Genomic DNA, 111044 nt, shown 5'->3' with positions numbered 1-111044 from the left:
CGCTTGGCGCGCGCGATCATTTCCTGGTTGAAGGCATCGCCTTCGCCGACATCGAATTCGCGACGAATGACATAGTCGCGCGTGCGGGTGTTTCCGCGGATCTCGATGCGCTCGACATAGGCACGCTCGCCCTGATCGACGAGATAGTCGACGGCGATCGTGTGGTTTGCCAGGTCGCGGTTGCCGCGCGGCGTCACGCGGGCGAAGGGATAGCCCGCCGAGGCGACACGCTTGGAGATCGCGCTCATCGTGTCCTGGATGTCCTTGGCCTTGTAGACGGAGCCTTCGCGGCTCTGAACGAGACCCTTCAGTTCCTCGGCATTGATGCCCTCGACAGTCGATTCGACATTGACCGAGCCGAAGTCGTAGCGCGGCCCTTCCTCGACGGTGATCGTCACGGTGTATTCGTTGGTCGCCTCGTTGAGCGCCGCTTCGGACGAGATGACGTTGAAGTCAGCATAGCCGCGGTTGTAGTAGAACTGCCGCAGCAATTCTTCGTCGGCGCGGAGCTTGTCGGGATTGTAGACGTCCTTGCGCGTCAGGAACGAAAAGATTCCGGATTCCTTGGTCGCGATCACCGACTGCAGGCGACCGTCGCTGTAAGCCTCGTTGCCGACAAAATTGATCTGCGTGATCTTCGTGCGCTCGCCCTCGTTGATGACGAAGGCAAGGTTGACGCGCCCTTCGGCGATCGGAACGACCTGCGTCGTCACAGTCACGTCGCTGCGGCCGATCGCGGCATAGGCGTCCTTGATGGCCTGGATATCGGTCTCGACCGTCGCTTCACTATAAGGGCCGAGCGGCTGCGTGCGAACGACACCCTGGAGCTTGTCGTCCTTGATCTTGCGGTTTCCGTTGAAGACGACCTGGTTGACGAGCTGGTTCTCGCTGACGTTCACGACGAGCGTGCCGCCGGAGACACTGATGCTGACATCGGAGAAATAGCCGGTTGCGTAAAGGCGCTTCACCGAAGCGTCGATATCCGCATTGCTGAAGCTCTTGCCGGGGACGATCGTTATGTTCGCGCGAACGGTTTCCGGGCTGACACGCGTAGCACCACGCACTTCAACACGGCTGATGACCGCGGCCTGGGCGACCGATGTGCTCGCAACCAGTGCCGCACCGGTTCCCGTGGCAACCATGCTTGCCGACAGCGCAAACGCCGACACCGCGTTCAAAAACCTTGAACCAGCTTTCATTGCAATTCTTACCTTTTTCCAACGTCCCGCGGCAATTTCGTACCGACTCCGGTCACGGTTGCCGTTTTACCCGCTTTTCCCATACAAGCAAGCCAGCTCGTTAATTTCTGTTTACTTCAATTCGAACCGTGGCTTAACAGCCACTACGGCGTTGCGTTATCGTAAACAAATCGTTGCAAAGCAAGCTTGTGAAGCTCAATCGTTCACAGCTTTTCCGAAAGTTCGGATCCCCCGCTCAGCGCCGGCAAGTCCTAACCGAACAGCCAGTTGATGTCGTTCCAGGCGGCAAAGACCGTGAGCATGAGCACCATGGCGAAGCCGATCCGGAATGCGAGTTCCTGGGCAGCCGGGCCGACCGGTTTGCCGCGCAGCGCCTCGACCGCATAGAACATGAGATGGCCGCCATCAAGAACCGGAACCGGCATGAGGTTAAGCAATCCTATTGAAACCGAGAGGACTGCTGCGAAGTTGAGCACTTCGGCAATGCCGAGCTTTGCCATCTGCCCGGACATCTGCGCGATGCGGATCGGCCCGCCCACCTGATCGGCATTCATGCGGCCGACGACGAGATTCGACAAATAGTCGAACGTTCCGGTGACAATCCGCCAACTCTGCAGCGCACCCTGCCCGACCGCCTCGAGCGGCCCGTAGGTCTCGACGCGGAAATTGCCCGCCTCCTGATTCGTACCGATGCCGATCTTTCCTTCTTCGACCTTGTTGCCGAGCGGGTCGACGGATTCGGTGCGTTGCGGCACCATGTCGATGTCGACGGCGGCGCCGGCGCGCTCGATGCGAACTTTGATCGGGAGCTCGGGGCGAACACTGACGTAACGGCGAACGTCGTCAAAGGTGGAGATCGGCTTTCCATCGATCGAAATCAATCGGTCGCCCGGCAGGACGCCCGCCTTTTCGGCCGCACTCCCAGGCGCCACGAAGGCGACCACGGGGTCGGCGACCGCGCGGCCGTAGATCGAAAAGAGAACCGCAAAGATGGCGATCGCCAAGAGGAAGTTGGCAATCGGACCCGCCGCAACGGTGGCCGCCCGTTTCCACAGCTTGGCGCCGAGGAAGGTGCGGGCGCGCTCTTCCGGCCTTATCGTTTCCAGCCGGCTGTAGTCGGGCGTGCTCGCCGCATCCTCGTCGCCGAAGAATTTCACATATCCGCCGAGCGGGATCGCGCAGAACTTCCACCTCGTTCCATGGCGATCCGTCCAGCCAAAGAGTTCCGGGCCGAAGCCAACGGAGAAGGCGACGATGCGGATGCCGGACCAACGGCCTACGAGATAGTGCCCCATCTCATGGACGAAGACCAGCAAGGTCAGGAGGAACAGGAAGGTGGGAATGGTGTATTGCAGATTGTCAAGCAGAAGGCTCATATCGATTCCTATCGCATCCGCTGTTGTCGCCGCCGTCAGACTTCGGAATGCCGCGCGATCTTACCCTTATTTCTACTGGTGTTTAAGGAACTATGCAGCAGCAGCCGGCGCGATGACAAAAGTGTGAGGCGAACTCCGGGTTACAGGCCAAGCAGGAGCGAGGCAAAGGCCCCGTTCCGTCCGTCGCCGAGCAGGATCTGAACCAGAACCAGAAGCAGCGCGGCGACCGCGGCGAAGATCAAGCCGTCGACCCGGTCCATAACGCCGCCGTGCCCCGGGATAAGCTGGCTCGAGTCCTTCACGCCGAAGCGACGCTTCACGAAGGATTCGAAGAGGTCACCGACCTGGCTTGCGACAGAAAGCAACAGCGCCACGATCGGAATACGCGCGTCGTCGAGCGAGAAATGGGCCATGAAGACGGCAACGCCCGCAACGACGCCGCAAACGGCGCCACCAATCGCCCCCGACCAGGTCTTGCCGGGCGAAATCGCCGGGGCCAGTTTCGGACCGCCAACCGCGCGCCCGATGAAATAGGCGAAGATATCCGTTCCCCATACGACGGCAAACACGAAGAGCATCGCGATCAGGCCCAGGTAATCGGCACCACGGATGGCCGCCAGCGATATGCTCGTCAGTCCGGCATAGGCGACGCCCGCCGGCAGCCACCAACTCGTCCTTTTAATGAGTACCCAGAGAGCGGAAAGGACAAAGCCGGCGGCGAGCACCGGCAGGCTGTACGACATGTAGTCCATGAGCACGAACGCCGCGATCACGACCTGCGAAAGCCATCCCACGGCATTGCCCTGAAAATCCCGCTCGACAAGCCTCGTGATCGTCGACCATTCGTAATAGACGAGCAAGCCGATCGCGACAGACAGAAGCTGGAAGGCGAAGCCACCCGCCCATGTGGCACCGAGGGCTATCGCCGCGAGCACGATGCCCGAAGCGATGCGAAGTTTGAGTTCTCTCTGCATCAGGACCCGACCGCCAGAGTCGGTTGTGACAGCCCGCCGAATCGGCGTTCGCGGGAGGCGTATTTTTCGAGTGCGGCGATGAAGGTATCGCGCGTGAAATCCGGCCAAAGTTCGGGAACGAACAGCAATTCGGAATAGGCCCCCTGCCAAAGCAGAAAGTTGGAAAGGCGCTCCTCGCCGCTCGTTCGAAGAATGAGATCGGGGTCGGGAATGCCTGCCGTGTCGAGCGACGCCGCGATCCGGTGGACGGTGATGTCATTCGGACGGAGGCGACCGGCTGCCACGTCTTCCGCCAGACGCCGCATCGCTCGCGCCAATTCGTCGCGCGCGCCGTAGTTGAAGGCGATCACCAGGGTGATCCCGGTGTTGGCGACCGTCGTCTCCTCGGCCTCGATCAGGAGAGGCAGGATGTCGCCTTTCAAATTGGCACGGTCGCCGATGACGCGGATACGGACATTCTCGCGATGAAGGTCGGCGAGATCCCGCCTGATGAAGGCCTTGAGCAAGCCCATGAGGTCGCTGACCTCATCTTCCGGCCTTGCCCAGTTCTCGGAGGAGAATGCGAAGAGGGTCAGATAGCGGATGCCGAGCTCCGCGGCCGCCTTGACCGCGCCACGCACCGCCTCGACGCCCTTGCGGTGTCCCATGGTCCGGGGCAGTCCGCGCGCATTCGCCCAACGACCGTTGCCGTCCATGATGATGGCGACGTGAGCCGGCACGTTTGTGGGAACGAATTCTGGCATGGGCCTGTCCGAAACTAGAGACTCGATTTTCCGCGGTCAGACCTGCATGATTTCCTTTTCCTTCTCCGCGAGCAAGCGGTCGATCTCGGAAATCACCTCGTCGGTCATCTTTTGTACCCGTTCGGACTGAGCACGGCTCTCGTCCTGGCCGATCTCACCATCCTTTTCGGCTTTTTTCAGGCCATCCATACCATCACGGCGGACATGGCGGGCCGCCACCTTGCTCTTTTCCGCATAGTCATGCGCGACCTTGACCAAGGACTTGCGGCGCTCCTCGTTCAGTTCCGGCAAGGGAATGCGCAGGTTCTGCCCGTCGATGATCGGGTTGAGACCAAGGTTGGATTCCCGTATCGCCCGATCCACGGCACCGACCATGGACTTATCCCAGACCGAAACCGACAGCATCCGCGCTTCCGGAACGGTGATGTTCGCGACCTGGTTCAGCGGCATGCGCGAACCGTAAGCTTCGACGGTCACCGGATCCAAAACGTTCGCGGATGCGCGACCGGTACGGAGGGATGCGATGTCGTGCTTGAATGCAGCGATCGCTCCGTCCATGCGGCGCTTCAATTCCTTCAGATCCACACCTTCACTCATGGTTCAGACTCCCATTCTTCATATCGAGGGCCGTTCGGGGACCCCTGCAGATTATCAATTATCCGATACGATGGTGGCCCGACCGCCACCGGTCAATATGTCCGCGAAGCCGCCCTTCTCATGGATCGAGAATACGACGATCGGAATGGCATTTTCACGCGCCAGGGCCACGGCGGCAACATCCATGACGGCAAGCCCCTTCTCGAGGACCTCGCTGTGGGTCAGGCTATCGAAGCGCGTCGCCGACGGGTCTTTCTTCGGATCGGCGGAATAGATGCCGTCGACCTGCGTCCCCTTGAAGATTGCCTCGGCGCCCATTTCCGCCGCCCGCAGCGCCGCCGCGGAATCCGTCGTGAAAAACGGGTTGCCGGTTCCCCCGGCGAAAATCACGACGCGACCGAGGGAAAGATGATAGAGCGTCGCGCGCTGCGAGAAACTCTCGCAGATCTCCGGCATTGCGATCGCCGACAGCACGACCGTATCGATATCCAGCTTGCGCAGCGAGGTCGCGAGCGCAAGCGCATTGATGACGGTCGCCAGCATGCCCATGTGATCGCCGGTCACCCGGTCGCCGCCCTTGGAGGCGACCGCCACGCCGCGGAAAATATTGCCGCCGCCGACGACGACTCCGACTTCGACGCCCATGGCTCTCGCTTCGGCGATGTCGGAGGCGATCCGGTCGGCCACGGCCACATCAATGCCGAAGCCCTGGCTTCCCATCAAGGCTTCACCGGAGGCTTTGAGAAGAACGCGCTTGTAGATTGGCTTGGCCGACATCATCACTCCTGAGCAGATCGGCGCGCATGCGCGAGAGACGCGCACAGCGGCATGAGGACAGATCGTCTTGCGTGGTATCAACCGCCCCAGGCACCGCCCCGGCGGGTCGGCCGCAATAACGCATGCCGGATACACGAAGGGCACCGCGTTGTCACGCGATGCCCCCAGTTTTTCCCAATCGGGATGAAGAAATCAACCCTTTGCGGCTGCTGCAACTTCCGCCGCGAAATCGGATTCTTCCTTCTGAACGCCTTCGCCGAGCAGCAGGCGCGCGATGCCGGCCACCTCGATCGGCGCACCGACGGTCTTTTCTGCATCCTTGATGGCTGCCTCGACCGTCTGGTCGGGGTTCATCACGAAGGCCTGCGACAGCAGGGCGACTTCCTCGAAGAACTTGCGCATGCGGCCGTCGACCATCTTCTCGATGATGTTGTCCGGCTTGCCCGAAGCGCGCGACTGCTCGATGAACACGTTGCGCTCACGCTCGGCAACGGCCGGGTCGATCTCGCTCGGACGAACGGCGAGCGGGTTGGTCGCGGCGACGTGCATCGCAACCTGACGGCCGATCGCGTTCAGCGCTTCCTTGTCGCCGGTCGACTTCAGGGCGACCAGCACGCCAAGCTTGCCGATACCGTCACCGGCGGCATTGTGGATGTAGGTGGCGACAACGCCATCCTCGACCTTGAGCAAGGCGGCGCGGCGCAGCGTCATGTTTTCACCGATCGTAGCGATCGCGTCCTTGACCGATTCCTCGACGGATTTTCCGGTCGCCGGATAGGTCGCCGCGGCAACGGCCTCTACGGTGCCTGCCGTGCCCAGCGCGACATTGGCGATGCCGCGGACGAGGTCCTGGAACGCATCGTTACGGGCAACGAAGTCAGTTTCCGAGTTGATTTCGACGACAACGGCCTTGTTGCCGGAGCTGGCGATGCCGATGAGGCCTTCGGCAGCCGTACGGCCGGACTTCTTGTCGGCCTTCGCAATACCCTTGGCGCGCAGCCAGTCGATGGCGGCTTCCATATCGCCGTTGGTCTCGGCAAGGGCCTTCTTGCAATCCATCATGCCTGCGCCGGTCTTTTCGCGCAGATCCTTCACCATTGCGGCAGTAACAGTCATCTTGTTGCCTCTTTGTCTGTTTCGCTGGCGCGCCAAGCATTGAGTGGCGCCGTGCCAGAAGGTTTGGCAGGGAATGGCCCTTCAGTGTGACATCGTTATGACGCCGTCATCGCGATGCTTGCGCGGGCAAAGGGTCGGCCCGGCCGCGCCATTCCTTGCTGAAATGAACAAGGCCGTTCAGATTTTCATCACAAACGGCCTCGTCCCGATATTTCGTGGGTGCGGCAGCCAATTGTCGGCCGCCGTCCGCCCGATCAGGCTTCGGACGATTCGTCGAGAGCCGGTTCGACCGGAGCCTCTACGGCTGCGCCGAGATCACGGCCCGAAGCGCCCTGCTGGCGGGCAATACCGTCGATGGCGGCACGAGCGATGAGGTCGCAATAGAGAGCGACCGCACGCGATGCGTCGTCATTGCCGGGAATCGGATAGTCGATCTGGTCCGGATCGCAATTGGAGTCGATGACGGCGACGACCGGAATGCCAAGGCGCTTGGCTTCTTCGATCGCGATCGATTCCTTGTTGGTGTCGATGATGAACATCAGGTCCGGCGTGCCGCCCATGTCGCGGATACCGCCGAGGGCGCGGTTCAGCTTCTCGCGCTCACGCTCGAGGTTCAGGCGCTCCTTCTTCGTGAAGCCGGAGGCTTCGGAAGCGAGGATTTCGTCGAGCTTGCGCAGGCGCTGGATGGAGTTCGAGATCGTCTTCCAGTTGGTCATCATGCCGCCGAGCCAGCGGGCGTTGATGTAGTACTGGGCCGAGCGCTTGGCAGCGTCAGCGATAATCTCGGAAGCCTGACGCTTGGTGCCGACGAAGAGCACGCGACCGCCATTGGCAACAGTGTCGCTGACGACCTGCAGGGCGCGCGACAGCATCGGAACGGTCTGGGCGAGGTCGATGATGTGAACGTTGTTACGATCGCCGAAGATGTACGGCTTCATCTTCGGGTTCCAGCGGTGCGTCTGGTGACCGAAGTGCACGCCTGCTTCGAGAAGCTGGCGCATGGTAAAGTCAGGCAATGCCATGCCTTTTTCTCCTTTTCCGGTTGAACCTCCGCAAGGCGTCGAGCGCATCTTGATGCGCCCACCGGCGGAACAATCCGGATTTCTCCCGGAAAATCCCATGCCTCACGTGTGGAATGGCCAGCCCCTTAGCCGCAACCGCCCGATAAATCAAGACGGGAAGTCTGATTTTTAGTGCTGTCCAAGGCGTGACGCGCCGTCGTCCCAGGACCGCAGCACACTTTCGGGCGACAGCGCTACTTGCACTCTTCGGCGTTGAAGACTTCGAGGTTGGAAAGCTTGCCGCTCAGCACGAAGTCTCCATAGTCCATCGTCAGGTCGCGCGTGACGCCGTTCTCATAGAGCTTGAAGGACATGCGGTAGATCGGCAGGGCGTCGCCGCTGGCCTCGTCGTTGAAGTAGGATATCGTCACCGGCCAATAGCTTTCGCCAGCCAGCTTCCCCGCCTTGCCGGCGTCCGCGTCGTCGGGGGTTGGTTTGCGGGGCTTGCCGACGAAACTCGAGGTGATCAACGTCTTGTCGCCCGAATCGGAACCATCGAAGATGCGCGATTCGAAGAATGAGTCGCCGCGCTTGGCTCGCTCGATCACTTCCAGCATATGCTCGGTCGGGAATCGGCTTTGGGCCAGGGCCACTTCGCGCTTGTCCGGCGCCGTGAGTTCGACCTTGACACCGGACTTGTCGTCATGGGCGTTTCCGCGCACCTCCTTGTCAAGCTTCTCGTCAGTGAAGGAACGGGTGAGGAAGCGGAAGCTCCTGTTCTTCAAGTCCTCGTAAGTCGTCGTCTGCTGATCGGTCAGGCGCACATCCTCGCCGGTGTCGACCTGGGTGACGAAGCGGAAGCTCACCGTATATCCCTCGCAGGCCGAGCCGTTGAACTCATAGACCATGCGTCCGTACATGCCGGTAATGCCGGAACGATCGGAGGCATTCTTCAGTTCAAGATCATAGACAGCGCGATGCGGCGCCAGGGCGCTCGCATGTGCAACACCCGCGACGGTCATAGCCGCGAGGCAGGCGCTCCCCAGAGTGAGAAGACCGAAGCCTTTACGAAACATCCGTTTCCTCCTGTTGGACTCGCCGGCAATGGGATAAACAAACATTCGGCAGAAGCGAGGCAAATCCGGTCCGTGCCTGTCACGATCCTGTTTTGGATGCAGGATTTTATCACAAAAGACAACAAGGGAGCCCCCCATGTCCGCAGAGATCGAAACGCGTCTCAACGAACTTGGCATCGTCATTCCACAGGCGGTCGCACCGGTCGCAAACTACGTGCCCTATGCCATCACCGGCTCGACGCTCTACATCTCCGGTCAGTTGCCCATGGAAGGCGGCAAGGTCGCGGTGACCGGCCATGTCGGCAAGGATGTCGACGTCGCGGCCGCCCAGCGCGCTGCCGAGCTCTGCGCGATCAACATCCTGGCCCAGGCCAAGGCCGCCCTTGGCGGCGACCTCGGACGCATTCGCCGTCTCGTGAAGATCAACGGCTTCGTCGCCTCCGTTCCGGAATTTACCGAGCAACACCTCGTCATCAACGGCGCGTCGAACCTCCTTGCCAATGTGCTCGGCGAGGCCGGCAAGCATGCGCGCGCCGCGGTCGGCATGGCCTCCCTGCCGTTCAACGCGGCCGTCGAAATCGACGCCATCCTCGAAATCGCCTGATCGGGAACTCTCCATGAAGGACACTTCCTGGCTCAAAGCCCAGCCGATCGCCCATCGCGGCTATCACGACATGAACCGAAAGGTCTGGGAAAACACGCTTTCGGCCTTCGCCCGCGCCGCAGCGGCGGGCTTTGCGATCGAATGCGATCTCCAGTTCACCGCCGACAGCGTTCCGGTCGTCTTCCACGACCACGACCTGCAGCGCCTCTGCGGGATCAGCGGGGACGTCCGGGCGAAGACTGCAGCCGAACTTGGACTGCTGTCGATCGGCGGCACTAAGGACAAGGTGCCGACGCTCACGCAGATGCTTCGCCTCGTCGATGGCCGCGTTCCGATTGTCATTGAACTCAAAGGCCGAAGGGGCGATGACGAAGGCTTTGCGGCCGCCGTGCTCGACACGCTCGAAGGTTACAGGGGGCATGTGGCGCTGATGAGCTTCGATCATTGGCTGCTCAAGGATCTGAAAGATCTCGACGCACCCTATCCGCTCGGCCTCACCGCCGGAGGGATCAACCCGGAGACCTTCTTCGAGCACGACGAAGCCATGCAACTCGGCCTCGACTTCATCTCCTATTTCCATGGCGACCTTCCGAATGCTTTCATAACAAAGGAACGCGCCCTTGGCCGCACCGTCATCACCTGGACGGTGCGCGACGGGCCGGCGCAGGAACACACCTTCGCCCATGCCGATCAGATGACGTTCGAGGGTTTCGATCCAAGGGAGACCATGATTTCCTAAGCGCATGTCAGACGCGATCAACATCCGCATAGAGCATTCGTTCTCTTCGATCCCGCCGGCGAGCTGGAACAGGCTCGCTGGCGCCTCGAAGTCCCATTCCAGCGCGCCCTACAATCCCTTCCTGTCGCACGCCTACCTGTCGGCACTCGAGGAGTCCGGTTCGGCGACGGCGGAGACGGGCTGGCTCGGACAGCACCTGCTGTTGGAGGACGCGGATGGTTTCCTGCGCGGCGCCCTCGTCTGCTACATGAAGAACCACAGCCAAGGCGAATACGTCTTCGACCACGGTTGGGCGAATGCCTTCGAGCGCGCCGGCGGCCGCTATTATCCGAAACTGCAATGTTCCGTGCCGTTCACGCCCGTGACCGGCCCGCGCCTGCTCAGCGCCGCGGGCGGCGATCCGCTGCCGGTGCAGGAGTCGCTTGCCGCCGGCCTCAAGGAACTGTCGCGCCGGCACGGCGTGTCCTCCGCCCACGTCACCTTCGTGCCGGTCGAGGAGATGCCGATTTTCGAGCGCTCCGGATTTCTGCACCGGACCGACCAGCAGTTCCATTTCTTGAATGAAGGCTATGGCTCACATGACGACTTCCTCGCCACGCTCGCATCGCGGAAACGCAAGGCGCTGAAGAAGGAGCGTCGGGTAGCCGTCGAGAACGGGATCACCATCGACTGGCTGACCGGCAGCGATCTCACCGAAGCGATTTGGGACGAATTTTTTGCCTTCTACATGGATACCGGCGGGCGCAAATGGGGCCGGCCGTATCTGACCCGCGCTTTCTATTCGCTGGTCGGCGAGCGGATGGCAGACGACATTCTGCTGGTCATGGCCAAGCGCGGCGGCCGGTATATCGCCGGCGCGATCAATTTCATCGGCGGCGATGCGCTCTACGGGCGACATTGGGGCTGCATCGAGGACCACCCGTTCCTGCATTTCGAAGTCTGCTATCACCAGGCCATCGACTTCACGCTTGCCAAGGGGTTGAAACGCGTCGAAGCGGGCGCGCAGGGCGAGCACAAGTTGGCGCGCGGCTACATGCCGGTGACGACCCACTCAGCGCATTTCATCACCCATCCGGGCTTGAAAAGGGCGGTCGCGGACTACCTCGAGCAGGAGCGCCGCGACGTGGAAGAGACCGGCGAATTCCTTGCGGAGCACGGGCCGTTCCGCAAGGGTGAGCGCCAACAAGATTGACCGACAGCGGACATCGCCCGCGGCGACCCTACAAAAGGAGAAGACATGAGCGCCTATGACACCAACAATATCTTCGCCAAGATCCTGCGTGGCGAAATTCCTTCGCATCGGGTCTACGAGGACGAGGCGACGGTGGCGTTCATGGACGTCATGCCGCAGGCGGAAGGACACGTGCTCGTGCTGCCGAAGGCGCCGTCGCGCAACATCCTCGACGCGGACGCTACCACCCTGCCGGCGCTGATCGCCGCGGTGCAGAAGATCGCGATTGCGGCGAAGGATGCCTTCGACGCGGACGGCGTGACGATCATGCAGTTCAACGAGGCACCGGCCGGCCAGTCGGTGTTCCATCTGCATTTCCATGTGATTCCGCGCCGAGAAGGCACTCCGCTGAAGCCGCATTCCGGCACGATGGAAGATGGCGAGGTTCTGGCAGCGAATGCGGAAAAGATACGGCGGGCGCTTTGAGCGTCCTGCCTGTCAGAAACCCAGCCACCAGAGGCCGATGGCGAGAACGGCGATCGCCGTCGCAATGCCTGCCACGGGCTTCTGCCGGGCGAGAAAGAAGGCGATGGCGCCGACAGCGACGGCGCCGAGCCGCAGCCATAGCGGTGACTGCGCCAATACCCCGGTCGGATAGAGGATGAGCTTCGCGATCACTGCGGCGACTAGAGCGGTAGCGACCGCCCTCACCCAGTTCAAAGCCTCCGAATCTTCGCGAAGCCGCTTGCCGGCAAGCACGCCGAGCCAGCGCCAGAGATCGGTGGCAAGCCAGCCGGCGATCGCTATGAAGGCATAGGCCCACCATCCGTCCGTAGAGGTCATGGGGCTGCCTCCCGCCGCGAACGCCAGATGCGCTCAGCCCCCCAGGCAAGCGTCCCGCCGCCGATCCCGGCCAGCAGGATGTCGAATTCCGGGGCGATCCAGTAAAACAGCGGGCCGGCGACGAGGCCGAACGCAAGCGCCACGTAGATGACCGGGTGTCGGGCAGAGTGCCAGATCGAGGTGAGAAAATAGACCGGTGTCAGGAAAAAGAGGCAGCCCGCCACCAGCGGCGGAAACTCGGCGACAAGGTGGTAGACGACGCCGACCAGCACCATGTTCGCCGCGACAAGCGTGATGCCGAAGCCGGCGAAGAACGCGACACGATGGTTGCGCGGCACCTGTGGCACCCGCTCCATCGCAAAAACCCAGGCCGTGATCGCCACGAAATGCGAAAGCAAGAGGAGCAGCCAGGTCGGCGTTTTCGAACCGCGCAGTTCCGGAACGAGCGCCGCGACCATCGGCATAAGACGGACGGACGAGAGGGTAACGGCGAGGAAGGCCGTCGCGAGGCTTGCGCCGCTCAGGATCGAACTGACGAGAATGACCTTCGCAGGCAAAGCCCAGACGATGCCCGTCATGAAGACAACCTGCTCCGGCGGGATGCCGGCCTGAACGGTCAGGGCGCAGAAACCGACGAAGGACAGCATCAGGATGACGGCCGGCAGGCTGAAAATCCCACGTGCTCCGGTCAGAAACCAGGCAAGCGTTGACCGTTCGTCTTCGACATCATCCATTGAAATCACGCGGAATGGGAGCGTCCTGCTCAACAAGACGGTGCCGGGTGAAGCCACCCGGCACCGTCAAGCGAAGTTCGCGATTGCGCTATTTCTTGCGCGGGACCTTGGGAACCGTTTTTCCCTTCAACGGAGCCGAATCTGACGCGGCTTTGGCAGCCGCCTTCTTCGGCTTCGATTTCGAACCGGCCTCGACGGCAACGGTTTCCTTCTCTTCCGACTTCTTCGGCTTGGCGTTCTTGCCAGGCCGCGACACTTCCGCCTTCGGCTTGATCGGAGCCGTCTCCGGCACGGCGTCGAGGACCAACCCCTTGGTGCCGTCCTCCTTCATACCGATCGTCACCTTGACGACGCCGCCCTTCTTGAGCTTGCCGAAGAGGATTTCGTCGGCGAGCGGCTTCTTGATGTTTTCCTGGATGACGCGGGCCAGCGGCCGTGCGCCCATCTTTTCGTCATAGCCCTTGTCCGCAAGCCAGGCGATCGCCTCCGGCGCGAGGTCGAAGGTGACGTTGCGCTCGGCGAGCTGCGTCTCAAGCTGCATGACGAATTTCTGCACGACCTGGTGGATGACAGGCGTCGGCAGCGAGTTGAACGGGATCACCGCATCCAGGCGGTTGCGGAATTCCGGTGTGAACAGGCGGTTCAGCGCCTCGACATCCTCACCGGTGCGCTTCGACGAGCCGAAGCCGATTGCCGGCCGCGCCATGTCGGAGGCACCCGCATTGGTCGTCATGATCAGGATGACGTTGCGGAAGTCGATCTTCTTGCCGTTGTGGTCGGTCAGCGATCCGTGATCCATCACCTGCAGAAGGATGTTGAAGAGGTCCGGATGGGCCTTCTCGATCTCGTCGAGCAACAGCACGCAGTGCGGATGCTGGTCGACGCCGTCGGTCAGGAGCCCGCCCTGGTCAAATCCGACATAGCCGGGAGGTGCGCCGAGCAGACGGGAAACCGTATGCCGCTCCATATATTCCGACATGTCGAAGCGCAGCAGTTCGACGCCGAGCGACGTCGCCAGCTGTTTCGCCACTTCCGTCTTGCCGACGCCGGTCGGGCCGGTGAACACGTAGCAACCGATCGGCTTGTTCGGCTCGCGAAGGCCAGCGCGTGCCAGCTTGATCGACGAGGCGAGTGCCTCGATTGCCAGATCCTGACCATAGACGACCGAACGCAGTTCCTTGTCGAGATTGGCGAGAACGGCCTCGTCGTCCTTGGAAACCGACTTCGGCGGAATGCGTGCCATGGTGGCGACCGTCGCCTCGATCTCCCGTTCGGTGATCAGCTTGCGGCGCTTGCTGACCGGCAGCAGCATCTGTGCCGCACCCGACTCGTCGATGACGTCGATCGCTTTATCCGGCAGCTTGCGGTCGTTGATGTAGCGCGCCGAAAGCTCGACCGCCGCCCTGATCGCCTCGTTCGAATATTTGAGGTGGTGATACTCCTCGAAATAGGGCTTCAGTCCCCGCATGATCTCGATCGCGTCGGCGACGGTCGGTTCATTGACGTCGATCTTCTGAAAACGGCGGACAAGCGCCCGGTCCTTCTCGAAGAACTGCCGATACTCCTTGTAGGTGGTCGAACCGATGCAGCGGATCGAGCCGGAAGAGAGCGCAGGTTTCAGGAGGTTGGATGCATCCATCGCACCGCCCGATGTCGCGCCCGCGCCGATCACCGTATGAATCTCATCTATGAAGAGAACGGCACCGGGATATTCCTCGAGTTCCTTGACGACCTGCTTCAGGCGCTCTTCGAAGTCGCCGCGATAGCGCGTGCCGGCAAGTAGCGTTCCCATGTCGAGCGCGAAGATGGTCGCGTCCTGAAGCGCTTCCGGCACCTGCTTCTCGACGATGCGCTTGGCCAGCCCCTCGGCGATCGCCGTCTTGCCGACGCCGGGATCCCCGACATAGAGCGGGTTGTTCTTGGACCTGCGGCAAAGCACCTGGATGGTCCGGTTCACCTCGGCGTGCCGACCGATCAGTGGATCGATCTTCCCGGATTTGGCCTTTTCATTCAGATTGACGCAGTAGGCTGTCAACGCATCTTGCTGCTTTTTCGGGCCGGCTTCCTCGCTCTCGCGTGGCGCCTTCTGTTCCGACTCCTGGTCCTCTGCGCCCCGCACCTGCCGCGACTCCGAACTGCCGGGGCGCTTGCCGATGCCGTGCGAGATGAAATTCACCGCGTCGTAGCGCGTCATTTCCTGTTCCTGCAGGAAATAGGCCGCATGGCTCTCGCGCTCGGCGAAGATCGCGACGAGCACATTGGCGCCTGTCACCTCTTCGCGGCCGGACGATTGCACATGAATGACGGCACGCTGGATGACGCGCTGGAAGCCGGCAGTCGGCTTGGAGTCTTCATCATAGCCAGTGATCAGATTGGACAATTCGTTGTCGACATAATCCGTCACGGTCTTGCGAAGCGTTTCGAGATTCACATTGCATGCGCCCATCACAGCGGCCGCATCGGCATCGTCGATCAATGCCAGCAGCAGATGCTCGAGCGTCGCATATTCATGATGGCGCTCGTTGGCAAAAGTCAGTGCCTGATGCAGCGCCTTTTCGAGGCTGGGCGAAAATGTTGGCACGTTAGGTCCTCATTTCTTTTCCATGACGCATTGCAAGGGATGCTGATGCTGCCTGGCAAAATCCATTACCTGCGTCACTTTGGTTTCGGCGACTTCGTAGGTAAAGACGCCGCATTCTCCAACGCCGTGGTTGTGGACATGAAGCATGATGATGGTCGCCTGTTCCAAGTCCTTCTGAAAGAAACGCTCCAGGATATGGACGACGAACTCCATCGGCGTGTAATCGTCATTCAAAAGCAGGACGCGGTACAAACTCGGCTTCTTGGTCTTCGGCTTGGTGCGCGTGATGACGGACGTCCCACGACTGGGGCCGCCTCCGTTTCCGTCGCTTCCCTGCTGCATCCGGACCGACATGGCGATCATTCTGTTTCATTCCCTTGACAGCTGCAATCCGTGAAGATGACCGCAGCCTGCTTGCCTTTATCTAATGGTTCGTTCTTGGATTTTAAGACCGAACCAACGCACTGCAATCATATTCGCACGGCCAAGCACAAGATTGATCAAATTTCTTCGGCTGCTGAGACCGACATTCCGCCTGTCCCCAGACCGGCAATGCCGCATCAGCTTCAGGAAGAGCGCGCACCAAAACAAGAAGGCCAGCCGCGGCAACCGCGACCGGCCTTCTTGCAATGGCGATGGTCTTATCGTCAGGCGGCGGCGGCAGACTTCACGGATGCAGCTGCCTTGGCGACCGGCGCCTCGTAGGGCTTGTAGGCGTCCTTGGCGAGATCGGCATACATTTCACCGATCTTCGACGCTTCGGCGACGAAAGATTCATAGCTCGACTTCAGATAGTTCGTCTGGAGCTCGAAGGCAGCCTCGAGGCTCTTGGCACCCGACAGCTTCTCGATATGGGCGATACCGTCTTCGAAGGACTTCTTCGAATAGTCTGCGGCTTCGGTTGCAATGGCCTGGAAGCCCTTGGTCAGCGTCGAGTAGCTTTTTACAGCCACGTCCAGTGCTTCCTTGCTCTTTTTGTTTGCATCATCGAAGTTAAACATCAAGCTTCTCCTTGTGGGCGGTGGGCAAGCGTCAGTCTAGGTGCACTGCACAAAAAGTCAAGTTCAGTGTGCAATGCAGTAAAACACAATTCTTGCAACGGCTTGATGAAAATCCGGTCTCACCCGACAAGTTTCTTTGAAAAATATGACTTAACAAGAAAAAGGCCGGCTCGATTGCTCGGGCCGGCGCCGGTAGGTGGTGGAGGCCCCGCGCAGCTTTCGACCGACTGCGCGTCGCTCCAACTCACAGATCAACGTCGAGGATCGCCATCGAGAAATTGTAGGAAAGCTCGCCGTCCTCCTCGTCGCGGAAGATCACGCCAAGGAACTCGTCGCCGAGATAGACTTCGGCGGATTCGTCCTTGCGCGGACGGGCCTTGACGACCATCGCCGGGTTCAAGGTGCGCTTGAAATAGGCCTCAAGCTTGCGGATTTCTTCGGGCTTCAAATCTATTCTCCGTATCCGGTTGATTTGCGGCGCTTCTCGCATGCGGCATCGCCAGGTGTAAACCCACTATGGCACCGGGCGCTTGCGCAGACGCCAGACCACGGGCACATAGCCTTGAATTATCGCGCAAAAATTTCCCTCCGCGATCAGATCCGAGGGCAAGGCGCCTCTTCCGCTTCAGATATCGAAGCTCGCCAGAATCTGGTCCATCTGCCGCGAGGGTTCGGAGCATCCGGCCTCTCCGACGACCTTGGCGGGAACGCCGGCCACGGTCGTCTTCGGCGGGACAGCCTTCAGCACGACCGATCCTGCCGCCACCCGCGAGCAATGGCCGATATGGATATTGCCGAGGATCTTCGCCCCGGCGCCGATCAATACGCCGTCGCCGATCTTCGGGTGACGGTCGCTGCCCTCCTTGCCCGTGCCGCCGAGCGTAACGCCGTGCAGGATCGACACATTGTCGCCGATCACCGCCGTTTCGCCGACGACGAGGCCCGTCGCGTGGTCGAGGAAGATGCCGCGCCCGACGCGCGCGGCCGGGTTGATGTCGGTCTGGAATACGCTCGAGGAACGGCTCTGGAGATAAAGCGCGAAATCCTTCCGCCCGCGGCTCCACAGCCAATGGGCGAGCCGATGCGTCTGGATCGCGTGGAAGCCCTTGAAATAAAGCACGGGCTCCAGGAATCGCGTGCAAGCCGGATCGCGATCGTAAACGGCCTGAATGTCGACGCGCAGGATCGTGCTCCATTCGGGCCAGTCCTCGAGCATCTCCAGAAACGTCTGATGGAGCAGATTCGCCTGCAGGTCGGGATGATCGAGCCGCTCGCAAATCCGGTAGATCACGCTCTCTTCCAGCGAATGCTGGTTGACCACGGTCGAATAGAGGAAGGCGGCAAGCATCGGATCGCGCTCGGCAGCGAAGCGCGCCTCTTCGCGCAGGCTGTCCCAGATGGGGTCGATCGCCTTCAGCGGCTCCGTCTGGCGAAGTTCGGTCTTGGCGACCATGGTCGCGCTCCTTCCTTAGTCAAAGGTGGCCTGGTCAAGGGGCGGCCTGGCCAGGCATGCCTAGTCAATCCGTGGCCTGCACTGCCCCATATATAGGGCAATTCCCGAACGATATAAATGGCCTGGCAGCGTTTCAATCGGCGGTCGCTTTTGGCCGCCTATGCTCGGCCGACCTCACCGAGAAACTCCAGGACCGCCTTCTTGAAAACGCGGTCGCCGACCGCCAGCATATGGTCGCGGCCCGGGATGTCCAATGCCCTGGCATGCGGCATCAGGGCGGCAAGCTCCTGTGCCGATCCCGCTACGTCATCCTTCGTGCCGACTCCGATCAGAACCGGCACGTCGATGCGGGCGACATCCTCGGCGGAAAGCAGATCGCGCGAGGTCGATATGCAGGCGGCAAGTGCCTGGCGGTCGCTTTTCGTCTGGTCGGCGAAGGCGCGAAACATGCGGCCGCGCGCATGCGTCACGTCTTCGAGAGATGGTGCGAGCAGCGCATCGGCGATCGGATCCCAATCCCCAACCCCGGTCACCATGCCTATTCCCAGACCTCCGAGCACGAGCGAGCGAACGCGCTGCGGGTGATGCAACGCCAGAAATGCGGAGACGCGCGCGCCCATCGAATAGCCCATCACCTGCGCCTCGCCGATACCAAGATGGACGAGAAGGGCGGCCGCATCGCCGGCCATCTGGTGCGGGTGGTACAAGGAAGCGTCATAGGGCTTGCTGCTCGCGCCGTGACCGCGGTTGTCGAGCGCGACAACCCGGTAGCCGGCGTCGCCGAGCGTCTTCACCCAGCCGGGATAGACCCAGTTGACGTTGGCGCTCGAGGCAAATCCGTGAATGAGCAGAATCGGATCTCCGGACGGATCGCCGGCGTCGAAAAACGCGATCTCCAGGCCGTCATGGGTGAAGCGCGAAAATGGTGGAGGGTTCAAATCCATGGTCTTTCCCGGACATCAATCTGTTTTCGCCGCAAACTAGAGAGGAACGGAATGGCCGAAAACCCCCGCCGGTTCAAAAACCACAAGCGCTTCGTTATTGCTGCTACACATTTGCGCCAAAGCTCACTATGGTGCCGGCAAAATCGACACCAGACTGCATTCATCGGAGTACGACATGGCCGGCCACAGCATCCCCCATTTCCAGAATGACGGCGGGCATCGGGTCATCGAGATCGGCGTCAAGGAATTCATGTGCACCGGCGCATCCGTTCCCTTCGATCACCCCCATATCTTCATCGACATGGGCGACGACAATGAAAAGGTCTGCTCCTATTGCTCGACACTCTATCGCTACAATCAGAGCCTGAAGGCGACCGAGACGATTCCGCCGGGCTGTCTCTTCGAGACCAGGGCTGCCTGACCTCGCTGCATCCTCCGGCTCGACGCCGATGCAAAATGCTGATCCGGTCGCGGTCGTCGGCGCCGGCATTGCCGGACTGACAATGGCGCTGTGCCTTGCGCGGCAGGGCTTCTCTACGGATATATTCGAGCAGGCGGACGCGCTGGACGAAGTGGGCGCAGGTCTGCAATTGTCACCGAATGCCTCGCGCATATTGACGGACCTCGGCCTGCTCCCCGCCCTCCAGGACGTGTGGAGCGAGCCGGACTCGATCGCTCTTGTCGACGGACGCACGCTGCGACCGCTCACGGACGTGCCGGCGGGCGCGAACGCGCGCAGCCGCTGGGCGGCCCCATATGGCGTGCTGCATCGCGCCAGCCTGCAGAAAATCCTGCTGCGGGCCGTACGGTCGGAGCCGCTCTGCCGCTTGCATCTGGGAAAGCGCGTTGAAGGTGATCCGGTTGCGGCCGTTGCCGCCGTGATAGGTCGCCGCCCGAAGGTGGTCATCGGCGCCGACGGCATCTGGTCACAGACGAGAGCCTCCATCGACGGCGCCGGCGGCGTTCGGTTCTCGGGCAATATCGCCTGGCGGCTGTTACTGCCCGGCGTCGAAGCGTCCACCCGCCTGTCGGCAAGTCGTGTCACGGCCTTCCTCGGACCGAATGCGCATCTGGTCGCCTACCCGCTCCGCGAAATCGACGGCTTCAATCTTGTCGCGATCATTGGCGGCAAGCCCACCGCGGCAGCCTGGATCGGCCAGGACTCTGAGGAGCGGCGGCGGGAGTTCGCCGCCGCCTTCGAAAATTGGCATCGCGACCTGCGTTCCATGATCGAGAATGCGGTCTCGGCCACCTATTGGCCCCTGTGCACCGTCGACGAGGGCGCCTGGCACAATGGACGGGACCTTGTCCTGATCGGCGATGCCGCCCACGCCATGACGCCCTTTGCCGCACAAGGCGCCGCGATGGCAATCGAGGATGCCAGCGAACTCGCGCATTGCCTCGCGACATGCGCCGACCCGCCGGCGGCGTTCGGGCGCTACGAGCACGCGCGTCGGGCGCGGATCGCCCGGGTGCGCAATCGCGCGGCCTTCAATCGATTCGCCTATCACGCCCGCGGGCCGGTTCGGGTCGCGCGCAACCTGGTCCTCGCGCTGAAAGGCCCCGAGGCGCTCGCGGCCGATCTCGATTGGCTCTACGGATACGACGGCTCGGAACGTCGGTAAGGCTAAGCCTCAGGCGGCATTGGCGGCCGCAAGACCTGCCTCGATGTCACGGCGCAGGTCGACAACATCCTCGAGGCCGATCTGCAGTCGAATGACCGGGCCTCCGGACGGAGCCTTGGCGACCTTGCGATCGGAAAGGTTCACATGAAGGGCGAGGCTCTCGAAGCCGCCCCAGGAATAGCCGAGGCCGAAGAATGAGAGCGCATCGAGGAAGGCATGCGCCTTCGCCTTGCCTTTTTCAGGCTCTGCCTTCAGGACAAATGAGAAAATGCCGCTCGCGCCGCCAAAGTCGCGCTTCCACAGCTCGTGCCCCGGAAAGCTCGGCAGCGCCGGATGCAGCACGCGCGCCACCTCTTCACGGCTTTCGAGCCAACGGGCAATCGCCAGCGCGCTTTCCTGGTGGCGCTCAAGGCGGACTCCCATGGTCCGTAGGCCGCGCAGGATCTGGTAGCTGTCGTCCGGCGAGACGCAGACGCCGAGCGTCACCATCGCCTCGGTCAGGGCCGGCCAATGCGCCGCGTTGGCCGAAACGGTTCCGAGCAGCACGTCCGAGTGCCCGGACGGGTATTTCGTAGCCGCGTGGATGGAAATGTCGACGCCGTGGTCGAGGGGACGGAAGTAAAGCGGGGTTGCCCAGGTGTTGTCCATCGTGACGATGCAGCCGTGCCGGTGGGCGGCGTCGGCAATCGCCCGGATATCCTGCATCTCGAACGTGTTCGAGCCCGGCGCCTCCGTGTGCACCAGCCGCGTGTTCGGCCTGATCAGGCTCTCGATGGCTGCACCGATCATCGGATCGTAATATTCGACCGTAACCCCAAGCCGGGTCAGCATCGTGTCGCAGAAATGGCGGGTCGGGAAATAGACCGAATCGACGATCAGCGCGTGGTCACCCGAGGAGAGATATGCCAGGAACGGCACCGTCACCGCGGCCAGCCCCGACGGGACGAGAATCGTTCCCGCCGCGCCTTCGAGCTCGTTGATTGCATCGCAGAGCGCATCGGTCGTCGGCGTGCCTCGCGTGCCGTAAGTGTATTTCTGTGCCCGCGTTTCCATGGTCTTCGCGTTCGGGAAAAGCACGGTGGATGCATGGACCACTGGCGGATTGACGAATCCATGGTAGTCGGAGGGATTGTTGCCGGTGTGCGCGAGGCGGGTGTTGATGCCGATCTCTCCACGCGCGCTCATTTTCTCTGCCATTGAACGATTCCGCGGTTGAAAACTCGATGGAAACTCATCGAACGCGGCACGAATGGGGTCAAGAGAAAATTCGATACCAGGGGATCGATCGCTCAGAAATACGCAACTGACGGTTTTTTATTCAGTAACGGGCGATTTCCAGCAAAATCTGCTTAAACTTCTGGCGAATTTTCAGTTTTTCACATCGAAAATCAGAAAATCGGCATCGTCTCTTGACCCTCATGGATTTTGAGCATGAGATAGATTGCACTCATGCCAGGAGGGTGGCAGAGGCTGCACGCGCCGACGGAGCGCATCAGTGCAGACGGGAACTTACAACAACCGAAAAGGTTCAAAAAAATGGCAAAAAGAATTCTGACAGCTCTTGTTGGCGCTGCTGTCATGGGGATTGGCGCACATGCGGCATCGGCCGCAACCCTTGACGACGTGAAGGCCAAGGGCTTTGTCCAGTGCGGCGTGAACACCGGTCTGGCCGGTTTCGCAGCCCCTGACGCTTCCGGCAACTGGAGCGGTTTTGACGTCGACTATTGCAAGGCGATTGCGGCCGCAATTTTCGGCGATGCCACCAAGGTGAAGTACACGCCGACCTCCGCGAAGGAGCGTTTCCCGGCATTGCAGTCCGGCGAGGTCGATGTTCTCGCCCGCAACACGACCTGGACCATCAACCGCGATACGGCGCTCGGCTTCAACTTCCGCACGGTCAACTACTATGACGGCCAGGGCTTCATGGTTCGAAAGGGCCTCAACGTGAAGTCCGCGCTCGAACTCTCCGGCGCTGCTGTCTGCGTCCAGACCGGCACCACGACCGAGTTGAACCTCGCCGACTACTTCAAGACCAACAACCTGCAGTACAACCCGGTCGTCTTCGAGAAGCTCGAGGAAGTGAACGCCGCCTACGACGCTGGCCGTTGCGACGTCTACACGACCGACCAGTCCGGCCTTTACTCGCTGCGCCTCACCCTCTCCAAGCCGGACGAACACATGATCCTGCCGGAAATCATCTCGAAGGAGCCGCTCGGTCCGGCCGTGCGCCAGGGTGACGACCAGTGGTTCGATATCGTCAGCTGGGTTCATTACGCGCTGATAAACGCGGAGGATTTCGGCATCACCCAGGCAAATGTCGAGGAAATGAAGAAGTCGCCCAACCCGGACATTCAGCGCTTCCTCGGCGTCGAAGCCGACACCAAGATCGGCACGGACCTCGGCCTCACCAACGAGTGGGCGGTCAACGTTATCAAGGCCGTCGGCAACTACGGCGAAATCTTCGACCGTAACATCGGTGCCGGCAGCCCGCTGAAGATCGAACGCGGCTTGAATGCTCTGTGGAGCAAGGGCGGCATCCAGTACGCCCCGCCGGTTCGCTGATCGGTTAGAAATCTCGGAGGAGCGGCACGCCGCTCCTCCGTTGCAACGATAAGAACGCCCAACAAGGGCGGATTGGGGAAAGAGGCATTGTATGGCCATTGGCGTTACGAATGCGCCTGAGAGAAGCAAATCCTCGGGATCGATCATCAACGATCCTCAGGCGCGCGGGATCTTCTACCAGGCAGTCACCGTCATCCTTCTTGCGGTCCTGATCTATTGGATCGCCGACAACACGATCGAAAACCTGAAACGCGCGAATATCGCGTCCGGCTACGGCTTCCTGAACAGCCGCGCAGGCTTCGACGTCGGGCAGTCGCTGATTTCGTTCACCAGCGATTCCACCTACGGCCGCGCTCTGGTGGTCGGCTTCGTCAACACGCTGCTCGTGGCGGTGACGGGCATCATCACCGCAACGGTCATCGGCTTCATCGTCGGCATCGGACGGCTGTCGCACAACTGGATCATCGCCAAGCTGTCGCTCGCCTATGTCGAGGTGTTCCGTAACATTCCGCCGCTGCTGGTCATCTTCTTCTGGTACAGCGGCGTTCTGGCGATCCTGCCGCAGGCGCGCGAAGCGCTCGCCCTGCCCTTCAATATGTATGTGAGCAACCGCGGACTCGCCTTCCCCAGACCCATTCCGGGAGAGGGCTCGCTATACACCCTCCTTGCCTTGCTCATCGCCGTCGCTGCGACCTTCTTCGTCGCCCGCTACGCACGCCAGAAACAGATGGCAACCGGCCAACGCTTTCCTGTCCTGTGGACCGCGCTGGGGCTGATCATCGGCTTGCCGCTCCTCACCTTCCTCGCCACCGGCGCACCGCTCACTTTCGACGTGCCCGTCGCCGGCAAGTTCAACCTGACCGGCGGCTCGGTCGTCGGACCGGAGTTCATGTCGCTCTTCCTCGCGCTGTCCTTCTATACCGCTGCATTCATCGCGGAAATCGTCCGGGCCGGTATCCGCGGCGTCTCAAAGGGACAATCCGAAGCGGCCCATGCGCTTGGCATTCGTCCCCGGCTGACCACGCGGCTGGTGATCGTCCCGCAGGCGATGCGAATCATCATTCCACCGTTGACCAGCCAGTATCTCAACCTCACCAAGAACTCGTCGCTGGCGGTCGCCGTCGGTTATGCGGATCTCGTCGCAGTCGGCGGCACGATCCTCAACCAGACCGGCCAGTCGATCGAAGTGGTGAGCATCTGGATCATCGTCTATCTCAGCCTAAGCCTCGCGACCTCGCTCTTCATGAACTGGTACAACGCCCGTATGGCGCTGGTGGAGAGGTAAGATCATGAGCACGCAACAAGCATCTTTCGTTCGTGGCTCGATGATCGAAGCCTCCCCCGCCCCCGCGTTGCAAAGCGGCGCTGTCTCCTGGCTGCGGAAAAATCTGTTCGCCACACCGAAAGACACCGCCCTGACGATCGTCAGCCTGCTCCTGCTGGCGTGGCTGGTGCCGCCTGCCATTCAGTGGCTGTTCATCGATGCCGCCTGGACGGGCGGGGGGCGCGGCGTCTGCGCCACGCTCTCACAGGGCGGCTCGCAGCCGGAAGGCTGGAGCGGCGCCTGCTGGGCCTTCGTCAATGCAAAGTTCGACCAGTTCGTCTTCGGCCGCTATCCGATCGAAGAACGGTGGCGCCCGGCCCTCGTCGGCATCCTGTTCGTCCTGTTCCTGGTGCCGATGCTGATCCCCAGGATCCCCTACAAGGGATTGAACGCGATACTCCTGTTCGCCGCCCTGCCGATCATCGCCACCATCCTGCTTCCCGGCGGCTGGTTCGGCCTGACCTATGTCGAGACGGCGCTCTGGGGCGGTCTCATGGTCACGCTGGCCCTGTCCTTCGTCGGCATCGCGGTTTCGCTGCCGCTCGGCATCCTGCTCGCGCTCGGCCGGCGCTCCGACATGCCGGTGATCAAGATGCTCTGCACGGTCTTCATCGAGATTGTGCGCGGTGTTCCGCTGATCACGGTGCTGTTCATGGCAAGCGTGATGCTGCCGCTGTTCCTGCCCCAGGGCGTCACCTTCGACAAGTTCCTGCGGGCGCTCATCGGCGTGTCGCTCTTCGCTTCCGCCTATATGGCGGAAGTGGTCCGCGGCGGTCTGCAGGCCATTCCGAAGGGCCAGTATGAAGGCGCCGATTCGCTCGGTCTCAGCTATTGGCAGAAGATGAACCTCATCGTCCTGCCGCAGGCGCTGAAGCTGGTGATCCCGGGGATCGTCAACACTTTCATCGGCCTGTTCAAGGACACGTCGCTCGTCTCGATCATCGGCATGTTCGACCTGCTCGGCATCGTTCGCTTCAACTTCACCGACGCAAACTGGGCCTCCTCGGTCACGCCGATCTCGGGGCTAATTTTCGCCGGCTTCGTATTCTGGCTTTTCTGCTTCGGCATGTCGCGCTATTCCGGCTTCATGGAACGCCAGCTCGACAAGAGCCAACGATAAAAAAGGGGAAACATAAATGGCAAACACTGCCACCGCACCGAAAATGACCGTATCGACGACGGACGTCGCGATCGAAATCACCAACATGAACAAGTGGTACGGCGACTTCCACGTGCTGCGCGACATCAACCTCAGGGTCATGCGCGGCGAGCGCATCGTCATTGCCGGCCCGTCGGGCTCCGGCAAGTCGACGATGATCCGTTGCATCAACCGGCTCGAGGAACACCAGAAGGGCAAGATCGTCGTCGACGGCATCGAGCTTACCAACGACCTCAAGAAAATCGACGAAGTGCGCCGCGAAGTCGGCATGGTGTTCCAGCACTTCAACCTCTTCCCGCATCTGACGATCCTCGAAAACTGCACGCTGGCACCGATCTGGGTGCGCAAGATGCCGAAGAAGGAAGCCGAGGAGATCGCCATGCATTTCCTCAAGCGCGTCAAGATCCCCGAGCAGGCCCTCAAATATCCGGGCCAGCTCTCCGGCGGCCAGCAGCAGCGCGTCGCGATCGCCCGGTCGTTGTGCATGCGCCCGAAAATCCTGCTGTTCGACGAGCCGACCTCGGCACTCGACCCGGAAATGGTCAAGGAGGTTCTCGACACCATGGTAAGCCTTGCCGAAGAAGGCATGACCATGCTCTGCGTCACCCACGAAATGGGCTTTGCGCGCCAGGTCGCCAACCGCGTCATCTTCATGGACCAGGGCCAGATCGTCGAGCAGAACTCGCCGGCCGAATTCTTCGACAACCCGCAGCACGAACGCACCAAGCTGTTCCTGAGCCAGATCCTTCACTGAAATCGCGGTACGCGCTCGCACGAAAACGGCCCGCCATTACAGGCGGGCCGTTTTTCATTTTGCGCTGTCTTCGCAAGCTCCGCCACGAGAAGAGCCGCGCCGGCCGGACGGCGGCGCTTGCTTTATTATAGAACCGGCAGGACCGGACGCTTTGCCAGAGCAGCCTCGATAACGCCCTGAACTCGCTCACGCTCCGCACCGGCAAGCGGCAGGCGCGGCGCCCGGACGCGATCGTTGGAATCGATCGCGAAAACTTCCGCAAGCTTGATGTTCTGGACGAGATTGGTGGAGACGTCGAGATCAAGCAGCGGACGGAACCAGCGATAGATCGCCCTCGCCTCTTCCAGACGCCCGGCCTGGACGAGCTTCCAGATCGCAACCGTCTCCTTCGGGAAGGCAACGACAAGGCCGGCAACCCAGCCGTGGGCACCCATCAGCAGGCTCTCGAGCGCCAGGTTGTCGACGCCGGTGAAGCAGTCGAAACGCTCGCCGAAGCGGGTGAGAACATCGGTGACGCGGCGGATGTCGTCGGTCGATTCCTTCATCGCGACGACGAGCTCGTTCTTCGCCAGTTCGTCGAACATCGAAAGCGTCACGTCGACGCCATAGGCGACCGGGTTGTTGTACACCATGATCGGCAAACCACCGGCGGCAGCCACCGCCTGGACGTGGGCGAGCGTCTCGGCCGGCGCGGATTTATAAGGCACGCCGGGCAGAATCATGAAGCCGTCGGCACCGGCCTTAGCGGCTGCCCTCGCCGCCGCTTCACCGCGGCGCGTGGCGCTTTCGCAAATCGTCATCAGCACCGGCTTGCCGCCGGCGACCGACTTCGCGATCTTCAGGATCTCGATCTTCTCATCGGCCTCCAGCGTCATGTTCTCGCCGAGCGAGCCGCAGACTATCATGCCGTCAACGCCGGCCTCGAACTGCAGCGCGAAACAGCGCTCCATCTCGGCCTTGTCGAGATCACCCTCAGTCGTGAATTTCGTCGTTACTGCCGGAAAAACGCCGCGCCACATGGAAGCCTCCTTGATTGTGATATATCAGCTTACTTGCCATGATTTCGGAACTGTGTCAATCTCTGATATATCACAAAGCCAAGGGCATTCATGTCGTCTCAATCGCAGGCCCACCTCGCCTATCTGGCGCTCGAACGCCTCATCGTCACATTGAAGCTGAAGCCGGGAACGCTCGTCACCGAACGGCGTCTGCTCGAACTCGCCAATCACGGCCGCACGCCTGTCCGCGAGGCGATCCAGAAGCTCGCCTGGCAGGGTCTGATCGAGGTTCGCCCGCGGGTCGGCTTGCAAATCAGCACCATCCGACCGGACGATCGGGTCCATGTGATGCAGACCCGACAACAGCTGGAACCCTTGGCGGCGGCGCTCGTGGCGGAGCATGCAAGCGCCGAAGCCCGCCAGGAGATAAGCGACTGCAGACAACAAATGGCAGGCTGCGCCGGCCGGGGCGATCTCGAGGGCTTTCTTGTAGCGGACAAAATGTTCGACGAGGTGATGGAAGAGGCTTGCCCGAACCGGTTCCTGACGGCGGCACTGGCGCCGCTCCAGACCCATGCGCGCCGCATCTGGTTCGCATCCGCTACGCCGGAAAAGATGAAGGGCTCGGTGGAGCGCCACGTGAAGGTCATGCGCGCGATCGAGGCGGCGGACCCGGCGGACGCTGCCGCTTCCATGTCACGGCTGATGGATTATCTCGCCGACGGTTAGGCCGCATCTGCGCTTGCTGGACGGGTAAAACGAGAAGGGGTGCATCGCTGGATGCACCCCTAGTTCCAATCAGAATGGTGGTTCGTCTCAGCCGACGAAGGCGCGCTCGATGACGAACTCGGCCGGCTTGTTGTTGGCGCCTTCCGTCAGGCCGGCGGCTTCGAGGATTTCCTTGGTGTCCTTCAGCATGGCGGTCGAGCCGCAGATCATGCCGCGGTCGATTGCCGGGTCGAGCGGCGGCAGGCCGAGGTCGGCGAAGAACTTGCCGTTCGTCATCAGGTCGGTAATCCGGCCCTTGAACGGGTAGTCCTCGCGCGTCACGGTCGCATAGTGGCGCAGCTTGTCGCCGACGATCTCATTCAAGAATTCGTGGTTGCGGATTTCCTCGACCAGATCGAAGCCGTATTTCAGCTCGGCCACGTCGCGGCAAGTATGGGTGAGGATGACTTCCTCGAACTTCTCATAGGTCTCCGGATCGCGCATCAGGCTCGCAAAGGGAGCAATGCCCGTGCCGGTCGAGAACATGTAGAGCCTGCGGCCAGGCACGAGCGCGTCGAGCACCAGAGTACCGGTCGGCTTCTTGCGCATCAGCACCTGGTCGCCCGGCTTGATCGTCTGCAGATGCGAAGTTAGCGGGCCGTCGGGCACCTTGATCGAGAAGAACTCAAGTTCCTCGTCCCAGGCCGGGCTTGCGATCGAATAGGCGCGATAGACCGGCTTGTCGCCGACCATCAAACCGATCATCGCGAACTCGCCGGAGCGGAAGCGAAACTCCTGCGGGCGCGTCATGCGGAAGCGGAACAGCCGGTCCGTATAGTGTTCGACGCTGGTGACCGTTTCGACGAAGACACCCGCCGGTGCCTGTACCGCGAAATCTTCCTTTTTTGCCGGCGCATTCATCGTTGCTTCAGTCCTGTAATGGTGAGGCTTTTTATCAACTACGAGCGGATATTCCAAGCCTTGGCAAATTGAAAGGAATTCCCTTCCAAATATAGGCTCTTTCGAGGATTTCGGCTTGCTTCACACTGTCGCGGGCCGCGTTTTTTACGAGACGCGGCGCCAGCTATAGGATTTGGCATCGGTCGACGGCTTTGCCGTCGGCTGGTAGTGATTGTCGATGCCCGGCAGGCGCCCTTCCGAGAGCCGCTTGATAGCCGTCGCGTTGGTCACCGAGAAACTGTCGACGCCACAACGCAGCATCAGCGGAATCTGGTCGATCAACACGTCGCCAACGGCACGGACCTCGCCTTCGAATCCCAGCCGGCTGCGCAACAGCGAAGCGTGGCTGAAGGCACGCCCGTCGTTGAAGGCCGGGAAAGCTAATGCTACCAGATCAATGCGGTCGAGATGGGGCGAGAGCCGCGTCACGTCGTCGGCCGGGCCAATCAGGACACCAAGACCAGAACCGCCAGCCGCCGCCTGTTCCAGAAACGCGTCGAGGCCTAGGATCGCCTTTTCGTTCGAGCCGGCCTTGGTTTCTTCAGTTTCGACGATCCACGGGTCATCGCTCACGAAGCCGCGTTCATTCCAGATTTTCGTCATCTTCTCAAATCCTTATAGCGGCTCGTTCACGCGGCTTCCTGGGCGCCACCGCCGTAGAGCGCATCCTTGAAAGGCTGCGGCCCGACGCGGCGATAGGCTTCGAGGAAGGTTTCCGACTGGTCGCGGCGCAGGCCGAGATAGGTGTCGACAATCGTCTCAACCGCATCCGTCACCTTCTCCGGCTCGAAGCCGCGGCCAATGATCTCGCCGATCGAGGTGTTCTCGTCGCCGGACCCGCCAAGGGTGATCTGATAGAGTTCCGCGCCCTTCTTCTCCACGCCCAGCAAGCCGATATGGCCGACATGGTGGTGGCCGCAGGCATTGATGCAGCCGGAAATCTTGATTTTCAGGTCGCCGATCTCAGCCTGCCGCTCGGGCGAACCGAAGCGGCTGGAAATCTCCTGCGCGACGGGAATAGAGCGCGCATTGGCAAGCGCGCAGTAGTCGAGCCCGGGACAGGCAATGATATCAGTGATCAGCCCCGCATTGGCGGTCGCCAGGCCAGCGGCGACCAGCGCCCGGTAGACCGGTTCCAGGTCGGCAAGTGCCACATGCGGCAGGATCAGGTTCTGCTCGTGGCTGACGCGGATCTCGTCGAAGGCGTATTCCTCGGCGATATCGGCCACGATTTCCATCTGGCTGTCGGTCGCATCGCCCGGAATGCCGCCGATCGGCTTCAACGAGATCGTCACCATTCCGTAGTCCGGATGCTTGTGCGGCTGGACGTTCTGGTGCACCCACTCGGCAAAGGCCGGATCGGCCTTCTTCCAGCGGGCAAGGTTTTCCCAGCCTTCCGCCCGGTTCGCCAGCGCCGGCGGTGCGAAATAGCCCGCAATCGCCTGGATGTCGGCGTCGGGCAGCTTCAGTTCCGTGTTCTTGAGGTTGGCGAATTCGACCTCCACCTGGCGCGCCAGTTCCTCCGCACCGGTCTCGTGCACGAGGATCTTGATGCGCGCCTTGTACTTGTTGTCGCGCCGGCCATAGAGGTTGTAAACGCGCATGATCGCCGTCGTATAGGAGAGCAAATCCTCTTCCGGCAGGAAGTCGCGGATCTTCTTGGCGATCATCGGGGTGCGGCCCTGGCCGCCGCCGACATAGACGGCAAAGCCGAGCTTGCCGTTCTCATCCTTCTTCAGATGCAGGCCGATGTCGTGCACCTGGATGGCGGCACGATCGCGCTCGGCGCCGGTGACGGCGATCTTGAACTTGCGCGGCAGGAACGAGAACTCCGGATGGACGCTCGACCATTGGCGAAGGATTTCCGCATAGGGGCGCGGATCGGCGACCTCGTCGGCCGCTGCACCGGCGAAATGGTCGGCGGTGACGTTGCGAATGCAGTTACCGGAGGTCTGCAGCGCGTGCATCTCGACGCTCGCCAGGTCCTTGAGGATGTCCGGCGTGTCGGAAAGGCGCGGCCAGTTGTACTGGATGTTCTGGCGCGTCGTGAAGTGCCCGTAGCCGCGATCATATTTGCGGGCGATATGGGCGAGCATGCGCATCTGGCGGCTGGACAGCGTGCCGTAGGGAATCGCGACGCGAAGCATGTAGGCGTGAAGCTGGAGGTAGACGCCGTTCATCAGACGCAGCGGCTTGAAGGCATCCTCGGCCAGTTCACCGGACAGCCGCCGCTCGACCTGATCGCGGAACTGCTCGACGCGTGCGGAAACGAAGGCGTGGTCGAATTCGTCGTAACGGTACATGGAAGCTCAGATCCTCAGGCAGCAAAGTTCTTCGGGCCGGAAAGCCCATGATATCCGGGAGCATAGGCGATCGACGGGCCTTCCGCCCGGATCCGCTCGCGCATGCGAAGCGGCCGGAGTATGCCGTCCACCTCTTCCACGTCAACGACATTGACGTCGACGACCTTGTTGTCGGCGAAGGCGGTCTTGCCGGTCGCATCGAGGGCGGCAACCGCTTCGGCATGGCGGGCAATAAAGGCAGCCTGCAGCGATTCCACCCAATTGCCGGAGGCGTCAAGCCAGACGGAAATGCCGTCCGCCAAGCGATTTGCCGTCAAAACCTTGCTCACCATTGCGTCGTCCTCAATTCGATATCTGTTCGGCGCGTCTCGCGCCGGAAGCCTGGCTCGGGTCGGCACTCTTGCGCCGGCCGGCAGCGAGTGGTTCCGAACGGTCGAAGTTCGCACCGGCGACCGCATCGCCGATGATCACCATGACCGGGCCGTCGAGCTCCGTCCGGTTCTCGAGATCCGGCAGTTCACGAAGGATGCCGTGCAGCAGGCGCCGTTCGGCGCGGCTGGCGTTCTCAATGACGGCGACCGTCGTCTCCGCCGGCAGCCCCGCCTGCATCAGCCGACCAGCGACCGAAGCCGCCACCGTGCGGCCCATATAAACGGCGATCGTCGCGCCGGACACGGCAAGCCGCGCCCAGTCGGGAAGCACATCACCGGCGAGATCATGGCCTGTCGTGAAGACCAGCGACGATGCAACGCCGCGAAGCGTCAGCGGCAGTTCGAAATCCGCGGCCGCAGCAAAGGCCGAGGTGATGCCGGGGACGATCTCATAGCTGACACCGGCCTCGCGCATCGCGGCCATTTCCTCGCCGGCGCGGCCGAAGATTAGCGGATCGCCGGATTTCAACCGCACAACACGCTTACCTTCCTTGGCAAGCTTCACCAGCAACTGATTGATCTCGCCCTGAGATTTGGTGTGGCATCCCTTGCGCTTGCCGACCGAAAGCCGCTCGGCGTCGCGGCGGCCCATATCGACGATCGCCTGCGGCACCAGCGCATCATAGACTATGGCGTCCGCTTCCATCATCACTCGCTGCGCCCTCAGCGTCAGCAGATCCTCTGCACCCGGACCGGCGCCGACCAGCCAGACATGGCCGGAAACACGGTCGGCCGCATCGAGGAGCCGAGAAGCCTCGCGGCGGGCGGAGCCGAGATCGCCGAGCGCAACATGATCCGCCACCGGTCCCGAGAAGAAGCGCCGCCAGAAGACGCGGCGCGCCACGCCGCGCGGGATAAGGCGATCGACTGCCTCGCGGTAGCTTGCAGCCAAAGTTGCAACGATGCCGAGCGACGGCGACAGCAGCTGATCAATCTGGGCGCGGATCATCTGCGCCAGAACGGGCGCTGCCCCTTCCGTGCCGATCGCGACAGCGACCGGGGCACGGTTGACGAGCGCAGGCGTCAGGAAATCGCAATAGTCGGGCTGGTCGACGGCATTGGCGGGAATCTTGCGCTCGCGCGCCGCGGACACGATCCCCCGGTCGGCAGCGGCATCACCGGTCGCCGCAAAGACCAGTACTGCGCCTTCGACCTGATGGTCGGCAAAGGGCTGGCGGACCGTTTCGATGCCCTTGTCCTTCAGGAAAGCCTCGAAGGCCGGTTCCGGTTGATCCGCATAAGCGAGGATGCGCGCTTCGGTATTCAACAGCAGCCGTACCTTGGCGAAGGCCTCGTCCCCATTGCCGAACACCGCCACGCTTTTCTGCGCGACGCGAAAGAATGCCGGGAAAACGGACAGTTGCTGCGACATATCGAGGGGGTGGCTCCTTCTACAGGCTGCGGCGAATATCCCTCATAGCCGCAGACAATTGAAGAAACAGAAATTTCTATGGGTTTACGGGCACGTATTGTTTTGCTCGACAGCCAATCTTTTTGAGCAAATATCTCCGGAGGATGATTGCGAACCGCAGCGGCACCGCCATTGCGCCGACCGCCGAACCTCCGTTAAATGCCGGCAGACATTTTCCGGGGAATGCCAGGATGAAGACATCCGAATTGGCCGAGCGGCTGCTGGCGGTCATCGAAACCGATATACTCCCCTTGACCGAGAAGGGGGTGGCGGCAGGCAACAAGGTGTTCGGTGCGGCGATCCTGCGCAAGGCCGATCTATCGCTCGTGCTGGCCGAGACCAACAACGAGACCGAGAACCCCTTGTGGCATGGGGAGGTCCATACGCTGAAGCGCTTCTACGAGATGGCGGAGAAGCCCGACACGCGCGAACTCATCTTCCTGTCGACGCACGAGCCCTGCTCCATGTGTCTCTCGGCGATCACCTGGGCCGGTTTCGACAATTTCTACTACTTTTTCAGCCACCAGGATTCGCGCGACAGTTTCTCGATCCCGCACGACCTGAAGATCCTCAAGGAAGTCTTCCGGCTCGAGCCGGGCGGCTATGCCCGGGAAAACGCCTTCTGGAAGTCGGCCTCCATTGCAGCGCTTATGCAGGATGCCGATCCGGAAACCGCAAAGCGGCTCGCGGCGCAGGATGCGCGCATCCGCGATCGCTACAACCGCCTGTCCGACACGTATCAGGCGGGCAAGAACAACAACGCCATACCGCTGAACTGAGTCCGATGGAACCTTCTCGCGATACTCAACGCCTCATCGATATCATGGTCGCGCTTCGTCACCCGAAGACCGGCTGTCCCTGGGATATCGTCCAGACCTTCGAGACGATCAAACCCTACACGATCGAGGAAGCCTACGAGGTCGCCGACGCGATCGAGCGCCATGACATGGACGATCTCTGCGACGAGCTCGGCGACCTGCTGCTGCAGGTGGTCTATCACGCGCAGATGGCGGACGAGGCCGGCGAATTCTCCTTCGGCGACGTCGTGGAAGCCGTCACCCGCAAGATGATCCGCCGCCACCCGCATGTCTTTGCCCGCTCCGACGCCGATACGCCCGAGGCGGTCAAGCTGCAATGGGACGAGATCAAGCAGGCCGAGAAGGCCGACCGGCAGCAACGCCGCATGCGCCGCGGCCTGCTGCTGGAGGAGCATTCCGGACATCTCGGCTCGGTGCAGCGGAGTTTTCCGGCGCTGGTCGAAGCGCTCAAGCTTCAGGAGCGCGCGGCCAAAGTCGGCTTCGACTGGTCGGAGCCGGAACCGATCCTCGACAAGGTCGAGGAGGAAATCGGCGAGTTGCGCCAGGCGCTGAAGGACGGCGATCGGCGAAAGGTTGCCGACGAACTCGGCGACCTGATCTTCGCGCTGGTCAATATCGGCCGCCATATCGGTACCGATCCGGAAATGGCACTGCGCGGAACCAACACCAAATTCCGGCGCCGCTTCGGCCATATCGAGCGCGAGCTCACTGCCGGTGGCGAGACGCTGGATGCTGCATCGCTGGACCGCATGGAAGAACTTTGGCAGGCGGCAAAGGCGATCGAAAGGCAATTGACGTAACGGCATGCCGTTACGTCACGCCTACCAATCCTCCGCAACAGGCTTCGGCCCGTTGCCCAGCCGTCTATCGAGTTCGGCGGCCTCGGTCTCGGTCAAGCGCAGGTCGAGACTGACCCTACCGTCTTCGAGATCGTCGCGGCCATCGACGATCGCGTGCTCATAGATCCAGGGCAGGAATTGCAGCTGGTCCAGTGCGAGCACGATGTTGCACGCGGTCATGACGCCCGAAAGCCGCTGGCCGATTTCGGCTAACAGATCGTCGACGCCTTCGCCGGTGATCGCCGAAACGGCGACGGTGTTGTCGGCGCCCGCCGCTTTGTTCACCAATGCCTCGCGCACCTCCGGCTCGAGCCTGTCGATCTTGTTCCAGACCTCAACGATGCGCTCGGAGCCCTCCTTCTCGTCAATGCCGAGATCGGCGAGGATACGCAGCACATCGCCTGCCTGCGCCTGATTGTCCGGGTCGGAGAGATCGCGGACATGCAGAATGAGGTCTGCCTCGAGCACCTCTTCCAGTGTCGCGCGGAAGGCTGCGACGAGGTGCGTCGGCAGGTCGGAGATGAAGCCGACGGTGTCGGACAGGATGACCATTCGGCCATGCGGCAGCTTCAGCCGCCGGAGGGTCGGATCGAGCGTCGCAAAGAGCATGTCCTCGGCCAACACGCCGGCACCGGTCATCCGGTTGAACAGCGTCGACTTGCCGGCATTGGTATATCCGACCAGCGCGACGATCGGGTGCGGCACCTTCTTGCGCTTCGAGCGATGCAGCTGGCGCGTCCGCCGCACCTGCTCCAATTCGCGCTCCAGCCGGACGATCCTCTCCTGCAGCAGACGACGGTCCGCTTCGATCTGCGTTTCGCCCGGGCCGCCCATGAAGCCCGCGCCGCCGCGCTGGCGCTCAAGGTGGGTCCAGCTTCGAACCAGCCTGCCCTTCTGATAGTTAAGGTGGGCGAGATCGACCTGAAGCGTGCCCTCCTTGGTGGAGGCGCGCCGGCCGAAAATCTCGAGAATGAGCCCTGTCCGGTCGATGACCTTGGCGTTCCATTCCTTCTCGAGATTGCGCTGCTGCACCGGCGTCAGCGGGTGATCGACGATGACCAGGCCGGCATCCCTCTCGTTCAGGATATGGCCGATTTCCTCGATCTTTCCGCTGCCAAGCAACGTGCCGGGTTTCGGCTGCGCCACTGGGACGACCGTGCCATGCACGACGTCGAGGTCGATGGCGACCGCAAGCCCGGTCGCCTCTTCCAGCCGGCTTTCGTCCGATCGCGTTGTGGCCATCGCCAGGTCTGTGGCTTGCTTGCCGGTCTTCTTGAGGACCGGCACGACGACAACCGCGCGCATGTCATCACGGCGCTTCTCGAGCTCCGGAATGATCGACGACGGCGATTTCGAATTACGCTTGTTAATGATCCTCAGGTCCCGTCAGGAGGCCGCTTCCTCATTCTCGAACATCTGCAGAGGCTGGCCCGGCATGATTGTCGAGATGGCGTGCTTGTAGACGAGCTGGGAATGGCCGTCACGGCGCAACAGAACACAGAAATTGTCAAAAGATGTCACAACACCCGTCAGTTTCACGCCATTGATAAGGAAAATGGTCAATGAAATTTTTTGCTTGCGGACCGTATTGAGAAAGAGATCCTGCAAGTTTTGAGAACGTTCCGCCATCGCGCCGCTTCTTTCTTATTTGCCGGCTTGGGCACCGGTGCATTTTGTCAAATTTGCGATCAGAGGTGTCACAGAGCCTTCCCCGACACCTCTTCAAGTTTGGTATCAAATCGCCGTCTTCTCCGCAACGTCGAAAAAGGCTTCACGAATATTCTGTGCTATGCTTCCGGGGTGGCCGTTGCCTATCGTCTTTCCGTTTATCGAAACGACCGGAAAGCAGATGCTGGTTGCGGCGGTGATGAACACTTCCCGCGCGCCCAGCATTTCCTCGACAGAGAATGCCCGCTCCTCCACTTTCAGGCCGAGCGGCTTTGCAACGTCCATCAGTGTCCTGCGCGTGATACCGCGCAGTATGCCGTGCTCGGCGGGGCGCGTCAGCAACGTTCCCTCGCCGTCGACGATCCAGACATTCGTCGCCGCGCCCTCTTTGACCATGCCGTCCGCATCGACGAAGATCGCTTCCTGCGCACCGAGTTCCTTCGCCTTCTGGCGAGCGAGGACGTTCGGAAGAAGGCCGACCGTCTTGATATCGACCCGGTCCCACCGGTTCTCCGCCACGGTGATCGCGGCGATGCCCTCGGCATTCTTCCTGGCGATCGCGGCCGCATCCGTCCGCTTCGCCGTGACGACGATCGACGGCGGCGTGTCTTGCGCCGGGAAGACGTGATCGCGCCGGGCGACCCCGCGCGTCACCTGAAGATAGAAAAGCCCATTGCGCACCCGGTTCCGGCGCAGAACCTCCCGAATGACGTGGATCAGGGCCGCCCGGCTCATCGGCCAGCTTATCCTGAGTTCGCTCAGCGACCGGTCGAGGCGGTCGAGGTGGCGACTGAGATCGACTATGAGGCCGTGGCGCACCTCGCAGACCTCGTAGACGCCGTCGGCAAACTGGTAGCCACGGTCTTCCACATGGATTGCGGCCTCGGAATGCGGCACATAGGCGCCGTTGACATAGGCGGTTCTCGGCATTGCGCTTTGCGGCCTCAGACGCCCAGCGATTTCAGCTTGCGATGAAGCGCCGAGCGCTCCATGCCGACGAATTCCGCCGTGCGCGAAATGTTTCCGCCGAAGCGATTGATCTGGGCAATCAGATAATCCCGCTCGAACATTTCGCGCGCCTCGCGCAGTGGCAGCGTCATGATGTGCTGGTCGCCCTTGGCGGAAATCTTCGGCAGCGTGTCGCCTACCTCGTTCGGCAGCATGTCGGCGCTGATCGGCGTATCCGGTCCGTCGCTTCGGGCGAGGATCATCAGGCGTTCGATGTTATTGCGCAACTGCCGGATATTGCCCGGCCAGTCATGCGCCTGGAGCACGGCGAGCGCATCCTCACCGATCTTGCGCGGCCGGATGCCGGCATGTTCGCTCACCTGGCGCATGAACATGTCGACCAGGAAGGGGATATCCTCGCGCCGCTCGGCGAGCGCCGGAACGCGCACTGGGATGACGGCCAGCCTGTGATAAAGGTCCTCCCGGAAGAGTCCCTCGGCGATCATGTTTTCGAGATTGTAGGCGGTCGAGGAAATGATGCGGACGTCCACCTTGACGCGCTTCGAACCGCCGACACGCTCGAACTGCTGGTCGACGAGCACACGCAGGATCTTGTTCTGCGTCTCACGCGGCATCTCGCCGACCTCGTCGAGATAGAGGATACCGCCATGGGCTTCCTCCAGCGCGCCCGTGCGCCGCGGCTGGCCGGCGGTGCCCTCGGTGCCGAAGAGAGCGATCTCCATGCGATCCGGCGTGATCGCGGCAGCGTTCAAGGCGACGAAGGGTCCGGCTGCGCGCGTCGACTTCCTATGGATCATGCGCGCCACCAGCTCCTTGCCGGAGCCGGAAGGTCCCTGGATCATGATGCGGCTGTTGGTGGGGGCGACCTTTTCGATCGTCTGCCGCAGTTGCGAGACCGCGACCGACGTGCCGATGAGCTCGACCGGATCGCCGGACCGCTTCTTGAGCTCCGACACCTCGCGCTTGAGCTTGGAATTCTCCAATGCCCGTTCGGCAATCAGGATCAGCCGGTCGGCCTTGAACGGCTTCTCGATGAAGTCGTAGGCGCCGCGCTTGATCGCGGAAACGGCCGTCTCGATATTGCCGTGGCCGGAAATCATGACCACCGGCAGATCCGGATGACGGCTCTTGATCTCGTCGAGCAGCGACAGTCCGTCCAGCCGGCTGCCCTGCATCCAGATGTCAAGGAAAACCAGCCTCGGCACGCGGTCGTTGATGGCCGCAAGTGCGCTGTCGCTGTCGAAAGCCGTCCGCGTCTCATGGCCCTCGTCCGACAGGATGCCCGAGACGATCTCGCGGATATCTTCCTCATCATCCACAACCAGAATGTCAGCCGCCATTGGTATTACCCTTATCCTTCACAGTCTCGTCGCCCCCGGTTTCGCCGGCGGGCGGCAGGATCACGCGGATCATCGCCCCGACACCGCCGTCGAAATCCGCCGGTGCATCGTGCAATTCCAATTGTCCGCCATGGTCCTCGATGATCTTCTTGACGATGGCGAGACCCAGTCCCGTGCCCTTCTCGCGCATCGTCATGTATGGCTCCAGAATACGGTGCCGGTTTTCCGTGGGCAGCCCCTTGCCGTTGTCGATGACATCGACCACGAAGCGGCCGGTCGCATCGTCGCGACGGGAGCGAACCAGGATCCTGGGTGCGCCGCGGGCCGCCTCGGCCGGTACCGCTTCGATCGCCTCCACCGCATTCTTCACGATATTGCCGAAGGCCTGGCCCAGCATGCGGCCGTCGAACTGGCCCTCGAGCGCGTCGTCGCCGAAATCGCGAACAAAGATGATGTGGCTGTTGCCCATCTCTCGCAGAAAGACCGCATCCTTGAGGATCGAGCGCAGGTCGGACTTTTCCTTCGTCGGTTTCGGCATTCGTGCAAAGGCCGAGAACTCGTCGACCATCCGGCCGATGTCTTCCACCTGGCGCACGATCGTATCGGTGCACTGGTCGAACACGGCCTTGTCCTCCTGGTCGATCTGCCTGCCATAGCGCCGCTTCAAGCGCTCGGCCGAAAGCTGGATCGGCGTCAGTGGGTTCTTGATCTCGTGCGCGATGCGCCGGGCGACGTCCGCCCAGGCGGTCGAACGCTGTGCAATGACCAGATCGGTGATGTCGTCGATGGTGATGACATAGGAGCCGTTCGAGCCGTCGCCCTCTTCCCGGGTCACTTGAACGTTCAGCGTGCGCTCGGTTCCACCGCGCATGATGTTGATCTGCTTGCGGTAGTCGTTGCGATAACGGCTCTCCGCCTCGACCAACACCTCCTCGATCTCCGGCGCCACCTCGCGCAGACTTGCGCCGAGCAGTCCGGGAGCCGACTTCCGCAGGAATTCCTCCGATGAGGGATTGGCGATCGTGATGCGCCGGTCCCGGCCGACGCCGATCACGGCCGCCGTGACGCCGGAAAGCACCGCTTCGATGAATCGGCGGCGCTGGTCGACCTCGTCCTTGGCGACAAGGATCTGATCCTGCTGCGTCCTGATCTCGCTGACCATCTTGTTGAAGGTGCGCGACAGGTTTCCGACGTCGCCGTCGACGGCGCGCACCGGCACGACGACGTCGAGATTGCCGGAGGCGACGCTGTCGGCCGCGCCGATCAGTTGCCGGATCGGGCGGACGATACGGTCGGCGACCGCGATAGCGGTCCAGATCGCCGCCAGGAGCACGATGAGCGCGAAACCGATGTAGAGAACGCCGAAGGCGATCTGCAACGACGTGCGCCCTGCCTCGAGTGTCTTGTACTCGGCGGTGTTCTCTTCCATCAGCCGCATCGAGCGCATGACTTCGGGATCGACGTTTCGAAGCGTGTAGAGGTAAATCCCCGGAAAGTTCTCAAGCGGGACGACGGCTCCCACAAGGTTGGTGACGCCCGGAGGGATGAGCGTCGGCTGGCCGGCGACCGTGCTTTTCAACGCATCCTGCGGGATAGCCGGCAAGGGCCGCTCGGTGGAGATATCGGCTTGCAGGATGGCGCTGCCGTCGGCGCGGACGAGGAATGCGCCGAGCATACCGCGCCCCCGCGCCTGCCGCGTCATCAGATCGGTGAAGCCGGTGCGGTCGAGGGCGTAGAGCTGACGGTTGCGCTCCAGGTCGTTGGCCATCGAAACCGTCTGGCCCTGGAGGTAGCTGGCATTCTCCAGAACATAGGCCTGAGCGACGTTCAGCGACGATCGCACGATCGCCTGGGTGCGTAGCGAGAACCAGCGATCGAGGCCGACATCGAGAGTGATGCTGGCAAAAATCGCGACGAGGATGGCCGGTGTTATCGCCACGATCGAGAACAGGGCGACGATACGCACATGAAGCCGCGCCGCCGCCCTGCCCTTGCTGCGGGCGCGAAGCAGCCGGATAATTTCGCGGGCGATGAGATAGATCAGCCCGACGACGAAGACGCCGTTAATGCCCGCGCAGGCAATGACGATGTTTCGTTCCGGCCGAACGGGGGTGAGGCCGAGAAGGACGAACAGCGACAGGGTGGCGCAGACCAGCGCACCGGTGGCCAGCATCAGGCCCGGGAACGCGAAGGAGGCTCGCCGATCCTGGGCAGCCGCGACACCGTCCTCCGTGCCCAATGGCAAGGCCATTCCATCCACCATGAAAAAAGCATCCCCCAAAACCGGTGCTACCGATGACACCGGCACACTCGCCTGCATTCCGGACCAAGATATTGAACGTGCCTCGGCCCGGACCGACGCCGGCATGCGCCGCCGCCATTGCCCAGATGCAGATCGAATCGATCGCCCTACAAGCCCTTCAAGCAACGCATTGTGGCGAAAATGCAACGGTGTTGCAAAGCAGTCAAGCCGTGCGCGAGCTCCGATAGACCGAGACGCCCAGTTCCCGGATCTTCTTACGGAGCGTATTGCGGTTCAAGCCGAGGAGATCGGCTGCCTTGATCTGATTGCCGCGCGTCGCCGTCAAGGCAGCGAGAATCAACGGATACTCCATTTCGGCAAGCACCCGGTCATAAAGGCCCGTCGGCGGTAACGCCTCGCCGAAGCTTGCGAAATACTGCCGCATGTTCTCCTCGACCGCCTGCGAGATCGACATCGAGCCCGGCCGCGCCGCGGTCTTATCGATCGGGCTGTCGGGCACCTCGGAGCGCAGTTCGTTCTCGATGATCTCGCGGGTGATCACGTCCTGTGGATAAAGTGCAGTCAGACGGCGCACGAGGTTCTCGAGTTCGCGAACGTTGCCCGGCCAGGGATGCGCCTTCATCAGTTCCAGCGCCTCCTGGTCGAACCGCTTGACGTCGAGCCCCTCCTTTTCGGCCTGCTGGACGAAATGCCGGACGAGGTCGGGAATATCCTCGGCGCGGTCGCGCAGCGGCGGCAGGCGCAGCGGCACGACGTTCAGGCGATAGTAGAGGTCCTCGCGGAAAAGACCCTGGTTGATCGACTGCTTCAGGTCCTTGTTCGTCGCGGCGACGATGCGCACGTCGGAGCGGATCGGCGTGCGCCCGCCGACGGTCGTGTATTCGCCCTGCTGCAGCACGCGCAGCAGCCGCGTCTGCGCATCCATCGGCATGTCGCCGATCTCGTCGAGGAAGAGCGTTCCGCCCTCGGCCTGTTCGAAGCGGCCGGTGGAGCGCGTCTGAGCGCCGGTGAATGCCCCCTTCTCGTGACCGAACAATTCCGATTCGATCAGGTCGCGCGGGATCGCCGCCATGTTGATGGCGACGAAGGGGCCATTCCTGCGTTTGCCGTAGTCGTGCAGCGCGCGTGCGACCAGTTCCTTGCCGGTTCCCGATTCACCGGTGATCATCAGCGTCAGGTCGGTCTGCATGAGCCGGGCGAGAACGCGATAGATTTCCTGCATGGCAGCGGAACGGCCGACGAGCGGCATGCCATCCTGCGAATCGTCGTCCAGCTTGGAGGGGCGACGCTTCGGCTCGGCCAGCGCCCGGCCGATGATGCCGATCAGCTCGGTCAGATCGAAGGGTTTCGGCAGATAATCATAGGCGCCCTTCTCCGACGCCTTGATGGCGGTCATGAAGGTGTTCTGGGCGCTCATCACCAGCACCGGCAGGTCGGGTCGCGCTTTCTTGATCCGCGGCAGGAGATCGAAGGCGTTTTCGTCCGGCATTACGACATCGGTGACGACGAGGTCGCCATCGCCAGCGGCGATCCAGCGCCAGAGAGTCGCCGCATTGGATGTGATGCGGACATCGTATCCGGCACGACTGAGCGCTTGGTTGAGCACGGTGCGAATGGCTGCGTCGTCATCCGCGACGAGGATCGTGGCGCCGGTCATGCATTGGTTCCTTTTGTCATCGGAATTACGTCATCCGCCGCGCGTCCCTTGGAGGCAGGCATCAGAACGCGAAAGGTCGTGCGGCTATGCTGGCTGTCGCATTCGACGATGCCGCCATGGCCGCCGATGATCTTGGCCACCAACGCCAGACCAAGACCGGAACCGTTCGTCTTCGTCGTGATGAACGGGTCGAAGAGATGCGGCAGCAGGTCGGACGGAACGCCTGGCCCGTTGTCGTGCACGCAGAACTCCAGCGGCAGCGAGATCTTTTCGCGGGTCCCCGCTACCGAGAGCCGGATGCCTGGCCGATAGGCCGTCGTCAGCATGATCTCGCCTTCCGGCCGATCGCCGATGGCCTCGGCGGCGTTCTTGACCAGGTTGAGGAAGACCTGGACGAGCTGGTCGCGGTTGGCATAGACCGGCGGCAGCGACGGGTCGTAATTTTCGGTGATTTTGATGCCGCGGGCAAAACCCGCCTTGGCGATCGCCTTCACATGGTCGAGCACCGAATGGATATTGAGCGGCACCCGATCGACCGGCCGCTCGTCCGAAAACACTTCCATGCGATCGACGAGGGAGACGATGCGGTCGGTCTCGTCGCAGATCAGCCGCGTCAGCGCCCGATCTTCGTCGGTGACCGATGATTCGAGGAGCTGCGCCGCGCCCCTTATGCCGGATAGCGGGTTCTTGATCTCGTGGGCCAGCATCGATGCAAGCCCTGTCACGGACCGCGCGGCTGCCCGGTGCGTGAGCTGCCTATCGATCTTGTCGGCCATCGAGCGTTCCTGGAAGACGATCACCACGGATCCCGGCTGCGACAGCACCGGGGCCACGTAAAGATCGACCAGCTTGTCGGCGCCGAGGCGCGGCGAGCTCAGATCGACCCGGTATTCGTTGACCGGCGCACGCCGCTCGCGCACCTGGTCGATCAGCGTCAAAAGCGGACTGCCGAAGGGAATGAAGGCGCTGATATCGTGACGGGCGAGATGGTTGGCGCTCGCCCCGAAGAAGGACTCCGCCTCCCAATTCGCGAAGGCGACATGGCCATTCTCGTCGACGAGGATGACCGGGTTCTGTATGGCATTCAGCACGGCCAACGAGAGCTCGCTCGCGGCTTCAGCCGATTCCGGGACCATTGTCTTTTCGGTCATGCCGCCATTTCCCCCGTAACCGGCGCCACGCCGGGGCGAGCAATCGCAGCCGTAACGCGATCGCTGACCAGTTTTACGTCCTTCGACGTCAGGATTTCCGCCTTGTCCGCGGCCGCAAGATCCGGCGCGAAACGCTCAAGATACCAGCCGACATGCTTGCGGGCGTGGCGAAGACCGATCTCGGATCCGTAGAATTCGAGCATCATTGCGTAGTGCTCGACGAATATTGCGGCGATTCCCGCTTCATCCGGTTTGCTTGCAGCGCCCGCAAGCACGCCCGCATGCCACGGCCGCCCCTGGCATGAGCGGCCCACCATGACGGCGTCGGCACCGGAGCGACGCAAGATATCCGTGGCGTCGGCGATCGTGTCGACGTCGCCATTGGCGATCAGCGGGACGGAGATCTCGTCGCGAACTGCGCGGATCGCATCCCAATCCGCCTTGCCGGTATAGAATTGCATGCGGGTACGGCCGTGAATGGTGATCGCCTGCACGCCGGCTTCCTCGGCCCGGCGTGCGATCAGCGGCGCGTTGATCGAATTCTCGTCCCAGCCGAGCCGCATCTTCAGCGTTACCGGCACGCGAACTGCTTTCACGGTCGCCTCGATCAGCGACAAGGCATGATCCGGGTCGCGCATCAGCGCCGAGCCGGAATAGCCGCCGGTAACCTTCTTGGCCGGGCAGCCCATATTGATGTCGACGATGTCGGCGCCGTTGGCTTCGACGATCTTGGCGGCCTCGGCCATCCAGTAGGCCTCGCGTCCGGCAAGCTGGACAATGTGGGGATCTATGCCGGAATTCCGCAGCCGTGCCCAGGATTCGGCCGCATTGCCGACCAGTTCGCGGCTTGCGACCATTTCGGTCACGACAAATCCGGCACCGAAGCGCCAGGCGAGCATGCGGAACGGCAAGTCGGTTACGCCGGACATCGGCGCGAGCGCCACCCGATTGCGGATTTCAACATTCCCGATCCGGAGCGACGATGACAGGGCCGATGGTGGCAAATGCATATCTTTCAGGCAGATCATTTTGATGCACTATTTTTAGCCATAGATATTGGGCTTGCCAAGCGTTTTCCACGCGCCCGACAAAATTCCTCACATGACTGGCAATGGCGAGATCATCGCGGTACATGACGGCGAAGATCAGCGAATTGCGGGACCCCATACAGAAGATGCAGCCGGAAGAACAGTTCTCCTGTGGCGTCGTCGTCGTTGCGGCCGGCCGCGGCGAACGCGCCGGCCAATCGGCGGAAGGGCCGAAACAGTACCGGACGATCGGCGACCGCCCCGTTATCGCCCATACACTTGACGTTTTCGCGACATGGGCGGGCGCCGGGCCGGTCGTGGTCGTCATCCATCCCGACGACGAAGCGCTTCTCGCCGCGGCGCTCAAGCGGATGAACTGCCCGATCGACGCGGCGGTGGTTCACGGGGGTCCGACGCGGCAACTCTCTGTTCTTGCCGGACTGGAAGCGCTCGCCAAGGCCGGTGTTCGACACGCCATGATCCAGGACGCCGTGCGCCCCTTCATCGACCACGCCCTGCTCGACCGCTGCCGTGCAGCGCTCCAGGGCGGGGCCGAGGCCGTATTGCCGGCAATCGCCGTTGCCGACACGCTGAAACGGGCGACGGACGGCCGCATCGTCGAGGAGACAGTGCCGCGGGGCGGCCTTTACGCTGCCCAGACGCCGCAATGCTTCCGCCTCGAGGCAATCCTTGCCGCCCACCGGGCGGCAAGCGCCAGCGGCCGAAGCGACTTTACCGACGACGCATCCATCGCCGAATGGGCCGGCATCCCGGTCGTGCTCGTCGAAGGGGCGCCGGACAATCTCAAGCTCACCCTTCAGAGGGACATATCGATGGCCGATGAAAGGCTGACCCGCCACGCAATCCCCGACGTGCGCACCGGCAATGGCTACGACGTGCACGAGCTCGTCGAGGGCGACGGCGTCACGCTCTGCGGCGTGTTCCTTCCGCATGACCGCAAGCTCTCCGGCCATTCCGACGCGGATGTCGCCTTGCATGCCTTGACCGACGCGCTGCTCGCCACCTGCGGCGCCGGCGACATCGGCGACCACTTCCCGCCTTCGGATCCGCAATGGAAGGGCGCCGCCTCGCGCATCTTCCTGGAGCACGCCGCACGGATCGTGCGCGAGCGCGGCGGCATCATCACCAATGCGGACGTTTCCCTGATCGCGGAGGCGCCGAAGGTCGGACCCCATCGCCAGCAGATGCGCGAGAACCTTGCCGCCATGCTCGACATCACCCTCGACCGCTGCTCGGTGAAGGCGACGACCAACGAGAAGCTCGGCTTCGTCGGGCGCCGGGAAGGCATCGCGGCAATCGCCACCGCAACGGTCGTCTATGTGCCGGAGACGAAAGCCTGATGTGGCCGGCCGATATCGAGCGGGAAGCACGCGCCATCATTGCCGACTTCACCGCACGCGGGCTGAAGATCGCCACCGCCGAATCCTGCACCGGCGGATTGATCGCCGCGGCGCTGACCGAGATTGCCGGCTCGTCCGCCGTCGTCGACCGCGGCTTCGTCACCTATTCCAACGCGGCGAAAATCGACATGCTTGGCATTGACGGCGCGACGCTCGCGGCCCACGGCGCCGTCTCCCGCGAAACGGCTGCGGAAATGGCGCGGGGTGCCCTTTCCCGCTCCGACGCCCATCTCGCCGTCGCGGTCACTGGAATCGCCGGCCCCAGCGGGGGCTCGGTCGAGAAGCCGGTCGGGCTTGTCCACCTCGCTGCGGCAGCGCGGTCGGGCAAATTCCTTCACCGCGAGATGCGCTATGGCGATATCGGGCGCGATGCGGTGCGGCTCGCAACGGTGAGAACGGCGCTCGATCTCCTAAGGGAGATCGCTCAGGAGCCGTAGACCGCGTCGGCCCGCTTCTCGAAAGCCTCGGAAAACATCCGGAAGGCGCGATCGAACATCGAGCCCATCAGGGCGCCGAGGATGCGGCTCTTGAATTCGTAGTCGATGTAGAAATGCACGATCGACTGGTTCTCGTTCACCGGCTCGAAGCGCCAGACATTATCGAGATATTTGAACGGACCTTCGATGTAATTGACGTCGATCACCCGTTCCGCAGCCTTCAACAGGACCTGCGTCGTAAACGTCTCGCGGATCGCCTTGTAGCCGACAGTCATGTCGGCGAGCAGCAACACCTTGCCGTCGCGCTCCTTGCGCGAGCGCACGCTCAGCGCCTCGCAAAGCGGCAGGAATTCTGGATAGCGCTCGACATCGGCGACGAGGTTGTACATCTGCTCGGCCGAGTGGTTAACGACATGGTTGGTTTCAAAGTGCGGCATGGTTTGGAGTTAAGGCCGGTGCGCGAGAAGATCAAGGAGTTGAGCATCATCGGAACAAGTCTTCCAGAATAAGCTCCCCAGATTTCGGAGGTCAGTCTGAAACGTCCGCACTTCGCGAGCCCGTGGGAGTGGTGCCAGAACATCCGTCCAACCGGTTGTCGCTCAGAGACAAGGCTTCCTGAGGCGTATATGCAGAAACATTGGAACCACGCGCGTATCGGCCACGGTCGGGTACTGCCGCGCGACCTCGTCAGATGCCATCGGTTCGCGAAATTCTTCTATAGAGAACCCTGACTCAATGATCATCTTCATCCAGCTTCCGAGTGTCCGGTGAAAGCGCGGGACCCGAAACGGAGCCGCATCACCCCGTTCCTGTGGCGGAATCGTCGAAAATAGCCAAGTCTCGATACGTCCGTCGGTCTCATCGAAATAGTCCGCCACCTCCACAGCCCGGCAGTTGCCATCCCGATCGCGGAGGGTCTTGCGATAGGGGGGTACAAAACACGGATGCAGGATGGAGAACTGAAAGAAACCGTCAACGCGAAGCACCCGAAAAACCTGCTGCAGGACACGACGCTGATCAGGCATGTCCATCAACGACATGAAGGCTGTCACGAAATCGAACGCACTGTCATCGAAAGGCAGATCTCGACCGTCGGCAAGCATGTATTGGATGCCGCGAGGGTCAATTGCCTCCTGTTCCTCGGCGTGACGAATGAAGGTGGGCGCGATGTCCACCGCAACCATGAGTGCCTCGCGTTCGGCAAGAAGACGGGTGTTGCTGCCTTCGCCGCAACCCAGATCGAGACCGCGCAACGCGCGAATGGGCGGAAGCATTTCCAAAAAAGCTGGAGTATTCAGCGCATCCCGATAAACATCGTAGCCTGCGCGCGAGAACTTCGTCCAGTTCTCCGCATTCGCGTCCCAGCAAGCACCAACCTCGGCAGATTGCATCGCATCCTCCGTCGATAGAGCCACATCCAGAGGTTGCGATTTACATTCTCATGCCTGATCAAGCAAGGGCGACCAGTTTCCAATTGGGAAACGGCCATTGGAACCGGCAAACTATTCCGCTGCGGCCAGCAGCTTCTTCTCCCGCGCCGCCCTCAGCCGCGCGAAATCGTCGCCGGCGTGGTGCGACGAGCGGGTGAGAGGGCTCGAAGCGACCATCAGGAAGCCCTTGGTGTAGGCGACCGTCTCGTAGGACTTGAACTCCTCGGGGGTCACGAATTTCTCGACCTTGTGGTGCTTTCGGGTCGGCTGCAGGTACTGGCCGATCGTCAGGAAGTCGACGTCGGCGGTGCGCAGGTCGTCCATCAGTTGCAGCACCTCGTTGCGCTCTTCGCCGAGGCCGACCATGATGCCCGACTTGGTGAACATCGTCGGATCGAGTTCCTTCACCCGTTGCAGGAGACGAATCGAATGGAAGTAGCGCGCGCCAGGCCGCACCGTGAGGTAGTTACCCGGCACGGTCTCGAGATTGTGGTTGAACACGTCAGGCTTGGCGGCCACGACGCGCTCCAGCGCACCTGGCTTCTTGAGGAAGTCCGGGGTCAGGATTTCGATCGTCGTCGTGGGTGACGCCTCGCGGATCGCAAAAATCACCTTCTCGAAATGCTCCGCGCCGCCGTCCTCGAGGTCGTCGCGGTCGACCGAGGTGATGACGACGTGGCTCAAGCCCATCTGCTTGACGGCCTTGGCGACATTGGCGGGCTCGTCCAGGTCGAGGGCGTTCGGCTTGCCGGTCGCGACATTGCAGAAGGCGCAGGCTCGCGTACAGATCTCGCCCATGATCATGAAAGTGGCGTGCTTCTTGTCCCAGCATTCGCCGATATTCGGGCAGCCGGCTTCCTCGCAGACCGTGACAAGCTTGTTGCCCTTCACGATCGAGCGGGTCTCCATGTAACCCTTCGAGGTCGGCGCCTTCACCCGGATCCAGTCCGGCTTGCGCAGCACTTCCGTGTCCGGCCTGTGCGCCTTTTCCGGATGGCGAACACGCTCAACCCGATCCGACACCGCATCGAAAACCGTTACCATCTGTCTTCCTTCATCGCATCGGCCGGGGGCCGCTGGTTTGACGATCTATATAAACAGCCGGACATAAAAAGTCAGGCCGTCATTTGCATGGCAGCCTGACCGAAAGCGAATGGTAAGCTTGTCTCTATCCTCGGACGGCACGGCCTGCGGCAATCAGCAGGCAGGCGCCGATGAAACCGATGATCAGATAGGCGATCCAGCCGGTATAGGCCATGCCGAAGGCCGCCAGGATGAAATTCAAGACGACCGCGCCGATGATGCCGAGGATGATGTTCATGAACAGCCCCATCTGGCTGTTCATGAATCTCTCCGCCAGCCAGCCGGCCAGCCCACCGATGATGATCGCTGCCAGAATACCCACGCCGTTCACGCTCATGACGACCTCCGCGCGCTGATGCCGTATCGCAATCAATGCGTGAGTATACCGCAAGTTCCGGACGGTCGCACGTCATCAGGCGTTCAGCACCTTTCCGTAGGCATCGAGTACGCTCTCCTTCATCATTTCGGAGAGCGTCGGATGCGGGAAGATCGTGTGCATCAGTTCCTCCTCGGTCGTCTCCAGGTTCATGGCGACGACGAAGCCCTGGATGAGCTCGGTAACTTCCGCGCCGACCATATGCGCTCCCAAGAGCTCGCCCGTCTTCTTGTCGAAGATCGTCTTGATCAGGCCCTGATCCTCGCCGAGCGCAATGGCCTTGCCGTTGGCGCCGAAACTATAGCGGCCGACGCGAATGTCGCGGCCGAGTTCCTTGGCCTTTGCTTCGGTGAGGCCGACGGAAGCAACCTGCGGGTCGCAATAGGTGCAGCCCGGGACCTTGCCCTTGTCGAGCGCGTGGACGCCGGGCACGCCGGCGATCTTCTCGACGCAGATCACGCCCTCATGCTCCGCCTTGTGCGCCAGCATCGGCGGACCGGCGACATCGCCGATCGCATAGATGCCGGCGACATTGGTCTTGCCGTAGCCGTCGGTGACAATGCAGCCGCGATCGGTCTTGATGCCGAGCGCCTCCAGCCCAAGGTTCTCGATATTGCCCTGGACGCCGACGGCCGAGATCAGGCGATCCGCCTTGATCGGCGTGACCTTTCCGTCCTTCGTCTCGACATGGGCGGTGACGTCGTTGGCGCCCTTTTCGACCTTCGTGACCTTGGCGTCGGTGAAGATCTTCATGCCGCGCTTTTCGAGCAGCTTGCGCGCGAGGGCGGAAATCTCGGCGTCCTCGACCGGCATGACCTGCGGCAGCAGTTCGACGACGGTGACATCGACGCCCATGGAGCGGTAGAAGCTCGCGAATTCGATGCCGATGGCGCCGGAGCCCATGACGACCATCGATTTCGGCAGCTCTTCGGGCTTCATCGCCTCGAAATAGGTCCAGATCAGCTTGCCGTCCGGCTCGATGCCGGGCAGCGCGCGCGGCCGCGCGCCCGTCGCGATGATGATGTGCTTGGCCGCATAGGTGCCCTCGCCCTTGACGCCCTTCGGCACGGGGTTCTGCGGCTGGACGGCCGGCTTCGACGGCGCGCCGACGACGATCTCGCCGGGCTTCGTCAGCTTGGCTTCGCCCCAGATCACGTCGATCTTGTTCTTTTTCATCAGGAAGGCGACGCCGCCGTTCAGCCGCGCCGAGACGCCGCGCGAGCGGGCGACGACATCCTTGACGTTGGCGGTCATCTTGCCTTCGAGCGTCAGGCCGTAATTCTTGGCGTGATTGGCATGGTCGAGGATCTCGGCGGAGCGAAGCAGCGCCTTGGTCGGGATACAGCCCCAGTTGAGGCAGATGCCGCCCAGGTGCTCACGCTCGACGATCGCCGTCTTCAAGCCCAGTTGCGCCGAGCGGATGGCGGTGACATAGCCGCCCGGGCCCGAACCGATAACGATGACGTCGTAATTCTCAGCCATGTGTTTCCTACCTTTGTTTCAAGCGACCTTGCGGGTGAAGAGCACCCAATCATGTTTTCTGCTGTCTTCGAAAGGCGGCACGGCTCTAGCGCGGGTCACCTCTTCGAAGCCGTTCCTCTTGTAAAGCGCCTGCGCCTTTTCATTGTGGCTCTCGGTGATCAGGCTCACCTGCGCCTCGCCGGCGCGGATAAATTCGTTTTCGAGCAGTGCCCCGCCGATCCCCTTGCCGCGATGCGCCCTGTAGACACCGAGGCTGTCGATGAACCAGTGGCCGACAACCTCTCTCTGAAGCGCCAGCAAGGGCGCGAGCACCGGGTGCTTCGGCTCGATCTCGAGGATCGACGCGTCGATCCCGTAGGAAACGGAGACGCCGACAACCTCCTCTTCGAGGACGGCAACGACCGCATCGCTCCATGTTCCCAGGCCGCTATCCTGGCGCAACCGGTTGCGGCCGTCTTCGAAGGCGGTTTCCGCCGATTTGGCCAAGACGCCGCCGTACCATAGCCAGGCCGCAAAGCCGTGCGACGCGATGTCTATCAGGATCGCGAGTTCTGCCGCCTCGCTTCGCATCGCCGGTCTCAAGATCGCGCCAGCCGCCATCGTCAGAGCCCGAGCATCATCCGCACGACCGGCTCGACGCCGCGGCCGATCGCACGGGTATTCTCGGCGTCGAGATGAACCCCGTCGAGCGGCGTCGTCCGGGCGACCGACCCGGCGTCGAAGAAGCCGCAATCGAGTTCATCGGCGAGATCGCGATAGAGCGACGCCAGCATCGCCGACTGCTCGACGCCGCCGGCAAACATCGCCGCGAAGTCGCCGTCGGCGGTTTCGCAAAGCGGCGGCGGCGAGACGATAAGGATATCCGGCCCTTCCTCCGTCTCCGTCGGCCAGTCGTGCTTGCGAACCAAATTCACGAGGCGGCCGATCCCCTTGACCGCGCCGAAGGCCGTACCGTGGATGATCGGCTTCATGTCGTTCGAGCCGAGCATGAAGACGACGAGATCAAGCGGCGCGTGGCTGTGCAGCACGGTCGGCAGCACCCGCGCGCCGTTGCGGTCGCAGTCGGCGAGATGATCGTCATAGGCTGTCGTTCGGCCGTTCAGCCCCTCGGCGATGACGTTGACGCCGGAACCGAGCGCCTTCTGCAGCACGCTCGGCCAGCGATCCTCCAAAGAGTGCCGGCCCAGAGTGTCCGCGTCATAGCCCCAGGTCAGACTGTCGCCATAGCAAAGGACTGTCTTCATCTGCCCACTCGCTTGTCAGGGGGAAGGACCGGCTGAAAAGCCGGTCCCAAACGCATCAGACGAGCATGCCCATCGGGTTCTCGATGTAGCGCTTGAAGGCGCCGAGCAGTTCAGCACCAAGCGCGCCGTCGACGCAGCGATGGTCGGTCGATAGCGTGACGGTCATCATGTTGGCGATGACCATTTCCTTGTTCTTGACGATCACCCGCTCCTCACCGGCACCGACCGCAAGGATGGTCGCATGCGGCGGGTTGACGACGGCGGCGAAATCCTTGACGCCCATCATGCCCATGTTGGAGACGGCGGTCGTGCCGCCCTGATACTCTTCCGGCTTCAGCTTGCGCTCCTTGGCGCGCTTGCCGAGATCCTTCATCTCGTTGGAGATGGCCGAAAGGCTCTTCAACTCCGCCTGACGGACGATCGGCGTGATCAAACCGCCCGGGATCGACACCGCGACGCCGACATCGGCGTGCTTGTGCTTGACCATGTTCGTGTCGGTCCAGGAGACGTTCGCGTCCGGAACGTCACGCAGCGCCAGCGCCAGCGCCTTGATGACCATGTCGTTGACCGAGAGCTTGTAGACCGGCTTGCCGTCTTTCTCGGGCGCGGCCGTATTGAGCTGGGCCCGCAGCGCCAGGAGCGCATCGAGCTGGCAATCGAGGGAAACGTAGAAATGCGGGATCGTCTGCTTCGATTCCTGCAGGCGCTTGGCAATGGTCTTGCGCATGCCGTCATGCGGGACGAGCTCGTAGGAGCCCGGCTCGAAGAGCTTGAGCACGGCGTCTTCCGACATGCCCTTGGCGAGCGGCGCCGCGGCCGGTGCTTGCGCGGCAGCGGGTGCTGCGGCCGGCTTGGCAGCGCCACCGGACACGGCGGTTTCGACATCCTTCTTGACGACGCGGCCATAGGGGCCGGAACCGGCAATTGCCGAGAGGTCGATGCCCGCTTCCTTGGCAAGGCGCCGGGCGAGCGGTGACGAGAAGACGCGCTTGCCCTCACCGGCGGCCGGTGCAGGCGTTGCCGATGCAGCTGGAGCGGCGGGGGCTGCGACCGGTGCCGGTGCGGCAGGCGCTGCTGGAGCAGGCGCTTCCACCTTCGCGGCGGACGCTGGCGCGGCTGCGCCATTGCCGCCCTTGGCCGCCGTTGCGACATCCTCACCATCCGCGGCGAGCACCGCGATCAAGGCATTGACCTTGACGCCTTCGGTGCCGGCCGGAACGACGATCTTGGCGACGGTACCCTCATCGACGGCTTCGACTTCCATCGTCGCCTTGTCGGTCTCGATCTCGGCGATGACGTCGCCGGACTTCACCTTGTCGCCTTCCTTGACCAGCCACTTGGCGAGATTGCCTTCTTCCATGGTCGGAGAGAGGGCAGGCATTGTGATGTTGATTGGCATCGAACGTCCCTCTCTTATTTGTAGCAGACGGCTTTCACCGCATCGACGACCTCGGCGACGTTCGGCAGAGCGAGCTTCTCGAGGTTGGCCGCATAGGGCATCGGCACGTCCTTGCCGGCGATCGTCAGGATCGGCGCATCGAGATAGTCGAAGGCCTGCTGCATGACGCGGGTGGCGATCTCGGTGCCGACGGAGGACTGCGGGTAGCCTTCCTCGACGGTGACGAGGCGTCCGGTCTTCTTCACCGACTCGATGACGGTCGGCAGATCCATCGGGCGGATGGTGCGAAGGTCGATGACTTCGACGTCGATGCCCTGCGCCTCGAGTTCGGCGGCGGCCTTGACGGCATAGGTCATGCCGATGCCGAAGGAGACGATCGTCGCGTCCTTGCCGACGCGGTGAATGCGGGCCTTGCCGATCGGCAGGACGAAATCGTCGAGCTTCGGCACTTCGAAGGACTGGCCGTAGAGGATTTCGTTTTCAAGGAAGATGACCGGGTTCGGGTCGCGGATCGCGGCCTTGAGCAGACCCTTCGCGTCAGCCGCCGTATAGGGCATGACGACCTTCAGGCCCGGAATATGGCTGTACCAGGCGGCATAGCACTGCGAGTGCTGGGCTGCGACGCGCGCCGCGGCACCGCTCGGGCCGCGGAAGACGATCGGCGCGCCCATCTGGCCGCCGGACATGTAGAGCGTCTTGGCTGCGGAGTTGATGATCTGGTCGATCGCCTGCATGGCGAAGTTGAAGGTCATGAACTCGACGATCGGGCGCAGACCTGTCATTGCCGCACCGACGCCGACGCCGGCAAAGCCATGTTCGGTGATCGGCGTATCGACGACCCGGCGGGGGCCGAATTCCTGCAGCAGTCCTTGCGTGATCTTGTAGGCGCCCTGGTACTCGGCGACTTCCTCGCCCATGACGAAGACGTCGTCATCGGCGCGCATTTCTTCCGCCATCGCGTCACGCAGTGCCTCGCGAACCGTGATCGTAACCATCTCGGTTCCGGCCGGAATGGCTGGATCGGCCGGAATTTCCGCCTTCGGCTGGGCCGCAACGGGGGCCGGCTGAGCCGCGGGAGCCTCGGCGGCTGCCGGCTTCGGCGCTTCCGCCTTGGCCGTGGCGATATCGCCGGCAGCCTCGCCGTCCTGCAGCAATACGGCGATCGGGGTGTTGACCTTGACGCCTTCGGTGCCGGCGGCGATCAGCAGCTTGCCGATCGTGCCTTCATCGACGGCTTCGACTTCCATCGTCGCCTTGTCGGTCTCGATCTCGGCGATGACGTCGCCGGAGGCCACCTTGTCGCCTTCGTTCTTCAGCCACTTGGAAAGCGTGCCTTCCTCCATCGTCGGGGAAAGGGCAGGCATGAGAATTTCTACTGGCATATTCGTCCCTCCCCGGATCAAAGCAGGATGTCGGTGTAGAGCTCGGATACATCCGGCTCCGGATCAGACTGGGCAAAATCGGCACTATCCGCAACGATGTCGCGAACCTCCTTGTCGACCTGCTTCAGCGAGTCCTCGCTCGCCCAGCCCTTTTCAATGAGGCGGGCCTTTACCTGCTCGATCGGATCGTGCTCCGACCGCATCTTCTGCACTTCGTCCTTCGAACGATACTTCGCCGGGTCGGACATCGAGTGGCCGCGGTAACGGTAGGTCAGCATTTCGAGGATGATCGGGCCCTTGCCAGTGCGGCCGTGCTCGACGGCCTCGTCGGCGGCAGCCTTGACGGCGCGCACGTCCATGCCGTCGACCTGATAGCCCGGGATGCCGAAGGAAGCGCCGCGCTGCGAGAAATCGGTCTGTGCCGAGGCGCGCGACACGGAGGTGCCCATCGCATAGCGATTGTTCTCGACGATGTAGATCACCGGCAGCTTCCAGAGCGCTGCCATGTTGAAGCTTTCGTAGACCTGGCCCTGGTTGGCGGCGCCGTCACCGAAATAGGCGAGGCTGACATTGTCGTTGCCGCGATAGCGATTGGCGAAGGCAAGGCCGGTGCCGAGCGACACCTGCGCGCCGACGATGCCGTGGCCGCCGTAGAAATGCTTTTCCTTGGAGAACATGTGCATCGAGCCGCCCTTCCCCTTGGAAAGGCCGCCGCGGCGACCGGTCAGCTCGGCCATGACGCCACGGGCGCTCATGCCGCAGGCCAGCATATGGCCGTGATCGCGGTAACCGGTGATGACCTGATCACCCTCTTTCAGAGCCATCTGCATGCCGACGACGACGGCTTCCTGGCCGATATAGAGGTGACAGAACCCGCCGATGAAGCCCATGCCGTAGAGCTGGCCGGCCTTTTCCTCGAAACGCCGGATCAGGAGCATCTCGCGATAGGCTGTGAGATCGTCTTCCTTGGAGAATTCGGCGATCGTGCCGCCGGTGAAGTCCTTCTTGGCCGGCTTGGCAGCGGTCTTGCGGCTGGAGACGGACGCGGTCTTTCGCGGAGCCATTCATTCCTCCCAATGGTTAGCCTTTGGTGGGCTACCATAGGGAAAGAAGCGCGCCACAGCAATGACATATTTGCATGGCTATCATTCCGCGCAATTCATTGATTCTAAATCACTATTTTTGATTAACTGAATTTAGGTTAATTCGCCGAACGATGAAAAATGACGATCTCGTCGCTGCGCGACATGTTGAGCGCGAGGCGAGCCTTCTCATCCAGCATGTCTCGCTCCAGCGAACCGTCACTCATCAGCTCGACCTCCTTTTCCAGGATTTGCCGCCTCTGAGTGAGCTCGTCCAACCGCGCCTGCCGCTCGGCAATCTGGCGGTCGAACTCCTCCGTCGCCCTCAAGCCGTAACCGCCATGGATCGAATGATAACCGAAGTAGGAAAGAAAGGCGACTGCGATCACTGGCACTACCAGCCGCCCGAGTCTCCGCTTCTTGTGATGCCGTGTCCACATCGTCAAATGCCCTGCTACGCAATACGAAGGCAGACTAGCGTCGATTGATTAACCGACCATTGACCATGAATGGCAAGGAAAAGGAAACCCGCCTGCCGTGAGGCAAGCGGGTTTGGAAATTGATGCTGATGCCAGTGGCAACAATCAGCCGCGCAGGATCGAGCGGCCGGCATAGGCCGCCTGCAGACCGAGCTGCTCCTCGATGCGGATCAGCTGGTTATACTTGGCAAGCCGGTCGGAACGCGCGAGCGAACCGGTCTTGATCTGACCGCAATTGGTGGCAACCGCGAGATCGGCAATGGTCGAATCCTCGGTCTCGCCGGAACGGTGCGACATGACGGCGGTGTAGCGGGCCTTGTGCGCCGTCTCGACCGCATCGAGCGTTTCGGAAAGCGAACCGATCTGGTTGACCTTGACGAGGATCGAGTTGGCGACGCCCATCTTGATGCCGTCGCGCAGCCGAGCGGAGTTGGTGACGAACAGGTCGTCGCCGACGAGCTGGCACTTGTTGCCGATGAGGTCGGTCAGGGCCTTCCAGCCGTCCCAGTCGTCCTCGGCCATGCCGTCCTCGATCGAGATGATCGGGTACTTGGCGGCAAGCTCGGCGAGGTATTCGGCCATGGCGCCCGGCTCCAGCGTGCGGCCTTCGCCTTCGAGCACGTACTTGCCGTCCTTGAAGAATTCCGTCGAGGCGCAGTCGAGTGCGACATACATGTCTTCGCCCGGCTTGTAGCCGGCCTTCTCGATCGACTTCATGATGAAGTCGAGTGCTGCAGGTGCCGAAGCAAGGCCCGGCGCGAAGCCGCCCTCGTCGCCGACATTGGTGTTGTGGCCTTCGGCAGCGAGCTGCTTCTTCAGCGTGTGGAAGACCTCCGAGCCCATGCGGACGGCATCCTTCAGGGTCTCGGCGCCGACCGGCATGATCATGAATTCCTGGAAGTCGATCGGGTTGTCGGCATGCGCGCCGCCATTGATGATGTTCATCATCGGGACCGGCAGGAGATGCGCGTTCGGGCCGCCGACGTAACGGTAGAGTGGCAGGCCGGCAGCTTCCGCGGCGGCCTTGGCGACGGCGAGCGACACGCCGAGAATGGCGTTGGCGCCGAGGCGCGACTTGTTGGACGTGCCGTCGAGCTCGATCATGGTCTTGTCGATCTGGATCTGGTTCTCGGCATCGAGGCCGCCAATCGCTTCGAAAATCTCGCCGTTGACCGCCTCGACGGCGCGCTCGACGCCCTTGCCGAGGTAGCGGGTGCCGCCGTCGCGCAGTTCGACTGCTTCATGCGCACCGGTGGACGCGCCCGAGGGAACGGCGGCGCGGCCGAAGCTGCCGTCTTCGAGATGGACATCGACCTCGACGGTCGGATTGCCGCGGCTATCAAGAATTTCGCGGCCGATGATGTCGATGATTGCAGTCATGATCTCTTCCCTGCTTGTGGACGATGATGATGGTCGGCCTGTCTTAATTCATGGCCTTGAAATTACAATGGCGCGCAGGTGGCAATGTCCCGAGCGTCATTGCGGTTCATAAAAATTTCACGCCACCTCAGGCCTTGGCGATCGCGTCGAACGCGACCAGCTTTTCAAGAAGACGCGGCATGTCCTTGAGCGGTACCATGTTCGGGCCGTCGGAGGGAGCGTTATCCGGATCCTCATGCGTCTCGATGAAGAGACCGGCAACGCCGACGGCAACGGCGGCGCGTGCGAGGGTCTCGACGAATTCACGCTGGCCGCCCGAGGAGCCGCCCTGCCCGCCCGGCTGCTGCACCGAATGGGTCGCGTCGAAGACCACGGGCGCCCCGAGCGACGCCATGATCGGCAGCGAGCGCATGTCGGAGACGAGCGTGTTGTAGCCGAAGGATGCGCCGCGCTCGCAGAGAAGCACGTTCGGGTTGCCGCTCATCGTGAATTTGGCAAGCACATTCTTCATGTCCCACGGCGCGAGGAACTGACCCTTTTTGACGTTGATCGCGCGCCCCGTCTTTGCGGCCGCGACGAGCAGATCCGTCTGGCGCGACAGGAAGGCCGGGATCTGCAGGATGTCGACGGTGTCGGCGACTTCTGCGCACTGCTCCTCCGTGTGGATGTCGGTCAGCACCGGAAAGCCGAATTCGCGTTTGAGATCGGCAAAGATCTCCATTGCGCTTTCGAGGCCAATGCCGCGCTTGCCGGAGAGCGACGTGCGGTTCGCCTTGTCGAAGGAGGATTTGTAGACGAGGCCGAGGCCGAGCGACTTGCAGAGTTCGACCAGCCTGCCGGCGATCATGAAGGCATGTTCCCGGCTTTCCATCTGGCAGGGGCCGGCAATCAGCGTCAGTCGCTCCTTCTGAGAGAACACCACCTGGCCGGCACCCTCGCCGACGACGACCCTTGCATTCGTTTCCATTTCGTCACGCTCCAAACGCGAAAATCACCCCCTGCCCCGGCGCTTCCGGAACAACGAGGCGTCCGCCCATTTCTGCAAATTCGATATCGTTCTGCGCAAACAACGCGCGCGTCGCTTCGAGATCGGCGACACGGAACGCGACGGCGCGGCCGCGCAAGCCGCGCTCGGTCGTGCTGATCGAGCGCCCGTAAAAGGCTTCCATGCCGGCGGGATTGAGCACCGCCAGTTTGGCGCTCCCGGCCTGGATGTCCATGCCGAAGGAATGGGCCGAGACTTCACGCTCGTCGACGGCCTCCTGCAGCAGATACTGGAAGTCGGTCGGATTGGGCTCGGAAAGCACAACCTCGGTAATGCCGAGCACACCATTCTGATGGTGGTGGAGCAGCGCACTGTCGACGGGCAAGGCACGAATACGCTGGCAACTGAACAGGAAGAAATCCGGTGCGCGCAGGTCCGCAGCAAAGGCCAGCCTGAACGAGCCGAGCCCTTCGCGCCCATCGGGCAGACGCATGGGCCGCGAAAATTCGAGCATTTCGCCGCCGGAGATCCCGCAGGACCGATAGCGGATGTGATCGGTCGTGGCGTCCGGCGTCCCGAGCACGATCGCGGACAGCCCCTCCGGCCCGTGGCGAAAGCGGAACGCATGGTCGCGCGCTACAAAGGCATTGCCGGCAAGCGCAGCCGCCTCGCATTCCTCGCGGGAGGCGACGGCAAGCGGCTCCAGATAGGTGTTGTCCGAAAAGAAGACGCAGGCATTCTCGGTGCCGAAGGGATGGCGTGCATCCTCGGCGACGGTGAAGCCGAGATCGGTCAGGCGCTGTCTTGCCCGCCCGAGTTCCGCCACCGGCAGCACGAGATGATCGAGCGGGCGGGCGGTTCGCTTGGTTAGGCTCATGGCGGTTTCCCTGATGACCGGTTTGCCGCTGTTTGCAACTTTTGACCGATGATTGCAAGCGGCAGCCGGACAGGAGCCGAAATGCGCGCCTCAGCCGGAAGGCGACGGCAGCCACATGAGTGCGGCCGGTCCTTGAGGGGACCGGCCGCTATTAAGAATCGGCATAAAAAAACGTGGGGCCTACACGAGCCGCGACTGTTCGAGCGCCGCTTCGATGAAGCTTGCGAACAAGGGATGCGGTTCCAACGGGCGGGATTTCAGTTCCGGATGGTACTGCACGCCGATGAACCACGGATGGTCGTTGTATTCCACCGTCTCCGGCAGCACACCGTCCGGCGACATGCCGGAGAAGACGAGGCCGCAGGACTCCAAGCGATCCTTGTAGTCGACATTGACTTCGTAGCGATGGCGGTGGCGTTCGGAGATGTCGGACGATCCGTAGATTCCGGCGATCTTCGTGCCCTGTTTGAGGGCAGCACGATAGGCGCCGAGGCGCATGGTGCCGCCGAGATCGCCGGAGGCCGAGCGCTTCTCGAGCTCGTTGCCTTTCACCCATTCGGTCATCAGGCCGACGACCGGCTCCTTGGTGGGGCCGAACTCCGTCGACGATGCCTTGTCGATACCGGCGAGATTGCGGGCAGCTTCGACCACCGCCATCTGCATGCCGAAGCAGATGCCGAAATAGGGCACCTTGCGTTCGCGGGCAAAGCGCGCCGCGTTGATCTTGCCCTCCGAGCCGCGCTCGCCGAAACCGCCGGGAACGAGAATGCCGTGGACCTTCTCGAGGTAGGGCGCCGGGTCTTCCTTCTCGAAGACCTCCGATTCGATCCATTCGAGCTTGACCTTGACGCGGTTGGCGATGCCGCCGTGATAGAGCGCTTCGATCAGCGACTTATAGGCGTCCTTCAGGCCGGTGTATTTCCCGACGATCGCGATCGTCACTTCGCCTTCCGGCGTGCATATCCGGTGCGCCACGTTCTCCCAGGCTTCCATACGCGGCTTGGGCGCCGGCTCGATGCCAAAGGCGGCGAGCACTTCGTTGTCGAGGCCTTCCTTGTGATAGGCGATCGGCACGTCGTAGATCGACGCCACGTCGAGCGCCTGGATGACTGCCGACTGGCGCACGTTGCAGAAGAGCGACAGCTTGCGGCGCTCCGCTTCCGGGATCTCGCGATCGGCGCGAACGAGCAGGATGTCGGGATGGATGCCGAGCGCCTGCAATTCCTTGACCGAATGCTGCGTCGGCTTGGTCTTGAGCTCGCCCGCCGCCGGTATATAGGGCATCAGCGTCAGGTGGACATAGACTGCTGTGCCCCGCGGCAGGTCGTTGCCGAGCTGGCGGATCGCCTCCATGAAGGGCATCGCTTCGATGTCGCCGACGGTGCCGCCGATTTCGCAGATGACGAAGTCGTAGTCTTCATTGCCTTCGGTGACGAAGTTCTTGATCTCGTTGGTGACGTGCGGGATCACCTGGACCGTCGCGCCGAGATAGTCGCCCCGCCGTTCCTTGTCGATGATGTTCTTGTAGATCCGGCCCGTCGTGATGTTGTCGGTCTTCGTCGCCGAGCGGCCGGTGAAACGCTCGTAGTGGCCGAGATCGAGGTCGGTTTCCGCCCCATCGTCGGTGACGAACACCTCGCCGTGCTGCGTCGGGCTCATGGTGCCCGGATCGACATTGAGGTAGGGGTCGAGCTTGCGCAGCCTCACACGGTAGCCACGCGCCTGCAGCAGCGCTCCGAGAGCGGCCGCAGCGATGCCTTTTCCGAGGGAGGAGACCACGCCGCCAGTGATGAATACATATCGCGCCATGGGAGTCACTGGATACCTTTTCACAAACGATTCCGCCACCGAAAAAACTCGTCTTCCCGAATTTTTCCGTTTTTCGTCGCGGCAGATTTCACACAAAACAAAACCGGCGGATGAAACATCCGCCGGCGGGTTCTTCTGAACTTCGACCTTACTGGCCGCTCGGGACTTGCGATCCCGTATTGCCGTTGGCGCCGGCGGCCGGAGCCGGGGCGGCCGGCTGAGCGGCCGGGGCTTGAGCAGGCTGTGCCGCCGTGCCGCCAGCCGGAGCCGCATTGTTGGCGCCATTGCCGGTTGCCGGAGCCTGGGTGTTGCCGCCGGCCGGCGCCGTTTGGCCACCGCCGAGCGAATCCAATACGCCGCCACTCGAGCTCGTGCCGGGAATGCGTTCGAGAATATCGGTCGACTGCGGCTCGTAGCGCGCCAGAATACCCATCGCGAGCGCGAGGCCGAAGAACAGGAAGGCGAGCACCGCCGTGGTACGGGTCAGCGCATTGGCCGTGCCGCGGGCGGACATAAAGCCCGAACCGCCGCCGATGCCGAGACCGCCACCTTCGGAACGCTGAATGAGGACGACGCCGATCAGGGCGACGACGACCATGAGATAAATGACGAGGAGTACGGTCTGCATCAGCTTCCAGTCCTGCCCTCTCCGGGGCATTCGAATCGAACGATCGCGGCGGCCCAAGGAGCCGCGCCCAAATTTCGCGCCTCTTTATACCAAGCAGACGGCTATTCCAAGCCCCTGCCGGCTGCACACGGCGGTCACGCAGTCAATTCTTCATAGGCCCCGTAGATGGCGAGGAAGTCTTCCGCTTTCAAGCTCGCGCCGCCGATCAGCGCACCGTCAACATTGGCGACGCCCATCAGTTCCTTGGCGTTCGAGGGCTTGACGGAGCCGCCGTAGAGAATGCGCATCTTGCCACCCTCGGCACCGAACCGAGAGACGAGTTCCCCGCGCATGAAGGCGTGCGCCTCCTCCACGTCTCCGACCGTCGGCGTCAGCCCGGTGCCGATCGCCCAGACCGGCTCGTAGGCGATCACGGTGTTTTCTGCCGTGGCGCCGTCCGGCAGGCTGTCGGCGAGCTGGCGCTTCAGGACATCGAGCGTCTTGCCGCTCTTGCGCTCCGCTTCGGTCTCGCCGATGCAGACGATGGCGACGAGTTCCGCCGCATACGCGGCTTCGGTCTTCGCCCGGACCAGCGCATCGGTCTCGGCATGGTCGGTGCGACGCTCGGAGTGGCCGACGATGACATGAGTGCCGAAGCAATCGGCGATCATCTCGGCGGAAATATCGCCGGTATTGGCGCCCGACTGTTTCTGATGGCAGTTCTGGGCACCGATCATCAGCGGGCTGTCGTCGCAAAGTGCGGTTGCCACATAGAGCAGCGTCGCCGGCGGGCAGATCAGCGTTTCGACCTTGGCGGAAAGTCCGCCCTTGACGCCCTCGGCCATCGCCTTGATCTGGTCCAGCGATGCACGCGTACCATTCATCTTCCAGTTGCCGGCGACAAGCGGGCGGATATCGGGCGTCATGTAACTTCCTCCGGGATCAGGGCTCTCGGGCAAGCGGCCTAGCAAATCGCTCGGGCAAATGAAAGCACCTCGGGCGCAATATCCGGTGCATCGCCAACGCGATGCTCCGCCGGCTGAACAGCAATGGTCCGAATAAAATCAGGGTCTCGGGCGTCTCATGTCGGCAAGACAGGACCCGAACGAGGCGCATCGCGATGCTGCGCAACAAAGAGGGCGGCTTTGGCGTTATAACGATCGTACTCCACTGGACGATCGCCTTGCTGACCCTCGGCCTTATCTTGGTCGGCTTCATCATGCGGCGCACGGATATCGATCCGACGCTGCAGTTCTCCCTCTACCAATGGCACAAGTCGATCGGCTTCACCGTGCTGGGGTTGGCTCTACTGAGAACGATCTGGTGGCTGGTGGAGCGCAGTCCGCACCCGGTGCCGGGCCTCCGCCCGATGGAACATATCGCGGCGCGGGCGACACATACGACGCTCATCCTGCTTGGTATCGTCACACCGCTTGCCGGCTGGGCGGTTGCATCGGCCTCGACGCTGAACATCCCGAGCTTCTACTTCGACCTCATCGTCATTCCGCACCTGCCGCTCGCGCAATCGGAGGCTTCGGAGGCGTTCTGGGCCCTCATCCACGCATGGCTCGCCTATATCGTGCTCGGCTTGGTCGCGGTCCATGCGGCGGCGGCGCTCTACCACCACTTCATACGGCGCGACGAGATACTGACGCGCATGTTGCGCTCCGGCTTCAGGTCTGGACGGGCCGGCGCATGCTTCTCGCAAAAGTCACGCCGTTGCCAGGAGGAATGATCCATGATGACCCCGCGCGAATCTGCCTTGAGAGCGACCCTTCTTCTTGCCTTTGCGCTTGCCGCTGTCTCGGCGCCGGCGGGTGCAAAGACAGCCTCGCTCGAGGATGCGGCCGGCAACTATCGCATCGCCAGTTCTTCCAGCATCCAGTTCAGCGTTCCGCAGGTCGGGGGTGGCGGTGGCCTTGCCGGAAACTTCGGAAAATTCTCCGGCAGGTTCCAGATCGACGGCAACAATGTCGAGCGCTCCACCGTTGAGTTTACGCTGTATCCGGAGAGCGTCAGGGCGAGAGAGCAGCGTATCGAGGATTTCCTCCGCTCGAGTGCGGTTTTCGACACTGCCAATTATCAGACGGTGACCTTCCGCTCGACCAGTATCAGGCAGACCGGTCCCGATACGGCGACGGTCGAGGGTGCGTTGACGGCGCGCGGCAAGACGCGGAAGGAACGCTTCACCGTGACGCTCACGAACTGGGACCGGCGCTCGATCTCGTTCACCATCCGCGGCAGCATCCGCCGCGCGCCCTATGGCATGGACGTCGGCACCCCCATCTATTCGAATGTGGTCGATTTCGACATGAACATAAAGGGAACGAGGCGCTAACCGTCCTCAGCTCATGAGCCTGAGCGCCGTACGTCGCCAGAAACCCGAAACCATCGCCGGGTCGCGCAACGCTTCGAGCTTCCCCCACGAAGGGAACGACTCCTCGAATACATCGGGCCGCATCCGAAAATCATGTGCCGGATTCACCGCGCCGCCCGCCTCGACCACGACGCGATCGAGGGCGTCGAGCATTTTGACGGTCGCTTCGCCCTGATTGGCGAAGTCGAGAGTCAGCGCAAAACCCGGGCGTGGGAAGGAAAGAAGCCCTCGCCCGGCAATGTCTCCGAAGCGGTGCAGAGCCGTCTGGAAAGATGCGTGGCCGTGTTCGCGCGCGGTCTCCAGGAGCCGGGCCGTAGTTTCCCGCGCATTCTCGATCGGATAGACGCTTTGGTGCCGACACGGCCCTTGGGAACCATAGAGCCGGTGCCAGGCACCGAGCCGGTCGAGCGGATGGAAGTAGGACGTCCATTTTATCGTCGAAACCGTTTCCTCCGGCCTTTCCCTGCGGAAGCGGTATTCATTGCAAGCCTTCAGCGCCAGGAAATTCAAAGGATTGAACGGCAGGGACAAGGGCAACGAAAGCTTCAGCCCCTTGGGAATGTCCGGAAATTCACAGGATGCGTCGGCGTGATCGGCAGCCCAGAGCACGCCCCTGCCCGTCCGGCGACCGGTCGCGAGCTGGTCGATCCAGGCGACGGAATATTCGTGCTCTTCCCCGATGCGATCGACAAGCGCGAAATATTCGTCGAGATTTTCGAAGCGGATCGCGTGTTGCTGAACATGCGGCGATGGGACCTTCATCAGCCGCAGTTCGACATCGAGGATCAATCCCGTCAGGCCCATGCCGCCGATCGTGGCCGCAAAGAGTTCGGCGTTCTCCTCGGCGGAGCAGATCAGGCGCTCGCCATCCGAGCGCAGCAGTGTCAGGCGCCGGACATGATTGCCGAAGGAGCCGCGGGCATGGTGGTTCCTGCCGTGAACGTCATTGGCGACGGCGCCGCCGACGGTGACGAAGCCCGTTGCCGGCGTCACGGGCAGGAAGAAACGGTGCGGTATCGCCTTGATAAGGATTTCGCGCAGCGTGGCGCCGGCCTCGCAGGTCATCACCCCCGTTCCCGGGTCGAAGGCCAGGATGCGGCCGTGCCTGGCGCCGTCGATGAGCGTGCCGCGATCGTTGCGGCAGACATCGCCATAGCTGAGGCCGTTGCCGAAGGGCAGATACGCCATGGCCGCGACCGCACCGAGCCGATCCTCGTAGTCGTCCGGAGAGATGGCACCTTGAGGACGCTCGTCCAGCCGCCGCCAGCCTTCAATCTTTCTCATGCCTATTTTCCACCAACGGCCGCGAGCACACGGCTAGCGATCAAGAATCCAGTTCAATGCATCCCGCCAGTCGGTCATGCGCACCGGCGTACCATGCGAACCGGTCTGGAACAGCACGAAGCGAGCGGGATAGTCCTTGCCTCTGAGGGAGCGATAGAGCCCAAGCTGCGCCTCGGCCGGATAGACGCTGTCATCGCTGCCATGGCTGAAGAACATCGGCAGCCCTGCCTTGTAGGCGGCGCTCTCCGGAAACGCCGGATCCGCAACCCCGCCCATCACCATCATGCCGCCAAGCGCCGCCGTCGCCTGACTATCGCGCGAGATGCCCCAGCAGATGAAGCTGCCCATGGAGGCACAGGACAGCACCACCGGCCGGCCGTTGGATCGCTCGGCGGCAAAGCGGATCAGCGCGGCGATATCGGCCACGCCTGCCGCATCGAAGGAGCGCACGCTCGGCGTATAATATGTCCCGCCATTGCCGACCGCCAGGTTCTTGAGCCGGTTGAAATTGCCGCCGAAGGAAAAGTCGTTGGCACCAAGGCGCCGGTCGCCGCCACGCCCATGGATGAAGATTACCGTGAAGGCCGCCCCGCGATCAGAGCCGACGCGGGTGACGTCGAGAGAACGATCGCCGAGCTCCAAAGTCTCGTTGACCTGCGAACTCTTCACGCCTAGCGACACATAGGCGCGCTTGACGCGTCGCTCCGGAATCTGGTCGCGCCCGTTGATGTCCCTGAGTTCCTGATAGTCGACAACGCGGAAGTCGCCGCCATCGTCCTCCCGCAATATTCTGGGATAGTCGAACAATGCATCCTTGTAGGGCTGCAGCGTCTGGGCTTCGACTGTACCGACAACGCTCGAAAAGAGGACTGCCGCTATCAGGCACCGGACGGAGAAAACAATTGTGGACATAGACACCCGACGGGCTCCCTCGTTCGGCCCATGCCTTGCCATCGGTACCTTCGCCACGCAACACTCAGGCCGAAATTCATCGCGTTGCGGGCCTCCTGCATTCGTAAATTCGCCTTTTGTTCGCTCTTTCGCCAAGACTCTGGCAGAATTCCGGTGATTCGCGCGGCAAGGGATAGCGACGGCGCCGCGGTCTTGCTATGCCCTTGCCGACACAGACGACAGGAATGACCTGACCACTCCATGGACGACAGCAGCGATCTCTTTTCCGCCATGCCCTTGCCGCCGAAGCCGGCCGAAGCCGGCGCGCCGCGCAAGCCGACAGCGCCCGCCGTCGGCAGCGATGCACCGCGGCCAGCGCCCCGCAACAGCGACGGCAGCGACTACGACGCTTCTGCAATCGAGGTCCTTGAGGGACTGGAACCGGTGCGCCGCCGGCCGGGCATGTATATCGGCGGAACGGACGAGAAGGCTCTGCACCACCTCTTTGCGGAGGTGATCGACAACTCGATGGACGAGGCCGTTGCCGGCCACGCGAACTTCATCGAAGTGAACCTCGACGCCCAGGGGTTCCTGACGGTGACCGACAACGGTCGCGGCATTCCGGTCGAAAATCACCCGAAGTTCCCCAACAAATCGAGCCTCGAAGTGGTGATGACGGTGCTGCATGCCGGCGGCAAGTTCGACGGCAAGGCTTACGAAACCTCCGGCGGTCTGCATGGCGTCGGTGTTTCCGTCGTCAACGCGCTGTCGGACTCGCTCGAGGTCGAGGTGGCGCGCAACCGCAAGCTCTATCGCCAGTGCTTCTCCCGCGGCATTCCGCAGGGCGGGCTCGAGGAGCTCGGCGAGGTGCACAATCGCCGCGGCACGAAGGTCCGCTTCCATCCGGATCCGCAGATCTTCGGCCCGCATGCCCGCTTCGAGCCGGCGCGGCTCTTCCGCATGGCCCGCTCGAAGGCCTATCTCTTCGGCGGCGTCGAGATCCGCTGGTCCTGCGACCCATCGCTGCTGCCGGAAGGCTCGGAGACGCCGGACAGGGCAGTGTTCCACTTCCCCGGCGGTCTCAAGGATTATCTCGCCGCGACGCTCGGCAAGGAATTCACCGTCACGCGCGAGATATTCGCCGGCAAGTCGGAAAAGGCCGGCGGCCACGCCTCGCTCGAATGGGCGGTTACCTGGTATGGCGGCGACCAGCAAATCCACTCCTACTGCAACACGATCCCGACGCCCGAAGGCGGCACGCACGAGGCGGGGCTGCGCATCGCGCTGACCAAGGGCCTGAAAAACTACGCCGAGCTCACCCAGAACAAGCGGGCCGCAATCGTCACCACCGACGACGTGATGATCTCGGCGGCAGGCATGCTCTCGGTCTTCATTCGCGAGCCGGAATTCGTCGGCCAGACGAAGGACAAGCTGGCGACCGTCGAGGCCCAGCGCATCGTCGAAAACGCGCTTCGCGACCCCTTCGACCACTACCTCGCCGATAACCCGACCGAGGCGGCGAAGCTTCTCGACTGGGTCATCGAGCGCGCCGAGGAGCGCGTCCGGCGGCGCAAGGAGAAGGAAGTCAACCGAAAGACCGCGGTGCGCAAGCTGCGCCTCCCCGGCAAGCTTGCCGACTGTGCGCAGAATACGGCGGAGGGCGCGGAGCTCTTCATCGTCGAGGGAGACTCGGCCGGAGGTTCGGCCAAGCAGGCGCGCAACCGCGCCAACCAGGCCATCCTGCCCCTGCGCGGCAAGATCCTCAACGTCGCCAGCGCCGGCCGCGAGAAACTCGGCGCCAACCAGCAGATCACCGATCTCATCCAGGCGCTCGGCTGCGGCACGCGTTCGAAGTACCGCGAGGAGGATCTTCGCTACGAGCGCATCGTCATCATGACCGACGCGGACGTCGACGGCGCCCACATCGCCTCGCTGCTGATCACCTTCTTCTATCAGGAGATGCCGGAGCTCATCCGGGGCGGCCACCTCTATCTCGCCGTGCCGCCGCTTTACCGGTTGAGCCAGGGTTCCAAGACGCTCTATGCCCGCGATGACGCGCATCGCGAAGAGCTGATGCGTACCGAGTTCAACGGCCGCGGCAAGGTCGAGATCGGCCGGTTCAAGGGCCTCGGCGAGATGCTGCCGGCGCAGCTCAAGGAAACGACCATGGATCCAGCCAACCGGACCCTGCTCAAGGTCGAGATCGACGACGTCGACTTCGAGGGCACGCGCGAGGCCGTCGACAACCTGATGGGCACAAAGGCCGACGCCCGCTTCCGCTTCATCCAGGAGCGCGCCGTGTTTGCGGACAATCTGGACATTTGAGGCTTTGCCGGTCAGGCGGCCTCACCCACCTGCTTCTCCATGAAAAGGCTCAGTGGATCGGGCAAGTAGCTGCCGAAGGGCGGGCACTCCACATAACCCGACGCCTTGTAAAGGCCGATCGCTTCCGGCTGATGGATGCCGGTTTCGAGCCGTATCGCCTCGAGGCCGATTCTTTCAGCCTTTGCCTCGAGTGCCGCGAGCAGTTGCCTGCCGACTTTCAGTCCCCTCGCCTCCGGGTCGACGAACATCCGCTTGATCTCCGCCGTACCGTCGCCGGCGTCCACCAGCGCGCAACAGCCGACGATCGCGCCGTTCGATCGTGCGACGAAGAAGGAAACTTCCGGCTTCTCTAGGGTCGAGATATCGACCATGTGGTTGCTTTCGGCCGGATAGAGCGATGCCGCATAGGCATCGGAGAGTTCGAGCAGCCGGATGATGGCCGGCTGGCGCGGCGGTTCCTCGGTGATGACGGTCATTCCAGGGGCCTCGATACAATCAGGTCGTGCGAAAGGCTCGACGCGACAAACTATCGTCGATCCCGAAGCGCGCCAATACGCCAAACGGCGCAGGCGCGCGTTGCAATCAATCCGGGTGACAGGTCGAAACAATTTGTTTCGTGGAGCGCCAATTTTGCCCTACTTCGGCAAGAATCGACGCTCCATAAGTTAAGGGCAACAGTCTTCTGAACGGACCGCCACATGAAAGCCGCCCTGATCGTCATGACCATTCTCGGTTGCGATGACAATGTCACGCAATGCCACTACATCTCGACCGTGAACGGCACCTGGCCGTCGATCGCTCAGTGCGACACGGAATCCCAAAAGGAACTGCCGAAGTTCTCCAATAGGAACTACCCGGTCGTCGTTGCCGTATGCGAAACCTCAGGGACGGACATCGTCGCCTCCACCGAACCCGGACAGACCCCCATGGCGGCTCCGCAGACCAACGCGGCGGCCCCGCAAGCGACGGCGTCCCCCGCACCGCAAGAGGAAAAGCCGGGCCTGCCAAAGCGCGCCCTGACATGGCTCAGCGGTGCGGTGCCCGACCGCGAAAAAATGAAGGCGATCGTCAGCGCCCCGGTGCACTACGTCGAAGATGGCTATTCCTGGGTGGCGCGTCGGTTCGGTAACTGAGCTTGCCGATCAGGCTGCCTGGCGTGAGGCTATAAGGGCATAGTCCCTGGCGACCTGCCGTTGTTCGGCAAAGTCCAGCCGCTCCACGAGTTCGGCGACGGAGGCCGACGTCGAGGACCGCTTCCTGCGAAGCCGCTCGAGGAGAGCGGCGACCGACGCAGGGGCGCCGTCACCCACCTTGGCCTGCCAATAGAGAACGGCTTCTGCGAAAGCCTCGCTCACATCGCGCGCCAGGCCGGCGCTCTCGAAGAGCGCGCGGATCGAGTGGACGCGACCGCCGGACAGGATCGAGCGCACGCGCTTTTCCGCCAGGCCGGAAAGATCGACCATCGCCAGGATAAAGAATTCCGTTGCGCCGCTGCAGAGCGCACTCATCAGGAAAGCGGGGGTCAACCGCCCCGTCTGTCGCAAATGGTCGACCATCTGGGACAAGTCATTCGTCGGCACGGCCGCCGTCATCGCCAGGGCCGTGGCGTCGCATGCCTCTCTGGTGACCCGGGCCACGCGAGCCGAGCCGATGACCGCCTGCACAAGCCCGCAGGCCGAGAGCGCCGCACCGATCTGTTCGGCAAGCGCGTGGCGCACGTCACCTGGCAAGTCGGCGCGCGCCAACAGATGGTCACGCACGGACGCGACATGGCCGAGGCGATGGGCGGCCCTTCTGAGAGAGCCCTGCAAGAGCACGGCACCGGTGTTTTCGAGAAGAATGGACACTTCCTCCTCGTCGCCGATCTCGGCGATCGCGGCCGCGACAGAACAAGACACGACGCCGCGTGCCGCGATCAGCGCACGCGTCTCCGCCGTACCGCGCGCCGCGAGGTCGACCAGATCCGCATCGGTAAGCACCGGCGAACGGGCGATGGCGGCGAAGGCGATTTCGGGCTGGTCCTCGGCGAGCGCCATGATGATCGCGCGCGGCGCGGCCGGACAATCGGCCAGGGCCTCGACCAGCGCAAGGCGTACCTTTGGCGAAGGATCGTCCAGCAGGAAGGTCATCGCCATTTCGGCGGCATACCGGTCGAGCCCGTTGATGTCGGATTTCGCATAAGCGCGGCCAAGCGCATTTGCGGCGCGCGCTCGATCGCTGGTTCTGGCCGTTTCGACCCAGCGAAGAAATGCTTGTATGATCACCTATGCCCCACTAGACACCCAACAGCCCCATTGTCTGAATATTAGCGGTCAAAGGTTTAAGATTGGTTCACCATGTCCGTTAACCGCGCGCAAACCATGAAGCCGCTCTTGTATCTTGCGGCTGGCGATCAGCTTCCCGGGGAGAAGGTGCTGCAGGGTGTTCAGGCAATCGTTGTCGATGCGACGACGCTACAAAGCCTACAAAGCTTGCGACGGTTCGGCAGAGAGAAATCCGCCTGCCTCTTTCTCGCGCGGATCGGGCCGGCGGAAACGATCCATGAAGAGGATCTTTCGGCGCTTGTCGCCGAAATGGACGGCGTCGTGCTGGCCGCGTGCCGGGGTCCGACCGATGTCCAGAGGCTCGACGTGATGCTGAAAGTCGCCGAGGCGGTCGCGGGTATAAGCCAGGGCCGAACGGCGCTCCTTGCGGAATACGCCACCATTGCCGAAAGCGTGCTCTCGCCCCATTCGATGGCAGGCGTTTCCCCGCGTCTCTCGGCGCTGATCTTCGACGCCTCGGCCCTCGCTGAAGCCTGCGGTTGCCGACGCGTCACCGCGGCGGGCGACGTACCGGCTGTCATCCGGGCGGGACGCGCCGCAGCCGTGCTCAGAGCAAGCGAGGCCGGCATCGCGGCCTACGAGATGCTGCCCGCCGATGCCCTCGACGAGGCGGCAGTGCGTCGACTTTGGACCAACAGTCTGGATAACGGCTTCTCGGCCGTGGCCGCGAGGTCGCTGGAGCAGCTCGGGCTTCTCGCCGACGCGGATGAAATCTAGCGAACCGGCCGCGTCATCTCGAAGACATCGCCGCCATCGCAATAGTCCATGTAACCGAGACGCGCCAGCGGCCTGACGGCCGTCACATCGAATCGTCCGTCGCGTATGGCCTCGTCGCGGATATGGATGCCGACGACCGCGCCAATAACGACGTAGCAGTCGGACGCCGAGCCATCGAGACCCTTCGGCTGGAACATCTCCGTCATGCGGCATTCGAGCGCGGCGAAGGCCTCGCCGACGAAAGGCGCCTTGACGAGCGTACCCTCGACCGGCGTCAACCCGGCGATCTCGAACTCGCTCTCACCGTGCGGCGCGGTCACCGAGGTCATGTTGACGGCTTCGCTCAGGTTGCGACTGGCGAAGCTCGCGGTGAACTCGCCGGTTGCCTCGATGTTGCGTACGGAATCCTTGTAGCCGCTCGACGAAAACATCACGAGCTTCGGCCGGTCGCTGATCGCGTTGAAGAAGGAATAGGGTGCAAGGTTGAACGAACCGTCCCCAGCACGCGTGCCGATCCAGCCAATCGGCCTCGGCGACACGATGGCCTTGAAGGGATCGTGCGGCAGACCGTGCCGATTGGTGGCCGTTTCATAGAACATCAGGCGTCTTCCCCGACCCAGGTGACAATCTCGGCCAGTTCCGGCCGTGGGCGCTCGGTCGGCGGCACCATGGCCGTGCCGATGTGAATGAAGCCGGCAATCCTTTCGCCAGGCGCCACGCCCAACAGCGGATAGGCCTTTTCCTCGAAGGCGTACCATTCGGTCAGCCAGTTGGAAGCATAGCCGAGCGCGTTTGCCGCCATCAACAGGTTGAGGCATACGGCCCCGGCCGACATCATCTGCTCCCATTCGGGAATCTTGAAATGGGGCGCGGCCTTGCTGACCACGGCAACAACGACGGGCGCACGCGTCAGCCGCGTCTCCTCGACCTTGATCAGTTCCTCCGAGAGATCCGGCCTGGCGGCGAGCGCCATCTTCTTCAGCTCGCCGCTGATCCGCGCCCTCTCCTCGCCGCGATAGACGATGAAGCGCCAGGGCGCCAATTTTCCATGGTCCGGCACGCGGGAAGCGAGCCTCAGCATCTCCTCTACCTCGGCCGTGCCCGGTCCCGGCGACCCCATCTGGAACGCAGGAATGGACCTGCGGGAAGCGAGATAGTCTATGAGCTTAATTTCGGTTTTCATGTTGCACGAATTCCACTAACTTGCCGCCGGATCGACAGCCACGAAAATGCCATACCGGCGTCTCAAGTGGAGTCATCAAGTCAGGAAGTCAACTGTCCTCATGCGCATCCGCACCCGTATCTTGCTGAGAACCGCATTGGCGATCGCGCTCGCCGGTTCCAGTGCCGGGCGGGTGCTTGCGGAAGACGCAACCGACCCCTTCAAGAGCTTTCCGTCAATCTCCGGCAGTCGAAAGATGCCGAAGCTGACAAGCTTCAATCCGCTCGTCAGCGATCCCACGCAGAACGGCGAATTGAAGGACGTGAAGCTCGAGGCCTTGCTGACGAACGACGGCCAGCCGGTCGAGTCGGGCCTGACCTGGCGCGTCTTCAGCCCCATTCCTGGCGGCGACGGGAAGCTGCCGCTGCTGGCCACCTCCGAAGGCGGTTCCACAGCCTTCAATCTCGTGCCCGGCGAATATTTCGTCAACGTCGCCTTCGGGCGCGCGGCAGCGACCCGCAAGATTCGGGTGCCGCAGCAAGGCGCTCTGGACAAGCAGGTTCTGGTGCTCGATGCCGGCGGCGTGATGCTCAACGCCGTCTCCGGCAGCGATGTCCGTATTCCACCAAACGAACTCAGCTTTTCGATCTTTTCTTCCGATGAGAAGGAAGACGGCGAACGCGCCCTCATCGTCGCCGACGTGAAGCCAAACACAGTGATCCGGCTCGGCGCCGGAACCTATCACGTCGTCTCCGACTATGGTTCCGTCAATGCGGTGATCCGCGCCGACATCCAGGTGGAAGCCGGCAAGCTGACCGAAGCAACCATCCAGCATCGCGCCGCGAAGCTGACATTGAAGCTCGTCTCGGAACCCGGCGGCGAGGCAATTGCCGACACGGCGTGGTCGATTCTGACCTCCTCGGGCGACGTCGTCAGCGAAAGCGTTGGCGCCTTTCCGACACTGGTCCTCGCGGAAGGCAGCTACTCAGCCGTGGCGCGCAACAAGGACAAGATCTACCAGCGCGACTTTGCCGTGAAGGCCGGCGTCAATACCGATGTGGAAGTGCTGCTGAACGGCAGCAGCGCGCCCGGCGAGACCGCCAATGCCAACGCGCTCGACTGATGTCACCGCATTGGCCTGACGCAGCGTCAGGGAATCACGACGCGGAAGGCTCAGGCCGCCGAGGCCTCGCCTAGCAGTTTGTCGGAAATGTCGCGGGCCGACATGGGCCTGCCGACGAGATATCCCTGCAGTTGGTCGCAGCCAGTCTCTCGAAGTATCGCCGCTTGGCGGGGGTTCTCGATTCCTTCTGCAGTCACGGGGATGTCCAGCGCCGTCGCCAGGGAGATCGTTGCTCGAAGCACTTCGACGCCGTTGGCAGCATTCTCCACGCCAGACACGAGCGAGCGGTCGATCTTCATGCGATCGAAGCCAAACTGCCGCAAGGCACCGATGCTCGCATAGCCGCAGCCGAAATCGTCGAGAGCGAATTTGATGCCGAAGCACTTCAGCTGATCGATCGAGCGGCGCGCTTGATCGGGGTTCATCATCAGCACACCCTCGGTTATTTCCAGGGTAAGGCGGCCCGGATCGAAATCGAATTCCTTGAGGACGGCAATCACCTGTGCGGCGAAGTCGGGATTGCACAGCTGGATTGGCGAGACATTGACCGACAGCGCCAGGCCGGGCCAGTTTTTCGCATGCCGAAGCGATGTCCGCAGCATGTGAACGCCGAGAGCGTCGATGAGACCGGACCGCTCGGCGAGAGGAATGAATATTTCGGGGCTGATATTTCCTGACGCGCTCGGCCAGCGGGCGAGTGCTTCCACACCGATGATCGCTCCCGTCGCCGCGGACACGAGCGGCTGAAAGGCGGGCTCGATAGCGCCGCTGGTTATGGCACTCCTCAACTTCCCTTCGAGTTCCGCAACCCGCTGGCGTTCCCGATCCAGTTCCTCGGCATACCGGACGGCCTGGCCCTTGCCATTTTCCTTGGCGCGGTAGAGCGCCATATCGGCGCGGCGGAGCAGTTCCAGCGGTGCCAGGTTTTCGGTTCGGACCGCCGCCCCGATGCTCGCACCCACTTCGATGGTGCGATCGTCTATCTTGAAGGGCTCGACAAGAAGCGAAAGGATCGCGCGCTCGATTTCGGCATGCGGCGCCGTTCCGACCTGCACGAGGGCGAATTCGTCGCCGCCTAACCTCGCCGCGGCGGCGATTTCCGGATGACAGGCCGGCAGCGACTTCGCGACGAGGCAGATCAACGCATCGCCGATCGCATGGCCCCAGGCGTCGTTGACGGCCTTGAAGCCATCGAGATCGATCAGATAGAGCGAGGTCGTCGAAGCGTAGCTGTCCGATCGCTCCAGCACATCCAGCAGTCCGTGCCTGTTGAGCAGTCCGCTCAAACTGTCGTGATTCGCGTCGAAGCGCGCGGCTTCCGCCAAGCGGTGGAGGCGCCGAGCCTCGGATGCACCGGCGAGAAGAACGCCTCCCAGAAACACGATCAGGATGGCGGCTGCCGAGGCCACATAGGGATAAACTTCGTTGAAGGCAGCGCTTCCCGGGTTCGTGCTCGGCCAGGCGAGATCGGCTATCGCGGCACCGTCCATATCCTTGATGGGAATGTTGAGGCGGCCTGGCTGGAGTGCATCTTCGAGGCTCAGCCCGTCGAGCCCATGTTCGCTCGCCAGCGCAGCGATAACGTCGGGCGTCACCAACTTATAGAAGGTCAGAACATTCAGCTTCGGGAGCTTTGAACCCGGCTGGTATGGCTGAATTGCCTGGGATCCGACCAGCGCGACGCCATCCTTGGTCTCGAAGAAGTTGAGCAAAGGGGTTTGACCAGGGTCTCCGGCGGCTTGGACCTGGCGATTGAATGCTTCGCCGAAATAGGCGCGCGGTTCGAACGGCTCGCCCTTCTTGTAAGCAGAGACCACGCTTCCGTCGGGGCCAATGACAATGGCGCCATCATAGAGCGGGTAATCCGCAGAAGTGGATCCCCAATTGTCGTAGGCCCAGTCTTTGGCGTCCGCGGAAGCAATTGCCTCGTAGGCTTGATCCCAGACTGAATTGTCCGTGACAGTCGCGCTCAGACGGGCAGAAAAAGCCACAAGTGCAGTCTGCGCGGCGCGATTGGCCCTGGCATCATCGATCTCATTTGCCGAGCGCGTCATCTCCGCCACGACATAGGTCATGAGGCCTGTCAGCAGCAAGGCGATCACAAGAAAGCAGATTGTTGCTGCGACGATGGCGGATGTCTGGATCGGCGGTATTGAGCGACATGATTCAGTCTGCGGACGAGAATTGAAGGGCCATGCCTTTCGGACTGCAGGAGACGTCATGTCCGCGCAATGCGCTGCACTTCCTTCTTTAGCGTCCGATCATGTAAGCCGGATTAAGAGCCATGGTTAACAGTTGCGCGCGCGAAGTCCGGATTCGGGCGGGGCACGCGCCCCTTCAGGCGCATGCTCCGCAGTTTCAAATATCACCGGCAACCGTGCTCAGGCAGCCCGGGCGCTCCGTTCGGCCTTGCGGTTGAGGTCGGGCGCCATGGCTTCGCTCGAGAGCGCAGCGACAGCCTCGTCCAGAGACATCGCCGTCTGCGCCTGCGAGCCGAGCCGACGGATGTTGACCGAACGCTCCTCCGCCTCGCGCTTGCCGCAGACGACGATCACCGGAACCTTCGTCACCGAATGTTCGCGGACCTTGTAGTTGATCTTCTCGTTGCGGAAGTCGGTCTCGACCGTAAGTCCGGCCTCACGCAGACGCGCAGCGACCTCGCGGCCGTAATCGTCCGCGTCGGAGGTGATCGTTGCGACCACCACCTGCAGCGGCGAGATCCACAGCGGCATGTGGCCGGCATAGTTTTCGAGCAGGATGCCGAGGAACCGCTCCATCGAACCGCAGATGGCGCGATGGATCATCACCGGCTGGCGCTTCTCCGAATCCCTGTCGATGTAGAAGGCACCGAAGCGCTCCGGCAGGTTGAAGTCGACCTGGGTCGTTCCGCACTGCCATTCGCGGCCGATCGCGTCCCGCAGCGTATATTCGAACTTCGGCCCATAGAAGGCGCCCTCGCCCGGCAGGATGCCGGTCTTGATGCGGCCTTCGGATTGCGCCTCGATGGTCTTCAGCACTTCGGTCATCACCGCTTCGGCACGGTCCCAGAGAGCGTCGGAGCCGACGCGCTTGTCCGGCCTGGTCGAAAGCTTGACGACGATTTCCTTGAAGCCGAAGTCCTCATAGACGGAGAGGATCAGATCGTTGATCTTCAGGCATTCGGCGGCCATCTGCTCGTCGGTGCAGAAGATGTGCGCGTCGTCCTGCGTGAAGCCGCGCACACGCATCAGTCCGTGCAGCGCGCCGGACGGCTCGTAGCGATGGACGGCGCCGAATTCGGCCATGCGGACAGGCAGTTCGCGGTAAGACTTCAGACCATGCTTGAAGATCTGGATGTGGCCCGGGCAGTTCATCGGCTTCAGCGCGAAGACCCGCTCGTCGTCCGTCTCGTCGCCGGCAACCGTCACCTTGAACATGTTGTCGCGGTACCAACCCCAGTGGCCGGAGGTCTCCCAAAGGGACTTGTCGAGAACCTGGGGCGCGTTGACTTCCTGGTAGTCGACCTCGAGCCTGCGGCGCATATACGCGACGAGGCTCTGGAACATACGCCAGCCCTTGCCGTGCCAGAAGACGACGCCCGGACCCTCTTCCTGGAAATGGAACAGGTCCATCTCACGGCCGAGGCGGCGATGGTCGCGCTTCTCGGCTTCGGCGAGCACGTGCAGGTACTGATCCAGTTCTTCCTGCGTATGCCAGGCCGTACCATAGATGCGAGTCAGCATGGGATTGTTGCTGTCGCCGCGCCAATAGGCGCCGGCCACTTTCATCAGCTTGAAGGCCGTGCCGATCTGGCCCGTCGAGGCCATGTGCGGACCACGGCAGAGGTCGAACCAGCCGCCCTGGTAGTAGATCTTCAGGTCCTGGCCTTCCGGAATCGCGTCGACGAGTTCGACCTTGTAGCTCTCGCCCTTGGCCGCGAAGACCTCCTTCGCCTTTTCGCGCGACCAGACCTCCTTGGTGAAAGGATTGTTGCGCGCGATGATCTCCTTCATCTTCTTCTCGATGACCGGCAGGTCATCGGGCGTGAAGGGCTCGTTCTTGGCGAAGTCGTAGTAGAAGCCGTTGTCGATGACGGGACCGATCGTCACCTGCGTTCCCGGCCACAATTCCTGCACGGCCTCGGCCATCACATGGGCCGCGTCGTGGCGGATCAGCTCCAGCGCGCGTTTGTCTTCACGCGTGACGATCTCGATCTTGCCGTCGGCGACCGGATCGGAAAGGTCGCGCAGGTCGCCGTCGAGAGCGATCGCGACAGCCTTCTTGGCGAGCGACTTCGAGATCGACTCGGCCACGTCGCGGCCGGTCGCGCCCGCGGCAAACTCGCGGACGGAACCATCAGGGAATGTAAGGGAAACGGAATGCGACATCATGATCTCCTATCCAGTCCCGCCAACGAATGCGGGTGGTATGGTTGCCGGCTGGGGCCGGTGAATTGACGCGGGCCTGATAAAGGTTTTTGGCGGGCGAGTAAAGGCGCGCCGGCTCTTCAACCGGCAAGCATGGCGCGCAAACCCTTGACCGTGTTCCAGTTTCGCCACGTGCCAATGCCAAGCCGCTTCGTCGTCGAGGCCCCGAGCAGTTTCGACTCGCTCGCCTTGCCGCCGAAATCCGCCCAGAGATCGCCCTCGACGAGGGCGACACGTTCGCCTCTGGTACAGTAGCTCCGAAGTCCGTCGGGCACGTCCGGGCGAAGCGGAGAACGCATGACCCGAATATGGACGCGAGCCGCATCCTCCTCGCCCGCCGAGAGGAACGGATTGGCGGCGGCAAGGCTCAGCCAGCCATCGGCCGAACGCGCAATGATGTCCACATGTCGGCCGAAGGTCTCCAGAAATGCCTTTTCGAGCGTCGATTCGATTTCTGCAAGCGGCTGTTCCGGCGCCTCGAAGATAAGATTGCCGGTGGCGACGAGGGTGCGCGGCAAGCGATAGCCGAGCCGCTCGGCCATCTGCCTCAGATCGGTCATGACGACACGCCTGCCCTCGCCCAGTATGATGCTGTGGAGCAGCGCGACGTAGCTCGTCATTTACCCTCCGAATCAAGCCCGCCAGAAATCGACGGCACCCTGCGGCAGCCGCGCGAGCACGCGATCGAGCTTCGCTTCGTCCACGTTTCGCCGAAGGGCCGCGGCGACGTCCGCAATGGCCGAATCCGGTGAACGATTGTGATCGCCGCGGAAAGCCTGAACCTCGCGTGTCATCGCGACACGGCCAGAGAAAGGCACCGTCGGCTCCTCGAGGTCCCAATCGGCCACGAAGATCGCGCGCAGCACCGCCGGCAGCACGCCGGCGAAGAGCAGCCCTTCGGAAATCTCGAGGCGGCATCGAAATGTCTGAAGCACCGCTTGCACCATGGTATAGGCCTGATTGGTGGTCTGCAGACCGGCCGTGTCGCGCGCATCCAGGATGAAGCGCTCAAAATCGGCAGACGCGTGCCGATATTCCATCGGGATCGTCATGATGCTCCCGCATCCTTTCGCCAAGGCTGCCAATAGCGCCATGGTGCATACCAACGCTGTCGCGGCGCAAGACGCTCCGGCACCGGATCGAATCCATGGGTCCCCCCGGGTCCGCAGCGCACGACGCGGAACAGCGTCAGCCATCCCCCGGGCCAAAGGCCGTAGCGGGCTATCGCCTCGTAGCCATATTCCGAACAGGTCGGCATGTGCCGGCAGGAATTGCCGATGAAACTCGAGAGCGTCAGCTGGTAGGCGCGGATGGTCGCCATGCCGACGAGCCGGCCGGGAGTCTTGCGGAACGGCCCGGACCAATTGCGGCCGCGGCCAGCGATGACCCTTCGGCTACCTCGAAAAAGCTGGTCTTGCTGCGGCTTTCCGCACATGGTTCATACTGCGGTTGCGAGGCGCTTCGCCTCGATCTGGCCAATCGCATCGACGACCGCCTCGAAGGTCAGCATCGTCGAGGCATGGCGCGCTTTGTAGTCCCGAACGGGCAGCAGGAAGCGCATGTCCTCGAAGCGGCCGGACGGCCCCTCCCCGTCCGCCTTCAACATCGTCAGCATCTCCTCGCGCGCCTTGCGGATTTCCGCTGCATGCGCGCCGACGACGTGCCGGGCCATGATCGACGACGATGCCTGGCCGAGGGCGCAGGCCTTCACATCGTGGGCGAAGTCGGTGACGACGTCCCCATCCATTTTCAGCCAGATCCGCACTTTCGACCCGCAAAGCTTCGAATGGGCAGCAGCTTCCGCATGAGCATCGGCAAGCATGCCGATGCGGGGGATGTTGCCGGCGAACTCGAGAATCCTGCTGTTGTAAATGTCATCCATCATTTGGCGCGATCCGGCTGATTTTTCGCGGTTTTGAGTGATCGGCGCATGATTTTCTCCGGTAGAGGGGAAAAAAGCACGACCTGCTACGCTGGGCCTCTTTCATCCATGTGGCGCCATACTATATGCTATGTCGTGTTGGGGCGACAGTTCCGCAAGAGGATAAGTGTCGCCTGTTGTTTGGGAAACCGTGCCGGACGGTTCAGTGCACTGCTAAGCCAGAACCCGAAAGCCCCGGAGCCCGCCAACGGAACCCATGCCTGCAGGGATAGGCGAATGGCCAATGGCGAGTTGTCCGAAAGATAAAACGTCAGCAATCACGCATTGCTTAAAAGAGGCCATATGGACGCCATAGTAAAGAATTTCCCTGTGCTCGACGACACCAGCGGTCGGCCGACGCAGAAAGAAGCCGAGGAAGCTGTTCGCGTACTGCTGCGCTGGGCAGGTGAAGACCCCACCCGAGAAGGCCTGAAGGACACGCCGGCGCGGGTCGTGAAATCCTATCGGGAAATTTTCGGCGGCTACGATCTTGTCGCCGAGGACGTGCTCGGCCGGACCTTCGAGGAAGTTTCCGGCTACGACGACATCGTGCTCGAGAAGGACATCCCGTTCTACTCCCATTGCGAACACCACATGGTGCCGATCATCGGCAAGGCGCATGTCGCCTACCTGCCGAACGGCCGCGTCCTCGGTCTGTCGAAGATCGCCCGTGCCGTCGACATCTATGCCCGCCGCCTGCAGACGCAGGAGTCGATGACGGCGCAAATCGCCAGGGCGATCGACGAGACGCTCGCTCCGCGCGGCGTTGCCGTGATGATCGAGGCCGAGCATCTGTGCATGGCAATGCGCGGCATCAAGAAGCAGGGTGCGACGACACTGACGACCACCTTTACCGGTGCCTTCAAGACGGAGCCGGCCGAGCAGGCCCGTTTCATGACCCTGTTGAGGGGCTTCAAGTAAGCTCCGCCGCCGCATGTTCCCGCTCAGGGAAAACATGGAGCGGTTCAAAGTGCTACAGCGACCCTTGTGCGTCTGAAAAGACGCACGGCGCTGGAGTGGAGCTTTTGCGATGACGCTTACTTTTACCGCCCCCTCGAATGACAAGGCTGAACTGGAGGCCGGCTCGGCCTTCACGCCCCGCTTCGACGAGAAGGGTTTGGTCACGGCCGTCGTGACAGACGACCGCGACGGCGAATTGCTTATGGTCGCGCATATGAATGCCGAAGCTTTGGCACTGACCATCGAAACCGGCATCGCCCACTATTACAGCCGCTCGCGCAATAGTCTGTGGAAGAAGGGCGAAAGCTCCGGCAACGTGCAGACCGTCCGGGAAATCAGAACCGATTGCGACCAGGACGCCATCTGGTTGAAGGTAACCGTGGCCGGCCACGACGCCACCTGTCATACGGGACGCCGCTCCTGCTTCTATCGCACGGTCGGGGTCGAGGACGGTCAGCCGAGAGTTACCATTTCGGACGAGCGCAGATACTTCGATCCGGCAGCTATCTACGCCGAAAAATAGGTCTGGCCCCAAGCATCTGGATTTTCTTGGCGCATCCCCGTGTTATATTCATCCTTTAGAAACTAAACGGGCGTTTAATCATTTATCATACAATCGGTTCCTGCGGTAACTGCGGCGTGCCGAAATGTGTTGCAGCATGTATCCAATGTTTACCGGACCAGCCGCATTGGCGACGGGTTCGGGGCTATATCTCAATCCTGGTGCCAGTCTCAGCTATGAATGTGGACAAGGCCGGCACCACCGCCGGCTTGGCAGGGTCACCTACAAGACACGCGCGGTAATCGGTTCGGCGGTGTTGGAGGTGCCGGATGTTGAACTGGACATTTACGCGCAACAATCAGATCGCCGACCTGTCCGGCCCGAACGGCACATCGCTGACGACCACTCCCCCTGAACCAGTCCCCCTGCCCGCGAAGCCCAAGATCGCCATAGCACTCGGCGGCGGCGCGGCCCGCGGCTGGGCGCATATCGGCGTCTTGAGAGCGCTCGATGAAGAGGGCATCGAGGTCGGCATGATCGCCGGCACCTCGATCGGCGCGCTCGTCGGCGGCTGCTATCTCGCGGGCAAGCTCGACGAACTGGAGGCCTTCGCCCGGTCCCTGACCGTCCGCCGCATCGCCAGCCTGCTCGACTTCGCGATCGGCGGGGGCGGCCTCTTCGGCGGCCTGCGGCTGACCAAACGCATGCAGGAACACCTCGAAAATATCAGCATCGAGGAGCTCGACCGTCCCTTCATCGCGGTCGCCACGGAAGTTCACAGCGGCCATGAGGTCTGGCTGGAAAAGGGCTCGCTGATTACCTCCATTCGCGCGTCGTACGCGCTGCCGGGGATTTTCGAGCCGATCCACGCGAATGGACGCACCCTCATAGACGGCGCGCTCGTCAACCCCGTTCCCGTCTCCGTATGCCGAGCGCATGAGCAGCAGCTGGTCGTTGCCGTCAATCTCAACTACGACCTTTACGGCCGTTCCGCCGTCGTCAAGCATAGCGCCGGCATGGGAGGCCCCGACGCTCCCGCCAAGCCAGGCGGTGCCTATTCGGCGCGTCTCGGCATGACGAGCGTCATGGTCCAGGCCTTCAACATCATCCAGGACCGCATCGCGCGCGCGCGTCTTGCCGGCGACCCCCCGGATCTGGCGCTCCATCCGAAGCTTAACGACATCGGGCTATCGGAATTTCATCGGGCCGGCGAGGCGATCGAACGCGGCTACCTGGAAGCAAAGGCAAAGCTTGCCGAGATCAAGCGAATGCAGGAAGCACTGACCCGGTAACGCGCGGATCGCGTCACCGTCGGGCTCTTAGATGAGAGCAACCGGCTTGTCGGTCGGTCCTGTGCGCCTTGGCTCGACGACAGGCCGACAACACTGCCATCCGCTTTTAGCCGGCGATATAGGCCTTGATCTCTTCGGCCTCGAGTTCGATAGCGCGAATATGGTACTTAACCACGTCGCCGATCGAGATTATTCCGGCAAGGCGGCCTTCCTGCTCCACGGGGAGATGGCGTGCACGGAGCTTGCTCATCATCTCCATCAGGGACTGCACCGACATTTCCTCGCCGCAGCAATAGACCTTCTGCCACATGATCGAGGAGACCGGCTTCTCAAGACAGCCGGCGCCATATTTGGCGATGGAGGCGACGACGTCGCGTTCTGTGAGAATGCCGACGATGTGCTCATCCGCATCGACGACGACGACCGCACCGATATGATTGTCATGGAGATATGTTGCCGCTTGCTGCACCGTGACCTGAGGGGTCACGGTTACGACGCTGCGGCCTTTTTCGTTGAGAATTGCTTTGACTGACATGCACACATCTCCCGTTGCGACAATCCCGGGCTCGCGGGAAAACCCGGCCTTTTCAGCGGTCGCTTCACGTCAGGCGATCGGCGACCCACTGCGTGATTCCTTGATCGGGACCGATCTCAAGAAAAAATCATGCAGCAATTCAAAGTTCTACAGCGACCTTTGCGCCTCTAGCAGACGCGCGGCGTGGTGAATGGTGCGTCAGTACTCCAATGAAATCAAGCCTTCGCGCGGCGCCATTCAGTCGCTTCTGGGGAACAGGCCATCACGATGGTTGCGATGTTGAAACAATTCAGCATTGCCCGGGCCCGACCGGATGCGGCGGTGCGGCAGCCCTCAATCGCGCGGATCGAACAGGCCGAACAACAAGAAACCGAAGAGGAAACCGCCGATATGCGCCTCCCAGGCGACGCTTCCCGCTCCCCCTATCGAGAAAAGCCCCAGTCCGATGAGGAAATTGGTCAGGAACCAAATCCCGGTGAAGACTAGCACAGAGCGGTTCGCCAGCGTCTCCGTGAGCGAGAGGCGCCGGTTGAGATGGGCGAACTGACGGCTGATGCGGCCGCTTGGCGAGAAAACGAAGCGCGCTGCAGCTCCCATGAAGCCTGAGACGACGCCGGAGGCGCCGACCACCACCGCCATCTCGCCCCAGTGGAAGACGACATGCAGGGCAACGGCCGCCGCTGCCGACAGACACCAGAAGATGGCCAGCCGCGCAACGCCGATGCGCCGCACGACCGGCGCCCCAAACGCGACCATCCAGAAGATGTTGAAGATCAGATGCTCCCAACTGCCGTGGAGAAAGGAATAGGTCACAGGGGTCCAGAGCCAGACGAGACCCTGCTCGCCGAGCGGTATGGTGTAGCGCGCCGGCAGGAAAGCGAAGTTGAGGATCACTTCCTGATCCAGCGTCTCCGGCAGAACGTAGGCTCTGATCGCGTGGATCGCGATCAGGAACAGGAGAATGACGGTCAGGCCTCTGGGAAGGTTGAAGGCCGGTTCCCGGCTGCGGCCTGCCGCACTGTCGCCATCGACAGATGTCGCCGGCTGATCCTGTTCCATCGCTCTCTTCCTGCTTACGCCCCATAGGGCGGTCGTGTCTCAGCCGCCCGAACGAATGCCGGGACCGACGCGCAAAGGGATAAGCAAACAAAAAAAGGCCGTCCAGCGAAAACTGAACGGCCGTCGAGCCCAAATTCCGGTGCTCCAGTCGATGTGCCGAAGGCAAACCTTCGTGAAGTGCTGTCCACGGAATGCCAGCCGCGGGTCGCGCGAGCAAGCGAAACCGTTCGTTAACCTTAATTCCGGCGTGGCACGGAAATCGCTTCGTCATTTCCAGGATCGAGCGAGAGCGCGCCACCTGTATCACTCCGATACAGCCGCGCGCCGAACAATGGAGCGAACCGCCCGCATGCACAGCAGAACGACAATGGAGCTGTTCCAATATTGGAATACCGTTCGAGGCGATCGCGACCTCCCCCGTCGGGACGAAATCGATCCGGCGCATATCCGTTCGCTGTTGCCGGATCTGTTCATTCTTCAAAGGCAGGCAAACGGAGACATCGGCTTCCGCCTTGCAGGCACCCGCGTCTGCGCGCTGTTCGGTCGTGAATTGCGCGACCGGAAATTCGCCGATCTCTGGCTGGACGCGGAGGCGGACGGGATTGCCCGAACCGCCGACCAGGTGATGACGCAATGCACGCCGATGCTGCTTTACGCGCGCGGCGCCACGGAAGCCGGCGAGGAGCTCGACGTCGAGCTTTTGCTTTCGCCGCTCGCATCCGCAGACGGCACGAACGATCGGTTGCTCGGCGCACTCTCGGCGCTCTCGCGCCCGGCATGGCTGCACATGACGCCGCTGACGCATCTTGTCGCAAGCGGCCTCAGCCTTCCCGACGTTTCTCCGGATTTGCCACTCGACCGGCCACATGGATCTTCCGCAGGAACAAAAGTCAACGTTGCAGGTCGGCGTGGACGAGACAATCTCAACGTGTTACATCTACGCATCCTACAAGGCGGGAAAAGCTGACAACGGGAATGGATCCAGGTCTTCCGACGAACCTTCTATTAACCGGCAAGACCTATACTGCAGCGTGCAAGCATACGTCGATCGCAGAGTGACCATGTTCTCGTTTCAGCACGCACAAAACAGCGGCCCGAGGCCACACCAGGAGAACGCTTTCCAGCGCGTTTCGGTAAACCTCTCGGGGCGGCTGATGCTTGCCAATCGCGACGAGTTCGAGTGCACCGCCGTCGACATGTCGCCGGGAGACGTGCTTTTCGCGTCGACCGCCCGCCCGCGCGCCGGCGAGCGCATCATCGCCTATATCGATCATGTCGGGCGGCTCGAAGGCACGGTATCGAGACTTGCCGAGAACGCGTTCGTCATCCAACTGAACGCGACCGAGCGCAAACGCGAGAAACTTGCGGCACAGCTCACCTGGATCGCCAACAAGCACGAACTGGGACTGCCGGAAGATCGGCGCCATGACCGGCTTGCGCCGCGCAAGATCGTCACCGAGCTCACCCTCGACACCGGCGAGAAATACATCTGCCGCATCATCGACCTTTCGCTCTCGGGCGCCGCGGTCGATGTCGACGTTCGCCCCGCGATGGGGACGGCAGTCAGACTCGGCAACGGGATGAAGGGCCGGATCGTGCGCCATTTCCAAGAGGGCGTTGCGATCGAGTTCTCCGGCGTCCAGGCGCGCGAAGCGCTGACCGAGTTCCTCTGAGCGGAACGAGACACCGCGTGCTGAAGCGACGCTGCCGTCCTTAGGCAGCTTCCCGCGGCACCTCCATCGACGACCACGTCACCAGCCCTGCAGCGACATGCATCCTTTCAGACACACCAGGATCGCTGCAGCGCGTTGAATTGCTGCATGCTCTTGTCCTTCAACCGGCTCCTGCAAGAAATCATGCAGCCAGAGGCTCCTCCCAACCTTTATCATCGCCAACCGCCCCGAGGCGAAAATCTTCCTTGGTAAATCAACGGTTACGACAAGTCCTCCGTTGATTAACGTTATCGCTACCATATACTTCGACTCCCGCCCGGATGTCCGCAGGAATGCGTCATGCCGCGCGTCTCGCGCGCAAAGGGAGGCTCAGAAAAACATGTTATTTTTCAGATCGATACGTGATATTCGACACGCGAACCCGACATCGTTCGGTAAAATTTGAAACGAATTTTATTCTTATTCGACTTAAATTCTATTCTAGTTTTATTCTTATTCTGCTCTCATTTGTACTTGTTTTTACCTCGCATCTTCGCCCGCGATAAAAAGCTTTGTGCCATTGTCAAACCACAACGGGGAGACAAACATGCACAAGACAATCGCCAGGACGATCGCCGCCGTGGCTTTGGCCACAGGCTTTCTGGCAGGCCCTGCCCTCGCCCTTCCGGCAAACATCACCGTGGGTGGCTCGACCAACCCGCCGGTCGGCCATTACGAATTCTGCAAGAGCCATTCGTCGGAATGTTCGGTCGCAGGCACCGATCGCGGCCCGGCCGTGCTGACGCGCGAGGGGTGGAAGAAAATTCTCGAGGTCAACCACGAGGTCAATCAGGCCATCACGCCGATGACCGACATGGAAATCCATGGCGTGGAAGAAAAGTGGTCCTATCCGGACGTCGTCGGCGATTGCGAGGACTATGTCCTCCTGAAACGCCGCAAGTTGATCGAGAGCGGCTTTTCCCCCACCGATCTCCTGATCACTGTCGTGCTGCAGCCGAACGGCGACGGGCACGCGGTCCTGACGGTGCGCACCGATCGCGGCGATTTCATTCTCGACAACATGCGCAGCAAGGTTCTGCTGTGGTCGGAGACCGAATATACCTTCCTGAAGCGCCAGTCCTCGGAAAACGCCGGGCGGTGGGTGAAGCTGCAGGATGGCCGCGCCGTTGCCGTCGGTACTGTCCGCACCGAGTAGGCACGACCGCCAGCGGCATTGACCACATACCCTTCGGGCTTCGGTCAGTCCTTGTCCCCGTCCAGACCAAGCCCTCGGGCCGGTTCCGCTTGTCCCCGGAACCGGCCCTTATTTCGTCACGCGAGACGCCGAAGCCGCCGCTTCATCGAAAATTAACCATACTCAGCCAGGGTCAGGGAGCGGCCTCCGCCGGAATCAGATTCCGATCACTGGGCGGATCAGCGTGTCAACTTCAATCCGCCACGCCATCGCAACGGACGGCGCCTCTCGTGAACAAGCCCCTCATTTCCGAATCGGAATTTGCCCCCCTTCTTTCGCCACGCTTCGGCTACAGGATCACCGCCATCGTCGGGCTTCTGGCGGTGCTCGTCATTGCCATTTCGCTCTCCGGGCGGTTGCTCGGCGAGAACCTGGCACGTGCCGGCCACACCTCCAGCCGCGAGACCTTCGATATCTTCATCGGACAGGACCACCTGCGCTTGCCGGCCAACGTCATCCGCTTCGAGAGCCAGCGCGCCACGGGAATGGCCGAGCGCGTCGATCTCTACCTCACCTGGCCGGCTCTCGACGGCTACACAGACGCGACCCGCCATCTGTTCAACGACGTCGATCAACCGGAAAGGCTGATCTTCGTCCAAATCGCCCAGAGCACCATGTCACGCGACATGTCGGGGAGGCTTGAACCGATCTATCGCCACGTCCTGGAAGGCAAGCCGCTTGCCGGCCCGGCGGGACTGACCAGGTACGACGCCAAGCCGCGTTCCAGCTATGCCGGGGAAGTGTTCTTCACCGCTGCGCGACCTGAACGTCCGCCCTTTGTCCTGCGTTGCCTCCTGCCCGAGAGCCCCGCGACGCCGACAAGTGCCGACTGCCAAAGGGACGTTCATATCGGCAAGGATCTCAGCATTCTCTACCGTTTCTCGGCCAAGTTGCTGCCGGAATGGCAAGCAATCGATGCCGCGATGGAAAGATTCATTCGAGACCGGCGCGTGCCGTGAATTTGTCAAAGAGTCGTGGTGGACGCGAGCCTGCTCGCCGATAGGCCAGCCGGTGCCATACCCGAACAGACAATCTGCCCCGGAAACCAATCATTCATCATAAACCGATTGGTAACGCTATCCCGATACTGTCTCGGGAACGGTCGCATCCGGAAGCGATGTCCGGACGACACCCATGACATAAGAATGAAGAGCAACGCAGTGTCTCGATCCGTTTTTTTTGATCTCGCGAAACGTCCGCTTGGCGGCATTGCAAAGGTGGTAGGACGGCTTGTCCTCGCTGGTGTCGTCGCCGGCTTGACCTTCTCTGCGCCGGCTTTTGCCAATTCGAAATATGCCGGCATCGTCGTTGATGCGAAGACCGGCAAGGTGCTTTACGGCGAGGATGCGGACCAGCTGCGCTATCCCGCCTCACTCACCAAGATGATGACGCTGTATCTGGCCTTCGAAGCGCTCGAGGCCGGCCGCATCAGCAAATCGACACCGGTTCCCTTTTCCAAGAAGGCAGCGTCCGAGCCGCCGTCGAAGCTCGGCGTGCGCGCCGGCAAGGCAATCACCGTCGAGCAGGCGATCCTCTCGCTCGTCACGCGTTCGGCAAACGACTCGGCGACGGCGCTTGGTGAATTGCTCGGAGGGTCGGAGCAGCGCTTCGCCCGGATGATGACCAACAAGGCGCGCGCGCTCGGCATGACGCGCACGACCTATCGCAACGCCAACGGCCTGCCGAATACCGAGCAGAAGACGACCGCGCGCGATCAGGCCCGGCTCGGTCTCGCCTTGCGGCAGCATTTCCCGCAATACTACGATTATTTCTCGACCCGCAGCTTCCGCTTCGGCAAGCAGACGATCGGCAATCACAACCGCCTCCTCGGCAATGTGCGCGGCGTTGACGGCATCAAGACCGGCTATACACGCGCCTCCGGTTTCAACCTGGTGACCTCCGCTCAACTCGACGGTCGCAGCATCGTCGCCGTGGTGATGGGCGGAACGTCCGGCGGTGCCCGCGATGCGCAGATGCGCAAGCTGGTCGCCAAGTACATGCCGTCCGCCTCCCGTCGTGGGAACGGCAACTTGATTGCCGAAGCGCCGGCGGCACCGGTCGCAACCGTCACGGAAACGGCCGTCGCCGAGGCCGAAGTACAAGCCACTGCTCCGTCGGCGCCCGTCGCGTCCGCGGCTGCATCCCTGCCGAACACCGGCCCGGTTCCGGATTTCCGCTACAGTGGCGAAAGCGTGGCGAACGTCGAGATGGCCTATGCCGCCGCGAAACGCGCCTCGGACAACCCGGTCCTCGCTGCCAAGGCGGCGCCGAACACGCTCGACGCCCAGAGCGCCAAGCTCACCCGGCAGGCGGTCGTCTCTGCCGATGTCGATACGCAGATCACCAATTCGGTCGCCAAGGCAGAAGCTTCGGCCGGCGCACAGGCAAGGCAGCAGGCGGACGTACAGCCGCAGGGCTGGGTCATCCAGATCGGTGCCACGTCCGACAAAACTCAGGCAATGACACTCCTCGGCAATGCCAAGGAAAAAGGCGGCAAGGTACTGCGCGATGCGACGCCGTTCACGGTCGCCTTCGGCGACGGCGCGGCGCAGGTCTATCGTGCGCGTTTCGGCGGCTTCGACGATCAGAACAAGGCGGTCAACGCCTGCAAGGTCTTGAAGAAGAAGGGATTTGCCTGCTGGGCTAGCCAGCAGTGAACGACACGACAGCTGGCGGCCGGATGCGTATTTCCTGCCGTCCTCCTCGGAAATTGTATAAGCGTAACGAGGTTTGTCATGGCAGTGAACGAGAACGTCCCCGGCATCACTGCGATACCGGGGAAGAAGGAAAAGCCCCCGCGCATCGGCCTGCATCCGCTCCATGAGGCGGCCATGCGCATTGCCGATGCCGGGCTCAACCGATCCAAGGCGAAGACGCGCGATCTGGTGGCCATCCTGCTGACGCATGGCGCCCGCGCCTGGCGCTCGACCCAGCCCCGAGCGGAGATACACCTGCATGTCACGACAGCCGGTCGCCGACACCCTTTGAGGATCCGGATCGGCTAGGACTCGGACGCGTTTTCGCAGCGCGAACGCGCCTCCTACAGAAGCCCCAGTTCTGCAAGCTCGCGCCGCAAGTCGAGCGGCATCTCGCCGCCATCGGAAGAAAGAGCTGCCAGGTCGCGCGGCGCCTCCTTCTCCTCCAGATACCGCCAGCCCTGGAATGCGCGGCGCGGCTGAAGTTCCGTTTCGACCACTTGCGGCCCGAGTATAAGATTGCAGCGGCCGATGCCCTCGCTGTCAGTGAAGATCTCGATGCCGATCAGCGGCTGGCGTGCCTGCACATAACCCTTGATCACCCAGTAGAGAGATCCGCCGGCGAGAAGGTCTTCCGTACGTTTCGGAACCATCCGGGTCGTATGGAAGGAGTGCGGCTCCTGTCCGGCCGCGACAGCCGCCAAGGCCCTGCGTGAAACCCATTCGCGCAAGTCTTCGATGGATTCTGCGCCGACGCAGAGCTTTATGAGATGCAAAGCCATGGCATTGCTTGAACACCCGTCCGCCGGTCACGGTCAAGCGTCTTGAGCGGATTCGTCCACAAAAGCCGCCCCGGCTTCAGCACTCGACGACGTTGACCGCCAGACCGCCGGTCGAGGTTTCCTTGTATTTCTCGTTCATGTCGATGCCGGTCTGCCGCATCGTCTCGATGCAGGCGTCGAGCGGCACGAAATGCTTGCCATCCCCCTTGAGTGCAAGCGATGTGGCGGTGACTGCTTTCACGGCGCCGAGCGCATTGCGCTCGATGCATGGCACCTGAACGAGCCCCGCGACCGGGTCGCAGGTCATGCCGAGATGATGCTCCAGCGCAATTTCGGCCGCATTCTCGACCTGCTCGGGCGTGCCGCCCATCACCGCCGCCAGGCCCGCTGCCGCCATCGCGGACGCCGACCCGACCTCGCCCTGACAGCCGACTTCTGCGCCGGAGATCGATGCGTTGTGCTTGATGATGCCGCCGACCGCGGCGGCCGTCAGAAGGTAGTCGCGAATGCCGTCCTGATCGGCATCCTCATGGAAATGCAGGTAATAGCGGATCGTCGCCGGCACGACGCCGGCCGCGCCATTCGTCGGCGAGGTCACGACCCTGCCGCCGGCCGCATTCTCTTCATTGACGGCCATCGCGTAGACGCTCAGCCAATCGTTCGCGAGCAACGGATTGGTCTTGTTGGAGCGCCACTCCTCCTGCAGCTTGTCATGAATTGCGCGCGCCCGCCGGCGGACCTTCAGCCCGCCCGGCATGATCCCGTCCTGGCTGAGGCCACGATCGATACAGGCGCTCATCGCCGACCAGATGCGATCGAGTCCGGCGTCGAGTTCTTCCCTCGACATCGAAGACTCCTCATTCGCCCGTTTCATCTGGGCAATCGTCAGGCCGGAGCGCGCCGCCATGTCGAGCATCTGCTGGGCGGTGGCAAAGGGATAGGGAATCCTGACGCCGGCAGGCTTGTTCTTTGCCGCCCGCATCGCTTCAAGCTCCGTATCGGTGACCACGAAACCGCCGCCGATCGAATAATAGATCCGCTTCAACAACAGCCGGTCGTCGCGGTCGAAGGCGGCAATGGACATGCCATTGGCATGACCCGGCAGCGGCACTTTCTTGTCGAAGACGAGATCGGTCTTCGGCTGGAATGCGTAGGAGGGATGCCCAGGAGGCGTGATACGGCCCGTTCGCTCGACCTCGTCGATAATGGCGTCCATCCGGTCGGGATCGACCAGATCAGGCCGTTCCCCCATCAGTCCCAGAATAACCGCCCTGCCCGTGCCATGGCCGATGCCCGTATGAGCCAGAGAACCATGAAGGCTGACCTTGATGGAGGCAACCGCGGTGTGCGACGGGCGCGGCCATTCGTCCGACAGGATGAGATCGAGGAAGCGGTTCGCCGCCGACATCGGCCCCATCGTGTGAGAACTCGAAGGACCGATACCGATCTTGAAAACGTCGAAGACGGAAAGAAACATGAATTTGCCTGCCCCAGCGCCGGACGAGCTGCCGCGTGAGCGGATCAAAGCCCTGTCGATGATCTTGATCGAGCCGCGAATCCTTCCGACTGCGGTCCGATCATCCTTATATAGGGTGAAAACCTATGCGATCCTATGCCGTTCGATCAGCCAACCGACCGACATCGGGTTCTGTGCGTGCGACATTGTATACGCGGGCTGTCCCACGCGACAGGCCCGGACCGGCGGCGATCTTGCATTTTCAAACGGCCATGCCAAAAGACGTGCATGACAATCGAAGATTACATAGCGCTCTGCATCTTCCTGCTGCTGTGGGGCAGCTTCAACTGGGCGACCGATGGCCGGCGCAAGTTCAAGCGGATCAGCCTGACCCGCCTGATGAACGAAAACAGGGCGCGGTGGATTCGCAACTCCCTCAACCGCGACCTGAAGATGATCGACACCCAGATCATCGCCGGCCTGCAGGCCGGCACCGCCTTCTTTGCCTCGACCACCATTTTCGCACTCGGCGGCTGCTTTGCGCTGCTCGGCGCAACCGAACAGGTGCAGATGATCTTCAACGACCTGCCGCAGATTTTTCGCGGCGGTCGGGCGGGATTCGAACTGAAGGTCGGCGGTCTGACATGCCTTTTCGGCTATTCCTTCTTCAAGTTCGGCTGGTCCTATCGGCTGTTCAACTACTGTTCGATCCTGATGGGCGGCATCCCGATGACGGCCGACATGTCGCGCGATCGCCAGGCCGCCGAACGGGCCGCCGAGCGCGCCATACGGATGAACGTCCTCGCTGCCAAACATTTCAATGCCGGCCTGCGGGCGATCTTCCTGTCGATCGGCTATCTCGGATGGTTCATCAGCCCCTATGTCTTCATCGTGCTGACGGGCCTCGTGATTTTCGTGCTGACACGCCGGCAATTCTTCTCCGAAGCACGCGATGCGCTGATCGCCGACGCGTAGGTGTTCGAGCTGCCATCATGGGCTGTGGAACCACAGGCATGGAGGCGATTGGCGCTGGACAAAGAGGCGCATCGGCCCTCATTTCGACATGGTCACGCGATTGCAAAATCCGAATGAACTCCCTTTCTCCTGACAGGAAGGCGACTCCATGCCCGATACTCCTGCGACGATCGACGAAACGCCGACCCTGCAGCCGGGTGTCTCGAGGTCCGGACGAATTGATCTCCTCGATGCGCTGCGCGGTCTCGCCCTCGTCGCCATGGCGATCTACCATTTCACCTGGGACCTGGAATTCTTCGGCTATGTGGCGGCGGGCACGGCCGGCTCCGGCGGCTGGAGGCTCTTCGCGCGGCTGATCGCCAGCAGCTTCCTGTTTCTCGCCGGCTACAGCCTGGTGCTCGGCCACAGTCCGAAGTTCCGCGGGCGCGCATTTCTCCGGCGCTTCGCCAAGATCGCCGGGGCGGCGGCGCTGATCAGCATCGCCACCTGGTTCGCCCTTCCCCAGTCTTTCATCTTTTTCGGCATTCTCCATGCGATCGCGGCGGCAAGCCTCGTCGGCATTCTTTTCCTGCGGCTCCCCGCGCCGGTCTCCTTCCTGGCCGCCGCCGCTGCATTTGCCGCTCCCCTCTATCTGCGCTCGCCCCTTTTCGATGCGCCCGCGCTCTGGTGGGTCGGACTTTCCGAGACGATCCCACGCTCGAACGATTACGTGCCGCTGCTGCCGTGGCTGGCACCGTTTCTCCTCGGTCTCGGGACGGCGAAGCTGCTTCATCCGATATTTGCCGCATGGGCACGGCCCGCGCAAACCGACCGGGATCGCAAGCTGTGGATCAAACCCCTCGCCTTCGGCGGGCGCCACAGTCTGGCCATATACCTGATCCACCAGCCGCTGCTCATCGGGCTCGTCTATGCCTTTTCACTCGTCGTACCCGCCCCCCTGCCGGATGCGGCGGCGACCTACCGCCTGAACTGCGAGCAAGCCTGCAACCGCCAGGAATCGGCCATCACGTGCAGCACCTTTTGCGGCTGCACGCTCGACCGGTTGAAAGAACAGAAGCTGTTCGAAGATCTAAACCAGGGGAAGATCGACTTGAGCTCGGATGAACGCATTGCGCGAATCGCCACTCAGTGCACAATGGAAGCACAGTCGGGGGACTAGGACATGAATGCCTATCGTGCCAAGCCGCTGAATTTTCCATGGCCTCCGCTGATTTATGGCACGGCGGCCCTAGCGGCTTTGGCGCTTGGGGGTGTTTTTCCCATCCCCGTCGCCCACGGGCATGGCTGGGTTCGGTGGCTGGCGGGATGCGCCTTGATCCTGCTGGCGGTCTTGCTCGATCTCTGGGCCATCAAGGCCCTACTCGATCGCCACACGGCAGTGCTTCCCCACCGCTCAGCAACTTGCCTGGTCACCGGCGGCCCCTTCCGCTTCACCCGCAACCCGATCTATCTCGGCTATACCTTCGTGATGGTTGGCCTGGGGCTGATCACCCTCAATCCCTGGTTCTTCGTCATGGGGATCGTTGCCATCGCCCTGACGACGCTGATTGCGGTGCGTAACGAGGAGCGGCACCTGCTCTCACGATTCGGATTCGAATTCGAACGCTATTGCCGCCACACGACGCGGTGGATCTAGCGCATCGGCTCGAAAATCGGAATCGACTTTCGGAAAGCAGATGTAGATTCAAAGTGCTACAGCGTCCTTTGCGCGTCTGAATAGACGCGCGGCGCTGTAAGCGGCGTACGAAAAAGGCAGCACGCGGCCACCTTTTCGACGACTTCAAATTTTCCGCGCGTTACGTCCCGACGCCGATCTCTGCCAGGCGCGTCAGGCAGGCTTCCTCGACATTGTTGAGCTCGTCAAGTGTGTCGTCGATATCCTTGCGCTTCTGCCGCAGATCCTCGCGCTTTTCCTCGACGCGCTTCATCAGTAGCTGTAATTGGCCGATTTCGCCTGGCGGATCCTTGTAGACCTGAATGATCTCGCGGATCTCCGCGATGGTGAAACCGATCCGGCGGCCGCGCAGGATTTCCTTGATCAGATGCCGGTCAGCCGGCCGAAACAGGCGCGTTCGCCCGCGACGCTCCGGATGGATGAGACCTTCATCCTCGTAGAAGCGCAGCGTTCGGGTCGAGATACCGAATTCCCGCGTCAGTTCCGTAATGCTATAGTACTTTTCCACGCCGCCATTCCATCAAATTGCAGGCTCACTATCATTGACTTTGACGTAAAAGTCAAACACGCGCCTTATGTGACATGGAACCACCAGGTGGCGATACCGAGGAAGCTGAAGAAGCCGGTGACATCGGTGACCGCCGTCACGAAGACAGCGGAGGAGACAGCCGGATCGGCGCCGGATTTGTCCAGCAGAAGCGGGATCAGGATGCCGGCGAGCGCCGCTGCCATCATGTTGATCAACATCGCGGTTGCGATAATGCCGCCGATATTCGGGTCCTGAAACCAGAGGCCCGCCACGAGACCGATGAGGCTGCCGAAAATCATCCCATTCAGCAGGCCGACGCCGGCTTCGCGCCGGATGATCCGTGGCGCGTTGTGGATATCGAGCCCGCGGGTCGCGAGGGCGCGCACCGTCACGGTCATCGTCTGCGATCCGGCATTGCCGCCCATGCCGGCGACGATCGGCATGAGGATGGCGAGCGCAACGATCTGCTGGATCGTGGCATCGAAGAGGCCGATGACCGAGGCGGAGATGCAGGCGGTCATCGAATTGACGAGCAGCCAGGGAACGCGTGAGCGGGATGCCTCGGTAACGGAGTCCGACAGTTCCTCGTCGCCAACGCCGCTCAGGCGCAGCAGGTCTTCCTCGGCCTCCTCCTGAATGACGTCCACGACGTCGTCGATCGTCAGGACCCCGACCAGGCGCCCGTTGTCGTCGACAACGGCTGCCGACAAGAGATCGTACTGCTCGAAAAGCTGGGCCGCCTCCTCCTGATCCATTTCGGCCGGGACCGAGTGACTGGTGTCGCGCATGATCGCATCGATCTTCACAGATCGCTTGGTGCGCAGCACACGATCCAGATCGACGGTGCCGAGCAGTTTGAAGGTGGGGTCGATCACGAAGATCTGCGTGAAGCTGTCGGGGAGATCTTCCTCCTCGCGCATGTAGTCGATCGTCTGACCAACCGTCCAGAAAGGCGGCACGGCCACGAACTCGGTCTGCATCCGCCGGCCGGCGGTGCTTTCCGGATAGTCGAGCGAGCGGCGTAGACGGACGCGTTCGGTGAAGGACAGCTTGGCGAGGATTTCCTCCTGGTCCTCCTCGTCGAGGTCTTCGAGAATGTAGACCGCATCGTCGGAATCCATTTCGCCGATCGCCTCGGCGATCTGCTCGTTCGGCATATGCTCGACGATATCGAGGCGGATCGCCTCGTCGACCTCGGTCAGCGCCGCAAGGTCGAACTCCTTGCCAAGCAGCGAGACAAGCGCCAGGCGCTGTTCCGGTTGGATTGCCGCGATGAGATCGCCCAATTCGGACGAGTGCAGGCCGGCGACGTGCTTGCGAAGATAGATCGTGTCGCGATCGGCAATCGCGGCACCGACGTGCATCAGGAAATCCGAACGCACCGAACCATCGTCGGCGTAAATATCCGAACCTTCAAAGGCAGCGATTTCCTCGGAACCGCGGTCGCCGTCGCCTGTATCGCTCATGGACCCGCCCTCCAAAAGAATAGGCCGCCCGAACCTGCACTATAAACGGCCCATTGCCCTGCTAGCGCAAAGCTCCGTCGAGGTCCACAGATCGACGCCGATCCGTGGACCTTTTCTCCAAGCTGTTGCAAAGGCACATGAAAAAAGTGAAACGAGTAAGGCCTTCCAGCATCGCCCGGGAGCGACAAGAAGGACCACTCAGCAGAGAGCATCCGCATGGCCGTTCGACCAATCATCCGGTTTCCAAATCCTATGCTCGGCAGGAGCGCCGAAAGGGTCAGTCGCTTCGACGATGATCTGCACAGTCTCGTCGACGACCTCACGGAGACGATGCGGGCTGCGCCCGGAATCGGCATCACGGCGCCGCATGTCGGTGTCCTATACCGTCTGACGGTGATCGAGCTCGACCGCCGGGCCGGCCCACGGGCCTTCGTCAATCCCGAGATCGTCTGGCGCTCGGCGGAGACGGCGCGCCATAGCGAAGGCAGCATCTCGATGCCCGGCATCTCGGAAGAGGTGGAGCGACCGAGCAGAATTCGTGTTCGCTACCAGACGATCTCGGGCGAGACGCTTGAGGAAGAGGCAAGCGGATTGATGGCTGTCTGCCTTCAACACGAGATCGACCAGCTCGACGGCATCTTCTGGATCCGTCGACTGTCGAGACTGAAGCGCGAACGGGCGGTCAAACGGTTTGAAAAGCTGACCTGACCGACGCCTCAAGGTTGCGCGGCGGTTTCCAGTTCAATAGGGTCGCACCACTCTCGGAAGGCCCGCGGCGGTCTCGCGAGGCGGACACAACTGAGCCGGACTCGGCCGTTCCGGAATGACACCGAAGGACATGCGATGAAACTTCTGCGCCTCACCCTCCTTTGCACCTTAACCCTCGCCGGATGCACGGCGAAGCCCGACCTCGAGCCGCTCCCCGGAAGTCTCACCTATGGAGAAACCGCCTCGTCCCGGAAGACGCAGGCCGCCCCCGGCACGAAGATCCAGAATCGGTTCCTGCATGAAGGCAGGACGGTCTACGAAACCTACGAGGTTCAGCCCGACCGCACCTACAAGCTCATCCGCCGCAGCATGGTCGATTCCTTGGGCGAATGAGCCCTCTCGGAACATTGCGATGCCAAGCCCGTTCTCCAAGGACAAACCTTACAGCGCCGCGCGTCTTTTCAGACGCGCCAAGGACGCTGTAACACTTTGAACCTACGCATCGTGCTTTCCGAAAATCGATTCCGATTTTCGGGCCGATGCGCCAAGGAGACGATGCCATGGCCAAATATCTCGACGAACGCGGCGATCCGGCAAGCGCGACACACGGCGCCGAGAGACGGACCTTTTCGGCTGAGGAGGCGAAGCAGGGCCGCAACGGTTCAGCAGTTCTGGCCGTGCTCGTCGGCGGGCTGCTTCTGGCCTTCGTTGTCTGGGGCGCCGTCGAAATCTGGGGCGAAAGCATAGACAGCGATCGCACAGCGGAAACGGAGCAGATGCAGCCCGGCCCGTCGACCGAGCAAACCGGCAGCGTCGATCAGAATCAGTCGGCTCCCGCCATCCCCGCCCCGACCGACCGGGACCCTACCGCGCAAACCGGAACCGGCGGAGAAACGCAGCAGGTTGCACCCAACGGGACGGAGAAGTGACGGGACCGCTGAACAGCTGCTAGAATCGGGAACATCCAGCACTCCGCGCCGCGGGCGCGGGCTGCCTCATTCTTCTATTTCCGCCGTCGAGCACTCATAGAGTGTGTCGCCCGTTTCAGCCTCGACGCCGGCGAGGCTGACTTCGTACCCCCACAAATGACGAACATGGCGGAGCGTGGCGTCGCGGCTGGCCTCATCGAGAAGTATGCCGCTCTTCACGTTGTGCTGCAGCCGCAGGTGGCGATCGCCCAGGAGGTCGACATCCATGACCTGAATATCCGGCTGATTGGCGCCGATGTCGTAGCTGCGTGCGAGGGCCGTACGGATGGCCTCATAGCCGCGCTCGTTGTGGATCGAGGCGACCTCGCAGTATTTCTCGTCCGCCTCATCCGACAGCAGGAACAGCCTGAACTTGCGTATCAGCGCTGGGCTCAGATACTGCAAGATGAAGGACTCGTCCCGGTGGTTCGCCCAGGCGTCCAGCAACGTCTCGCGCCAGTTGCCGCTGCCGGCGATCTCGGGAAACCAGTCCCGGTCCTCGCCAGTCGGGTCGACGCAGATCCGCTCGATGTCCTGCATCATGGCGAAGCCGAGCGCATAAGGGTTGATCCCGGGAAAGCGCGGGTCGTCGAAAGACGGTTGGAAGACCACGTTCGTATGGCTCTGAAGCATCTCCAGGATCGAGCCCTCGGTTATTCTCCCCTGATCGAAAAGCGTGTTCATGATGGTGTAGTGAACGAAGGTCGCGCATCCCTCGTTCATCACCTTGGTCTGCCGCTGCGGGTAGAAGTATTGAGCGATGACACGGACGATCCTCAGGATTTCCCGCTGCCAGGGCTCAAGGATCAAGCTGGTCTTCTCCAGGAAATAAAGAAGGTTCTCCTCCGGCAGGTTGAGGGCCTTCTTGCGCTCCGAGACGTCCCGTTCGAGGGCGTCCGGATCACTGCTCTCGCTCGCCTGCGGAAGCGTCCGCCACAGGTCGCTATAGGTCTGCTCCTCGTATTCGAGTCTTTCGCGCATCCGCTCCCGCTCCTTTTCCGACGACAGCCTCGGCGGCCGCCGGTAGCGGAAGACGCCCTGGTCCATCAGGGCATGGGCGGAATCGAGAATGGCCTCCACGGCCGTGGTCCCGTAGCGCTCCTCGCATTTGGTAATGTATTTCTTGGCGAACTCCATGTAGCTCAGAATGGCGCTGGCGTCGGTCCATTGCCGGAAGAGGTAGTTGTTCTTGAAGAAATGGTTGTGGCCAAAGGCCGCGTGCGCCGTCACCAGGGCCTGCATGGCCATGGTGTTTTCCTCCATCAGATAGGTGATGCAGGGATTGGAGTTGATGACCAACTCGTAGGCAAGTCCGCGTCTGCCCTTGCGATACAGGTTGTCCTCGAAGACGAATCGCTTGCCGAAGGACCAGTGCTGGTACATCAGCGGCATGCCGACGGAAGAATAGGCGTCGAGCATCTGCTCGGAAGAGATGATCTCGAGCTGATTGGGATAGACGTCCAGCCCGAGGTCCTCGAGCGCGACGGTCTCGATCGCGTCGTAGGTGCGCGAGAGCGTCTCGAAATTCCAGTCGGAGCCCTGAAACAGCAGGTTTGTAGCCGCACCCTTTTTTGCCATCCCGGTCGCCTCTCACTTACGCACTTGCACTGCCGGCTGTTTGCCGAAAAGCTTCCGGAAGACGGGATAAATGTCGGCCGGCTTGGCGATGCGGGTCATCTGGAAATTCGGCCACTCGCCATCGACCGTTCGATAGGCACGCCAGAGCGAGGTTCCGTTGTCGGTGGTACCGAAAATTTCCGTCTCGCGCTCATCGATGATCTCGACATAGGCGTAATACTGGCAAAGCCGCATCAATTCGTCGTGCAACAGCGACGCGCAACGCTCCGAGTCGCCGGAGATGTTCTCGCCGTCCGAGGCCTGGGCCGCATAGATATTCCACTCGCGGGCCGGATAGCGCTCCCGAATGACCCGGAGCATCTCCTCGAGCGCCGTCGAGACGATCGTGCCCCCGCTCTGCTTGCTGTAGAAGAAGGTGTTCTCGTCCACCTCGCCTGCCTCGTCCGTGTGGCGAATGAAGACGATGTCGATCCTGTCATAGCGTCGCTTCAGAAAGAGGTGCAGCAGCACGAAGAAGCGCTTCGCCAGGTCCTTCTCGCGTTCGCCCATGGAAGCGGAGACATCCATCAGGCAGAACATCACGGCGCTGGCATTCGGCAGCGGCTGCGGCTCGAAGCGATTGAAGCGGATATCGACCGGATCGACATAGGGAATGCGCCGGCGCCGGCGCTCCAGCTTATCCAGCGTCTGGCGCAGTTCATCGAGGCGCTGCTGGTGCTTTTCACCGGACTTGGGCATGGCCTCCAGCCGGGCGATCTCCTCCGCAAGTGCTTCGACTTCCTTTCGCCCCGGCCGGTGCAGGGCGATGCGGCGGCCGTAGCTGTTGCGCATCGTACGGCCCACATTGATGTTCGTGGGGGAGCCGGTCGCGGCAAAGCCGGCGCGCCGCCGCTTGAAGGCGACTGATTCCTTGAGGTTGAGCTTGACCATGTCGGGAAGCTCCAGGTCCTCGAAGAAGAGATCGAGAACCTCCTCGCGCGAAAGGACGAATTGAAATTCGTCCTCGCTCTGTCCGGTTCCAGCCCCTGCGCCGGTGGCACCGCCGCCGGAGGATCGTTTTGGAAGACGGTCCCCGGCCGCGAACTCACGATTGCCGGGCAGGACATATTGCCGTTCGCCGGAGTTTCCGGCCGGCTGGAACGTCGGCTCGCTGACGCCGCGGGCAGGCATCGACACATTGTGATCAGTGTCGACGTCGGCAATCTTTCCCGACTTGACCTGTTCCTTGATTGCCCGCTTCAGTTCCTCGCGCGCACGCTTCAGGAAGCGTTGCCTGTTACCGAGACTCTTGTCCTTCGGGTTAAGGCGGCGGTCGATAAAGTTCGGCATATGCTGCCCCCTGCTAACCGCGCCCTTAACCTGCTTTGTTCACCCGCATGTACCAGTCGACCAATCGACGCACCTGCCGTTCGGTGTATCCGCGCTCCTTCATGCGCTGGACGAATTCGACATGCTGCTTCTCGGTCGCGCTGTCCTTCTTGGAACCGAAGCTGATAACCGGCAGCAGGTCCTCGACCTGACCGAACATGCGTTTCTCGATGACTTCCCTGAGCTTTTCGTAGCTCGTCCAGGACGGGTTGCGGCCGTGATTCTTGGCACGGGCCCGCAGCGTGAACTTGACGACCTCGTTGCGGAAGTCCTTCGGGTTGGCGATGCCCGCCGGCTTCTCGATCTGCGACAGCTCGCTGTCGAGGATCTTGCGGTTGAGGATCTGACCCGTATCGGGATCCTTGAAGTCCTGGTCTTCAAGCCATGCGTCGGCATAGGCGATGTAGCGGTCGAAGAGGTTCTGGCCGTATTCGCTGTAGGATTCCAGATAGGCTTTCTGGATCTCGTGGCCGATGAACTCCGCATAGCGGCTGGCGAGCTCCGACTTGATGAAGTCGAGATAGGCGGCTTCGGTTTCCTTGGCGAACTGCTCGCGCTTGATGGCCTGTTCTATGATGTACATCAGGTGAACCGGATCGGCGGCGACCTCCTTCGTATCGTAGTTGAAGGTCTCCGACAGAACCTTGAAGGCGAAGCGCGTGCTGACGCCCGTCATGCCTTCGTCGACGCCGGCGGCGTCACGATACTCCTGAACCGATCGTGCCTTCGGATCGACATCCTTGAGGTTCTCGCCGTCATAGACACGCATCTTCGTGTAGAGCGACGAGTTTTCGTGGGGGACGAGCCTTGTGGAGACCGTAAAGCGGCTGAGGATTTCCAGCACTTCCGGCGAGCAGGGATTGTTGAACAGCTCGCTTTCGCGGAGAAGCTTCTCATAGATCATCTTCTCCTCGGTGACGCGCAGGCAATAGGGAACCTTGACGACGAGGATGCGGTCGAGGAACGCTTCGTTGTTTCGGTTGTTCTTGAACTGGAGCCATTCCGATTCGTTCGAATGCGCCAGGATCGTACCCTGATACGGGAAGGCACCGAAGTTCTCCGTACCGTTGTAGCTGCCTTCCTGGGTCGCAGTCAGAAGCGGGTGGAGGACCTTGATCGGGGCCTTGAACATCTCGACGAATTCGAGCAGCCCCTGTGTGGTCCGGTTCAGACCGCCGCTATAGGAATAGGCATCCGGATCCGCCTGGCTGTAGTTCTCGAGTTGGCGGATATCGACCTTGCCGACCAGCGAAGAGACGTCCTGGTTGTTTTCGTCGCCGGGTTCCGTCTTGGCAATGGCCACCTGACGCAGCCGCGACGGCGTCAGCTTGACGACACTGAATTTCGATATGTCGCCGCCGACCTCGTCGAGCCGCTTTGCCGCCCAGGGCGAAATCAGGCCGGTCAGCCTTCGCCTTGCAATGCCGTACTTGTCTTCCAACAGGTCGGCCATGCGCTCGGGATGAAACAGGCCCAGCGGAGACTCGAAGACCGGGCTGATCTTGCCGTCGACCATCAGTGTATAGATCGGCCGCTGTTCCATGAGCTTCTTCAGCCGTTCCGCAAGCGACGACTTGCCGCCGCCGACGGGCCCAAGGAGGTAGAGTATCTGCTTGCGCTCTTCGAGGCCCTGAGCAGCGTAGCGGAAGTAACCGACGATCCGCTCGATCGTGTCTTCCATGCCGAAGAAATCGGAGAAGGCCGGATAGATCTTGATGGTTCGGTTGGCGAAGATTCGGCCGAGGCGCTCGTCAGCGCTGGTATCGACGAGGATCGGTTCTCCGATGGCATCCACCATCCGCTCCTGCGCGGTGGCGTACATACTCTTGTCGTCGCGACATGCGAGGAGATATTCCTGTAGACTTATCTCTTCTTGCGCTGCACTCGAATAGATCTCCGAAAAGAGGTCGAAGACGTCAGATTCACTCCTTTGCATCGTGCTCTCCCGCGGCAAGCCGCTTGGTTGAACCGGGATCGCTGCCTGTCGGCTATTGCTTCAAGTGAACGGTTTGCTGACTTCAAAGTTCCTTCTTAACCGGCACTGTAAACGGATGCCGAAGCAGCAGCTCACGACGACATCCGCACATCAGTTCGGGACCGATCGATCGGCGCCTCTACAAGGATCGAGGACGCCATTCCGCAAGACTCGTCGCTCTGTCACCCCATCATGCCGGCGCTTCTCGCGAATCCGTCATGACAATAGGAGCATAACTAAAACCCGGCCATTCGCCGACTTTTTTTTAGGATTTCACGAATTTAGCGGTAAACAATGTTGTGTAGAGACGGTGACATCGTGAGTAGCCTGACCGGACACACACTAACAAGTCTGGAAGAGAAACGGCGCCCATATGTACGAGAGGAAGCTGCGGCGGCCCCGGCGGCCGAGCCTGTCGAGAAGCCCGTTTGCCGCCCTCGGACAAATAAAAACCCCGCCAAACCATAGGTTTACGGGGGTTCTTTAAATTCGATGGTGCGGTCGAGAAGACTCGAACTTCCACGGGTTGCCCCACAGCGACCTCAACGCTGCGCGTCTACCAATTCCGCCACGACCGCATCGTGGTAGGTGCCGATTGCGTCGGCGGGGCTGCATGTAGCAAAAGGATTCGGGGTGCACAAGGGTATGGCGTCAGAAATTTGACGGGAAATGGAACTATTTACGCGCCCCCTCCGCGAAGCGCTGGAAACGCTGGACTCTTGCCGCGCACGGCCCCATTTACAGGCCGGAAAATCATCAATGCAGGCCCCCCATGCAGCGTGAGACTCTCAGCCAGACCATGTTCGCTCCAGCGGAATCGCCACCGGTGCGCTGGCGCATCGCCCCCTCCCTTGTCGATTATCCACAGGCGGTCGAAACAATGGAGCGGGAGGCCGCCGCGATTGCGGACGGCACCGCCGACGAGCTCGTCTGGCTGGTCGAGCACCCGCCCCTCTACACGGCGGGGACGAGCGCTAATGAAACGGACCTGGTGATGCCCGGACGCTTCCCAGTATTTGCGACCGGTCGCGGCGGCGAATACACCTATCACGGCCCGGGACAGCGGGTCGTCTATGTCATGCTCGACCTGAAGCGCCGCCGCCAGGACGTTCGCGGTTTCGTCGCTGCCCTCGAAAGCGTCGTCATCGGAACTCTCGCTTCGATGAACATCAAGGGAGAACGGCGGGAGGACCGCGTCGGCGTCTGGGTGCGCCGCCCGGAAAAGTTGCCGCTCATCGACGGATCGACGGCCGAAGACAAAATCGCCGCCATCGGCATCCGGTTGCGCAAATGGGTAAGCTTCCATGGCTTCTCGCTGAACGTCGATCCGGATCTCGACCATTTCGGCGGAATTGTGCCCTGCGGCATTCGGGACTTTGGCGTGACCAGCCTTGTCGATCTGGGCCTGCCGGTGATGATGTCCGACGTAGATATACGGATCAGGGAAGCGTTCGAACAGGTGTTCGGTCCGACGCGCACCGACAACGAATAACCGGAAGCGCGTTAATTCGGCGGCCGCTTTCCTCTTTCACGCCAGATGATGAACAGTCCGGAGCCGACAATGATGGCAATGCCGAGCCATCGCGAGGGCGTCGGAAAGTCGCCGAAGACAAGGTAGCCGAGGGCCGTCGCGGAGACGATCTCGAAATAGTGGAACGGCGCCAACAGCGACAGCGGCGCCAGGCGGAATGCCTTCACGACGAGGAGATGGCCGTAGCCCGAAATCGTGCCCAGGGCGATGACGAGGATCCAGCCGACGCCCGATCGCGGCAGCGATGGCTCGAAGTCGACAGCGCCCAGTCCATTGCCGATCGCGATGACGGCCACCATGAAGAGCGTACCGCCGACACCGGCGACCGTCTGCATGGCAAGTGGCGAGTCGGCACTGCCGACCGCGCGGTTGAGGAAGAGATAGCAGGCGAACAGGAAGGCGCAGACCATCGGTAGCAGCGCCGTCAATCCGAAGACGGCAAAGCTCGGCTGGATAACGATCATCGCGCCGCCGAAACCAACGGCAATCGCCGTCCACCGGCGCCAGCCGACCTTCTCCCGCAGGATCAATGCCGAAAGGCATGTCAGGATGAAGGGCTCGACGAAATAGATTGCGAATGCGTCGGCAAGCGGCATGTATTTCACGGAAACGAAAAAGAGCAGCGCCGCCCCCGCAAGCAGCACGCCGCGCAGCAGGTTGGGCCAAAGTCGCTTCGGATAGATCGCCCGCAAGCCTCCGGCCGTCAGCAGCAGCGGAACGATCGAGACGAGTTGAAAGAAGAAGCGATAGAAGGTCACCTGCCCAGGCGACATGCCCTCGTGAACCGCCATGTATTTCGCGATGGCATCCATGCAGGGCAGAATGATCATGGCAAACAGCATGATCATCACACCCTGCATAACCGCACTGCTTTGGGGAGCAGCCACTTGTGCGTTTTCGTTCACGAGCAAGATTTCCAGAATGGGTGCTGAACGTCGTTGCCGACCCTAACCCGTTTTATCGCTGTTTCAACGTCCTCGTTGAATGGGCCGTGGACAGGGGATCGATCGGCGGCTAGCCGCATTTGACCGTGTTTATGCCGCTTCGGAATGCTCTGCCCCCGGGGGAAAGCCTATAGACTTACACTCGCCTTCGCTCATAGCCGGCAAGTCAGCCGCCGTCGAGCCACTGAAGGTGTCAGGTCAAGAGGAGAGCGAGCCATGCGCTTATCCACCGAAACCGTGATCGCGCGCCTGCGCCAGACAGGAGACGGCGACACGCTGGGCGGCCGTATCTGGAGAGCGCGCGACGCGGCAAAGCTTTCGATCAGGGAACTGGCAGGCAGGATCGGGGTGCGCAGCGAGACGATATCCTCCTGGGAACGCGACCGCGCCGAGCCCCGCACAAACCTGCTTTTCATGCTCGCCGGAGCACTCGGCGTCACGCCGGCCTGGCTGGTTACCGGGACCGGGCGCGCCCCTGACGAGGCCCCGGCCCCTTCGCAGGTCGCGCTTCGCGAACAGCTCGAGATCGTCAAAAGGCTCCACGCGCAGACCGCAGAGGCGATTGCAGTGCTCGAAGGCGAGCTCGAACGGATCGAGGAAATTATCCGCTAAGTCATGCAGTTTTCAGCTTACGCGCGGCGCCTGTCGTTGTATTGACGGTTGCAGTGCGATCGCCGAACAGTTGCGATTTCGAGGGAGAAGAGAGATGGACGTACGTGCCGCCGTGGCCGTTCAGGCCGGCAAGCCGCTGGAAATCATGACCGTACAGCTCGAGGGCCCGAAGGCCGGCGAGGTGCTGATCGAGGTCAAAGCGACCGGCATCTGCCACACCGACGACTTCACCCTGTCGGGTGCCGACCCCGAGGGGCTGTTTCCGGCGATCCTCGGCCATGAGGGCGCCGGCATCGTCGTCGATGTCGGCCCCGGCGTCACCTCGGTCAAGAAGGGCGACCATGTGATTCCGCTCTACACGCCGGAATGCCGGTCCTGCCCCTCCTGCCTGTCCCGCAAGACCAATCTTTGCACCGCCATCCGCGCCACCCAGGGGCAAGGGCTGATGCCGGACGGCACGAGCCGCTTTTCGATCGGCAAGGACAAGATCCACCACTATATGGGCTGCTCGACCTTCGCCAACTTCACCGTCTTGCCGGAGATCGCCGTCGCCAAGGTCAACCCGGACGCCCCCTTCGACAAGATCTGCTATATCGGCTGCGGCGTCACCACCGGCATCGGCGCGGTGATCAACACCGCCAAGGTGGAGATGGGCTCCACCGCGGTCGTCTTCGGTTTGGGCGGCATCGGTCTCAACGTCATCCAGGGGCTTCGCCTTGCCGGCGCCGACATGATCATCGGCGTCGATCTGAACAACGACAAGAAGGCCTGGGGCGAACGCTTCGGCATGACCCATTTCGTCAACCCGACGGAGATCGACGAGGATATCGTCGCCTATCTCGTCAACCTGACGAAGCGCGGCGCCGACCAGATCGGCGGCGCCGACTACACCTTCGACTGCACCGGCAATGTGAAGGTGATGCGCCAGGCGCTCGAGGCCTCGCATCGCGGCTGGGGCAAGTCGGTGGTGATCGGGGTGGCCGGCGCCGGCCAGGAGATTTCCACCCGGCCGTTCCAGCTTGTCACCGGCCGCTCCTGGATGGGCACCGCGTTCGGCGGCGCCCGCGGCCGCACCGACGTGCCGAAGATCGTCGACTGGTACATGGAGGGCAAGATCGAGATCGACCCGATGATCACCCACACGATGCCGCTCGAGGAGATCAACAAGGGCTTCGAGCTGATGCATTCCGGCGAAAGCATCCGTTCGGTCGTGCTCTACTGAGCTCACATCATGAATCAGGGAAGCGCCGGAACCAATTGAAATCCGGCGCTTTCCGCGGCTGCAGCGAATCGCAATCATGATCTATGTCGATGCCGATGCCTGCCCGGTGAAGGCGGAAATCCTCAAGGTTGCCGAACGCCACGGCTTCGAAGTCACCCTTGTCGCCAATTCGGGCCTGCGGCCTTCGCGTGACCCGATGGTGCACAACGTCATCGTCTCGGCCGGCTTCGACGCCGCCGACAATTGGATTGCCGAGCACGCGGGCGAAGGTGACATCGTCATCACCGCCGACGTTCCGCTTGCCGGGCGCTGCGTCATCGCGGGCGCGCTCGTCACTGGCCCTACCGGCCGCGTCTTCGACAAGACGAACATCGGCATGGCTTCCGCGATGCGCGACCTTGGTGCCCACCTGCGGGAGACGGGCGAAAGCAAGGGCTACAACGCCTCTTTCTCCGCGCGAGACCGCTCTGCCTTTCTCGAAACTCTTGACCGGCTCTGCCGTCGCGTCAAAAGGTGAGCGCGGAACGGCAGTGTGAGTGGCGAATGACATCAAATCGGCTGAGACATTGGCCATTCTACCTGGCGCTCACCGGTGCCCTTGTCAGTGCGCCGGTGGGCCATGCGCTGTTTCGCGATCAGGCGATCGAGGTCGCCGCCATTGTCTTCTTCTGCATCTACCTGACGATAACGGCCTTCCGGCTGCCCAAGCTAACCGGCGGTTATCTCGCGGCGAATGCACGCGACACCGGCGAACCGGAACCTGTCATCTTCCTCGTGACGCTTTCGGCGGCAGCGATCTCGCTGGTTGCGCTGTTCGTCGCGCTCAATCGCACCGGGGACGGCGGCGCGGTCGAATTGACCCTCGCCTTCGCCTCGGTCACCCTTGGATGGGCAACCGTCCATACGATGGCGGCGCTGCACTATGCGCATCTCTACTGGCTTGCGAACCGTCGAGCCGACGGCAGCAATCCGGCGTCGCGGGGCCTTGCCTTTCCGGAAACGGACGCGCCCGGCGGTTACGACTTTCTCTATTTTGCCTTCGTCATCGGCATGACCGCGCAAACCTCCGACGTCGCCATCACCACGACGGCAATGCGACGCGTCAACCTGATGCATGCGGTCGTGTCGTTCTTCTTCAACACGGTGCTGGTTGCAGCCGCGGTCAATGCCGCGGTTCAGCTTGCGGGCGGCACTCCATGAGTACAGGGAGCATTTCGATGAAGATCATCTCGCAGAACACTGCCTTCGGCGGCATGCAGGGCGTCTTCGCCCATGACTCCAAGGCCTGCAAGGGCGAAATGACCTTCGCCGTCTATGTGCCGCCGCAGGCGACCAGCGAGCCGCGCCCGGTCCTTTGGTATCTCTCCGGCCTCACCTGCACCCATGCCAACGTCATGGAAAAGGGCGAATACCGCCGCCTGGCGTCTGCGCTCGGACTGATCGTCGTCTGCCCGGATACCAGCCCGCGCGGAGCCGACGTGGCCGACGAGCTGACGAATTGGCAGATGGGCAAGGGCGCCGGATTCTATCTCGATGCGACGCAGGAGCCCTGGGCCGAGCACTACCGGATGTACAGCTACATCACTGAAGAACTTCCGGCCCTCATCCGCGAGCAGTTCCGCGCCGACATGGACCGACAGGGCATCTTCGGCCATTCGATGGGCGGCCACGGCGCGATGACGATCGCGCTCAAAAACCCCGGGCGCTTCAGGAGCTGCTCCGCCTTCGCCCCGATCGTGGCGCCGTCTTCCGCCGATTGGTCGGTCGGCGCCTTCGAGAAATATCTCGGCGCGGACAAAGCCGCATGGCGAAAATACGACGCCTGCGCGCTCGTCGAGGACGGGGCACGCTTCCCGGAATTCCTGATCGACCAGGGCAAGGCGGACGGCTTCCTCGATAACGGCTTGCGGCCGTGGCTCTTCGAAGAGGCGGTAAAGGGCACCGGCATCGGCCTCACGCTTCGCATGCACGAGCGCTACGACCACTCCTATTACTTCATCTCGACCTTCATGGACGATCACCTGAAGTGGCACGCGGAGAAACTCGGCTGAGACACCCGTCGTTGGCCGATCTCGGGCTCTCGCTCAGGACGCCGGCTGAAATCGCGGCTGGCCGGCAGATTCGATGACGCGCACGCTCGATTCCGCAAGGCCGTGATGGCCTTCGGTGTCGATCACGAGATGCCAGTGCGCGGTCTCCGGGATCGTCATCCGCAGCGGCGACTTCCGCGCCGCGCCACCAAAAAACTGATGCTTCAGCGTCTCCGTGTAGCGCGTGAAGTTGACATCGGTCATCAGGCGAACATTGGCAACTGCCGACAGAGTGATCTCGATGCGCGTGCCGGCCCTTTGCACCTTCAGATCGTAGTGCGTGTAGTTCAGTGCTTGCTTCGCCATCGCCACCG

At 62.0% G+C, this 111044-nt stretch carries 115 protein-coding genes and 1 tRNA gene (1 of these 116 only partly in view); 42 read left to right on the top strand and 74 right to left on the bottom strand.

Annotated elements, in window-relative coordinates:
* From bamA to RHIBR816_RS0126500, 9 genes are all read right to left on the bottom strand, one after another.
* A protein-coding gene (gene bamA / locus RHIBR816_RS0126540; protein WP_026187455.1) for an outer membrane protein assembly factor BamA crosses the window boundary here: on the bottom strand, positions 1-1199 show its 5' portion. Its footprint begins 1135 nt before the window's first position; only the first 1199 of its 2334 coding nucleotides appear in the window; its start codon is at positions 1197-1199; the stop codon falls past the left edge of the window.
* A 251-nt stretch (positions 1200-1450) separates the two neighbouring features.
* A complete protein-coding gene (rseP, locus tag RHIBR816_RS0126535; protein ID WP_018239623.1) occupies positions 1451-2575 on the bottom strand; it encodes an RIP metalloprotease RseP in 1125 nt (374 codons plus the stop codon).
* A gap of 140 nt (positions 2576-2715) precedes the next feature.
* Positions 2716-3549, bottom strand: a complete 834-nt coding sequence (locus RHIBR816_RS0126530) for a phosphatidate cytidylyltransferase (protein ID WP_018239622.1) — start codon at positions 3547-3549, stop codon at positions 2716-2718.
* Positions 3549-4292, bottom strand: coding sequence for an isoprenyl transferase (locus RHIBR816_RS0126525; protein WP_018239621.1), 744 nt, complete (start codon positions 4290-4292; stop codon positions 3549-3551). Before RHIBR816_RS0126525 ends, RHIBR816_RS0126530 begins: the two co-directional genes overlap by 1 nt.
* A gap of 36 nt (positions 4293-4328) precedes the next feature.
* Entirely contained in the window at positions 4329-4889 is a 561-nt protein-coding gene (gene frr / locus RHIBR816_RS0126520; RefSeq protein ID WP_018239620.1) for a ribosome recycling factor, read from the bottom strand.
* A gap of 54 nt (positions 4890-4943) precedes the next feature.
* Positions 4944-5666, bottom strand: coding sequence for a UMP kinase (gene pyrH / locus RHIBR816_RS0126515; RefSeq protein ID WP_026187454.1), 723 nt, complete (start codon positions 5664-5666; stop codon positions 4944-4946).
* Positions 5667-5858: 192 nt separating this feature from the next.
* The gene (gene tsf / locus RHIBR816_RS0126510; protein WP_026187453.1) at positions 5859-6782 is read right to left on the bottom strand and encodes a translation elongation factor Ts; all 924 of its coding nucleotides are present in this window, start codon (positions 6780-6782) and stop codon (positions 5859-5861) included.
* 254 nt (positions 6783-7036) lie between these two features.
* Positions 7037-7804: a 30S ribosomal protein S2 gene (gene rpsB, locus RHIBR816_RS0126505; protein WP_018239617.1), complete on the bottom strand. Its 768-nt coding sequence runs from the start codon at positions 7802-7804 to the stop codon at positions 7037-7039.
* A gap of 233 nt (positions 7805-8037) precedes the next feature.
* On the bottom strand, positions 8038-8859 hold the full coding sequence (locus RHIBR816_RS0126500) for a cell envelope integrity EipB family protein (protein WP_018239616.1): 822 nt from the start codon (positions 8857-8859) through the stop codon (positions 8038-8040).
* Positions 8860-8995: 136 nt separating this feature from the next.
* Here RHIBR816_RS0126500 and RHIBR816_RS0126495 point away from each other — a divergent pair, with 136 nt between their 5' ends.
* The 4 genes from RHIBR816_RS0126495 to RHIBR816_RS0126480 are packed head-to-tail and all read left to right on the top strand — an operon-like array spanning position 8996 to position 11859.
* Positions 8996-9463 carry a RidA family protein gene (locus tag RHIBR816_RS0126495; protein ID WP_018239615.1) on the top strand — a complete coding sequence of 156 codons (468 nt, stop codon included), beginning with the start codon at positions 8996-8998 and terminating at the stop codon, positions 9461-9463.
* A gap of 13 nt (positions 9464-9476) precedes the next feature.
* Positions 9477-10202, top strand: coding sequence for a glycerophosphodiester phosphodiesterase (locus tag RHIBR816_RS0126490; protein WP_018239614.1), 726 nt, complete (start codon positions 9477-9479; stop codon positions 10200-10202).
* A 4-nt stretch (positions 10203-10206) separates the two neighbouring features.
* On the top strand, positions 10207-11394 hold the full coding sequence (locus RHIBR816_RS0126485; RefSeq protein ID WP_018239613.1) for a GNAT family N-acetyltransferase: 1188 nt from the start codon (positions 10207-10209) through the stop codon (positions 11392-11394).
* 45 nt (positions 11395-11439) lie between these two features.
* A complete protein-coding gene (locus tag RHIBR816_RS0126480; RefSeq protein ID WP_018239612.1) occupies positions 11440-11859 on the top strand; it encodes an HIT family protein in 420 nt (139 codons plus the stop codon).
* Positions 11860-11871: 12 nt separating this feature from the next.
* Here the strand turns inward: RHIBR816_RS0126480 and RHIBR816_RS0126475 are convergent, their stop codons facing one another.
* From RHIBR816_RS0126475 to RHIBR816_RS0126440, 8 genes are all read right to left on the bottom strand, one after another.
* Positions 11872-12216, bottom strand: a complete 345-nt coding sequence (locus RHIBR816_RS0126475; RefSeq protein WP_018239611.1) for an AzlD domain-containing protein — start codon at positions 12214-12216, stop codon at positions 11872-11874.
* On the bottom strand, positions 12213-12950 hold the full coding sequence (locus tag RHIBR816_RS0126470) for an AzlC family ABC transporter permease (RefSeq protein WP_018239610.1): 738 nt from the start codon (positions 12948-12950) through the stop codon (positions 12213-12215). Before RHIBR816_RS0126470 ends, RHIBR816_RS0126475 begins: the two co-directional genes overlap by 4 nt.
* 88 nt (positions 12951-13038) lie before the next feature.
* Complete coding sequence (clpA, locus tag RHIBR816_RS0126465) at positions 13039-15531, bottom strand: ATP-dependent Clp protease ATP-binding subunit ClpA (RefSeq protein WP_018239609.1); 2493 nt, start codon at positions 15529-15531, stop codon at positions 13039-13041.
* A gap of 9 nt (positions 15532-15540) precedes the next feature.
* Positions 15541-15894 carry an ATP-dependent Clp protease adapter ClpS gene (clpS, locus tag RHIBR816_RS0126460; protein ID WP_018239608.1) on the bottom strand — a complete coding sequence of 118 codons (354 nt, stop codon included), beginning with the start codon at positions 15892-15894 and terminating at the stop codon, positions 15541-15543.
* Positions 15895-16178: 284 nt separating this feature from the next.
* Complete coding sequence (locus RHIBR816_RS0126455) at positions 16179-16532, bottom strand: phasin family protein (RefSeq protein WP_018239607.1); 354 nt, start codon at positions 16530-16532, stop codon at positions 16179-16181.
* Between the two features lie 244 nt (positions 16533-16776).
* A complete protein-coding gene (locus RHIBR816_RS0126450) occupies positions 16777-16980 on the bottom strand; it encodes a DUF3126 family protein (RefSeq protein WP_018239606.1) in 204 nt (67 codons plus the stop codon).
* A gap of 177 nt (positions 16981-17157) precedes the next feature.
* Positions 17158-17985, bottom strand: a complete 828-nt coding sequence (gene cysE / locus RHIBR816_RS0126445; protein ID WP_018239605.1) for a serine O-acetyltransferase — start codon at positions 17983-17985, stop codon at positions 17158-17160.
* A gap of 158 nt (positions 17986-18143) precedes the next feature.
* On the bottom strand, positions 18144-18929 hold the full coding sequence (locus RHIBR816_RS0126440) for an alpha/beta fold hydrolase (protein ID WP_018239604.1): 786 nt from the start codon (positions 18927-18929) through the stop codon (positions 18144-18146).
* Between the two features lie 175 nt (positions 18930-19104).
* Between RHIBR816_RS0126440 and RHIBR816_RS0126435 the strand changes: the two genes are divergently transcribed.
* Together RHIBR816_RS0126435 and RHIBR816_RS0126430 are read left to right on the top strand one after the other, a co-directional pair.
* Positions 19105-19350 carry a zinc-finger domain-containing protein gene (locus RHIBR816_RS0126435; protein ID WP_018239603.1) on the top strand — a complete coding sequence of 82 codons (246 nt, stop codon included), beginning with the start codon at positions 19105-19107 and terminating at the stop codon, positions 19348-19350.
* A gap of 28 nt (positions 19351-19378) precedes the next feature.
* The gene (locus RHIBR816_RS0126430; RefSeq protein WP_018239602.1) at positions 19379-20554 is read left to right on the top strand and encodes an FAD-dependent monooxygenase; all 1176 of its coding nucleotides are present in this window, start codon (positions 19379-19381) and stop codon (positions 20552-20554) included.
* A gap of 9 nt (positions 20555-20563) precedes the next feature.
* Here RHIBR816_RS0126430 and RHIBR816_RS0126425 read toward each other — a convergent pair whose 3' ends face one another.
* Positions 20564-21751 carry a cystathionine beta-lyase gene (locus RHIBR816_RS0126425; RefSeq protein WP_018239601.1) on the bottom strand — a complete coding sequence of 396 codons (1188 nt, stop codon included), beginning with the start codon at positions 21749-21751 and terminating at the stop codon, positions 20564-20566.
* A gap of 339 nt (positions 21752-22090) precedes the next feature.
* Between RHIBR816_RS0126425 and RHIBR816_RS0126420 the strand changes: the two genes are divergently transcribed.
* The 4 genes from RHIBR816_RS0126420 to RHIBR816_RS0126405 all read left to right on the top strand — a co-directional run bounded on the left by RHIBR816_RS0126420 (position 22091) and on the right by RHIBR816_RS0126405 (position 26353).
* Entirely contained in the window at positions 22091-23116 is a 1026-nt protein-coding gene (locus RHIBR816_RS0126420; protein ID WP_018239600.1) for an amino acid ABC transporter substrate-binding protein, read from the top strand.
* 91 nt (positions 23117-23207) lie between these two features.
* Positions 23208-24401, top strand: a complete 1194-nt coding sequence (locus tag RHIBR816_RS0126415) for an amino acid ABC transporter permease (RefSeq protein ID WP_018239599.1) — start codon at positions 23208-23210, stop codon at positions 24399-24401.
* A gap of 4 nt (positions 24402-24405) precedes the next feature.
* Complete coding sequence (locus tag RHIBR816_RS0126410) at positions 24406-25560, top strand: amino acid ABC transporter permease (protein WP_018239598.1); 1155 nt, start codon at positions 24406-24408, stop codon at positions 25558-25560.
* A gap of 16 nt (positions 25561-25576) precedes the next feature.
* The gene (locus RHIBR816_RS0126405) at positions 25577-26353 is read left to right on the top strand and encodes an amino acid ABC transporter ATP-binding protein (RefSeq protein WP_018239597.1); all 777 of its coding nucleotides are present in this window, start codon (positions 25577-25579) and stop codon (positions 26351-26353) included.
* Positions 26354-26478: 125 nt separating this feature from the next.
* On the opposite strand, the gene RHIBR816_RS0126400 is transcribed toward RHIBR816_RS0126405, so the two are convergent.
* Positions 26479-27372, bottom strand: coding sequence for a dihydrodipicolinate synthase family protein (locus RHIBR816_RS0126400; protein WP_018239596.1), 894 nt, complete (start codon positions 27370-27372; stop codon positions 26479-26481).
* 90 nt (positions 27373-27462) lie between these two features.
* Here RHIBR816_RS0126400 and RHIBR816_RS0126395 point away from each other — a divergent pair, with 90 nt between their 5' ends.
* Positions 27463-28080 carry a GntR family transcriptional regulator gene (locus RHIBR816_RS0126395; RefSeq protein WP_018239595.1) on the top strand — a complete coding sequence of 206 codons (618 nt, stop codon included), beginning with the start codon at positions 27463-27465 and terminating at the stop codon, positions 28078-28080.
* A gap of 87 nt (positions 28081-28167) precedes the next feature.
* Here RHIBR816_RS0126395 and RHIBR816_RS0126390 read toward each other — a convergent pair whose 3' ends face one another.
* The 5 genes from RHIBR816_RS0126390 to cysG form a co-directional block, all read right to left on the bottom strand.
* On the bottom strand, positions 28168-28980 hold the full coding sequence (locus RHIBR816_RS0126390) for a ferredoxin--NADP reductase (protein WP_018239594.1): 813 nt from the start codon (positions 28978-28980) through the stop codon (positions 28168-28170).
* Between the two features lie 144 nt (positions 28981-29124).
* Complete coding sequence (locus RHIBR816_RS0126385) at positions 29125-29622, bottom strand: DUF934 domain-containing protein (protein WP_018239593.1); 498 nt, start codon at positions 29620-29622, stop codon at positions 29125-29127.
* 26 nt (positions 29623-29648) lie between these two features.
* Positions 29649-31322, bottom strand: a complete 1674-nt coding sequence (locus RHIBR816_RS0126380) for a nitrite/sulfite reductase (protein WP_018239592.1) — start codon at positions 31320-31322, stop codon at positions 29649-29651.
* 14 nt (positions 31323-31336) lie between these two features.
* The gene (locus RHIBR816_RS0126375) at positions 31337-31654 is read right to left on the bottom strand and encodes a DUF2849 domain-containing protein (protein WP_018239591.1); all 318 of its coding nucleotides are present in this window, start codon (positions 31652-31654) and stop codon (positions 31337-31339) included.
* 10 nt (positions 31655-31664) lie between these two features.
* Positions 31665-33125, bottom strand: a complete 1461-nt coding sequence (gene cysG / locus RHIBR816_RS0126370; RefSeq protein WP_018239590.1) for a siroheme synthase CysG — start codon at positions 33123-33125, stop codon at positions 31665-31667.
* Between the two features lie 230 nt (positions 33126-33355).
* Between cysG and RHIBR816_RS0126365 the strand changes: the two genes are divergently transcribed.
* Positions 33356-33943, top strand: a complete 588-nt coding sequence (locus tag RHIBR816_RS0126365) for a deaminase (RefSeq protein WP_026187451.1) — start codon at positions 33356-33358, stop codon at positions 33941-33943.
* A gap of 5 nt (positions 33944-33948) precedes the next feature.
* Positions 33949-34782, top strand: a complete 834-nt coding sequence (gene mazG, locus RHIBR816_RS0126360) for a nucleoside triphosphate pyrophosphohydrolase (RefSeq protein ID WP_018239588.1) — start codon at positions 33949-33951, stop codon at positions 34780-34782.
* A gap of 21 nt (positions 34783-34803) precedes the next feature.
* Here the strand turns inward: mazG and hflX are convergent, their stop codons facing one another.
* From hflX to dusB, 8 genes are all read right to left on the bottom strand, one after another.
* A complete protein-coding gene (hflX, locus tag RHIBR816_RS0126355) occupies positions 34804-36126 on the bottom strand; it encodes a GTPase HflX (RefSeq protein WP_018239587.1) in 1323 nt (440 codons plus the stop codon).
* An 81-nt stretch (positions 36127-36207) separates the two neighbouring features.
* Positions 36208-36450, bottom strand: a complete 243-nt coding sequence (gene hfq, locus RHIBR816_RS0126350; RefSeq protein WP_003535434.1) for an RNA chaperone Hfq — start codon at positions 36448-36450, stop codon at positions 36208-36210.
* A gap of 105 nt (positions 36451-36555) precedes the next feature.
* Entirely contained in the window at positions 36556-37419 is an 864-nt protein-coding gene (locus RHIBR816_RS0126345) for a D-amino-acid transaminase (RefSeq protein WP_018239586.1), read from the bottom strand.
* A gap of 14 nt (positions 37420-37433) precedes the next feature.
* Positions 37434-38798, bottom strand: coding sequence for a two-component system response regulator NtrX (gene ntrX / locus RHIBR816_RS0126340; RefSeq protein WP_018239585.1), 1365 nt, complete (start codon positions 38796-38798; stop codon positions 37434-37436).
* Positions 38788-41106: a HAMP domain-containing histidine kinase gene (locus RHIBR816_RS0126335; protein ID WP_026187450.1), complete on the bottom strand. Its 2319-nt coding sequence runs from the start codon at positions 41104-41106 to the stop codon at positions 38788-38790. Before RHIBR816_RS0126335 ends, ntrX begins: the two co-directional genes overlap by 11 nt.
* 157 nt (positions 41107-41263) lie before the next feature.
* On the bottom strand, positions 41264-42718 hold the full coding sequence (ntrC, locus tag RHIBR816_RS0126330) for a nitrogen regulation protein NR(I) (RefSeq protein ID WP_018239583.1): 1455 nt from the start codon (positions 42716-42718) through the stop codon (positions 41264-41266).
* Positions 42715-43869: a nitrogen regulation protein NR(II) gene (locus RHIBR816_RS0126325; RefSeq protein WP_018239582.1), complete on the bottom strand. Its 1155-nt coding sequence runs from the start codon at positions 43867-43869 to the stop codon at positions 42715-42717. The genes ntrC and RHIBR816_RS0126325 overlap by 4 nt, the downstream gene beginning before the upstream one ends.
* Positions 43866-44894: a tRNA dihydrouridine synthase DusB gene (gene dusB / locus RHIBR816_RS0126320; RefSeq protein ID WP_026187449.1), complete on the bottom strand. Its 1029-nt coding sequence runs from the start codon at positions 44892-44894 to the stop codon at positions 43866-43868. The genes RHIBR816_RS0126325 and dusB overlap by 4 nt, the downstream gene beginning before the upstream one ends.
* Before the next feature lie 149 nt (positions 44895-45043).
* On the opposite strand from dusB, the gene RHIBR816_RS0126315 reads away from it, so the two are divergent.
* Both RHIBR816_RS0126315 and RHIBR816_RS0126310 read left to right on the top strand, forming a co-directional pair.
* The gene (locus RHIBR816_RS0126315) at positions 45044-46258 is read left to right on the top strand and encodes a bifunctional 2-C-methyl-D-erythritol 4-phosphate cytidylyltransferase/2-C-methyl-D-erythritol 2,4-cyclodiphosphate synthase (protein WP_026187448.1); all 1215 of its coding nucleotides are present in this window, start codon (positions 45044-45046) and stop codon (positions 46256-46258) included.
* Positions 46258-46755, top strand: a complete 498-nt coding sequence (locus RHIBR816_RS0126310) for a CinA family protein (RefSeq protein WP_018239579.1) — start codon at positions 46258-46260, stop codon at positions 46753-46755. The genes RHIBR816_RS0126315 and RHIBR816_RS0126310 overlap by 1 nt, the downstream gene beginning before the upstream one ends.
* On the opposite strand, the gene RHIBR816_RS0126305 is transcribed toward RHIBR816_RS0126310, so the two are convergent.
* The 17 genes from RHIBR816_RS0126305 to tpiA form a co-directional block, all read right to left on the bottom strand.
* A complete protein-coding gene (locus tag RHIBR816_RS0126305; protein ID WP_026187447.1) occupies positions 46743-47192 on the bottom strand; it encodes a type II toxin-antitoxin system RatA family toxin in 450 nt (149 codons plus the stop codon). The two genes, RHIBR816_RS0126310 and RHIBR816_RS0126305, sit on opposite strands and share 13 nt — an antisense overlap.
* Before the next feature lie 162 nt (positions 47193-47354).
* Complete coding sequence (locus tag RHIBR816_RS0126300) at positions 47355-48146, bottom strand: class I SAM-dependent methyltransferase (protein WP_018239577.1); 792 nt, start codon at positions 48144-48146, stop codon at positions 47355-47357.
* Positions 48147-48257: 111 nt separating this feature from the next.
* Positions 48258-49229: a lipoyl synthase gene (lipA, locus tag RHIBR816_RS0126295; protein WP_018239576.1), complete on the bottom strand. Its 972-nt coding sequence runs from the start codon at positions 49227-49229 to the stop codon at positions 48258-48260.
* A 124-nt stretch (positions 49230-49353) separates the two neighbouring features.
* Positions 49354-49605 (bottom strand): GlsB/YeaQ/YmgE family stress response membrane protein, encoded by a 252-nt coding sequence (locus RHIBR816_RS0126290; RefSeq protein WP_026187446.1) that lies wholly within the window; start codon positions 49603-49605, stop codon positions 49354-49356.
* A gap of 75 nt (positions 49606-49680) precedes the next feature.
* A complete protein-coding gene (lpdA, locus tag RHIBR816_RS0126285; protein ID WP_018239574.1) occupies positions 49681-51126 on the bottom strand; it encodes a dihydrolipoyl dehydrogenase in 1446 nt (481 codons plus the stop codon).
* Positions 51127-51144: 18 nt separating this feature from the next.
* On the bottom strand, positions 51145-51726 hold the full coding sequence (locus RHIBR816_RS0126280; protein ID WP_026187445.1) for an N-acetyltransferase: 582 nt from the start codon (positions 51724-51726) through the stop codon (positions 51145-51147).
* 2 nt (positions 51727-51728) lie between these two features.
* The gene (locus RHIBR816_RS0126275) at positions 51729-52370 is read right to left on the bottom strand and encodes an SGNH/GDSL hydrolase family protein (RefSeq protein WP_018239572.1); all 642 of its coding nucleotides are present in this window, start codon (positions 52368-52370) and stop codon (positions 51729-51731) included.
* 55 nt (positions 52371-52425) lie between these two features.
* Positions 52426-53769 carry a pyruvate dehydrogenase complex dihydrolipoamide acetyltransferase gene (locus tag RHIBR816_RS0126270; protein WP_018239571.1) on the bottom strand — a complete coding sequence of 448 codons (1344 nt, stop codon included), beginning with the start codon at positions 53767-53769 and terminating at the stop codon, positions 52426-52428.
* 14 nt (positions 53770-53783) lie between these two features.
* Entirely contained in the window at positions 53784-55151 is a 1368-nt protein-coding gene (locus RHIBR816_RS0126265) for a pyruvate dehydrogenase complex E1 component subunit beta (RefSeq protein WP_026187444.1), read from the bottom strand.
* A gap of 17 nt (positions 55152-55168) precedes the next feature.
* Positions 55169-56215, bottom strand: coding sequence for a pyruvate dehydrogenase (acetyl-transferring) E1 component subunit alpha (gene pdhA / locus RHIBR816_RS0126260; protein ID WP_018239569.1), 1047 nt, complete (start codon positions 56213-56215; stop codon positions 55169-55171).
* Between the two features lie 137 nt (positions 56216-56352).
* A complete protein-coding gene (locus RHIBR816_RS0126255) occupies positions 56353-56673 on the bottom strand; it encodes a septum formation initiator family protein (RefSeq protein WP_026187443.1) in 321 nt (106 codons plus the stop codon).
* 144 nt (positions 56674-56817) lie between these two features.
* Positions 56818-58092: a phosphopyruvate hydratase gene (gene eno, locus RHIBR816_RS0126250; protein WP_018239567.1), complete on the bottom strand. Its 1275-nt coding sequence runs from the start codon at positions 58090-58092 to the stop codon at positions 56818-56820.
* A 127-nt stretch (positions 58093-58219) separates the two neighbouring features.
* Positions 58220-59059, bottom strand: coding sequence for a 3-deoxy-8-phosphooctulonate synthase (kdsA, locus tag RHIBR816_RS0126245; protein ID WP_018239566.1), 840 nt, complete (start codon positions 59057-59059; stop codon positions 58220-58222).
* A 4-nt stretch (positions 59060-59063) separates the two neighbouring features.
* Positions 59064-59954, bottom strand: a complete 891-nt coding sequence (locus RHIBR816_RS0126240; protein ID WP_018239565.1) for a VOC family protein — start codon at positions 59952-59954, stop codon at positions 59064-59066.
* A 180-nt stretch (positions 59955-60134) separates the two neighbouring features.
* On the bottom strand, positions 60135-61772 hold the full coding sequence (locus tag RHIBR816_RS0126235; RefSeq protein WP_305809674.1) for a CTP synthase: 1638 nt from the start codon (positions 61770-61772) through the stop codon (positions 60135-60137).
* 139 nt (positions 61773-61911) lie between these two features.
* Positions 61912-62391, bottom strand: a complete 480-nt coding sequence (gene secG / locus RHIBR816_RS0126230) for a preprotein translocase subunit SecG (protein ID WP_018239563.1) — start codon at positions 62389-62391, stop codon at positions 61912-61914.
* A gap of 134 nt (positions 62392-62525) precedes the next feature.
* Positions 62526-63296, bottom strand: coding sequence for a triose-phosphate isomerase (gene tpiA, locus RHIBR816_RS0126225; RefSeq protein ID WP_018239562.1), 771 nt, complete (start codon positions 63294-63296; stop codon positions 62526-62528).
* 194 nt (positions 63297-63490) lie between these two features.
* Here tpiA and RHIBR816_RS0126220 point away from each other — a divergent pair, with 194 nt between their 5' ends.
* Positions 63491-64105, top strand: a complete 615-nt coding sequence (locus RHIBR816_RS0126220) for a cytochrome b (protein WP_018239561.1) — start codon at positions 63491-63493, stop codon at positions 64103-64105.
* A gap of 3 nt (positions 64106-64108) precedes the next feature.
* Entirely contained in the window at positions 64109-64708 is a 600-nt protein-coding gene (locus tag RHIBR816_RS0126215) for a YceI family protein (RefSeq protein WP_018239560.1), read from the top strand.
* 6 nt (positions 64709-64714) lie between these two features.
* Here the strand turns inward: RHIBR816_RS0126215 and RHIBR816_RS0126210 are convergent, their stop codons facing one another.
* Together RHIBR816_RS0126210 and RHIBR816_RS0126205 are read right to left on the bottom strand one after the other, a co-directional pair.
* On the bottom strand, positions 64715-66031 hold the full coding sequence (locus RHIBR816_RS0126210; RefSeq protein ID WP_018239559.1) for an FAD-binding oxidoreductase: 1317 nt from the start codon (positions 66029-66031) through the stop codon (positions 64715-64717).
* Positions 66032-66064: 33 nt separating this feature from the next.
* On the bottom strand, positions 66065-66985 hold the full coding sequence (locus tag RHIBR816_RS0126205) for an alpha/beta hydrolase (RefSeq protein ID WP_052522705.1): 921 nt from the start codon (positions 66983-66985) through the stop codon (positions 66065-66067).
* 198 nt (positions 66986-67183) lie between these two features.
* Between RHIBR816_RS0126205 and parE the strand changes: the two genes are divergently transcribed.
* Positions 67184-69247 carry a DNA topoisomerase IV subunit B gene (gene parE, locus RHIBR816_RS0126200; protein WP_018239557.1) on the top strand — a complete coding sequence of 688 codons (2064 nt, stop codon included), beginning with the start codon at positions 67184-67186 and terminating at the stop codon, positions 69245-69247.
* An 11-nt stretch (positions 69248-69258) separates the two neighbouring features.
* Here parE and RHIBR816_RS0126195 read toward each other — a convergent pair whose 3' ends face one another.
* Positions 69259-69723, bottom strand: coding sequence for a GNAT family N-acetyltransferase (locus tag RHIBR816_RS0126195; RefSeq protein WP_018239556.1), 465 nt, complete (start codon positions 69721-69723; stop codon positions 69259-69261).
* Between the two features lie 222 nt (positions 69724-69945).
* Between RHIBR816_RS0126195 and RHIBR816_RS0126190 the strand changes: the two genes are divergently transcribed.
* On the top strand, positions 69946-70380 hold the full coding sequence (locus tag RHIBR816_RS0126190; protein ID WP_018239555.1) for a hypothetical protein: 435 nt from the start codon (positions 69946-69948) through the stop codon (positions 70378-70380).
* Positions 70381-70389: 9 nt separating this feature from the next.
* On the opposite strand, the gene RHIBR816_RS0126185 is transcribed toward RHIBR816_RS0126190, so the two are convergent.
* Entirely contained in the window at positions 70390-71511 is a 1122-nt protein-coding gene (locus tag RHIBR816_RS0126185; RefSeq protein WP_018239554.1) for a DUF2336 domain-containing protein, read from the bottom strand.
* A gap of 72 nt (positions 71512-71583) precedes the next feature.
* Here RHIBR816_RS0126185 and RHIBR816_RS0126180 point away from each other — a divergent pair, with 72 nt between their 5' ends.
* The gene (locus RHIBR816_RS0126180; protein ID WP_026187440.1) at positions 71584-72288 is read left to right on the top strand and encodes an aldolase; all 705 of its coding nucleotides are present in this window, start codon (positions 71584-71586) and stop codon (positions 72286-72288) included.
* On the opposite strand, the gene RHIBR816_RS0126175 is transcribed toward RHIBR816_RS0126180, so the two are convergent.
* Together RHIBR816_RS0126175 and RHIBR816_RS0126170 are read right to left on the bottom strand one after the other, a co-directional pair.
* Entirely contained in the window at positions 72285-72887 is a 603-nt protein-coding gene (locus RHIBR816_RS0126175; protein ID WP_018239552.1) for a flavin reductase family protein, read from the bottom strand. The genes RHIBR816_RS0126180 and RHIBR816_RS0126175 overlap by 4 nt on opposite strands.
* A complete protein-coding gene (locus RHIBR816_RS0126170; protein ID WP_018239551.1) occupies positions 72887-73471 on the bottom strand; it encodes a nitroreductase in 585 nt (194 codons plus the stop codon). The genes RHIBR816_RS0126175 and RHIBR816_RS0126170 overlap by 1 nt, the downstream gene beginning before the upstream one ends.
* 100 nt (positions 73472-73571) lie before the next feature.
* On the opposite strand from RHIBR816_RS0126170, the gene RHIBR816_RS0126165 reads away from it, so the two are divergent.
* On the top strand, positions 73572-74573 hold the full coding sequence (locus RHIBR816_RS0126165; RefSeq protein ID WP_018239550.1) for a hypothetical protein: 1002 nt from the start codon (positions 73572-73574) through the stop codon (positions 74571-74573).
* A gap of 50 nt (positions 74574-74623) precedes the next feature.
* Here RHIBR816_RS0126165 and RHIBR816_RS0126160 read toward each other — a convergent pair whose 3' ends face one another.
* From RHIBR816_RS0126160 to RHIBR816_RS0126135, 6 genes are all read right to left on the bottom strand, one after another.
* Positions 74624-76648 (bottom strand): bifunctional diguanylate cyclase/phosphodiesterase, encoded by a 2025-nt coding sequence (locus tag RHIBR816_RS0126160; RefSeq protein WP_245262661.1) that lies wholly within the window; start codon positions 76646-76648, stop codon positions 74624-74626.
* A gap of 306 nt (positions 76649-76954) precedes the next feature.
* Positions 76955-78940, bottom strand: coding sequence for a threonine--tRNA ligase (gene thrS, locus RHIBR816_RS0126155; protein ID WP_018239548.1), 1986 nt, complete (start codon positions 78938-78940; stop codon positions 76955-76957).
* Positions 78941-79059: 119 nt separating this feature from the next.
* Complete coding sequence (locus RHIBR816_RS0126150; RefSeq protein ID WP_018239547.1) at positions 79060-79599, bottom strand: DUF1697 domain-containing protein; 540 nt, start codon at positions 79597-79599, stop codon at positions 79060-79062.
* 12 nt (positions 79600-79611) lie between these two features.
* On the bottom strand, positions 79612-80031 hold the full coding sequence (locus RHIBR816_RS0126145; protein WP_018239546.1) for a DUF2267 domain-containing protein: 420 nt from the start codon (positions 80029-80031) through the stop codon (positions 79612-79614).
* Positions 80028-80414 carry a membrane protein insertion efficiency factor YidD gene (gene yidD / locus RHIBR816_RS0126140; RefSeq protein ID WP_018239545.1) on the bottom strand — a complete coding sequence of 129 codons (387 nt, stop codon included), beginning with the start codon at positions 80412-80414 and terminating at the stop codon, positions 80028-80030. The genes RHIBR816_RS0126145 and yidD overlap by 4 nt, the downstream gene beginning before the upstream one ends.
* 3 nt (positions 80415-80417) lie before the next feature.
* Entirely contained in the window at positions 80418-80864 is a 447-nt protein-coding gene (locus RHIBR816_RS0126135; protein WP_018239544.1) for an iron-sulfur cluster assembly scaffold protein, read from the bottom strand.
* A 339-nt stretch (positions 80865-81203) separates the two neighbouring features.
* On the opposite strand from RHIBR816_RS0126135, the gene folE reads away from it, so the two are divergent.
* The 3 genes from folE to RHIBR816_RS0126120 all read left to right on the top strand — a co-directional run bounded on the left by folE (position 81204) and on the right by RHIBR816_RS0126120 (position 83654).
* Complete coding sequence (gene folE / locus RHIBR816_RS0126130; RefSeq protein ID WP_018239543.1) at positions 81204-81821, top strand: GTP cyclohydrolase I FolE; 618 nt, start codon at positions 81204-81206, stop codon at positions 81819-81821.
* A 109-nt stretch (positions 81822-81930) separates the two neighbouring features.
* Positions 81931-82383: a phosphoribosyl-AMP cyclohydrolase gene (gene hisI, locus RHIBR816_RS0126125; protein ID WP_018239542.1), complete on the top strand. Its 453-nt coding sequence runs from the start codon at positions 81931-81933 to the stop codon at positions 82381-82383.
* A 308-nt stretch (positions 82384-82691) separates the two neighbouring features.
* A complete protein-coding gene (locus RHIBR816_RS0126120) occupies positions 82692-83654 on the top strand; it encodes a patatin-like phospholipase family protein (RefSeq protein WP_018239541.1) in 963 nt (320 codons plus the stop codon).
* Positions 83655-83760: 106 nt separating this feature from the next.
* Here the strand turns inward: RHIBR816_RS0126120 and RHIBR816_RS0126115 are convergent, their stop codons facing one another.
* Positions 83761-84189 (bottom strand): CBS domain-containing protein, encoded by a 429-nt coding sequence (locus tag RHIBR816_RS0126115; protein WP_018239540.1) that lies wholly within the window; start codon positions 84187-84189, stop codon positions 83761-83763.
* A 333-nt stretch (positions 84190-84522) separates the two neighbouring features.
* The gene (locus tag RHIBR816_RS0126110) at positions 84523-85248 is read right to left on the bottom strand and encodes a rhomboid family intramembrane serine protease (RefSeq protein WP_018239539.1); all 726 of its coding nucleotides are present in this window, start codon (positions 85246-85248) and stop codon (positions 84523-84525) included.
* 349 nt (positions 85249-85597) lie between these two features.
* Between RHIBR816_RS0126110 and RHIBR816_RS34610 the strand changes: the two genes are divergently transcribed.
* Together RHIBR816_RS34610 and RHIBR816_RS0126100 are read left to right on the top strand one after the other, a co-directional pair.
* Positions 85598-86215, top strand: a complete 618-nt coding sequence (locus tag RHIBR816_RS34610) for a PAS domain-containing protein (protein ID WP_084811319.1) — start codon at positions 85598-85600, stop codon at positions 86213-86215.
* A gap of 94 nt (positions 86216-86309) precedes the next feature.
* A complete protein-coding gene (locus RHIBR816_RS0126100; protein WP_018239537.1) occupies positions 86310-86921 on the top strand; it encodes a PilZ domain-containing protein in 612 nt (203 codons plus the stop codon).
* Between the two features lie 78 nt (positions 86922-86999).
* Here the strand turns inward: RHIBR816_RS0126100 and RHIBR816_RS0126095 are convergent, their stop codons facing one another.
* Positions 87000-87221, bottom strand: a complete 222-nt coding sequence (locus RHIBR816_RS0126095) for a hypothetical protein (protein WP_018239536.1) — start codon at positions 87219-87221, stop codon at positions 87000-87002.
* Between the two features lie 286 nt (positions 87222-87507).
* On the opposite strand from RHIBR816_RS0126095, the gene RHIBR816_RS0126090 reads away from it, so the two are divergent.
* The 4 genes from RHIBR816_RS0126090 (at position 87508) to RHIBR816_RS0126075 (ending at position 91160) form a co-directional block, all read left to right on the top strand.
* On the top strand, positions 87508-88116 hold the full coding sequence (locus tag RHIBR816_RS0126090) for a transglutaminase-like cysteine peptidase (protein ID WP_018239535.1): 609 nt from the start codon (positions 87508-87510) through the stop codon (positions 88114-88116).
* A 269-nt stretch (positions 88117-88385) separates the two neighbouring features.
* Positions 88386-89114: a hypothetical protein gene (locus tag RHIBR816_RS0126085; protein ID WP_018239534.1), complete on the top strand. Its 729-nt coding sequence runs from the start codon at positions 88386-88388 to the stop codon at positions 89112-89114.
* Between the two features lie 180 nt (positions 89115-89294).
* Positions 89295-90812 (top strand): D-alanyl-D-alanine carboxypeptidase, encoded by a 1518-nt coding sequence (locus tag RHIBR816_RS0126080; protein ID WP_026187438.1) that lies wholly within the window; start codon positions 89295-89297, stop codon positions 90810-90812.
* A gap of 78 nt (positions 90813-90890) precedes the next feature.
* Positions 90891-91160, top strand: coding sequence for a hypothetical protein (locus RHIBR816_RS0126075; protein ID WP_018239532.1), 270 nt, complete (start codon positions 90891-90893; stop codon positions 91158-91160).
* Positions 91161-91195: 35 nt separating this feature from the next.
* Here RHIBR816_RS0126075 and RHIBR816_RS0126070 read toward each other — a convergent pair whose 3' ends face one another.
* Together RHIBR816_RS0126070 and RHIBR816_RS0126065 are read right to left on the bottom strand one after the other, a co-directional pair.
* On the bottom strand, positions 91196-91633 hold the full coding sequence (locus RHIBR816_RS0126070) for a DUF1489 family protein (protein WP_018239531.1): 438 nt from the start codon (positions 91631-91633) through the stop codon (positions 91196-91198).
* Positions 91634-91709: 76 nt separating this feature from the next.
* A complete protein-coding gene (locus RHIBR816_RS0126065; RefSeq protein WP_018239530.1) occupies positions 91710-93110 on the bottom strand; it encodes an L-serine ammonia-lyase in 1401 nt (466 codons plus the stop codon).
* A gap of 267 nt (positions 93111-93377) precedes the next feature.
* Between RHIBR816_RS0126065 and RHIBR816_RS0126060 the strand changes: the two genes are divergently transcribed.
* The 3 genes from RHIBR816_RS0126060 to RHIBR816_RS0126050 all read left to right on the top strand — a co-directional run bounded on the left by RHIBR816_RS0126060 (position 93378) and on the right by RHIBR816_RS0126050 (position 95700).
* Entirely contained in the window at positions 93378-94064 is a 687-nt protein-coding gene (locus tag RHIBR816_RS0126060) for a DUF599 domain-containing protein (RefSeq protein ID WP_018239528.1), read from the top strand.
* A 148-nt stretch (positions 94065-94212) separates the two neighbouring features.
* Positions 94213-95223, top strand: coding sequence for a heparan-alpha-glucosaminide N-acetyltransferase (locus tag RHIBR816_RS0126055; protein WP_018239527.1), 1011 nt, complete (start codon positions 94213-94215; stop codon positions 95221-95223).
* Positions 95224-95226: 3 nt separating this feature from the next.
* Positions 95227-95700, top strand: a complete 474-nt coding sequence (locus tag RHIBR816_RS0126050) for an isoprenylcysteine carboxylmethyltransferase family protein (RefSeq protein ID WP_018239526.1) — start codon at positions 95227-95229, stop codon at positions 95698-95700.
* A gap of 160 nt (positions 95701-95860) precedes the next feature.
* Here the strand turns inward: RHIBR816_RS0126050 and RHIBR816_RS0126045 are convergent, their stop codons facing one another.
* Both RHIBR816_RS0126045 and mgtE read right to left on the bottom strand, forming a co-directional pair.
* Positions 95861-96247: a MerR family DNA-binding transcriptional regulator gene (locus tag RHIBR816_RS0126045; protein WP_018239525.1), complete on the bottom strand. Its 387-nt coding sequence runs from the start codon at positions 96245-96247 to the stop codon at positions 95861-95863.
* A 65-nt stretch (positions 96248-96312) separates the two neighbouring features.
* Positions 96313-97734, bottom strand: coding sequence for a magnesium transporter (gene mgtE, locus RHIBR816_RS0126040; RefSeq protein ID WP_018239524.1), 1422 nt, complete (start codon positions 97732-97734; stop codon positions 96313-96315).
* 216 nt (positions 97735-97950) lie between these two features.
* Between mgtE and RHIBR816_RS0126035 the strand changes: the two genes are divergently transcribed.
* From RHIBR816_RS0126035 to RHIBR816_RS0126025, 3 genes are all read left to right on the top strand, one after another.
* Positions 97951-98442: a peptide deformylase gene (locus RHIBR816_RS0126035; RefSeq protein ID WP_026187436.1), complete on the top strand. Its 492-nt coding sequence runs from the start codon at positions 97951-97953 to the stop codon at positions 98440-98442.
* A 135-nt stretch (positions 98443-98577) separates the two neighbouring features.
* Positions 98578-98835, top strand: a complete 258-nt coding sequence (locus RHIBR816_RS0126030) for a hypothetical protein (RefSeq protein WP_018239522.1) — start codon at positions 98578-98580, stop codon at positions 98833-98835.
* Between the two features lie 167 nt (positions 98836-99002).
* Positions 99003-99371, top strand: a complete 369-nt coding sequence (locus tag RHIBR816_RS0126025) for a hypothetical protein (protein WP_018239521.1) — start codon at positions 99003-99005, stop codon at positions 99369-99371.
* 66 nt (positions 99372-99437) lie between these two features.
* Here RHIBR816_RS0126025 and RHIBR816_RS0126020 read toward each other — a convergent pair whose 3' ends face one another.
* The 4 genes from RHIBR816_RS0126020 to RHIBR816_RS0126005 form a co-directional block, all read right to left on the bottom strand.
* Positions 99438-100988 (bottom strand): SpoVR family protein, encoded by a 1551-nt coding sequence (locus RHIBR816_RS0126020; protein ID WP_018239520.1) that lies wholly within the window; start codon positions 100986-100988, stop codon positions 99438-99440.
* A gap of 12 nt (positions 100989-101000) precedes the next feature.
* The gene (locus RHIBR816_RS0126015) at positions 101001-102317 is read right to left on the bottom strand and encodes a YeaH/YhbH family protein (RefSeq protein ID WP_018239519.1); all 1317 of its coding nucleotides are present in this window, start codon (positions 102315-102317) and stop codon (positions 101001-101003) included.
* A 25-nt stretch (positions 102318-102342) separates the two neighbouring features.
* Positions 102343-104292, bottom strand: coding sequence for a PrkA family serine protein kinase (locus tag RHIBR816_RS0126010; protein ID WP_018239518.1), 1950 nt, complete (start codon positions 104290-104292; stop codon positions 102343-102345).
* Positions 104293-104824: 532 nt separating this feature from the next.
* Positions 104825-104909 (bottom strand) — tRNA-Leu (locus tag RHIBR816_RS0126005).
* Positions 104910-105067: 158 nt separating this feature from the next.
* Between RHIBR816_RS0126005 and lipB the strand changes: the two genes are divergently transcribed.
* Positions 105068-105823, top strand: coding sequence for a lipoyl(octanoyl) transferase LipB (lipB, locus tag RHIBR816_RS0126000; protein WP_026187435.1), 756 nt, complete (start codon positions 105068-105070; stop codon positions 105821-105823).
* 11 nt (positions 105824-105834) lie between these two features.
* Here lipB and RHIBR816_RS0125995 read toward each other — a convergent pair whose 3' ends face one another.
* Positions 105835-106710 carry a DMT family transporter gene (locus RHIBR816_RS0125995; protein WP_018239516.1) on the bottom strand — a complete coding sequence of 292 codons (876 nt, stop codon included), beginning with the start codon at positions 106708-106710 and terminating at the stop codon, positions 105835-105837.
* A 312-nt stretch (positions 106711-107022) separates the two neighbouring features.
* Between RHIBR816_RS0125995 and RHIBR816_RS0125990 the strand changes: the two genes are divergently transcribed.
* The 5 genes from RHIBR816_RS0125990 (at position 107023) to fghA (ending at position 110691) form a co-directional block, all read left to right on the top strand.
* Positions 107023-107418, top strand: coding sequence for a helix-turn-helix domain-containing protein (locus tag RHIBR816_RS0125990; RefSeq protein ID WP_018239515.1), 396 nt, complete (start codon positions 107023-107025; stop codon positions 107416-107418).
* A 94-nt stretch (positions 107419-107512) separates the two neighbouring features.
* Complete coding sequence (locus RHIBR816_RS0125985) at positions 107513-108640, top strand: S-(hydroxymethyl)glutathione dehydrogenase/class III alcohol dehydrogenase (protein ID WP_018239514.1); 1128 nt, start codon at positions 107513-107515, stop codon at positions 108638-108640.
* Positions 108641-108716: 76 nt separating this feature from the next.
* The gene (locus tag RHIBR816_RS0125980) at positions 108717-109157 is read left to right on the top strand and encodes a YaiI/YqxD family protein (protein ID WP_018239513.1); all 441 of its coding nucleotides are present in this window, start codon (positions 108717-108719) and stop codon (positions 109155-109157) included.
* Positions 109158-109183: 26 nt separating this feature from the next.
* On the top strand, positions 109184-109840 hold the full coding sequence (locus tag RHIBR816_RS0125975) for a DUF1345 domain-containing protein (protein WP_018239512.1): 657 nt from the start codon (positions 109184-109186) through the stop codon (positions 109838-109840).
* A 17-nt stretch (positions 109841-109857) separates the two neighbouring features.
* Positions 109858-110691 carry an S-formylglutathione hydrolase gene (fghA, locus tag RHIBR816_RS0125970; RefSeq protein WP_018239511.1) on the top strand — a complete coding sequence of 278 codons (834 nt, stop codon included), beginning with the start codon at positions 109858-109860 and terminating at the stop codon, positions 110689-110691.
* 33 nt (positions 110692-110724) lie between these two features.
* Here fghA and RHIBR816_RS0125965 read toward each other — a convergent pair whose 3' ends face one another.
* The gene (locus RHIBR816_RS0125965; RefSeq protein WP_018239510.1) at positions 110725-111036 is read right to left on the bottom strand and encodes a DUF1883 domain-containing protein; all 312 of its coding nucleotides are present in this window, start codon (positions 111034-111036) and stop codon (positions 110725-110727) included.
* Positions 111037-111044 lie beyond the last annotated feature (8 nt).

Origin of the sequence: Ensifer sp. BR816 (assembly GCF_000378985.1) — a bacterium.
Taxonomy (GTDB): domain Bacteria; phylum Pseudomonadota; class Alphaproteobacteria; order Rhizobiales; family Rhizobiaceae; genus Sinorhizobium.
Note: the sequence above shows the minus strand (reverse complement) of the source record. Positions and strands in the feature narration are given on the sequence as shown.

Excerpts from the sequence above, each read along its gene's own strand:
- rseP (WP_018239623.1), bottom strand. The coding sequence starts at position 2,575 with ATGAGCCTTCTGCTTGACAATCTGCAATACACCATTCCCACCTTCCTG.
- RHIBR816_RS0126530 (WP_018239622.1), bottom strand. The coding sequence starts at position 3,549 with ATGCAGAGAGAACTCAAACTTCGCATCGCTTCGGGCATCGTGCTCGCG.
- RHIBR816_RS0126525 (WP_018239621.1), bottom strand. The coding sequence starts at position 4,292 with ATGCCAGAATTCGTTCCCACAAACGTGCCGGCTCACGTCGCCATCATC.
- frr (WP_018239620.1), bottom strand. The coding sequence starts at position 4,889 with ATGAGTGAAGGTGTGGATCTGAAGGAATTGAAGCGCCGCATGGACGGA.
- pyrH (WP_026187454.1), bottom strand. The coding sequence starts at position 5,666 with ATGTCGGCCAAGCCAATCTACAAGCGCGTTCTTCTCAAAGCCTCCGGT.
- tsf (WP_026187453.1), bottom strand. The coding sequence starts at position 6,782 with ATGACTGTTACTGCCGCAATGGTGAAGGATCTGCGCGAAAAGACCGGC.
- rpsB (WP_018239617.1), bottom strand. The coding sequence starts at position 7,804 with ATGGCATTGCCTGACTTTACCATGCGCCAGCTTCTCGAAGCAGGCGTG.
- RHIBR816_RS0126500 (WP_018239616.1), bottom strand. The coding sequence starts at position 8,859 with ATGTTTCGTAAAGGCTTCGGTCTTCTCACTCTGGGGAGCGCCTGCCTC.
- RHIBR816_RS0126495 (WP_018239615.1), top strand. The coding sequence starts at position 8,996 with ATGTCCGCAGAGATCGAAACGCGTCTCAACGAACTTGGCATCGTCATT.
- RHIBR816_RS0126490 (WP_018239614.1), top strand. The coding sequence starts at position 9,477 with ATGAAGGACACTTCCTGGCTCAAAGCCCAGCCGATCGCCCATCGCGGC.
- RHIBR816_RS0126485 (WP_018239613.1), top strand. The coding sequence starts at position 10,207 with ATGTCAGACGCGATCAACATCCGCATAGAGCATTCGTTCTCTTCGATC.
- RHIBR816_RS0126480 (WP_018239612.1), top strand. The coding sequence starts at position 11,440 with ATGAGCGCCTATGACACCAACAATATCTTCGCCAAGATCCTGCGTGGC.
- RHIBR816_RS0126475 (WP_018239611.1), bottom strand. The coding sequence starts at position 12,216 with ATGACCTCTACGGACGGATGGTGGGCCTATGCCTTCATAGCGATCGCC.
- RHIBR816_RS0126470 (WP_018239610.1), bottom strand. The coding sequence starts at position 12,950 with ATGGATGATGTCGAAGACGAACGGTCAACGCTTGCCTGGTTTCTGACC.
- clpS (WP_018239608.1), bottom strand. The coding sequence starts at position 15,894 with ATGATCGCCATGTCGGTCCGGATGCAGCAGGGAAGCGACGGAAACGGA.
- RHIBR816_RS0126455 (WP_018239607.1), bottom strand. The coding sequence starts at position 16,532 with ATGTTTAACTTCGATGATGCAAACAAAAAGAGCAAGGAAGCACTGGAC.
- cysE (WP_018239605.1), bottom strand. The coding sequence starts at position 17,985 with ATGGTCGCCAAGACCGAACTTCGCCAGACGGAGCCGCTGAAGGCGATC.
- RHIBR816_RS0126440 (WP_018239604.1), bottom strand. The coding sequence starts at position 18,929 with ATGGATTTGAACCCTCCACCATTTTCGCGCTTCACCCATGACGGCCTG.
- RHIBR816_RS0126435 (WP_018239603.1), top strand. The coding sequence starts at position 19,105 with ATGGCCGGCCACAGCATCCCCCATTTCCAGAATGACGGCGGGCATCGG.
- RHIBR816_RS0126430 (WP_018239602.1), top strand. The coding sequence starts at position 19,379 with ATGCAAAATGCTGATCCGGTCGCGGTCGTCGGCGCCGGCATTGCCGGA.
- RHIBR816_RS0126425 (WP_018239601.1), bottom strand. The coding sequence starts at position 21,751 with ATGGCAGAGAAAATGAGCGCGCGTGGAGAGATCGGCATCAACACCCGC.
- RHIBR816_RS0126420 (WP_018239600.1), top strand. The coding sequence starts at position 22,091 with ATGGCAAAAAGAATTCTGACAGCTCTTGTTGGCGCTGCTGTCATGGGG.
- RHIBR816_RS0126415 (WP_018239599.1), top strand. The coding sequence starts at position 23,208 with ATGGCCATTGGCGTTACGAATGCGCCTGAGAGAAGCAAATCCTCGGGA.
- RHIBR816_RS0126410 (WP_018239598.1), top strand. The coding sequence starts at position 24,406 with ATGAGCACGCAACAAGCATCTTTCGTTCGTGGCTCGATGATCGAAGCC.
- RHIBR816_RS0126405 (WP_018239597.1), top strand. The coding sequence starts at position 25,577 with ATGGCAAACACTGCCACCGCACCGAAAATGACCGTATCGACGACGGAC.
- RHIBR816_RS0126400 (WP_018239596.1), bottom strand. The coding sequence starts at position 27,372 with ATGTGGCGCGGCGTTTTTCCGGCAGTAACGACGAAATTCACGACTGAG.
- RHIBR816_RS0126395 (WP_018239595.1), top strand. The coding sequence starts at position 27,463 with ATGTCGTCTCAATCGCAGGCCCACCTCGCCTATCTGGCGCTCGAACGC.
- RHIBR816_RS0126390 (WP_018239594.1), bottom strand. The coding sequence starts at position 28,980 with ATGAATGCGCCGGCAAAAAAGGAAGATTTCGCGGTACAGGCACCGGCG.
- RHIBR816_RS0126385 (WP_018239593.1), bottom strand. The coding sequence starts at position 29,622 with ATGACGAAAATCTGGAATGAACGCGGCTTCGTGAGCGATGACCCGTGG.
- RHIBR816_RS0126380 (WP_018239592.1), bottom strand. The coding sequence starts at position 31,322 with ATGTACCGTTACGACGAATTCGACCACGCCTTCGTTTCCGCACGCGTC.
- RHIBR816_RS0126375 (WP_018239591.1), bottom strand. The coding sequence starts at position 31,654 with ATGGTGAGCAAGGTTTTGACGGCAAATCGCTTGGCGGACGGCATTTCC.
- cysG (WP_018239590.1), bottom strand. The coding sequence starts at position 33,125 with ATGTCGCAGCAACTGTCCGTTTTCCCGGCATTCTTTCGCGTCGCGCAG.
- RHIBR816_RS0126365 (WP_026187451.1), top strand. The coding sequence starts at position 33,356 with ATGAAGACATCCGAATTGGCCGAGCGGCTGCTGGCGGTCATCGAAACC.
- mazG (WP_018239588.1), top strand. The coding sequence starts at position 33,949 with ATGGAACCTTCTCGCGATACTCAACGCCTCATCGATATCATGGTCGCG.
- hflX (WP_018239587.1), bottom strand. The coding sequence starts at position 36,126 with ATGCGCGCGGTTGTCGTCGTGCCGGTCCTCAAGAAGACCGGCAAGCAA.
- hfq (WP_003535434.1), bottom strand. The coding sequence starts at position 36,450 with ATGGCGGAACGTTCTCAAAACTTGCAGGATCTCTTTCTCAATACGGTC.
- RHIBR816_RS0126345 (WP_018239586.1), bottom strand. The coding sequence starts at position 37,419 with ATGCCGAGAACCGCCTATGTCAACGGCGCCTATGTGCCGCATTCCGAG.
- ntrX (WP_018239585.1), bottom strand. The coding sequence starts at position 38,798 with ATGGCGGCTGACATTCTGGTTGTGGATGATGAGGAAGATATCCGCGAG.
- ntrC (WP_018239583.1), bottom strand. The coding sequence starts at position 42,718 with ATGACCGGCGCCACGATCCTCGTCGCGGATGACGACGCAGCCATTCGC.
- RHIBR816_RS0126325 (WP_018239582.1), bottom strand. The coding sequence starts at position 43,869 with ATGACCGAAAAGACAATGGTCCCGGAATCGGCTGAAGCCGCGAGCGAG.
- RHIBR816_RS0126315 (WP_026187448.1), top strand. The coding sequence starts at position 45,044 with ATGCAGCCGGAAGAACAGTTCTCCTGTGGCGTCGTCGTCGTTGCGGCC.
- RHIBR816_RS0126310 (WP_018239579.1), top strand. The coding sequence starts at position 46,258 with ATGTGGCCGGCCGATATCGAGCGGGAAGCACGCGCCATCATTGCCGAC.
- RHIBR816_RS0126305 (WP_026187447.1), bottom strand. The coding sequence starts at position 47,192 with ATGCCGCACTTTGAAACCAACCATGTCGTTAACCACTCGGCCGAGCAG.
- RHIBR816_RS0126300 (WP_018239577.1), bottom strand. The coding sequence starts at position 48,146 with ATGCAATCTGCCGAGGTTGGTGCTTGCTGGGACGCGAATGCGGAGAAC.
- lipA (WP_018239576.1), bottom strand. The coding sequence starts at position 49,229 with ATGGTAACGGTTTTCGATGCGGTGTCGGATCGGGTTGAGCGTGTTCGC.
- RHIBR816_RS0126290 (WP_026187446.1), bottom strand. The coding sequence starts at position 49,605 with ATGAGCGTGAACGGCGTGGGTATTCTGGCAGCGATCATCATCGGTGGG.
- lpdA (WP_018239574.1), bottom strand. The coding sequence starts at position 51,126 with ATGGCTGAGAATTACGACGTCATCGTTATCGGTTCGGGCCCGGGCGGC.
- RHIBR816_RS0126280 (WP_026187445.1), bottom strand. The coding sequence starts at position 51,726 with ATGGCGGCTGGCGCGATCTTGAGACCGGCGATGCGAAGCGAGGCGGCA.
- RHIBR816_RS0126275 (WP_018239572.1), bottom strand. The coding sequence starts at position 52,370 with ATGAAGACAGTCCTTTGCTATGGCGACAGTCTGACCTGGGGCTATGAC.
- RHIBR816_RS0126270 (WP_018239571.1), bottom strand. The coding sequence starts at position 53,769 with ATGCCAATCAACATCACAATGCCTGCCCTCTCTCCGACCATGGAAGAA.
- RHIBR816_RS0126265 (WP_026187444.1), bottom strand. The coding sequence starts at position 55,151 with ATGCCAGTAGAAATTCTCATGCCTGCCCTTTCCCCGACGATGGAGGAA.
- pdhA (WP_018239569.1), bottom strand. The coding sequence starts at position 56,215 with ATGGCTCCGCGAAAGACCGCGTCCGTCTCCAGCCGCAAGACCGCTGCC.
- RHIBR816_RS0126255 (WP_026187443.1), bottom strand. The coding sequence starts at position 56,673 with ATGTGGACACGGCATCACAAGAAGCGGAGACTCGGGCGGCTGGTAGTG.
- eno (WP_018239567.1), bottom strand. The coding sequence starts at position 58,092 with ATGACTGCAATCATCGACATCATCGGCCGCGAAATTCTTGATAGCCGC.
- kdsA (WP_018239566.1), bottom strand. The coding sequence starts at position 59,059 with ATGGAAACGAATGCAAGGGTCGTCGTCGGCGAGGGTGCCGGCCAGGTG.
- RHIBR816_RS0126240 (WP_018239565.1), bottom strand. The coding sequence starts at position 59,954 with ATGAGCCTAACCAAGCGAACCGCCCGCCCGCTCGATCATCTCGTGCTG.
- secG (WP_018239563.1), bottom strand. The coding sequence starts at position 62,391 with ATGCAGACCGTACTCCTCGTCATTTATCTCATGGTCGTCGTCGCCCTG.
- tpiA (WP_018239562.1), bottom strand. The coding sequence starts at position 63,296 with ATGACGCCCGATATCCGCCCGCTTGTCGCCGGCAACTGGAAGATGAAT.
- RHIBR816_RS0126220 (WP_018239561.1), top strand. The coding sequence starts at position 63,491 with ATGCTGCGCAACAAAGAGGGCGGCTTTGGCGTTATAACGATCGTACTC.
- RHIBR816_RS0126215 (WP_018239560.1), top strand. The coding sequence starts at position 64,109 with ATGATGACCCCGCGCGAATCTGCCTTGAGAGCGACCCTTCTTCTTGCC.
- RHIBR816_RS0126210 (WP_018239559.1), bottom strand. The coding sequence starts at position 66,031 with ATGAGAAAGATTGAAGGCTGGCGGCGGCTGGACGAGCGTCCTCAAGGT.
- RHIBR816_RS0126205 (WP_052522705.1), bottom strand. The coding sequence starts at position 66,985 with ATGGCAAGGCATGGGCCGAACGAGGGAGCCCGTCGGGTGTCTATGTCC.
- parE (WP_018239557.1), top strand. The coding sequence starts at position 67,184 with ATGGACGACAGCAGCGATCTCTTTTCCGCCATGCCCTTGCCGCCGAAG.
- RHIBR816_RS0126195 (WP_018239556.1), bottom strand. The coding sequence starts at position 69,723 with ATGACCGTCATCACCGAGGAACCGCCGCGCCAGCCGGCCATCATCCGG.
- RHIBR816_RS0126190 (WP_018239555.1), top strand. The coding sequence starts at position 69,946 with ATGAAAGCCGCCCTGATCGTCATGACCATTCTCGGTTGCGATGACAAT.
- RHIBR816_RS0126180 (WP_026187440.1), top strand. The coding sequence starts at position 71,584 with ATGTCCGTTAACCGCGCGCAAACCATGAAGCCGCTCTTGTATCTTGCG.
- RHIBR816_RS0126175 (WP_018239552.1), bottom strand. The coding sequence starts at position 72,887 with ATGTTCTATGAAACGGCCACCAATCGGCACGGTCTGCCGCACGATCCC.
- RHIBR816_RS0126170 (WP_018239551.1), bottom strand. The coding sequence starts at position 73,471 with ATGAAAACCGAAATTAAGCTCATAGACTATCTCGCTTCCCGCAGGTCC.
- RHIBR816_RS0126165 (WP_018239550.1), top strand. The coding sequence starts at position 73,572 with ATGCGCATCCGCACCCGTATCTTGCTGAGAACCGCATTGGCGATCGCG.
- RHIBR816_RS0126160 (WP_245262661.1), bottom strand. The coding sequence starts at position 76,648 with ATGACCTATGTCGTGGCGGAGATGACGCGCTCGGCAAATGAGATCGAT.
- thrS (WP_018239548.1), bottom strand. The coding sequence starts at position 78,940 with ATGTCGCATTCCGTTTCCCTTACATTCCCTGATGGTTCCGTCCGCGAG.
- RHIBR816_RS0126150 (WP_018239547.1), bottom strand. The coding sequence starts at position 79,599 with ATGACGAGCTACGTCGCGCTGCTCCACAGCATCATACTGGGCGAGGGC.
- RHIBR816_RS0126145 (WP_018239546.1), bottom strand. The coding sequence starts at position 80,031 with ATGACGATCCCGATGGAATATCGGCACGCGTCTGCCGATTTTGAGCGC.
- yidD (WP_018239545.1), bottom strand. The coding sequence starts at position 80,414 with ATGTGCGGAAAGCCGCAGCAAGACCAGCTTTTTCGAGGTAGCCGAAGG.
- RHIBR816_RS0126135 (WP_018239544.1), bottom strand. The coding sequence starts at position 80,864 with ATGATGGATGACATTTACAACAGCAGGATTCTCGAGTTCGCCGGCAAC.
- folE (WP_018239543.1), top strand. The coding sequence starts at position 81,204 with ATGGACGCCATAGTAAAGAATTTCCCTGTGCTCGACGACACCAGCGGT.
- hisI (WP_018239542.1), top strand. The coding sequence starts at position 81,931 with ATGACGCTTACTTTTACCGCCCCCTCGAATGACAAGGCTGAACTGGAG.
- RHIBR816_RS0126120 (WP_018239541.1), top strand. The coding sequence starts at position 82,692 with ATGTTGAACTGGACATTTACGCGCAACAATCAGATCGCCGACCTGTCC.
- RHIBR816_RS0126115 (WP_018239540.1), bottom strand. The coding sequence starts at position 84,189 with ATGTCAGTCAAAGCAATTCTCAACGAAAAAGGCCGCAGCGTCGTAACC.
- RHIBR816_RS0126110 (WP_018239539.1), bottom strand. The coding sequence starts at position 85,248 with ATGGAACAGGATCAGCCGGCGACATCTGTCGATGGCGACAGTGCGGCA.
- RHIBR816_RS34610 (WP_084811319.1), top strand. The coding sequence starts at position 85,598 with ATGCACAGCAGAACGACAATGGAGCTGTTCCAATATTGGAATACCGTT.
- RHIBR816_RS0126100 (WP_018239537.1), top strand. The coding sequence starts at position 86,310 with ATGTTCTCGTTTCAGCACGCACAAAACAGCGGCCCGAGGCCACACCAG.
- RHIBR816_RS0126095 (WP_018239536.1), bottom strand. The coding sequence starts at position 87,221 with ATGGTAGCGATAACGTTAATCAACGGAGGACTTGTCGTAACCGTTGAT.
- RHIBR816_RS0126090 (WP_018239535.1), top strand. The coding sequence starts at position 87,508 with ATGCACAAGACAATCGCCAGGACGATCGCCGCCGTGGCTTTGGCCACA.
- RHIBR816_RS0126075 (WP_018239532.1), top strand. The coding sequence starts at position 90,891 with ATGGCAGTGAACGAGAACGTCCCCGGCATCACTGCGATACCGGGGAAG.
- RHIBR816_RS0126070 (WP_018239531.1), bottom strand. The coding sequence starts at position 91,633 with ATGGCTTTGCATCTCATAAAGCTCTGCGTCGGCGCAGAATCCATCGAA.
- RHIBR816_RS0126065 (WP_018239530.1), bottom strand. The coding sequence starts at position 93,110 with ATGTTTCTTTCCGTCTTCGACGTTTTCAAGATCGGTATCGGTCCTTCG.
- RHIBR816_RS0126060 (WP_018239528.1), top strand. The coding sequence starts at position 93,378 with ATGACAATCGAAGATTACATAGCGCTCTGCATCTTCCTGCTGCTGTGG.
- RHIBR816_RS0126055 (WP_018239527.1), top strand. The coding sequence starts at position 94,213 with ATGCCCGATACTCCTGCGACGATCGACGAAACGCCGACCCTGCAGCCG.
- RHIBR816_RS0126050 (WP_018239526.1), top strand. The coding sequence starts at position 95,227 with ATGAATGCCTATCGTGCCAAGCCGCTGAATTTTCCATGGCCTCCGCTG.
- mgtE (WP_018239524.1), bottom strand. The coding sequence starts at position 97,734 with ATGAGCGATACAGGCGACGGCGACCGCGGTTCCGAGGAAATCGCTGCC.
- RHIBR816_RS0126035 (WP_026187436.1), top strand. The coding sequence starts at position 97,951 with ATGGCCGTTCGACCAATCATCCGGTTTCCAAATCCTATGCTCGGCAGG.
- RHIBR816_RS0126030 (WP_018239522.1), top strand. The coding sequence starts at position 98,578 with ATGAAACTTCTGCGCCTCACCCTCCTTTGCACCTTAACCCTCGCCGGA.
- RHIBR816_RS0126025 (WP_018239521.1), top strand. The coding sequence starts at position 99,003 with ATGGCCAAATATCTCGACGAACGCGGCGATCCGGCAAGCGCGACACAC.
- RHIBR816_RS0126020 (WP_018239520.1), bottom strand. The coding sequence starts at position 100,988 with ATGGCAAAAAAGGGTGCGGCTACAAACCTGCTGTTTCAGGGCTCCGAC.
- RHIBR816_RS0126015 (WP_018239519.1), bottom strand. The coding sequence starts at position 102,317 with ATGCCGAACTTTATCGACCGCCGCCTTAACCCGAAGGACAAGAGTCTC.
- RHIBR816_RS0126010 (WP_018239518.1), bottom strand. The coding sequence starts at position 104,292 with ATGCAAAGGAGTGAATCTGACGTCTTCGACCTCTTTTCGGAGATCTAT.
- RHIBR816_RS0125995 (WP_018239516.1), bottom strand. The coding sequence starts at position 106,710 with ATGATCATGCTGTTTGCCATGATCATTCTGCCCTGCATGGATGCCATC.
- RHIBR816_RS0125990 (WP_018239515.1), top strand. The coding sequence starts at position 107,023 with ATGCGCTTATCCACCGAAACCGTGATCGCGCGCCTGCGCCAGACAGGA.
- RHIBR816_RS0125985 (WP_018239514.1), top strand. The coding sequence starts at position 107,513 with ATGGACGTACGTGCCGCCGTGGCCGTTCAGGCCGGCAAGCCGCTGGAA.
- RHIBR816_RS0125980 (WP_018239513.1), top strand. The coding sequence starts at position 108,717 with ATGATCTATGTCGATGCCGATGCCTGCCCGGTGAAGGCGGAAATCCTC.
- RHIBR816_RS0125975 (WP_018239512.1), top strand. The coding sequence starts at position 109,184 with ATGACATCAAATCGGCTGAGACATTGGCCATTCTACCTGGCGCTCACC.
- fghA (WP_018239511.1), top strand. The coding sequence starts at position 109,858 with ATGAAGATCATCTCGCAGAACACTGCCTTCGGCGGCATGCAGGGCGTC.
- RHIBR816_RS0125965 (WP_018239510.1), bottom strand. The coding sequence starts at position 111,036 with ATGGCGAAGCAAGCACTGAACTACACGCACTACGATCTGAAGGTGCAA.